The 115,343-nt window shown below is 66.8% G+C and carries 75 protein-coding genes, 1 tRNA gene and 1 pseudogene (2 of these 77 cut by a window edge); 48 read left to right on the top strand and 29 right to left on the bottom strand.

Translation table 11 applies throughout. The features are described from left to right. Both ACFC4D_RS06855 and ACFC4D_RS06860 read right to left on the bottom strand, forming a co-directional pair. Positions 1 to 2,110: the 5' portion of a M28 family peptidase gene (locus tag ACFC4D_RS06855; protein WP_376062050.1), read on the bottom strand. Its footprint begins 149 nt before the window's first position; only the first 2,110 of its 2,259 coding nucleotides appear in the window; it begins with the start codon at positions 2,108 to 2,110; its stop codon lies off the left edge, out of view. A gap of 41 nt (positions 2,111 to 2,151) precedes the next feature. Continuing rightward, on the bottom strand, positions 2,152 to 2,913 hold the full coding sequence (locus ACFC4D_RS06860; RefSeq protein WP_376062051.1) for an SDR family oxidoreductase: 762 nt from the start codon (positions 2,911 to 2,913) through the stop codon (positions 2,152 to 2,154). Between the two features lie 93 nt (positions 2,914 to 3,006). On the opposite strand from ACFC4D_RS06860, the gene ACFC4D_RS06865 reads away from it, so the two are divergent. The 6 genes from ACFC4D_RS06865 to ACFC4D_RS06890 all read left to right on the top strand — a co-directional run bounded on the left by ACFC4D_RS06865 (position 3,007) and on the right by ACFC4D_RS06890 (position 7,765). Beyond that, positions 3,007 to 3,843 carry a helix-turn-helix transcriptional regulator gene (locus tag ACFC4D_RS06865; protein WP_376062052.1) on the top strand — a complete coding sequence of 279 codons (837 nt, stop codon included), beginning with the start codon at positions 3,007 to 3,009 and terminating at the stop codon, positions 3,841 to 3,843. A gap of 14 nt (positions 3,844 to 3,857) precedes the next feature. Continuing rightward, the gene (gene hutH / locus ACFC4D_RS06870; RefSeq protein WP_376062053.1) at positions 3,858 to 5,438 is read left to right on the top strand and encodes a histidine ammonia-lyase; all 1,581 of its coding nucleotides are present in this window, start codon (positions 3,858 to 3,860) and stop codon (positions 5,436 to 5,438) included. Between the two features lie 117 nt (positions 5,439 to 5,555). Next, positions 5,556 to 6,212 carry a hypothetical protein gene (locus ACFC4D_RS06875; RefSeq protein WP_375962865.1) on the top strand — a complete coding sequence of 219 codons (657 nt, stop codon included), beginning with the start codon at positions 5,556 to 5,558 and terminating at the stop codon, positions 6,210 to 6,212. 41 nt (positions 6,213 to 6,253) lie between these two features. Continuing rightward, positions 6,254 to 6,763, top strand: coding sequence for a DUF3558 family protein (locus ACFC4D_RS06880; RefSeq protein ID WP_376062054.1), 510 nt, complete (start codon positions 6,254 to 6,256; stop codon positions 6,761 to 6,763). 4 nt (positions 6,764 to 6,767) lie between these two features. Then, positions 6,768 to 7,277 (top strand): DUF3558 family protein, encoded by a 510-nt coding sequence (locus ACFC4D_RS06885; RefSeq protein ID WP_376062055.1) that lies wholly within the window; start codon positions 6,768 to 6,770, stop codon positions 7,275 to 7,277. 59 nt (positions 7,278 to 7,336) lie between these two features. Next, positions 7,337 to 7,765 (top strand): DUF6636 domain-containing protein, encoded by a 429-nt coding sequence (locus tag ACFC4D_RS06890; protein ID WP_376062056.1) that lies wholly within the window; start codon positions 7,337 to 7,339, stop codon positions 7,763 to 7,765. 6 nt (positions 7,766 to 7,771) lie between these two features. Here the strand turns inward: ACFC4D_RS06890 and ACFC4D_RS06895 are convergent, their stop codons facing one another. From ACFC4D_RS06895 to ACFC4D_RS06905, 3 genes are read right to left on the bottom strand one after another with little or no spacing between them, the layout of a single operon-like run. Beyond that, positions 7,772 to 9,469, bottom strand: coding sequence for a CocE/NonD family hydrolase (locus tag ACFC4D_RS06895; RefSeq protein ID WP_376062057.1), 1,698 nt, complete (start codon positions 9,467 to 9,469; stop codon positions 7,772 to 7,774). Between the two features lie 12 nt (positions 9,470 to 9,481). Then, on the bottom strand, positions 9,482 to 10,294 hold the full coding sequence (locus tag ACFC4D_RS06900) for an SGNH/GDSL hydrolase family protein (RefSeq protein WP_376062058.1): 813 nt from the start codon (positions 10,292 to 10,294) through the stop codon (positions 9,482 to 9,484). A 33-nt stretch (positions 10,295 to 10,327) separates the two neighbouring features. After that, the gene (locus tag ACFC4D_RS06905; RefSeq protein WP_376062059.1) at positions 10,328 to 11,008 is read right to left on the bottom strand and encodes a hypothetical protein; all 681 of its coding nucleotides are present in this window, start codon (positions 11,006 to 11,008) and stop codon (positions 10,328 to 10,330) included. 67 nt (positions 11,009 to 11,075) lie between these two features. Here ACFC4D_RS06905 and ACFC4D_RS06910 point away from each other — a divergent pair, with 67 nt between their 5' ends. Next, on the top strand, positions 11,076 to 11,576 hold the full coding sequence (locus tag ACFC4D_RS06910; RefSeq protein WP_376062060.1) for a MarR family winged helix-turn-helix transcriptional regulator: 501 nt from the start codon (positions 11,076 to 11,078) through the stop codon (positions 11,574 to 11,576). A gap of 19 nt (positions 11,577 to 11,595) precedes the next feature. Here ACFC4D_RS06910 and ACFC4D_RS06915 read toward each other — a convergent pair whose 3' ends face one another. From ACFC4D_RS06915 to ACFC4D_RS06930, 4 genes are all read right to left on the bottom strand, one after another. After that, positions 11,596 to 12,741: an acyl-CoA dehydrogenase family protein gene (locus tag ACFC4D_RS06915; protein WP_375962883.1), complete on the bottom strand. Its 1,146-nt coding sequence runs from the start codon at positions 12,739 to 12,741 to the stop codon at positions 11,596 to 11,598. 23 nt (positions 12,742 to 12,764) lie between these two features. Then, positions 12,765 to 14,381, bottom strand: coding sequence for an FAD-dependent oxidoreductase (locus tag ACFC4D_RS06920; protein ID WP_376062061.1), 1,617 nt, complete (start codon positions 14,379 to 14,381; stop codon positions 12,765 to 12,767). 9 nt (positions 14,382 to 14,390) lie between these two features. Further along, the gene (locus tag ACFC4D_RS06925) at positions 14,391 to 15,377 is read right to left on the bottom strand and encodes a diiron oxygenase (RefSeq protein ID WP_376062062.1); all 987 of its coding nucleotides are present in this window, start codon (positions 15,375 to 15,377) and stop codon (positions 14,391 to 14,393) included. Between the two features lie 138 nt (positions 15,378 to 15,515). Further along, on the bottom strand, positions 15,516 to 16,475 hold the full coding sequence (locus ACFC4D_RS06930) for an ADP-ribosylglycohydrolase family protein (RefSeq protein ID WP_376062063.1): 960 nt from the start codon (positions 16,473 to 16,475) through the stop codon (positions 15,516 to 15,518). 219 nt (positions 16,476 to 16,694) lie between these two features. Between ACFC4D_RS06930 and ACFC4D_RS06935 the strand changes: the two genes are divergently transcribed. Beyond that, the gene (locus ACFC4D_RS06935; RefSeq protein WP_376062064.1) at positions 16,695 to 16,859 is read left to right on the top strand and encodes a hypothetical protein; all 165 of its coding nucleotides are present in this window, start codon (positions 16,695 to 16,697) and stop codon (positions 16,857 to 16,859) included. Positions 16,860 to 18,043: 1,184 nt separating this feature from the next. On the opposite strand, the gene ACFC4D_RS06940 is transcribed toward ACFC4D_RS06935, so the two are convergent. The 5 genes from ACFC4D_RS06940 to ACFC4D_RS06960 form a co-directional block, all read right to left on the bottom strand. After that, entirely contained in the window at positions 18,044 to 20,899 is a 2,856-nt protein-coding gene (locus tag ACFC4D_RS06940; protein ID WP_376062065.1) for a tetratricopeptide repeat protein, read from the bottom strand. Continuing rightward, positions 20,896 to 21,324 (bottom strand): hypothetical protein, encoded by a 429-nt coding sequence (locus ACFC4D_RS06945; protein ID WP_376062066.1) that lies wholly within the window; start codon positions 21,322 to 21,324, stop codon positions 20,896 to 20,898. Before ACFC4D_RS06945 ends, ACFC4D_RS06940 begins: the two co-directional genes overlap by 4 nt. Positions 21,325 to 21,930: 606 nt before the next feature. Next, positions 21,931 to 22,003, bottom strand: a tRNA-Arg gene (locus ACFC4D_RS06950). Positions 22,004 to 22,097: 94 nt separating this feature from the next. After that, entirely contained in the window at positions 22,098 to 22,952 is an 855-nt protein-coding gene (locus ACFC4D_RS06955; protein ID WP_376062067.1) for a methyltransferase domain-containing protein, read from the bottom strand. A gap of 109 nt (positions 22,953 to 23,061) precedes the next feature. Beyond that, the gene (locus ACFC4D_RS06960) at positions 23,062 to 24,531 is read right to left on the bottom strand and encodes a flavin-containing monooxygenase (protein WP_376062068.1); all 1,470 of its coding nucleotides are present in this window, start codon (positions 24,529 to 24,531) and stop codon (positions 23,062 to 23,064) included. 494 nt (positions 24,532 to 25,025) lie between these two features. Between ACFC4D_RS06960 and ACFC4D_RS06965 the strand changes: the two genes are divergently transcribed. Both ACFC4D_RS06965 and ACFC4D_RS06970 read left to right on the top strand, forming a co-directional pair. Then, positions 25,026 to 26,663, top strand: a complete 1,638-nt coding sequence (locus tag ACFC4D_RS06965) for a long-chain fatty acid--CoA ligase (protein ID WP_376062069.1) — start codon at positions 25,026 to 25,028, stop codon at positions 26,661 to 26,663. Positions 26,664 to 26,846: 183 nt separating this feature from the next. After that, positions 26,847 to 28,466, top strand: a complete 1,620-nt coding sequence (locus tag ACFC4D_RS06970; protein WP_376062070.1) for an acyl-CoA synthetase — start codon at positions 26,847 to 26,849, stop codon at positions 28,464 to 28,466. 56 nt (positions 28,467 to 28,522) lie between these two features. On the opposite strand, the gene ACFC4D_RS06975 is transcribed toward ACFC4D_RS06970, so the two are convergent. Next, a complete protein-coding gene (locus ACFC4D_RS06975; protein WP_376062071.1) occupies positions 28,523 to 28,948 on the bottom strand; it encodes an EF-hand domain-containing protein in 426 nt (141 codons plus the stop codon). A 140-nt stretch (positions 28,949 to 29,088) separates the two neighbouring features. Between ACFC4D_RS06975 and ACFC4D_RS06980 the strand changes: the two genes are divergently transcribed. Then, positions 29,089 to 30,468 (top strand): protein kinase, encoded by a 1,380-nt coding sequence (locus ACFC4D_RS06980; protein ID WP_376062072.1) that lies wholly within the window; start codon positions 29,089 to 29,091, stop codon positions 30,466 to 30,468. 54 nt (positions 30,469 to 30,522) lie between these two features. On the opposite strand, the gene ACFC4D_RS06985 is transcribed toward ACFC4D_RS06980, so the two are convergent. Both ACFC4D_RS06985 and ACFC4D_RS06990 read right to left on the bottom strand, forming a co-directional pair. After that, positions 30,523 to 30,915, bottom strand: coding sequence for an SCO5389 family protein (locus ACFC4D_RS06985; RefSeq protein WP_364641202.1), 393 nt, complete (start codon positions 30,913 to 30,915; stop codon positions 30,523 to 30,525). Positions 30,916 to 30,972: 57 nt separating this feature from the next. Beyond that, the gene (locus ACFC4D_RS06990; protein WP_376062073.1) at positions 30,973 to 32,022 is read right to left on the bottom strand and encodes a nitronate monooxygenase; all 1,050 of its coding nucleotides are present in this window, start codon (positions 32,020 to 32,022) and stop codon (positions 30,973 to 30,975) included. Positions 32,023 to 32,301: 279 nt separating this feature from the next. On the opposite strand from ACFC4D_RS06990, the gene ACFC4D_RS06995 reads away from it, so the two are divergent. From ACFC4D_RS06995 to ACFC4D_RS07025, 7 genes and pseudogenes are all read left to right on the top strand, one after another. After that, entirely contained in the window at positions 32,302 to 33,060 is a 759-nt protein-coding gene (locus tag ACFC4D_RS06995) for a M23 family metallopeptidase (protein ID WP_375962909.1), read from the top strand. 59 nt (positions 33,061 to 33,119) lie between these two features. Next, complete coding sequence (locus ACFC4D_RS07000) at positions 33,120 to 34,100, top strand: helix-turn-helix transcriptional regulator (protein ID WP_364641192.1); 981 nt, start codon at positions 33,120 to 33,122, stop codon at positions 34,098 to 34,100. Positions 34,101 to 34,298: 198 nt separating this feature from the next. Further along, positions 34,299 to 41,618, top strand: coding sequence for an amino acid adenylation domain-containing protein (locus tag ACFC4D_RS07005; protein ID WP_376062074.1), 7,320 nt, complete (start codon positions 34,299 to 34,301; stop codon positions 41,616 to 41,618). A 232-nt stretch (positions 41,619 to 41,850) separates the two neighbouring features. Further along, positions 41,851 to 55,524, top strand: coding sequence for an amino acid adenylation domain-containing protein (locus ACFC4D_RS07010; protein WP_376062075.1), 13,674 nt, complete (start codon positions 41,851 to 41,853; stop codon positions 55,522 to 55,524). A gap of 291 nt (positions 55,525 to 55,815) precedes the next feature. Further along, positions 55,816 to 69,969 (top strand): annotated as a pseudogene (locus tag ACFC4D_RS07015) (amino acid adenylation domain-containing protein); the annotation flags it as partial. Between the two features lie 234 nt (positions 69,970 to 70,203). Continuing rightward, the gene (locus ACFC4D_RS07020; protein WP_375963912.1) at positions 70,204 to 71,229 is read left to right on the top strand and encodes an alpha/beta hydrolase; all 1,026 of its coding nucleotides are present in this window, start codon (positions 70,204 to 70,206) and stop codon (positions 71,227 to 71,229) included. A gap of 202 nt (positions 71,230 to 71,431) precedes the next feature. Beyond that, positions 71,432 to 72,679: an Nramp family divalent metal transporter gene (locus ACFC4D_RS07025; RefSeq protein ID WP_375962917.1), complete on the top strand. Its 1,248-nt coding sequence runs from the start codon at positions 71,432 to 71,434 to the stop codon at positions 72,677 to 72,679. A 31-nt stretch (positions 72,680 to 72,710) separates the two neighbouring features. Here the strand turns inward: ACFC4D_RS07025 and ACFC4D_RS07030 are convergent, their stop codons facing one another. After that, complete coding sequence (locus ACFC4D_RS07030; RefSeq protein ID WP_375962920.1) at positions 72,711 to 73,505, bottom strand: enoyl-CoA hydratase-related protein; 795 nt, start codon at positions 73,503 to 73,505, stop codon at positions 72,711 to 72,713. 126 nt (positions 73,506 to 73,631) lie between these two features. On the opposite strand from ACFC4D_RS07030, the gene ACFC4D_RS07035 reads away from it, so the two are divergent. Further along, complete coding sequence (locus ACFC4D_RS07035; protein WP_376062076.1) at positions 73,632 to 74,876, top strand: TetR/AcrR family transcriptional regulator; 1,245 nt, start codon at positions 73,632 to 73,634, stop codon at positions 74,874 to 74,876. Here the strand turns inward: ACFC4D_RS07035 and ACFC4D_RS07040 are convergent. After that, positions 74,850 to 76,328, bottom strand: a complete 1,479-nt coding sequence (locus tag ACFC4D_RS07040; protein ID WP_376062077.1) for an aldehyde dehydrogenase family protein — start codon at positions 76,326 to 76,328, stop codon at positions 74,850 to 74,852. The genes ACFC4D_RS07035 and ACFC4D_RS07040 overlap by 27 nt on opposite strands. A gap of 305 nt (positions 76,329 to 76,633) precedes the next feature. Between ACFC4D_RS07040 and ACFC4D_RS07045 the strand changes: the two genes are divergently transcribed. The 4 genes from ACFC4D_RS07045 to ACFC4D_RS07060 all read left to right on the top strand — a co-directional run bounded on the left by ACFC4D_RS07045 (position 76,634) and on the right by ACFC4D_RS07060 (position 80,515). After that, positions 76,634 to 77,641 (top strand): ATP-binding cassette domain-containing protein, encoded by a 1,008-nt coding sequence (locus ACFC4D_RS07045; RefSeq protein WP_364641168.1) that lies wholly within the window; start codon positions 76,634 to 76,636, stop codon positions 77,639 to 77,641. Then, positions 77,638 to 78,447 carry an ABC transporter permease gene (locus ACFC4D_RS07050; RefSeq protein ID WP_376062078.1) on the top strand — a complete coding sequence of 270 codons (810 nt, stop codon included), beginning with the start codon at positions 77,638 to 77,640 and terminating at the stop codon, positions 78,445 to 78,447. The genes ACFC4D_RS07045 and ACFC4D_RS07050 overlap by 4 nt, the downstream gene beginning before the upstream one ends. Continuing rightward, positions 78,444 to 79,328 (top strand): ABC transporter permease, encoded by an 885-nt coding sequence (locus tag ACFC4D_RS07055; RefSeq protein ID WP_364641162.1) that lies wholly within the window; start codon positions 78,444 to 78,446, stop codon positions 79,326 to 79,328. The genes ACFC4D_RS07050 and ACFC4D_RS07055 overlap by 4 nt, the downstream gene beginning before the upstream one ends. Positions 79,329 to 79,486: 158 nt before the next feature. Continuing rightward, positions 79,487 to 80,515, top strand: coding sequence for an SDR family oxidoreductase (locus ACFC4D_RS07060; protein WP_375962928.1), 1,029 nt, complete (start codon positions 79,487 to 79,489; stop codon positions 80,513 to 80,515). A gap of 11 nt (positions 80,516 to 80,526) precedes the next feature. Here ACFC4D_RS07060 and ACFC4D_RS07065 read toward each other — a convergent pair whose 3' ends face one another. Together ACFC4D_RS07065 and ACFC4D_RS07070 are read right to left on the bottom strand one after the other, a co-directional pair. Next, a complete protein-coding gene (locus tag ACFC4D_RS07065; RefSeq protein WP_376062079.1) occupies positions 80,527 to 81,744 on the bottom strand; it encodes a lycopene cyclase family protein in 1,218 nt (405 codons plus the stop codon). Between the two features lie 69 nt (positions 81,745 to 81,813). Then, positions 81,814 to 82,290: a hotdog fold domain-containing protein gene (locus ACFC4D_RS07070; protein ID WP_364641153.1), complete on the bottom strand. Its 477-nt coding sequence runs from the start codon at positions 82,288 to 82,290 to the stop codon at positions 81,814 to 81,816. Positions 82,291 to 82,833: 543 nt separating this feature from the next. Between ACFC4D_RS07070 and rpsJ the strand changes: the two genes are divergently transcribed. From rpsJ to rpsQ, 11 genes are read left to right on the top strand one after another with little or no spacing between them, the layout of a single operon-like run. After that, positions 82,834 to 83,139, top strand: coding sequence for a 30S ribosomal protein S10 (rpsJ, locus tag ACFC4D_RS07075; protein WP_003938093.1), 306 nt, complete (start codon positions 82,834 to 82,836; stop codon positions 83,137 to 83,139). A 14-nt stretch (positions 83,140 to 83,153) separates the two neighbouring features. Then, entirely contained in the window at positions 83,154 to 83,819 is a 666-nt protein-coding gene (gene rplC, locus ACFC4D_RS07080; protein WP_364641150.1) for a 50S ribosomal protein L3, read from the top strand. Further along, positions 83,816 to 84,487: a 50S ribosomal protein L4 gene (rplD, locus tag ACFC4D_RS07085; RefSeq protein ID WP_364641147.1), complete on the top strand. Its 672-nt coding sequence runs from the start codon at positions 83,816 to 83,818 to the stop codon at positions 84,485 to 84,487. The genes rplC and rplD overlap by 4 nt, the downstream gene beginning before the upstream one ends. After that, positions 84,484 to 84,789, top strand: a complete 306-nt coding sequence (rplW, locus tag ACFC4D_RS07090) for a 50S ribosomal protein L23 (protein WP_309231514.1) — start codon at positions 84,484 to 84,486, stop codon at positions 84,787 to 84,789. Before rplD ends, rplW begins: the two co-directional genes overlap by 4 nt. Positions 84,790 to 84,822: 33 nt before the next feature. Further along, on the top strand, positions 84,823 to 85,653 hold the full coding sequence (gene rplB / locus ACFC4D_RS07095) for a 50S ribosomal protein L2 (RefSeq protein ID WP_364641143.1): 831 nt from the start codon (positions 84,823 to 84,825) through the stop codon (positions 85,651 to 85,653). Positions 85,654 to 85,667: 14 nt separating this feature from the next. After that, the gene (gene rpsS / locus ACFC4D_RS07100) at positions 85,668 to 85,949 is read left to right on the top strand and encodes a 30S ribosomal protein S19 (protein ID WP_364641140.1); all 282 of its coding nucleotides are present in this window, start codon (positions 85,668 to 85,670) and stop codon (positions 85,947 to 85,949) included. Continuing rightward, complete coding sequence (gene rplV, locus ACFC4D_RS07105; protein WP_067519526.1) at positions 85,946 to 86,347, top strand: 50S ribosomal protein L22; 402 nt, start codon at positions 85,946 to 85,948, stop codon at positions 86,345 to 86,347. The genes rpsS and rplV overlap by 4 nt, the downstream gene beginning before the upstream one ends. After that, on the top strand, positions 86,348 to 87,154 hold the full coding sequence (rpsC, locus tag ACFC4D_RS07110; RefSeq protein ID WP_067571121.1) for a 30S ribosomal protein S3: 807 nt from the start codon (positions 86,348 to 86,350) through the stop codon (positions 87,152 to 87,154). It begins immediately after the preceding gene. 3 nt (positions 87,155 to 87,157) lie between these two features. Continuing rightward, on the top strand, positions 87,158 to 87,574 hold the full coding sequence (gene rplP, locus ACFC4D_RS07115; protein ID WP_067571123.1) for a 50S ribosomal protein L16: 417 nt from the start codon (positions 87,158 to 87,160) through the stop codon (positions 87,572 to 87,574). Then, positions 87,574 to 87,813, top strand: coding sequence for a 50S ribosomal protein L29 (rpmC, locus tag ACFC4D_RS07120; RefSeq protein WP_364641136.1), 240 nt, complete (start codon positions 87,574 to 87,576; stop codon positions 87,811 to 87,813). Before rplP ends, rpmC begins: the two co-directional genes overlap by 1 nt. Next, positions 87,810 to 88,106 (top strand): 30S ribosomal protein S17, encoded by a 297-nt coding sequence (rpsQ, locus tag ACFC4D_RS07125; protein WP_067571127.1) that lies wholly within the window; start codon positions 87,810 to 87,812, stop codon positions 88,104 to 88,106. The genes rpmC and rpsQ overlap by 4 nt, the downstream gene beginning before the upstream one ends. A gap of 87 nt (positions 88,107 to 88,193) precedes the next feature. Here rpsQ and ACFC4D_RS07130 read toward each other — a convergent pair whose 3' ends face one another. Together ACFC4D_RS07130 and ACFC4D_RS07135 are read right to left on the bottom strand one after the other, a co-directional pair. Next, positions 88,194 to 88,622 (bottom strand): pyridoxamine 5'-phosphate oxidase family protein, encoded by a 429-nt coding sequence (locus tag ACFC4D_RS07130; RefSeq protein WP_364641133.1) that lies wholly within the window; start codon positions 88,620 to 88,622, stop codon positions 88,194 to 88,196. A gap of 9 nt (positions 88,623 to 88,631) precedes the next feature. Continuing rightward, positions 88,632 to 89,321 (bottom strand): TetR/AcrR family transcriptional regulator, encoded by a 690-nt coding sequence (locus ACFC4D_RS07135; RefSeq protein WP_376062080.1) that lies wholly within the window; start codon positions 89,319 to 89,321, stop codon positions 88,632 to 88,634. Between the two features lie 144 nt (positions 89,322 to 89,465). Here ACFC4D_RS07135 and ACFC4D_RS07140 point away from each other — a divergent pair, with 144 nt between their 5' ends. Beyond that, a complete protein-coding gene (locus tag ACFC4D_RS07140) occupies positions 89,466 to 91,523 on the top strand; it encodes a CocE/NonD family hydrolase (RefSeq protein WP_375962941.1) in 2,058 nt (685 codons plus the stop codon). Between the two features lie 79 nt (positions 91,524 to 91,602). Here ACFC4D_RS07140 and ACFC4D_RS07145 read toward each other — a convergent pair whose 3' ends face one another. Further along, complete coding sequence (locus ACFC4D_RS07145; RefSeq protein ID WP_375962943.1) at positions 91,603 to 92,061, bottom strand: MarR family winged helix-turn-helix transcriptional regulator; 459 nt, start codon at positions 92,059 to 92,061, stop codon at positions 91,603 to 91,605. Positions 92,062 to 92,170: 109 nt separating this feature from the next. Between ACFC4D_RS07145 and ACFC4D_RS07150 the strand changes: the two genes are divergently transcribed. Both ACFC4D_RS07150 and ACFC4D_RS07155 read left to right on the top strand, forming a co-directional pair. After that, positions 92,171 to 93,367, top strand: a complete 1,197-nt coding sequence (locus ACFC4D_RS07150; protein WP_376062081.1) for an MFS transporter — start codon at positions 92,171 to 92,173, stop codon at positions 93,365 to 93,367. Between the two features lie 222 nt (positions 93,368 to 93,589). Continuing rightward, positions 93,590 to 96,880, top strand: a complete 3,291-nt coding sequence (locus ACFC4D_RS07155) for an FAD/NAD(P)-binding protein (RefSeq protein WP_376062258.1) — start codon at positions 93,590 to 93,592, stop codon at positions 96,878 to 96,880. A gap of 12 nt (positions 96,881 to 96,892) precedes the next feature. Here ACFC4D_RS07155 and ACFC4D_RS07160 read toward each other — a convergent pair whose 3' ends face one another. After that, positions 96,893 to 97,303 carry a DUF5997 family protein gene (locus tag ACFC4D_RS07160; protein ID WP_364641114.1) on the bottom strand — a complete coding sequence of 137 codons (411 nt, stop codon included), beginning with the start codon at positions 97,301 to 97,303 and terminating at the stop codon, positions 96,893 to 96,895. A gap of 81 nt (positions 97,304 to 97,384) precedes the next feature. On the opposite strand from ACFC4D_RS07160, the gene ACFC4D_RS07165 reads away from it, so the two are divergent. The 4 genes from ACFC4D_RS07165 (at position 97,385) to ACFC4D_RS07180 (ending at position 101,919) form a co-directional block, all read left to right on the top strand. After that, positions 97,385 to 98,335: a LysR family transcriptional regulator gene (locus ACFC4D_RS07165; protein ID WP_376062082.1), complete on the top strand. Its 951-nt coding sequence runs from the start codon at positions 97,385 to 97,387 to the stop codon at positions 98,333 to 98,335. A 262-nt stretch (positions 98,336 to 98,597) separates the two neighbouring features. Next, the gene (locus ACFC4D_RS07170) at positions 98,598 to 99,125 is read left to right on the top strand and encodes an EXLDI protein (RefSeq protein ID WP_376062083.1); all 528 of its coding nucleotides are present in this window, start codon (positions 98,598 to 98,600) and stop codon (positions 99,123 to 99,125) included. Positions 99,126 to 99,160: 35 nt separating this feature from the next. Beyond that, the gene (locus tag ACFC4D_RS07175) at positions 99,161 to 101,317 is read left to right on the top strand and encodes an MMPL family transporter (protein ID WP_376062084.1); all 2,157 of its coding nucleotides are present in this window, start codon (positions 99,161 to 99,163) and stop codon (positions 101,315 to 101,317) included. Between the two features lie 191 nt (positions 101,318 to 101,508). Next, the gene (locus tag ACFC4D_RS07180; RefSeq protein WP_364641103.1) at positions 101,509 to 101,919 is read left to right on the top strand and encodes a hypothetical protein; all 411 of its coding nucleotides are present in this window, start codon (positions 101,509 to 101,511) and stop codon (positions 101,917 to 101,919) included. Between the two features lie 119 nt (positions 101,920 to 102,038). Here the strand turns inward: ACFC4D_RS07180 and ACFC4D_RS07185 are convergent, their stop codons facing one another. The 3 genes from ACFC4D_RS07185 to ACFC4D_RS07195 form a co-directional block, all read right to left on the bottom strand. After that, a complete protein-coding gene (locus ACFC4D_RS07185) occupies positions 102,039 to 102,803 on the bottom strand; it encodes a CPBP family intramembrane glutamic endopeptidase (protein ID WP_375962959.1) in 765 nt (254 codons plus the stop codon). A gap of 46 nt (positions 102,804 to 102,849) precedes the next feature. Continuing rightward, a complete protein-coding gene (locus ACFC4D_RS07190; RefSeq protein ID WP_376062085.1) occupies positions 102,850 to 103,806 on the bottom strand; it encodes an RluA family pseudouridine synthase in 957 nt (318 codons plus the stop codon). Positions 103,807 to 103,881: 75 nt separating this feature from the next. Beyond that, the gene (locus ACFC4D_RS07195) at positions 103,882 to 104,310 is read right to left on the bottom strand and encodes a TIGR03667 family PPOX class F420-dependent oxidoreductase (RefSeq protein WP_375962964.1); all 429 of its coding nucleotides are present in this window, start codon (positions 104,308 to 104,310) and stop codon (positions 103,882 to 103,884) included. A 137-nt stretch (positions 104,311 to 104,447) separates the two neighbouring features. Here ACFC4D_RS07195 and ACFC4D_RS07200 point away from each other — a divergent pair, with 137 nt between their 5' ends. Both ACFC4D_RS07200 and ACFC4D_RS07205 read left to right on the top strand, forming a co-directional pair. Next, a complete protein-coding gene (locus ACFC4D_RS07200; protein ID WP_375962966.1) occupies positions 104,448 to 106,277 on the top strand; it encodes an ABC transporter ATP-binding protein in 1,830 nt (609 codons plus the stop codon). Then, a complete protein-coding gene (locus ACFC4D_RS07205) occupies positions 106,274 to 108,004 on the top strand; it encodes an ABC transporter ATP-binding protein (RefSeq protein ID WP_376062086.1) in 1,731 nt (576 codons plus the stop codon). Before ACFC4D_RS07200 ends, ACFC4D_RS07205 begins: the two co-directional genes overlap by 4 nt. Positions 108,005 to 108,090: 86 nt before the next feature. Here ACFC4D_RS07205 and ACFC4D_RS07210 read toward each other — a convergent pair whose 3' ends face one another. Further along, positions 108,091 to 108,564 carry a hypothetical protein gene (locus ACFC4D_RS07210; protein ID WP_375962971.1) on the bottom strand — a complete coding sequence of 158 codons (474 nt, stop codon included), beginning with the start codon at positions 108,562 to 108,564 and terminating at the stop codon, positions 108,091 to 108,093. Positions 108,565 to 108,715: 151 nt separating this feature from the next. On the opposite strand from ACFC4D_RS07210, the gene ACFC4D_RS07215 reads away from it, so the two are divergent. The 5 genes in view from ACFC4D_RS07215 to ACFC4D_RS07235 are tightly spaced (at most 41 nt apart) and all read left to right on the top strand, a layout consistent with a single transcriptional unit that may run on beyond the window. Next, on the top strand, positions 108,716 to 110,017 hold the full coding sequence (locus tag ACFC4D_RS07215; RefSeq protein ID WP_376062087.1) for a SidA/IucD/PvdA family monooxygenase: 1,302 nt from the start codon (positions 108,716 to 108,718) through the stop codon (positions 110,015 to 110,017). A 41-nt stretch (positions 110,018 to 110,058) separates the two neighbouring features. Next, complete coding sequence (locus ACFC4D_RS07220) at positions 110,059 to 111,000, top strand: methionyl-tRNA formyltransferase (protein ID WP_364641077.1); 942 nt, start codon at positions 110,059 to 110,061, stop codon at positions 110,998 to 111,000. An 11-nt stretch (positions 111,001 to 111,011) separates the two neighbouring features. Next, positions 111,012 to 114,275 (top strand): amino acid adenylation domain-containing protein, encoded by a 3,264-nt coding sequence (locus ACFC4D_RS07225; protein WP_376062088.1) that lies wholly within the window; start codon positions 111,012 to 111,014, stop codon positions 114,273 to 114,275. After that, positions 114,272 to 115,237, top strand: a complete 966-nt coding sequence (locus ACFC4D_RS07230) for an ABC transporter substrate-binding protein (protein ID WP_376062089.1) — start codon at positions 114,272 to 114,274, stop codon at positions 115,235 to 115,237. Before ACFC4D_RS07225 ends, ACFC4D_RS07230 begins: the two co-directional genes overlap by 4 nt. Positions 115,238 to 115,266: 29 nt before the next feature. Then, on the top strand, positions 115,267 to 115,343 hold the 5' end (the start) of the coding sequence (locus ACFC4D_RS07235) for a condensation domain-containing protein (protein ID WP_376062090.1). 1,612 nt of this gene lie beyond the right edge of the window; only the first 77 of its 1,689 coding nucleotides appear in the window; its start codon is at positions 115,267 to 115,269; the stop codon falls past the right edge of the window.

Below are 115,343 nucleotides of genomic sequence, written 5' to 3' on the forward strand. Positions count from 1 at the left end.
GTGCCACCAGCCGCACCTCGATACCCTCGGCGGGCGGTGCGACGAAATGAAAACTCTTGTGCGGCACCGGGGTCAACTCCCGCCCCGCGACGGTCAGCGAGCTCGGCGCCTGCTCCCAGCGCAGATCGATGGCCGTGGCCCCGCGCGTGGAACGCACTCGCAATCGCACCGTCCGCTGCCCCGAATCGGTGGTGTCCGAAAGGATTTCGGCGACCGGCGCGCTGAGCGCCTCCGGCACCGCCTTTCCGGCGGCCACTATCCCGGGGAACAGATCCGAGTACGGTGCGCCCGGCGCGCCGTCGTTCACGAACTGCCGCGTCCAATCGTCCGGCGCGAGCACCGACAACCATTGCGCGTCACCGTGATCCGCGTCCAGCGCGTACGACACCTGGGTCACCCGGGGATGGTCCACATCGAAACGATCCACCGCCTGCCCCACCGCGGCCAGCACCACGGTGAGCACCACCGCCAGCGCCGGAACGGTCCAGCCGCGTCGTGCGGGCCAACTGCGGATGAGGGTGAGCAGCAGCAGTCCGCCCAGCACCACGATCAGCGGCACCCCCGTGAACGGCGCGGTCATCAGCCCGGCCTGGATACCGGACCAGGCGCTCCCGCCCAGGAACAGCGCCGCCGGAAGCAGCGACACCGTGAGCGTCAGCAACCGCCAGCGCTCCGGCACCACGAAGGTGAGCACCACCCCGAATGCCGCCGCGCACGCCGGGATCACGATGATCTCCGCCGCCGCGGGGGAGTACACCGTCACCCCGGCCCCGGCCGCCACCACACCGGTGAGCAGTCCGATCGCCGCGCCCGTCGCGCCGAACCAGCGGCGCGCCAGCACATAACCGCCGGTCAGTACGGCCACGGTCAATACCGCCACGGCGGTCTGGAAGAACTCCGGCCGATACGGATCCACCGGCCAAGCCCGGTACTCGGGACGGATGAACTGCACCAGCCACCACAGGCCGTACGTCGCGCCGATGGCCACCGGCAGCGCCGCCAATGTCACAGCGGCAGCGCCGATCACGCCCTTCACGGTGGCCTCGCCATTGCGGCGCACCTGCCGGATCACCCACCCGATCGCCAGCAGCGACAACACCGCGAGCGTGATGATCACCCAGGCCGGCCACACCACCAGCACACCGAAAGGCAGTGGGAAATAAGCCGGATTCGAACGATCGGAGGTGTCGTTCAGATCGCGCGCGCCGAAATCCCTTGCCAGCGCGAGGGTATTCTCGCCCACCTGCTGCACGGTGGCGAGATCGACGTGCTCCGGATCGTCCTCGATGTTGTGGTAGTAGGCGCTGCGCCCGGCATACGCCCAGTCCAGCACCGGGAGTCCGGCCTTGTCGAAGGCCACGAAATCGGTGGTGCTGGAGACCCCCGCACCGGCGAGCGCGGTGGTCATCGAATCGGTATTCGGATACGGCGTTCGCGCGGCGGCATCGATCAGCCCGCCGTCGGGCTGGGTGATCCGCCACAGCAGCACGGGTCCGCCCGCACCGCGAACGTCATTGTTGACCACCACACCGTTGCGGTCGTAATTACCCTCCGCGACAAAGGCTTCCGCACCCAGCAGGCCGGGCTCCTCGCCATCGGTGAGCAGGGCGACCACATTGTTGCGCAGGCCGTTCTCACTGTCCCGCAGCGCGCGCATCGTCTCCACGATGGCCGCGACCCCGACCCCGTCGTCATTCGCGCCCGGTCCGGACTGCACCGAATCGTAGTGCGCCACCAGATAAACGGTGCCCGTGGGATTCGTGCCCTTCAGCGTGCCGACGATATTGTCGACTCGCCCGAGCCCGGTGCGATCGGGTTTGAAATCGCCGGGCCAGCGGCCCACACCCGATCGAATCTCGGTTTCCAGCCCCAGTTTTCGCAGCTCGCCCGCGAGATAGTCACGCACCCGGTCGTGTTCGGGGGTGCCCACCGGATGGGGTTTGCTCGCGATTTCGCGCACGGTGCCGATCGCCCGGCCCGCCGCGAACACCTCGGGCGGGGCGGATGCCTCGCGATATCCGTGCGGTTGTCCCTGCCAGGCGGTGGCCACCACCACCGCCAGCAGTACTGCGAATGCCAGAAATCCGGAAAGCCCTCGTCCCACCCGCATGGGATCGATACTAGGCATGAAATCCGTGCGGGCGGTGCGGCTCACGCCTGCTGGGTCGGCAGCACGATGACCTGACGCAGGTTGACGTGCCGCGCGCGGCTGGTGGTGTACGCGATGAGATCGGCGATATCGTCCGCGCTCAGCGCGTCCAGGTACGCGAACATCCCGTCCAGTCCCGAACTCAGTTCCGCATTGTCGATATGCGAACCGAGTTCGGTCGCGGTGAGCCCCGGCTCGATATTGGTCACGCGCACCCGGCGCGGGCCCAGCTCGGTGCGCAGACTCGCCGACAGCTGCGTGAGCGCGGCCTTGGTCGCCCCGTACACCGCGTAGTTCGGGAAGTTCACGTGCGCGCCGATGGAGGAGATATCCACCAGATCGGCGGTGCGCCCGGCATCGGCGGCGGCCAGCAGATCCGGTACGAAGGCCCGGATGACGCGCAGCGCGCCGGTGATATTGGTGTCGATCATGCGCACCCATTCGTCCTCGCGGCCGTCGGCGATCGGATTGGGCAGCATGACGCCCGCCGCGTTCACCACCAGGTCCACCGGGCCGAAGGTCGTGTGCACCCGCTCGGCCGCCGCGCGCACGCTCGCCGGATCGGTGACGTCGACCGGCACCGCGAGTGCCGTGCCGCCCTCGGCCTCGATCTTGGCGACCAGGGTCTCCAGCCGATCGGCGCGCCGGGCCAGCAGTGCGACCCGCGCGCCATTGCGGGCCAGCAGCAATGCGGTCGCCTCACCCATGCCGCTGGCGGCCCCGGTGATGACGGCGGTGCGGTTGTTCAGGTTCTCGTAGCTCATGAACTCATCCTGAGCTGGTGAAAAGGGGGCAGCGAGGGGTCCGGTTTTCCTGGGTCCGGCAGTACCAGGATGGAACTCCCTAGGGTGGTGTGCATGGACACCGATCTCGGCGAATTTCTGCAATCCCGGCGCGCTCGCATCGCGCCCGCCGACGCCGGGCTGCGCGAGTACGGCCGCCGCCGGGTACCGGGCCTGCGCCGCGAGGAAGTGGCGCAGCTGGCCGGGGTCAGCGTGGACTACTACATCCGGCTGGAACAGGGGCGCGGCCGCAATGCCTCCGATGCGGTGCTGGACGCGGTCGCCCGGGCGCTGCGGCTCACCGATCCCGAGCGCCTGCACCTGTACGCGCTGGCCCGGCCCACCGGCACCCGGCCGGTCGCATCGGGCGGGGTGTACCAGGCCACGGTGCGCGAGGGCACCCGGCTGGTGCTGGACGCACTGACCGCGCCCGCCTTCGTGCTCGGCCGCCGCATGGATGTGATCGCCTGGAATGCCCTGGGCGACAAGGTTTCCGGATTCTCGTCGGTGCCCGCCGAGGAACGCAATCAGGCCAGATACCTGTTCCTGAACCCGGTCGCCCCCGAGTTCTATCCGGACTGGGAGACCGTCGCGGTCGAGACCGCCGCCTTCCTGCGCCGCGATGCCGGTCTGCATCCGGACGATCCGGCCCTGCACGCCCTGGTCGACGAGCTGAGCGAGCGCAGCGCCGACTTCCGCCGCATCTGGGGCGCGCATCCGGTCAAGGAGAAGACGCACGGCGGCAAGCGGATTCGGCACCCCGAGGCCGGACTGCTGGATATGGGCTACGAATCCCTGCTGCTCCCCGGCGATCCCGATCAATTGCTCGTCGTCTACACCGCCGTCCCCGGCTCGGCCACCGCCGCCGCCTTGGACGCACTCTCGGAAAGCGTCACCAACGCACACGTCTGAGGAAAGGAGAGGTCTTGAGCGCCTCCATCGAACACACCCCCGGCCGGGCGGTCTCGCATGAAACCGTCACCGTGGGAATCGGACCCGTGAGCCTCGAGGAGGTGGTGCGGGTCGCCCGGCACGGCGCGCCGGTCGAGCTATCGGCCGAGGCGCTCACGGCGATAGCCGAAAGCCGCACTCGCATACAGGAACTCGCGGATGATCCGAAACCGGTGTACGGCGTCTCCACCGGATTCGGCGCGCTCGCCAGCCGCCATATCCCACAGGAACTGCGAACCCAATTGCAGCGCAGCCTGATCCGATCGCACGCCGCCGGTTCGGGACCGGAGGTCGAGACCGAGGTGGTGCGCGCGCTCATGCTGCTGCGCCTGTCCACCCTGGCCACCGGCCGCACCGGCGTCCGCCCCGAGGTCGCGCGCACCTACGCCGCCATGCTGTCCGCCGGGCTGACCCCGGTCGTGTACGAATACGGCAGCCTCGGCTGTTCCGGTGATCTGGCACCGCTGTCGCACTGCGCGCTGGCCGCCATGGGCGAAGGTCGGGTGCGCACCGCCGACGGCGAACTACTGCCCGCCGCAACGGCTTTGGCGCACGCCGGAATCGAACCGGTGGTGCTCGCCGAAAAGGAGGGCCTGGCACTGATCAACGGCACCGACGGCATGCTCGGCATGCTGGTGCTGGCCCTGGACGATCTGGACGCCCTGCTGCGCCTGGCCGATATCGCCGCCGCCATGAGCGTGGAGGGCCAACTCGGCACCGACCGGGTCTTCGCCGCCGATCTGCAAGCCCTGCGCCCGCATCCGGGTCAGGCCGTGGCCGCCGCGAATATGACCCGGCTGCTGGCCGATTCGGAAATCGTGGCCAGCCATCGCGGCCCGGACTGCGCCCGCGTCCAGGACGCCTATTCGCTGCGCTGCGCACCCCAGGTCGCGGGTGCGGCCCGGGACACCGCCGCGCACGCCCGCACCGTCGCGCTGCGCGAACTCGCCAGTGCCGTGGACAATCCCGTCGTCACCCTGGACGGCCGGGTCGAATCCAATGGCAATTTCCACGGCGCGCCCATCGCCTACGTACTGGATTTCCTGGCCATCGTGGTCGCGGATGTGGCGAGCATCGGCGAGCGCCGCACCGACCGCTTCCTGGATGTGGCCCGCAATCACGGTCTGAACGCCTTCCTCGCCGACGATCCGGGCGTGGACAGCGGGCATATGATCGCCCAATACACCCAGGCCGCAATCGTTTCCGAGCTCAAACGGCTCGCCGCCCCGGCCAGCGTCGACTCCATCCCCTCCTCGGCCATGCAGGAGGATCACGTCTCCATGGGGTGGTCCGCGGCCCGTAAACTGCGCCGCGCCATCGACGGCCTGACCAGGGTGCTGGCCATTGAAATCCTCACCGCCGCACGGGGAATCGATATGCGCGTACCGCTGGCACCCGGCCCGGCCACGGCAGCGGTCATCGCCGCGCTGCGCGCCGAGGTCCCCGGCCCGGGTCCGGATCGCTACCTGGCCCCCGATATCGAATCGGCCGTGCGCCTCGCCGCCACCGGTGTGCTGGTGGCGGCGGCCGAAGGGGTCACCGGGCCGCTGGGCTGAACGATCCGGACCGGATGATTTCCGTCCATCCCGCAATCGGTATCGGCCCAGCACCGGGCCGGTATCGACTGCACAGCTTCCGGTCCGCACACTGTTTCGCGTGGTAGAACCGGGTTTATGACGGAGGCGGTCGGCACCGGGGCCGTGCCCACAGCGGCGGGACGCTCGGCGGAATTCTGGGGTTACCTCATGTGGGGCCTCGCGGGTTTGGCGATCGCCCTGCCCGAATTGGCATCGGTGTTCCGGGTGGCGGGCTGGCCCACCATTTCGGCGACCATCGGACATCTGCAAACCCAGCATTCGGTGGTGCGCGTGGTGGTGGTGTTCGTCATCGTGGTGATCGCGTACTACGCGGTCCCGCAATTGCTGATCAGCCCGAAACCCGTGGCGCGCACCGTGGCCGGGCGGCCAACCACCGCGAACGGACGCGTCACCACCGACACCGGGAATGTGGAACTGCTGGGCGCGGGCTACCTCGTGCTCGCCGCGGTGGCGCTCATCCTCGGCGTCTTGTTCGCCGCCGGTGACCGGAGTATGTCCCCGGACTCGTATCTCGGCGCGTACGTGCTGTACGGCGTCATCGCGCTCGTCTGGGTCGTGATTCCGAGCATCCTGTCGCTGTTCTTCAGCAGGGATGTCCCGTTCCCCACGCTCTTCCGGACCATCGGCTATCTGGAACGGCGCGCGCACCCCGTCGCGGCGGTCCTGCTCGCCCTGCTCGTGGTGTTGCTGCTGCACCTGGCGTTCTATCCGTGGCCGCGCGTGGTGAGCTAGCACCCGCGCACAGCGGGCCCCGCGTCGCTACTATCGCAATCGTGCGAGCGCGAATGGCGGGACCGGGTCTGGCGCTGCTCGCCGCGCTGGTGCTGTCCGCCTGCGGAGCGAGCGACAGCGGCACACCCGCCGCCGCGCCCAGCAGTACGCCGCACGAGATAACGCCCGCGCTCGATGTCGGCCTGTGCGGTTCGGCGGACGCGAACCAGGTCGGTGCGCTGTCCGGATTCGGCGCGGTCACGCTGATCAGCGGTGATCCGCTGCTGTGCCGATGGGAGACGCCGGACGGGTCGAGCGTCGCCTTCCGCTGGTTCCGCAACAGCCCGATCGGCGAATATCGCTCCGAGGCAGGGGCTTCCGCCGGTCGAGCGGGTATCGACATCGTCGGCCGCGCCGGTTTCAGCTGGCAGGCCGCACACGCCTGTGAAGCTGCGGTGCAGACCGGCGATACCGACTTCATTTCCTGGACAGTCGATTCCGTCGCCGTCACCGGAGCGAACGCCTGCGCCGCGGCCGACCGGCTGGCCTCCGCGACCCTGGCGAAACGGTAATCCCATGCGCGGCAATCGAATCGCGATCGCGGCACTGCTCCTGACGGGCGGTGTGCTGACCGGCTGCTCCACGAGCTCACCGCCCGCACCCGTCGCCGCGCCGGTGGAGGACAACACCCTGGCGGGCTGCGGACCGCTGCCCACCGCCACCATCGAGCGCACCGTCGCGGCAACGGGTCTGCGGCAACAGCTTTCACCCACCATCTGCTCGTGGACCGGGGTTTCGGCCACCGGCAACCCGATCGACCTCACCTACGGCTGGCTGAAGAAGAACTCCCTCATGTTCGATCGCCAGACCGCCACCGACCTGGGCTACACCACCGACAATGCCGTGGTGAAGAGCTTCGGCGGCTTCTACTGGCACGACCCCCGCGATCCGGGAGCCTGCGGCCTGTCCGCCGCGGACTCCGGCACCGTCACCTGGTGGGTGCACAATCGCGACCATTCGGCGCAACCCGACCCGTGTGCCGCCGCCCTGCAACTCACGCTGAATACCGTCCAGCTCGACGGTTGAGCGGTCGCCATTAGCGAGACATAAGGTTTTCAAAATCGGCTGCGCACACCATCGATGTCATGAAAGCCACCTACCTTTCGGCGGTCGTCGGTGCCGCCGCCATCGCCGCCGCCACCTTCGGTGTCGACGCCGGAACCGCGAATGCCGCGAGCCTGAGCCAATTCATCGCGCCGTCCGGAAATATCGGCTGTCTCGTCGGACCCGAGGGTGCGGTATGCCAGATCAGGGATCATTCGTACCTGTCACCGCAGCGTCCGGACAACTGCCACGGCGCGTACGGCGATGTGCTCGCCGTACAGAATGAGCGCGCGCGCATCACCTGCCACACCGACGCGCCGATCGATTTCCATTCGCCCATCGTCGATTACGGTCAGCAGGTCCGGCAGGGGAACTTCGTCTGCACCGTGAGCCTGCAAGATGTGCAGTGCGTCAATGCCACCACCGGACACGGTTTCCAGATCGCCCGGGAGTTCTACACCGTGTACTGAACGCGACTACGAGCCGACGACGGGCAGTACCAGCGACTGATCCGGTCCTGCCGCGATCGTGAGGCGATGGACGGCGGAGGGCGCGTCGAACCCTTCCGCGCTACCCGAGAGCTGTAGTCGCAGACTGTGACCCGGAGCTATCCGGTGCACCAGCCCGGACAGGCTGATGGTGATCGGATCCCGCAGGCCGGTGATCCGCGCGGGGGAGATGAGGCCGTCGATCAGGGCCGAACTCCCATCCGCCGCAACGTCATACAGCGATGCGAAGACCACCGCCGCATCCGCCACGCTCCCGTTCAACGGCTGTTCGGCACTCAGCCGGACGGTGAGCTTCGGAATGCCCGCGATATCCAGGGCGGTATCGGCCGGTGCGGTGGTCCAGGACAGTGCGGTGCCGCCCGGACCTGTTGTCAGAGTCTGATCCCCGGGCAGCGCCCCGGCCCGATCACCGATGAGTCGTGAATCGCCGGACAGGTACATGGTGCGCGCGGTGCCCACATCGGCGTTGTCGGCGGTACCGTACGCCGCCGCCGGATCACCGGTGAAGGGAATCCAATTGCGGTAGTACGCGAATCGCGGCCCGGTATCGCCGTCGCCGTCCCGCAGATAGCGCTCGAACCATGCACTCTGGCGGGAATCCCAGTAATTCAACGCCGGATCGACCACGCCCACCTTCGACCCCGGCTCGGGTGTCAGCACCGAATGCCCGGCCGACATCCAGATCATCCTGGTCTCGGTGCCCTGCGCGCGCAGGCCGTCATAGCTGGCGCGTGCCTCGTTGAGGTTGAAGAGCGTGTCCTGTTCACCCTGGATCATCAGCACCGGAATCCGGATTTTGCCCAGATAGCTCGCCGGCGAATCCGCGCGCAGCATATCCACCTGTTCCGGGGTGGGATATCCATTGCCGGACACCACATCCCGCAGCCCGCACAGTTCGGTCATCCCGGCCCGGCAGTTCGCGCCGCCGGAGAGCCGGTTCATCCACTGCGTCTTCGGCGCGCCCGGCACCGCCGTCGACACCCCCGAAGTCTGCCCGGTGCCATTGGGGACCAGCGAGTAGGACAGATCGTTCCAGGTGATCATCGGCGAGATGGTGTCGATGCGCGGATCCCGTGCGGCCGCGGCGAATTGCACCGCGCCACCGTAGGAACCGCCGACCATGCCCACCCTGGGATCGTGCGGGCCGCTGTGCCCGTCGTGATCGGTCCTGTCGTGCACCACGTAATCCGGCGATGTCACCGGCTGGGTGTGCGCGGCATCCCGGAACGCGATGCCGTCCACCCCGCCGAGGAAATCCACCAGTCGGGCGGCGGCCTTCCCGTCGAAGTCGGGGCTGTCCAGATATACCTGACAGCCCGAACCGCCCTGCCCCAGACCGGAATACGCCAGCACCGCGTATCCGTGCGCGGCATAGTAATTGCCGTACATGGCGACCTGTTCTTTGGACCCGCCCAGCCCGTTCGTGCTGAGCAGGGCGGGCACCGGATGCGCCGCGCTCGCATCCACCGGGGTGTAGAGATCGCCGACCACATCGCACGCCGTCTTATCGTCCGGTCCCACCGCGGTCGCGAAATGCAGTGTCTCCTTGCGGAATTCACCGGCGGGAGGTGGCTGCGCAGGCTGCGGCGCGGATGAGCACGCCGTGGCGGCGATCAGCACGGCGGCGGCAACGGCGGGAAAAGCGATCGATCGATTACTCGCCATTGCGACATTTTCTCACTCCAGGCGCGCCAATTCCGCGACCACGACGCGCGCCACGGCCACCTGTCCGGCGGGGGTGAGGTGCACGCCGTCCGATTCGAACAGGCGCTGCCCGGGCGTCGGATGCGTGACCGCGAGCGTATCGATCACCACCTCCGGCCGGGCGTCCAGCGCCGCCGCGGTATCCAGCTGATCCTTGGCCCGCCAGCTGATCCCGGCCGCCCGGAACGGCGCGAACTCGGCCAGCAGCGCCTCATCCACATCGGTGGGCGTGAGCCATACCCACCGGGCCGCCGCGCCGCGCTCCCGCAGCAGATCGAAGTTCCGCACCGTCTCCCCGGCGCTGACCACGCGCACCGCATCCGCGCCCACCCGCTGCGTATCGTTCGCGCCCAGCTGGCACAGCACCCAGTCGGGCCGCACGAATCCCAGTGCGCCCGAACTCTTCAGCACCTGCGTGGTGGTGGCCCCGGAGACGGCGAGATTGGTGAAGGCGATTCCGTCACCGGGCCGGCGCAGCCACACCAGCTGCTTCAGGATCTCGAACCAGGACAGCCGATCGGCGGTGCTGCTCTCCCCGAGCGCGAGCACCCGCTGTCCGGGTGCGAACGGCAGTCGATCCACCTGTTCGGCTATGTCCGGTTCGGTGAGCAGATCGGCGGCCGCGGCCCGGGCCCGAGTCTCGAGCTCCTCCAGTTGGTCCCGGTATTCGTCGGCGTCGATACCGAAGAGTCCCGCGATACGCGCCTCGTCCAGACCGTTGAGATACGGCAGCGACAGCTCGGGCTTCTGGAATCGCACCAGCTTGGCGGTGAGTTCGTTCGTCATCACATCTCCTGTAAATCGCTGGGGTGTAGAGGTTTACGCGCGTGCGAGCCGGAATCCGGCGATGATCAGCCAGATCATCCCGGTGAACCGTGCGATGGGCAGCAGGAAGGCGGCGGCGGTGAAGGTCAGCGACACCGTGGTCAGCAGGCCGACGCAGGCGATCGCCAATCCGATGCGAATCAGCAAGGGCGAGAGCGCTTTCCGTGGCAGCGCACTGATCGCGATGCCCGCGATGAGCAGTCCCGTCGACAGCACGTTCGCCGGGCCGCCGACCAGGAACGCCAGGGTGTGCAGCGCCCGCACGGTGGCCGGATCCGCGGTCACCTCGGGCACCGTCAGCACCCAGCTGATGGTGCCCGAGCTGAACAGGAACACCGCCGCCAGCGCACCGCCCACGGTGGCGAGCGCGGGACCGAAGCCCTCGGCCTGTCGGCGCAACCGGGGTGTGATCGCGGCCACGAACAGGGTGAGCGGGATCGCGCTCGCGTACTGCAGCACCGCGCCGGTGCGCACGGCCGCGTGATGGTCGCGGAAATAGTCGAGCGCATCGCCCGCATCCGCGAAGGGGGAGGGGAACGGGCTGCCACCGGCCCGGATGGTGCTGATGGCGAGCCCCGCCACGAACACCGCGGCGAAGGCGGCCGCGAGCGCGCCGAGCGGTGGTTCCAGGCTGCGCGCGGGATAGGCGACTGGGGATTCGGCTGCTACGGCCATGGCTATCCATTCTCGGAAGTGAATCGTTCTCTACTGTGAACGATTATCTGATGTGTACGATAACGCCGTGGTCGATGCGGAGCAAGAGGGTTCGGGAAAGACGCGGCCGGACCGCCCGATGCGGGCGGCGGGCTTCCAGCTCGCACAGCTGGGCGCGCACGCGGCCCAGCGTTTCGCCGAGCGCATCTCCGAAATCGGGCTCACGCCACCGGAAGTCGGGATTCTGCGGATGATCGCGGCCCAGCCGGGCCGCAGCCAGCGCTCACTGGCCGAGGAATTGGGCGTGGTGCCCAGCCGGGTGGTCGCCCTGATCGATCCGCTCGACAAGCGGGGCTGGATCGAACGCCGCCGCAGCGCCGCCGACCGCCGCAATCACGAACTGCACCTCACCCCGGAGGGCGGGAAAATGCTGGCGGGCATGGCGAAAATGGCCGTCGCGCACGAGACCGAACTCTTCGAGGGCCTGACCGACGCCGAATATGAGCAGCTCAGCACGCTGCTCCGGAAACTTGCCGCGGAACGCGGACTGACCCCGGGTGTGCACCCGGGGTATCGAACGCTCGGCTAGCCGCCGAGAAAGACAACGCTCACAGCGTGCGGGCGATGATCTCCTTCATGATCTCGTTGGTGCCCGCGTAGATCTTCTGCACCCGGTTGTCCACCCACAGCCGGGAGATCGGGTACTCGGTCATGTAGCCGTAGCCGCCGTGCAATTGCAGGCATTCGTCGATATTGGCCATGGCGCGCTCGGTGGTCCACCACTTGGCCATCGCGACGGTCTGGATATCGAGTTCACCGCGCACATGCCGGGCGATGCAGTCATCGGTGAACACCCGCATGATCCGCGCCTCGGTGGCGACCTCGGCGAGGGTGAATTTGGTGTTCTGGAACGCGAAGATCGGCTTGCCGAACGCCTCTCGCTCCTTGGTGTACGAAATCGTATGCGCGAGAGCGGTTTCCACCGCGACCGTGGAACCCACCGCGAGAATCAGCCGCTCCTGCGGCAGCTGCTGCATGAGCTGGACGAAACCCTGCCCCTCCACCGCGCCCAGCAGATTCGTCACCGGCACCCGCACGGCGTCGAAGAACAGTTCCGAGGTGTCCTGCCCGCGCTGGCCGATCTTGTCCAGCACTCGGCCGCGCCGGAAGCCCGCGCGATCACCCTCCACGATGATCAGCGAAATGCCTGCCGCCCCAGCGGTTCCGGTCTTGGCCACCACCAGGATCAGATCGGCCTGACCGCCATTGGTGATGAACGTCTTGGAACCGTCGACGATGTACTCGTCCCCGTCCCGCACCGCGCGCGTTTTGACGTTCTGCAAATCCGAACCCGTGCCGGGTTCGGTCATGGCGATCGCGCCGATCACCTCACCCGAGGCCATGCGCGGCAGCCACGCCCGCTTCTGCTCCTCGGTGCCGTAGGCGAGCAGATAGTGCGCCACGATTCCGCTGTGCAGGGCCGCGCCCCAGGACGAATCACCGATCCGGGCCTGCTCCTCGATCAGCACCGCCTCGTGCGCGAAAGTGCCGCCGCCACCGCCGTATTCCTCGGGAATGGACATGCACAGCAGCCCCAGCGCACCGGCGATCTGCCACAGATCGCGATCCACATGATGCTGTTCGATGAACCGCTCCTTATGCGGCGCGATCTCCTTCTCGCAGAAGGAGCGCGCCAGTTCGCGCAGGGCGTCGAGATCATCGTCGAGCCAGCAGGAACGATAGGGGCTTGTCACTTCGGTAACTCTCTTCTTCGATATCAGACGGTGGCGGGCGTCAGGCGTAGTGCCTTGCGCCACAGGGGTTTTGCGGTCTCCGGTGAGCGGTAGCCCGCGATCCGGGCAGTGAGCAGTGCGCGCAACGCGGCGTCATCGCGCACCGGGAACCGGGCCGGATCGCGCTCGGCGTCGGCGAGCAGCGTGTCGACGGTCTCGCGCGAGCAGGATTTATTGGTGCCCAGGAATCCGCTGGGCCCCCGCTTGATCCAGCCCGCGACGTAGGTGCCGGGGACGGCGTCCCCGGACGCCGGATCGACCACGCGCCCACCGCGATGCGGGACGGTGGCGGTGACCGCGTCGAACGGCAGATCGCGCACCGGGGTGCCGCGATAGCCGACCGAGCGCAGCACCAGCCCGGCCTCGAGGGTTTCGTGATCGCCGGTCGGGACCGCGCGGGCCTCGCCGTCGGTGTGGACGATTTCATTGCGGGCCAAGATGATTCCGTGCACCCGGTCCGGGCCGAGCAGTTCGATCGGGGTGCGCAGGTACCGCAGGATGATGCGGCGTTCACCGTCCGCGCGCATCGCTCCGGCATGGGCCCGCGCGAGTTCGATCTTCGCCCACTCGTGCGGTGCGGGCAGTGGCCCGATCAGTTCGTTGGGGTGTCCGCTGATCGCGACTTCCGCGGGGAGCGTATGCAATCGGGCATCGGGATGTCGGGCCAGGCCCGCGAGTTCGGGCATGGTGTACGCGGCCTGCGCCACGCCTCGGCGGCCGATCACGACGACTTCGCGAATCCGGCTGCGCCGCAACGCCTGTAACGCGTGCGGCGCTATCGCGGTGGTGGCCAGTCGATCCGGATCAGTGGTGAGAACACGCGCCACGTCCAGTGCCACATTGCCGTTGCCGATCACGACCGCCCGCTCATGGCTCAGGTCGAATTCGCGCCCGGCGTACTCCGGATGCCCGTTGTACCAGGCCACCAGTTCGGTCACGGAGGCGCTGCCGGGCAGGTCCTCGCCGGGAATGCCCAGGGTGCGGTCGGTGGCCGCGCCGACCGCGTAGATCACCGCGTGGTGATGTTCGAGCAGTTCGGCATGGCTGATATCGCGGCCGACCTCGACGCCGAGGTGGTACGCGAAACCGTCCTGGCGCGCGATGGTGTCGAACACCTCGGTGACCTGACGGGTTGCGGTGTGATCGGGTGCCACCCCGAATCGGGCCAGCCCGTGCGGTCGTGACAGCCGTTCGAAGACATTGACGCGAATTCCGGGATGCCGCAGCAGTTCATCGGCGGCGTACATGGCGGCCGGACCCGAGCCGATGATCGCGACGCGCAGCGGTGTGCGCGCCGGACGCAGGCGCGGGATGGACGGCACCGGGGCCATCGGCGGACGCGGGCGCGGACCGGAGTAGAAGTCCGCGTTCAACCCCACGAAAACCTGTTGGCCCGCAGTCAGTTTGGTGTGCGGGACGATCGCGTCGACCGGGCAGGCCGCCGCGCACGCCCCGCAGTCCACGCAGGCGGCCGGATCGATGTACAGCATTTCGGCCCGGCCGAAATCGGGTTCGTCCGGCGTCGGGTGAATGCAGTTGACCGGGCAGGCGTACACGCACGAGGCGTCATTGCAGCAAGACTGCGTGACGATATGTGGCACGGGCGCGGCTCAGTGCGCCGTGCGGGCGGGCTCGCTGCGGTAGCGCGAGGCCGGGCCGTCGATGCGGCTGATCTTCCACAGCACGCGCGCGATCGGATTCATCAGATCCAGCTCGTAGGCCAGCATGCGCACATCGGCGAAGAAGTCGCGCAAGACCTTTCGCGATTCCGGGCTGCTCCAGAAGACCTCGTTCACCACCTCGCGCGGAACATCGCAGTCCCGCCGGAACTTTCGGGTCGGCACCGCGATGAGATCGCAGATGATTCGCATGGTCGGCGCGAAAACCAGGGACAGCACGAACTTCTTGAACCGGCCCATGCGCGGCACCGCGTTCTCCAGATAGTTGTGCGCGAAGCTGATGTGCCGGGCCTCCTCGGCCACGTGGATCGACATCACCCGCTCGATCATGGGATGCGCCTCCGCACCCGCCCGCAGCAGCGTCTTCTGCGCGTGATCGATCGGCTCCTCGCCCGCCAGCACCATGACGAAGAACCACTCCGGGAAGATCCCGGCCAGGAACGGCACCAGCGGCCCGACGTATTTCACCCAGGTGCGCATGCCGCCGACATCCATGCCGATCCGGTTCACCACCTCCTGGAACATCATGGTGTGGTTGCACTCTTCGATGGATTCGTGTGTGCAGTAACGGAATTCGGGCGAACCATTGGGCAGCTGGAACACGTACTGCATGAGGCCGCGAATCAGGATGTTCTCGAATTGCAAGCCGACCTTCGCCACATTGGCCTGTCGCCACATGCCGATGTAGATCTGCCGTTCCTTGGGGAGTGCGCGGTACCAGGGATGCGCCCCGAACGGATCCGACGGCGGCAGAATCCACCGCTCGTCATCCGCCCGCACCGCGAAGTCCGGATCGTCCCAAGAGATATCCACATAGGGGTCGAACCGCTTGTGCACGGATCCGTAGGACAGGGTCGCCAGTGTCTCGATGTAGTGCTCGTCGTTCCGGGCCGTCGCGATATGCGCTGTGGTTTCCATCCCCGCCACTCCTGATCGATTGACCGTGACATGGTGTCGCGATCATGTCATGGCACGACGGTACCCCGGTGGATGCCGCATGGGCAAGGGTGACCGCGACACTATGTAGCGGTCAATGAAAAAGGGCTGGCTGACCGGCTAGGACTTACCGGACAGCCATCGCCGCAACCACCCGGTCGCGGATTTTCCGGGTCCCGCGGACCGCACCGGCGGCAGCCAACCGGGCAGCGGTTCCCGTGCCGCCAGCCACGCCGCGGGCAACCCGCCCTCGCGTCCCCCGGTATGCGCCGCCACGATCCCGCCGACGATCGCGCTCGTCGTATCGGTATCCCCGCCCGCCCCGACGCAGGTCGCGACGGCCGCCCGATAGTCGTCGAGATGCGTTGCCGCCACCCACATCGCGAACGGCACGGTGTCCTGCGCCGTCACCCGAATCCCGGTGCCCAATTCCTCGGCGGCCTGTTCGGCGGAGCCGCCGAGCAGCTCGTGCGCCCGCCGAATCCCCTGCGCGGTCTCGCCATTGCCGAGTCGATCGAGCACCGAATCGATGAATTCCCCAGGGGCGGGCCGCTTTCCGATGAGTCGTCCGCGCGCCGCCGTCGCGGCCGCGAGCGCCACCGCCACCGCACCGGCCACGCCCTCTCGATGCGCATGGGTGACCTGCGCCGACCGAACAGCCTCGGCCACAACCCTTTCCACATCCTCGGCATAGAACGCGCCCAATGGCGCGACCCGCATGGCCGCGCCGTTCCCGCACGAACCGTCACCGCCGAACGCCGCCGCGGCCACCTGCCGCCAGGGCACCCCGCGTCCGATCCGCCCGAGGGTGTCCACGGTCATGAACCCGTAGTCCCGTCGCTGATCACAGCGCTCCGCGAACCTGGCGGCAATCCGATCCTGATCGATCTCCCCGAATTCGAGCAGTTCCCCGACCACCGTGCACGCCATCTCGGTGTCATCGGTCCACTCCCACCGCCCCGGCGGCAACTCCCCAACGCGCAGCTCCGCGACGGACCGTCGCAGAATCGGAAATTCGGCCCCCACCGCATCCCCCACGGAAAGCCCGTCGAGTGCGTCCAGCATCAGATCGACATGCACCGCACGGACTCTAAGTGCCCTCGGCAGGGCACGAACAGTGCCGACCGGCATCTTCTCGCCGGTCGACTGGTCATCGAAGCCGATTTCGACCTGAACAGTGGCAAGTGTTAGGTCGTCAACCGTCGAGGCTTCCTATTTCGATGGGTCGGTGCCGAGGCTCAGGGTCGGCCCCTTCTGTCGCGACATCGGCCATTTGGTGATCTCCCGCAGTACTTCGGCTTGGCGTCGCGCGAGTATCTCACCATCGTGTCCCTCGGTGATCACGATCCCGAAGTCCGCATCCAGGGGCTCCTGGTGGCGGCGACCGCGAATCTGCGGCGGCGAATCGTCGGGTACATCGCTGTCAGCTATTCGGTAGGTATTCCCACGGTCTGCTGGTTGTGAGACATGGTCGGGCACCCTAGCGGTGCCAGGCGGTCAGTACGGGACGCAATCCTTGGCGAAAATCTCATTGCGGGCCACAGGCGCACAGGTAGATAACGGGGCCGCTCTTGCTGCTGGGGGGGTGAAGGTGCCCAACTGGTCGGTGGGCGAGCGGTAGGTGTTTTGTTCATAGCAATACGTCCGTGGACTCGGCTGGTGTCGGTCTTGCCGTCGGGTCAGACGGGGTGATGAAACCGCTGGGGAACCAAGTTGGTGTCTTGGGTCAACAGGCTGGGAGCACTCCATACTCCAGGAATCAACGCGGCCGTCGCAGCACGAGGGCGGCCAGGCGTGGCCCGCCGCGAGCGATCTCCTGGTGGAGTGGTGATCGGCGCGACGTGCCGTCGACTGGTTACGGGAGCGACGCTGGAGCACGCCGTCTGGACCGTCACGGTGAGGCGGACTGCCTGCTCGACAACAATCCATGCGCGAATCTATAAGTCCTGCACTAAAATCCGTAGTTCGGGTCTACAGTCTCGCGGGGTGGTTCGTTAGCCGATCCTGGTATCTCAAACGTCTCGTATATCTCTTCGGCTGCTGCGCTGGCGCTGACCGACCAAGAACGATGCAACGCTTGGGTGATCTCAAACTTTGTTGTGCCACAGGGGATTTACGATGTAGCAATCGCCGCCGGATACCGCGGGTTGCTCACTCGTGAGGGATTCGACGATGGAAGACACTTAGGGCCGACTAAGGGCAGACGATGCGTCGATAAGGAAAGTCGCGATCAAGCTGGTGGAGTACGCCCGCGACACTGTCGTCCCCGGTAGCCGCGATGTCCTGGATGTCAAGAACTGGCCGAACTGCTGGTGGCTCGATGAGTTCCCTGAAGGAGTTACTTTCCGGGGCACGCCGGACTCCGATGGAGTGTTGGCTCGTGTGCCGTACAAGGGACTTCCATCAGCCTCGGCTGTTCCGGAGCCGCTGCGGGAGTTCATAGATGGGGAGATTGTGGTCCGACATCGATGTGGCGAACCGAAGGGTCTCCAATTATTTGGCCGCCGCGGCGGATAACGGTGATGTGCGGCGAGCAACTTATGATCGTGCGCTTGCGCTGCGCCAGGACTGGATCGATCGTGCCGCAGCGGTTCGCGATCACCAGCTCATCCCAACGAGGTGGCTCCGGGCCTGTCAGCTGAACGTCACTAGGGAGAGATCGAACCTCCTTGTTTTCGTTGCTTGTTGAGAACTTCGTATGTTATCCGCGTCCGGTTCAACCATTTATCCAGCGTATTTGGAAAACGCCTGTCTAGAGAAGCGAGAATGTTCATCGACTGTTCTGCCGCCGCTATGCCAGTTTCCATTCTGTCCTTCAATAGCGCACACAAGAAGGCATATTCGGAGAGCGCTTGGCCAATCGCCAAGTGAACTCTCCCGGCCTCTGAATCATCTATTGTTTTCAGAACTGAAACTGCCCGCTCGCATAGTTCTGCAGCGCGTTCACGGTTTCCGGCTCTGGCAGAGGCTCTGCTCATGTTTAAGAGCGTGCCGGAGAGTTTCAGACGCGATTCGATATTCGATCTCGACAGTCTTTCCCGTAGCGCTAGTGCTTTATCGAGACGCTGAACAGACTCACCACCATGGGTAAGCCCACTCAGTGCCATACCGTGGTATTCTAGTGCGCTCGCATACTCTTCGTCGTGAACGGTCCGAATTGATGTGGGCAAAGATTCGAAAAGATTCACAGACTCGTTTGCAATCTGCGCCGCAGGGGCGTGCAATTCTAGGCTTAATAATGTCTCCGCTAAAGCATTCAATGCCGATCCTTGTGCAGGTCCGTAAATTGCGGGGTTAACTTTAGCGAGCTGTTCAAATATACTAACGGATACTGTTAGATGAATCGCTGCTTCACGATGTCGTCCTAAGTAATTGAGAGTGGTTCCGTAATTCTGAATCGGATTAGCCCTCAGCGAAGGTGGCACTTTGCTACTCTTTGCGACTTTGACGGATTCGCCGAATATTGCTAACGCTTCATCAAAGAATCCCATTGACGTTAACGTAGTGCCGTAATTTGAAAGAGCTGCCAAGAGAATGCGGACGACATCATCGGAATCGGAAGATGGCAATTCCCTGAGAATTGTTATCGCCTCCAGGCCCGCTGATTTTGCGCGCAAGTAGTCTCCGGTTGAAGATGACAATGCAGCGAGATTGCTCAGGCATTGAGCCTGCTTCAGCAAGGGTACATTCGGGGTACAGCGCAGAAGTGCAACAGCATTATTTGCGCTCTCCACGGCTAGGTCAAATTTCTTCAGGGCATGCAGAAGTGCGGCACGCTGGTTTAGTGACCCGATTAGTAGAGTATTTAGGTCAGAATTTAGTAAGCCTGGTGATTGCAGTTCCTCTATCGCGCTATCGCAGCATTCCAAAGCCTCTGTATAACGACCAACATTGGAAAGCCTGTTTGCTCGCATCGATAAAATTGCCGCCCGTTCCACGGGCTCGCGAAATAATTCGTCCCGTACGGTCACCAATGCGGCGTTGATCGCTTCTGCGGCAACCTGGAATTCAGGGGCAGGATCGTCCGGAATCCAATGGTCGAGCTTATCCAGTATCGTTGGATCAATATCCGGCAGGTCGACAAGTCGTATTAATGTAGCTGCTCCTCCGGCAATCGCGAGACTGGGTTCCTTCCGCAATAGGGGAAATAGGGTATTCTTTGAAACATGAGGCCATCGATGAGCCGTTTCCACTAGAACTGTAATGGCATGAGCGATCCATATAGGAACTGTGTCACGTCCCTTGATTGTGAGGAGTTCTGGTATTGCATTGCTAATCCAGCGGTCAGCTCCAATTCCTAGATTTGTTGGCAAGGTGTTCCCGGGGATTGCAAGAGCCAAAAAGTCCTCACCGAGGCGATCTGGTTGCATCGGATCAAGTGCTACCATTTCGCTATCCGATGGATAGCATCGTTGGTAGTCATCAATAATCATCATTGCTTGAGATTTTGACGATGCCAGCCCAATTTCATCGAGCACCATAGAGGCGGCCTTGGTTCCTAGCTGGCCTGTCAGGGTGGCTGTAATGGCGGATCTTTGCATTATATCGGGGTTGGTCGATATAAGTCTCTGCTCATGCATAATACCCCAGTACGCGAATTCGCGACGGAGTAGATATGCCGACAAAGCAATTTGATTTGCGGGCATTTCTTCCCCGCGATGATATGCGTCGACGGCCACCAGAGCTGCCATATGCATCGACAGTGCGGTTTCTAACTCGCCATCAAACAGCAGAGGACTTCCATGTAGCTCGACTTTGGAATCAAATTCCAGAGCCAATGCATCTGCAAAACTTGCCGCAGCAGTTGCAATAATTTCCGCGCGAAGTGTGGCTGTCTCAAGCGGGCGAAGTTCCGTGGAATCTGATTCCACACCCAATTCGCTATCGATAGATCCAGCTAGAGCTGGCCACCATGATCTTGCGGATCTAGCGAGCATCAGAATTCTGACTTTATATGGGTGTGAATTCGGGCCTAGGTTGAAATCTGATACCAAAGCATGTAAATGAGATAACGGCCATCGGTCGGCATAGTCCACAATGATCAACACTGACCCGGCTGCTGAAATTGACCTATTGTGTGGACCTGTCGAGCTATCAGCTGTATGGGTTGCGTTAAACGAGTGCCATCCTTTCGAAGAAGATTCTTCCGCAATTCTTTGAGCTAGTCTTGTCTTTCCCTGACCTCCTTTTCCGTAGTAGAGTCGAACGCTCAATGATTCCGGAGTTTCAAGCCATTCATTCAAGGATTCGAATTCTTCGATTCGGCCAATGAATGGAACGACTTGAAACTTTGCAAGTAACAATTTGGAAGGTTGCTGACGTGCGCTATTGGGATCTATTTTTGATGGTTCTATACAATGGTTAGCTAGCTTGTATGGCTTGTTTTCTAGACTAATCGACAAAGGTCCGTCAACGGTGTTGATCATCACGAAGTCGCGACCGATAGCAAGATTTTCGGCCGTTTGTCCGCCGTTGTTTGATCTGCGCTTCCATGGAATTTTCATTGCTCGACTTCGAGTTCGCCAGCTTCGGCAATTTGGTTCAATGAACCACCGGCAGTGCTGCTGGTAATTGATTGACTGCCAGATTGTTCCGACGTGGATGTGCCCGTCGATGAAGGCGGTGGAGTCAACGGCGAGGTGCTGTGGCTGCCGGTCTGGCGCAGAACGACCTTTCCGTTGATCCTTCCAATCTGACTGATCGATCCACCCACGGCGGAATTGGCAATGGACTGATGTTTGGCCGATGGACGTGTCAGGAGGAGGCCGCATACCGCAACTGCTAGCGATAGCAGACCGGCGAAAAAGCTTAGGACGCCTGCGAGCTTACTTGCTCCGTCTAGACCGATAGTGATGAACTGCCATGTGCAGAGGCCCAACCCTGCACAGCCAGCCAGCACCGCAAACCATGCCAGCATTTTTCGTTTCATTTGACTGATGCTAGATCGAAATATGCAGCGACACACTGTAATCGGCACGAAGGCTCTCGGCCCGTCGATCGCCCGCCCGCCAGCATCATCAGGTCTTGTTCCAACCCGCCCTCAGCGAGCAAGTTATGGGCGAAGAAGTGGAGGAGGTGGTGCGGGCGAAGATACTTGATGCCTGCCTCTTTCGTGCGAACGTTCAAGGATTTGATAGATGCTTCAGCTCGTTACCGAGCCTCTCTTGCCAGGCCGTAGAGCTGGGTTGTCGTTGGTGGCTTTGGGGTGGCGGGTGTGGATGCGAAGGTATTGGCGTAGAGCGATGCGCCTTGTCGCCGAAGAGGAGAAACTCGTGGCCGACGTCCCTGCCGAGTGCTAGGACTATGTTCTCTCGGAAGTCCAGGGAGTCGACCTCAAACGGTGCCATCTCGCCAACTCACAGGTCCCGATGTCGGTGATGTCCCGGCGAGCCTCGAAGTCGATGCCTCCGTAGGCGACAAGGTCGAGACCTGCCCGATCTCACGGTGCTAGGGGTGAGAGTTCCTTGGTGTTTGAGCGTGGTACGGGACGGGCATTGGTGTAACTGCGCGGATTCGCGCAGGTCAGAACCAGAAGTGCCCTCGGCAGGAATCGAACCTGCGACCTACCCTTTAGGAGAGGGTTGCTCTATCCCCTGAGCTACGAAGGCTGAACCGGTGGCCGTGGCCGACCCGAACGTCGGGGAGTCTACCTGGTCGGGGGCCGCGAGGGCGCATTCATATCAGTGTGGATGGTTTTGGGTGCTACATCTTGGTGCCGACGGCGATGATGTAGTCGGCCCAGGGGCCCCAGGCCAGCAGGCCGGGACCGCTGAAGGTGGCGCGCAGCACCGGATTCACGCGGCGCATGTCCGGATCGCGGAGGCGTTTGCCGAGGTAGCGGGCCAGGGGTGGGTAGACGTCAGCGCGGATCGAGTAGACGCGGACATTGTCGAAACCGGCCTCGAGCAGTGACTTCTTATAGCGGCGCAGGTCGTTTCGCATGATGATGTCGGCGGTGACCAGTTTGCCGCCCGGCTTCAGCACCCGGAACGCCTCGGCGAAGAAGCGCGGGTAGGACGGGAAGTGGAAGGCCGATTCGAGTGCGGTGACCTTGGTGCAGGATTCGTCATGACGCGGCAGGTCGATCGCGGAACCGTATTCGAAGCTGATCTGATCGCTCAGGCCGAGTTCGGCGGCGCGGCGGGTGGCGATCTCGATCTGCTCGGTGGCGATATTCATGCCGATGATCTGCTGCGGGCCGAATTCGCGCGCCCACAGGAAATCCTGATCGCCGTATCCGAAGCCGATATCGAGCTGGATATCGTCGGCGCCGAGTTCGGCTTCGCGCGCTACCAGCCGGGCCAGATCGCGGCTGGCCTCGTCCAGGCTGGCCGGATTGTCATGCCAGTAGCCGAGATTGATGAACAGCGAATCCTCGCCGAAGAGATTGCGCGGGCCGACGACGTCGTAGACCCGGCCGACTCGGGTGCCCGCGGGCAGGAAGGGGACCTTGGCCCATTCGGCGCATTCGCGGGCCCAGCGGGCGGTGCGTTCGGGCAGGGTTTCGACGGGGATGGCGGCGGTCGAGTGGGCCGGGGGCGAAGAGTGCAGCGTCATTGAGACCCTCCGAACGGTCTGCCGATCTCATTGTCTGCGTCTCAGACAATTCTAGATGACGGCAGTAACAGTCTCAGACAGTTCGGAGGGTGAGTCAAGGGTGCGAACCTCAGCGGCCCGGGGCGCGCTCCTCGTCATAATCGGACGGCTTGAAAGTGCTTGTCTTCCAGCGGAAGAGCACGGTGGCCCCGGGCCAGTTATTGGTGATCCGCCCCGACGCGTTGCGATACCAGCTGGAGCAGAAGTTCCAGGGCGTGTCCTTCAAACGCCGCTGCAACCAGTCGTCCCAGGACTGTTCGACCTCGGGCTTGGCGGCCAGGAACCGGCCCGGCTTCGCCGCCAGATACTCCGCCACCTGCCGGATGTACCGGGCCTGCGACTCCAGCATGTAGATGATCGAACCCGAGCCGACATTGGTGTTCGGCCCGTACATCATGAACAGATTCGGGAAGCCCGGCACCGACATGCCCAGGTACGCGCGCGCACCCTCCGCCGACCACTCATCGGCCAGCTTGCGCCCGTTCAAGCCGTAAATATGCATGGGCGCAAGGAATTCCGTGCCCTTGAACCCGGTGCCGTACACGATCACATCCACCGGATGCTCCACCCCGTCCGCGGTGCGGATGCCGGTGGGGGTGACGGCCTCGATGGCGGTGGTCTCCACGTGCACATTGGGCTGTCCCAGCGCGGGCATGTACTCGTTCGAGAACAAGCCGCGCTTACAGCCCGCCGCGTAATCGGGAGTCAGCTTGGCGCGCAAGGCCGGATCGGGCACCTGCTTCTCCCGATGCCGATCCGCGAGCGCGATCACCGGCGTCTTCATCGCGGGAATATCGGTGAGCGCCAACGCGAGTACCTCGAACAGCGCCCAGATGGCGAACCGCTCCGCCGCGCGCGTGCCGGGCACGTGTTTGAACAGGGTGTGATGCAGCGCGGTGTACTCGGTGTCGAATTTGGGCAGCACCCAGGCGGCCGAGCGCTGGAACAGCGTCAGCTGCGCGACCTTCGGCTGAATCGCCGGAATGTATTGAATGGCACTGGCTCCCGTGCCGATGCATGCCACGCGTTTGCCGGTGAGGTCGACCGAGTGATCCCATTGCGCGGAGTGGAATGCCGCCCCGGTGAAACTGTCGATGCCCGGCAGATTCGGCATGGCCGGACGGGAGAGCTGCCCCACCGCCGGAATCAGAATATCCGCGATATGGGTGACGCCGTCGGCGGTGCGCACCCGCCAAATGCCGGACTGCTCATCGAATTCCGCCTCGACGACCTCCACCCCGAACTCGATTTTCGCGGGCAGGCCGTGCTTCTCGGCGACCGTGCGCATGTACTCGTGAATATCGGCCTGATGCGAGAACCGGCGCGGCCAATCGGATTTCGGCTCGAACGACCACGAGTAGAGCGGTGAGGGCACATCGCAGGCGGCTCCGGGATAGGTGTTCTCCCGCCAGACGCCGCCCAGATCGGCGGCCTTCTCCAGAATGGTGAAGTTGGTCAGGCCGTGGCGCTGCAGCTCCAGCGCCATGCCGAGCCCGGCGAACCCGGCGCCGATGATCAGGATGGACGGCTCACGATTCATGATTCGACAGTAAAGCCATCGGCGCTGGTCACGCAGACATCCACGGTCATCGAATCTATATTTTCGGCCATTTCGGCGAGTGTTCGCACCGCAGTGTTTGCCGGTGCCGGGATCCTCCGGGCTCACCGGAATCTTTCTGGGACGGTGAGCACCGTCTGACCTGCGACGCTGTCGCCGACTGGACAGCCCACCGCTCCACTACCTATATTCACGGAGAATCTTGCTCCAATTTGCTTGTCCTGGTTAGTGATTGGCTATTCTGCGGCGCCGCAGGGGGCGTCGTTGCAAGCTCGCTCCTGGCCGGGACTTCGAGGCCGGCAGGTCATCGCGTAGGCGGTGGCAGGTCGGCGCTGGCTGCGGGTGGCGGAGGTGGGGTCCGCCACCCGCAGCTGTTATCTGCCCAGCCCCGAACCCCCGATGTCCGATTTCAGCTATCCTCCGGGGCAGTGACTCAGTTCACTCTCCAGTAGGGATATGTAGGGAGCGGTTGGGAAATGTTGAGCACAATGCAGGACGAGCAGCTGTCGCTGGCGACACTGCTGAAGTACGCGTCCACCTTCCAGGGTGAGAGCACGATTTCGACCTGGACCGGTGACGGGGTCCGTACCCAGACTTTCTCCGAGATCGGCGCGGATGCGGCCCGTCTTGCCAATGCCTTGCGTGACCTTGGCATCGGTGAGGGTGATCGGGTCGGGACCTTCATGTGGAACAACAATGAGCACATGGTCGTGTACGTGGCGGTGCCGGCGATGGGTGCGGTGCTGCACGCGTTGAACATTCGCCTGTTCCCGGAGCAGTTGGGGTATGTGGCCAATCATGCCGAGGATCAGGTGGTGATCGTCGATGGCACGTTGGTGCCGATGTTCGCGCAGTATCTGCCGAATCTGAAGACGGTGCGGCATGTGATCGTGGCCAACGGTGACGCCTCCAGCTTGACCGCGCCCGAGGGTGTGCAGGTGCATTCGTACGCGGAACTGCTTGCCGCGCAACCTGATACCTATGATTACCCGGTCGTGGACGAGCGGTCGGCGGCGGGCATGTGTTACACCTCGGGCACCACCGGTGACCCCAAGGGCGTGGTCTACTCCCATCGCTCGAATTTCCTGCACGCGATGCAGGTCTGCGCCCCCAACGGTATGGGTTTCAGCGAAGCCGACACGGTGCTGGCGATCGTGCCCCTGTTCCACGCCAACGCGTGGGGTCTGCCGTACGCGGCGATGATGTCGGGCGCGAACCTGCTGATGCCGGACCGTTTCCTGCAACCGGGTCCGTTGCTGGAGATGATGGCTGCGATCAAGCCGACCTTCGCCGCGGCTGTGCCGACGATCTGGGGTGGTGTGCTGGCGGGTTTGCAGGCCGCGCCGCAGGACATCTCCCATCTCCGCACCTGCGTCGTCGGCGGCGCGGCGGTGCCGCCGTCCATGATGCGTGCCTTCCAGGAGCGGCACGGCGTCAAACTGCTGCACGCCTGGGGCATGACCGAAACCTCCCCGCTCGGTTCCGTGGCGCATCCGCCCGCGACCGCCGAAGGCGATGAGGAATGGGCCTACCGCTATACCCAGGGCCGTTTCCCCGCAGGTGTGCAGGCGCGCCTGGTCGGCGATGACGGTTCCGTGGTGCCGAATGACGGTGTCGCCCTCGGTGAGCTGGAAGTGAAGGGTCCCTGGATCACCGGCTCGTACTACTCGCCGAGTGGCACGGTGGTCGATCCCGACAAGTTCGACGACGGCTGGCTGCGCACCGGTGATGTCGGCAAGATCAGCCCCAATGGCTATCTGACGCTGGTGGATCGGTCCAAGGACGTCATCAAGTCCGGTGGCGAGTGGATCTCCTCGGTGGATCTGGAGAACGCGGTCGTCGGTCATCCGGCGGTCGCCGAGGCCGCGGTCATCGGCATTCCGGATGAGAAGTGGGATGAGCGGCCGCTGGTCGCCGTCGTGCTCGCGGCGGGTGCGGAAGCCAAACCCGAAGAGCTGCGCGACTTTCTGGCCGACAAGTTCGCCAAATGGCAGCTGCCGGAGCACTGGACCTTCATCGACGAGGTGCCCAAGACCTCGGTCGGCAAATTCGACAAGAAGCGGCTGCGGGCGCAGTACGCCGACGGCGCGCTGACGGTCACCACGCTGTCCTGAGTTCCGGTCCGAGGCCCGCATCCACTTTCGGGAGGGTGCGGGCCTCGGCGTGTGCGGGGGCGCGCCGGGCGGGCGCCGCGCGCCGGGGCGCGAGGTTCGACGGGCTCTGGCGGTGGGCCGTGGGCGCGGTTAGTTTGAGGGCAGATGCCCACAGTGGGGTGGGACGTGAGGATGGGGTGTTGTATGACGCTCGGAGTGCTTCGGTCGGTGGGGGAGCGGGCTTATCTCGAGCTCGAATCCGCGCGGCTGTTCCTGGATGCGGGGCTGGCGCGCATCGAATCGCCGACGGTGCTGCTGTCCGCGGCCACCTCGCTGCTGCGCTACGGGACCATCGCCGCCGCACTGCGGCTTTCGGCCGCGCGCTATCCGGAGCGCACCGCGCTGATCGACGAACTGGGCTCGCTCACCTTCGCCGAATTGGAGGATCGCTCCAATCGGCTCGCCAACGCGTGGCGCGAACGCGGGCTGAAACCCCGTGAGGGCGTGGCGATTCTGGCGCGCAACCATCGCGGGCTGGTGGACGCCATTTTCGCGGCGGCCAAATGCGGGGCGCGCATCATCCTGCTCAACACCGACTTCGCGGGACCGCAGATTCGGGACGTGGCGACGCGCGAGGGCACCGATCTGCTGGTGTACGACGCGGAATACGCGCACATGCTCGATGAGGTGACACCGCTGCGTGCCGGCTATCTGGCCTGGACGGACGAGCCGAGCGACAACAGCCTGGAAGCGCTGATCGCGGCGGGTTCCCCCGCCGCCCCGCCCGGGCCCGGGGCCGAACCTCGAATCATCCTGCTGACCAGCGGCACCACGGGAACGCCCAAGGGTGCGGCCCGGCCGGAACCGAAATCGCTCGCACCGCTGGGCGGACTGCTGTCCAAGGTGCCGTTCCGGGCGGGCGAGGTCACCGAATGCTGCGCCCCGATGTTCCATACCCTCGGATTCGCCTGCGGCATGCTGACTCTCGGCTTCGGGTCCACGCTCGTGGTGCGCCGCAAATTCGATCCGCAGGCCGCCATCGACAGCATCGCGCGGAACCGGGCCACGACGGTTATCGCGGTGCCGGTGATGCTGGCGCGCATGATCGACCTCGGCGGTAAGGGCGTCACCGGGCGCGATCTGTCGGCGCTGCGCATTATCTTCGTGGCGGGATCGCAATTGGGCGCGCAACTGTGCCGCGAGGTGACGGCGACTTTCGGGCCGGTCGTCTACAACCTTTACGGCTCAACCGAAGTCGCGTACGCGACCATCGCGACGCCGGATGATCTGGCGGTGGAGCCCGGATGCGTGGGCAGCCCGGTTCTCGGGTCGCGGGTCGAAATTCTCGACGATGCGGGCAAACGATTGCCCGCCGGGAAGACCGGGCGGATCTTCGTCGGCAATGTCATCCAGTTCGAGGGATATACGGGCGGCGGGCACAAGGAGATCATTCGCGGCCTCATGTCGTCGGGCGACGTGGGGCATTTCGACAGTGCCGGAAGACTTTTCATCGACGGGCGCGATGACGACATGATCGTCTCCGGTGGCGAGAACGTGTTTCCCGCCGAGGTCGAGGAATTGCTGTACACGCATTCCTCGGTCCGCGAGGTTGCCGTCATCGGGGTTCCGGATGACCAGTACGGTGCGCGGCTGAAGGCGTTCGTGGTCGTCCATGCGGGGCAGCGCTTCACCGAAGATGACGTGCGGCAGTTCGTGAAGACCAATCTGGCTCGGTACAAGGTGCCCCGGGAAGTCGTTTTCCTGGAAGAGCTTCCGCGCAACCCGACCGGGAAGGTGTTGAAGCGGAAGCTGCTCGAAGTGTAAGGCTGGGAATCCGGGGGAACGCCGAACCGGACGCCAGCGCAATCGCGTTGGCGTCTCTATCTTCGGGCCAGCTCGGCGAGGAGGGCGGCGAATTCGGCTCGGGAGAGGTGGCCGTCGCCGTCGGTGTCCGCGGCCGCCAGGAGGGATTCGGCGGACTCCTCGGAGAGGTCCGGGCAGGTGCGGAGGAGGGATTCGAGTTCGTCGACCTCGATGAGCTGGTTCCGGTTGACGTCGAAGGTGTCGAAAGCGGCGTCGGCGTCGGTGATTTCGGGGTCGCGGCCGAGGCGCGCGGCGTCGAATTCGGCGCGGGAGATGAGCCAGTCGCCGTCGGTGTCGGCGGCGGCTACCAGGCGCTGCACGGCGGCTTCGTCGATTTCCAAGCCCAGGGCGGTGATTCCCGCGAGGATGTCGTCGGCGGAGATCTGGCCGTCACCGTCTCGATCCCAGAGGTCGAAGGTGTCGGCGGGGTCGTTGCTCGCCACGGGTGCTCCTCTATGCAGATTGTGGTCTCCGGCAGCAGAATTACGCACACGGGGAGTGGCGGTCAAGAGCGCGGGAGATACGTCACCCGAGGGTCGTATGCTGAGCGCCTGCCCGATACGGGTGTTTGAAAGGAAGACGGTTGTTGGGGGACGGGACGCTCGGTCACTATCGGCTCATCATGCTGCTCGGGCAGGGCGGTATGGGGCAGGTGTGGCTGGCACAGGACACCCGTATGGGGCGTGATGTGGCGCTGAAGGTGCTGCCCGCGGACCTCGCCACCGATATGGACTATCGGCGGCGATTCGAACGGGAAGCACAGCTGGCGGCGCGACTGCGAGGACCGCATATCGTGCCCATCCACAACTTCGGTGAACTCGACGGACGCCTGTTCATCGATATGGAGTTGATCGACGGCACCGATCTCGACGATGTCCTCAAACACCGCGGGGCCTTCGCGCCCGCCGCCGCCGTCGACATGGTGGAGCAGATCGCCTCGGCGCTGGATATGGCGCATGACGCGGGGCTGATCCACCGGGATGTGAAGCCGTCGAATGTCGTTGTGCTGCCCAGCGGATTCGCGTACCTGATCGACTTCGGACTGGCGCGGGGAGCGGGATCGACGGCATTGACCTCCACCGGCGTCACCGTCGGCACCTGGGCCTATATGGCTCCGGAACGGTTCTCCGGGGTGGATGACATCCGGTCCGACGTCTACTCGCTGGCCTGCCTGCTGTTCGAATGTCTCACGGGCAAAAGACCATTCGGCGACAAAGACGCGGCCCAGCAGATGCTCGCCCATATGACCGCCCCGCCGCCCCGTGCCAGCGCGCTCGCACCCGCGGTGCCCGTGGCATTGGATCGGGTGATCGCGCGCGGTCTGGCCAAGACCCCGGACCAGCGTTACGAGAGTGCGGGCGAACTGGCCGCCGCGGCGCGAACGGCGCTCGACGCCCCCGCCCCGGTGCACGTGTCCGAACCCATACCGATGCGCGGCCCCGTCCCGATATCGCCCAATTACGGTCCCGCGGCACAGAGCCATCCACAGCCGATGCCGAGTTATCCACCGGCCGCACGGAGTTACGCACCGGCCGTGCCGGGCGGCCAGGTCGCCGCGCCCGGGTACGCGGCCGCTCAGGTTCGGCTTTCGGTCGCACCGGGTTATGCGCCGGTGGAGAACAGCTATCCGCCGGTCGCTCAGCACTATTCACCCGCGCCGAGTTATCCGCCTGCGGCGCAGGCTTATTCGCCTACGGTGCAGCAGTTTCCGCAGCGGGGGTCCGGGCCGCATCCGACCCGGCCGCCGATCACATTCTGGCGGGTGGTGCTGTGGGTGGCGATCGCCATCGGATGCGTGTTCTTCGGAATGTTGACGATCGCGGCGGTCTGCATCACCTTCTCGCCGGGCTGGGGATCGTGGGGTGCGGGGATATTCGCCCACGCCTGGTTCGACGGGTCATTCGCCCTATGCGTTTACGCGGCGTATCGGCAGGTCAAATTGTTCCGGCGGCCGAAACCCTGAGCGCGCGCAGCGGCGCGGCCGGAATGCTCCGGCCGCGCCGATACCGTTGTGCGCTCAGCAGTTACGGAGCTCCGGGCTCTGGTTGAGCAGCTGTGCGCGGGTCGAGATGAAGGTGCTGTACGTATCGCCGCCGACCGCCGCGAGCGGGAACGCCGCGACGCGGTGACAGTTCTGGAAGGCGAGCTTCACGCCGAAGTGACGTTCGAGACCGCCGCGGATGGCGTCCGAGGCCATGGCGCGCAGCAGCTGGCCACGGGCCACCTCGTCCGGCGGCGGGATCACATTGTCCGCGTATTCCTGTGTGCCGGAATGTAAATCGGCCGCCACCCGGCTGACGACCTCATATGCGTAGGGCAGTGAGCTGCGGACGCATTCCACGAATTCGTCATCGCTGACTTCACCGCGTTCGGCGCGCTCGAGTAGTGCGCTGGGTACGTCGAGTGACATATCGCTCTCCTCATGGGATGGCGGATGGTGTCAGCCGATTCTAATCGCTAACCGTTGTCAATAACCCTGGATTCGGATCGAAACCGCCCTATTCAGAGCCTCTTTCGCTTCCAGCGACAGCTGCCGGACCAGCTCGCCCGCCGGTAGCTCGGGTGCGAGCGAATGCGCTTGACCTGCCCAGAGATTCACTTCGTCGGCATTGCCCGCGGCACGCGCGGCGGCCCGCAAAGGCCCGGTGGCGTAATGGATTTCGGGGTAGGCGGCCGGGGCCTGCTGATGGTCAAGCATGAACTGGTTGCGCAGTCCGCGCGCCCGGCGGCCGGTGAAGGCGCGGGTGAGCATGGTGGGGGTGTCGAGGGTGATGGCATCGCGGATGAGGGGTGCGGTACCCGCCTCGGGGCAGCGCAGGAAGGCGGTGCCGATCTGGGCGGCCGCGGCTCCGGCGGTCAGCACCGCGGCGAGGGCCGCACCGGTGGTGATGCCGCCGGTGGCGATCACCGGGAGATCGACGGCGGCGGTCAGCAGCTGCAATAGCGCGAGCAGGCCGAGCGGATCGGCGGTGTCGTCTTCGGGCCGGTCGGCGAAGCTGCCGCGATGGCCGCCCGCTTCACCGCCCTGGGCAATGAGCGCGTCCGCACCGGCCTCGGCGGCGATGCGGGCTTCGGCCACCGAGGTGACGGTCACCCAAACCTCGGTGCCGACCGCGTGCAGTCGTGCGATCTCCTCGGGGGAGGGGCAGCCGAAGGTGCTTGAGACGACGCGAACGGGGTCGGCGATCAGCAGTTCGAGCTTGGCCGCCCACGCGTCGGTATCGAATCTCGGTTCGCCGACAGGGAATTCGCGTGCCAGCTGATCAACATAGTCACCGAAACTGGTCACAGGACTAGGTGCGGAGGGGTAAAACAGATTCACGCCGAATGCCGCGGAGGTGAGGGTGCGCGTCTGCTTTATTCGCCCGCCGAGATCTTCCGCGCCGAGATATCCGGCCCCGAGAAATCCCAAGCCGCCCGCATCGGACACCGCGGCCGCCAGTTCGGGTGTGGACGGACCGCCCGCCATGGGGGCCAGCACGATCGGCGTATTCAGCTCATCGAGTAGCACACGCATCAGTGTGCGCTCCCGATTTCCGGACGTGATCAACCGGTGGCAGCTACCACCTGGAATCTTCGAACGCAAGGTTGCGGAATGGTCACGGGGGAGTATTGTTTCTGTCACAGCGATGCCGAATCGTTACCGGACTATCGAACGCTAGGACGAGCTTTGTCGCACCACAGAGAGACCGCGAACTCCGTATCAGTTATGGACTTGCTTGGTGATTCTGGTGCCGGTCGTACTGGCGCCGTCGCACGTAAACGGCACCGGGCCGAACCCTCCACCGCTGACCGCGTGAAGGTCGCCGCCGGAGCCGCGGTCGCCGCGAGTGCCCTGATCGGCACCGCGACGCAGATGGTTCCCGCGCTGGCCCACGCCGCGCCGATCGCCCCCAATCATGAGGATAAGTCGGCTGGACAGGATCTCGCACTGCGCGATGTGGCGCAGTCGGTCAAGCAGGCCGCCGATGTCGCCGCGCCTGCTCCCGCTCCGACAGCCGAACCGGTTGCGGATGGCGGCAAACCTGTCGCGGCTCCCGCGCCCGCGCCCTTCGGATTGCAGAATCTGCCGCCGGAGATCGCGAACCCCTTGGCGCAGGCCGAAGCCACGTTGAAGGATCTGCAGCAGAAGCTGGCTCCCGCCCCCGCGGTGCGGCCGGTCGATGTGGGCGTGATCAGCTCCGGCTTCGGTTCGCGCTGGGGCGCAATGCATTACGGGATCGACTTCGCCGATGCCATCGGCACCCCGATCCACTCGGTCATGGGTGGCACGGTGGTGGAGGCCGGTCCGGCTTCCGGTTTCGGTCTCTGGGTGCGCGTTCTGCAGGACGATGGCACCACCGCTGTCTACGGGCACGTCAATGACATGTACGTATCCGCCGGACAGCGGGTCAATACCGGCGATGTGATCGCCACTGTCGGCAATCGCGGCAACTCCACCGGACCTCATCTGCACCTCGAGATCTGGGATGCCAACGGAACGAAGACGGATCCTCTGCCATGGCTGGCCAGCAAGGGCGTAATCATGCAGCAGCAGTGGGGCCCGGACCAGTAGAGCGTTCACCGGCCCACGCGAACGGGCGCTTCCCGGACCGGCGTATGCCGGTGGGCGCGGTGACGACACTGGATGACCTATTCGACCCTGCCTCGCTGCACGGCCGCGCCTACGCGGTGCTCGTACAGCATCCGCGTTCGACCGCGTTCGAGGTGGCCGAGCGGTTGGGCTGCCCGCCTCGGATAGCCGAGGCGGCGCTGGAAGCACTGTGCCATCTCGAGGCCGCGGTGCGACTGACCGAGAACAACGGCACCGTGCGCTGGGACGCGCATGCCCCGGAAGCCTTGTCCGAGGCCGAGACTCGACGCCGCAGCGGCGATATGTTGCGCATGCAATCGGCCGCAGCCCGCCTGGGTGAGACGTTCCGCTCGGTGCGGCGCACCACCGATGCCGACGGCGCGGTGGTCGCGGTCTACGAACGGCGGCAGCTGCTCGCCGATTTCGAGGATCTGCAGCATACGGCGCATTCGGTTGTGAAGGTTGTGGAGCGCGGGCCGTTCCTATCCGATGTCGAGACCGAGGAGCGGCTGTTCGAGTTGAAGTCGGCTCGGATCACCGCCGGCATCGACTATCGGACGCTCTATCAGGAGACGATCTACCAGGACGCGGAGCGCCTGCGGCATGTGCTGGCCACCAATGCGGTGGGCGCACAGGCGCGGACACTGCCCGATCCGCCCATGAAGTTGATCTTGGCCGATGATCGCCGGGCCGTACTGGTACTGCACACCGATGAGCGGCGCGGGGATCCGATGGGTGTGCGGGTCGGACCCTCACCGACCTTGGATCTGCTGGTCAAGACGTTCGACTCGCTGTGGTCCATGGCCACGCCCATCTCGGTGAATCCCTCGGAATCCCTCGATGAGCGGGATCGGGCCATTCTGACCTTGATGAGCATGGGCGCCACCGATGACACCATCGCGCGACGGCTGGGCCTGTCGCGGCGAACCGTGGTGCGGCGCACCGCGAGTCTGCTGGAGCGGCTCGGGGCCAGCACCCGGTTCCAGGCGGGCGTGCAGGCCACCCGTAGAGGGTGGCTGTAAATGGCTGTGGCTCAGGTCACATGGTTGCAACGCTCCGGTACGGGTACCGATAGTCACTGAGCTCGAGGCCGTGATCGCGGCTCTGTGAGCCCGATATGATTGCTCAGTCCGCCTACCCGGGCGCCGCCGTCGTCGACTTGGGTCGGCCGAAGGTCTTCGGCGTGGGGACCGTTTGACCCGAGAGGTGAATGCACTCGAATGGATACTGCCCGCCGTACAGCTCGCGGTTCTCGTCGGCGTCGGTCCGGCAGCCCTCTCTTCGGGCAGCTCCTCACCGCCGCGGTCGAATCCGCGGCCGATACCATCGCCATCCGGTACAACCCGACCGGTCAGCCCGCTGACCAGCGCGAGATCAGCTACCGCGACCTGGACGCGCAGTCGTCCCAGCTGGCGCGTGAACTGATCGGCCGCGGTGTCGGACCGGGCGATATGGTCGCCATCGGCATCACCCGATCCATCGAATCCGTGCTCGCGGTGTGGGCCATCGCCAAGACCGGCGCGGCCTATGTACCGGTCGACCCGGCCTATCCGCCGGATCGAATCGAACATCTGCTCACCGATTCGAGTGCGGTGCTCGGGTTGACCACCCGGGAGCATCGCGGATCGCTGGGGACCGCCACCTACTGGATCGAACTGGATGATCCGGTGCGCGCGGAGCGGATCGCTTCGCAGCCTTCGCACCCGATCTCCTACGCGGACCGGGTGCGCGCGCTCACCGAGCAGCATCCGGCCTATGTCATCTATACGTCGGGATCCACCGGTAAGCCCAAGGGTGTGGTGGTCACGCACACCGGGTTGGCCGGACTGGTCGCCGCCGAGCGCGAGCACTACGACGTCACCGCGGATTCGCGAGTGCTGCACGTATGTTCGCCGAGTTTCGATGTGTCGGTCCTGGAGTTGATGCTGGCGTTCACCGCCGGTGCGACGCTGGTGATCGCGCCGGCCGGGGTGTTCGGCGGTGTCGAGCTCGCGGAACTGCTGGGGCGCGAACGGGTTTCGCATGTGCTGATCACGCCCGGTGCGCTGGAGTCGGTGGATTCGACTGGGCTGAGCGAACTTACGACCGTCGTGGTGGCGGGCGACAAGTTCGGGCCGGAACTGGTGAGCCGCTGGGCCACCGCCGAGCGGTCGTTCTACAACGGTTACGGGCCCACCGAGGCGACGATTCTGGCCACCAGCAGCGCACCGCTGCTGCCGGGCGAGGCGGTGACCATCGGGTCTGCCGTGCCGGGTGTCGGCGCGTTCGTACTCGACGCACGACTGCGGCCGGTGCCGGACGGTGTCGTCGGTGAGCTCTATCTGTCGGGTCCGGCGTTGGCACAGGGGTACAACCGTCGACCGGGGTTGACGGCGGAACGGTTCGTGGCCAGTCCATTCGGCGAGGCGACCGAGGCGCCGGGGGCGCGGCTGTACCGCACCGGTGACCTGGTGAAGCGGACCGAATCCGGCGTGATCGAGTACCTGGGCCGCTCCGATTTCCAGGTGAAGATTCGCGGTCTGCGCATCGAACTCGGCGAGATCGACAATGCTCTCACCGCACACGCGGATGTGGATTACGCTGCGACACTTGGCAAGACGCTACCGTCGGGCGCGGTAGCGCTGGTTTCGTATGTATTGCCACGCCCGGGAACCACCCTCGACGCCGATGAGCTGGCGGTGTTCGTCGGCGAATCCTTGCCCGCGTACATGGTGCCCGCCGCCATCGTGCTGCTGGACGAGATTCCGCTGACACCGGTGGGCAAGCTGGACCGTAATGCCCTGCCGGAGCCGGTTTTCGCCGCCCGCGAATTCCGCGCGCCCGCCACGCCGACGGAAGAGGCGGTGGCGCAGGTCTTCGCGACGCTGCTGATTCCGGATAATCCGGACGCCCGCGTCGGCGCGGATGACGACTTCTTCGAGCTGGGCGGCAACTCGCTGCTGGCCGCGCAGGCGGCGGCCCGCATCGGCACCGCCCTCGATGTGCGGGTGCCGGTACACGTGCTGTTCGAGGCTTCCACGGTGTCCGCGCTGGCGCAGCGGCTCGATGGTGAGACCGCCCCGGCCGCCGGTCCGGCGCTGGGCTCGCTGCCGCGCCCGGAGCGGATACCGCTGTCGTTCGCACAGCAGCGCATGTGGTTCCTGAACCGGTTCGATCCCGACAGCGCGGTGGACAATATCCCGCTGGCGGTGCGGTTGAGCGGTGCGGTCGATGTCGAGGCCCTGCGGGCGGCCGCCCGGGATCTCGTTGCGCGGCACGAGGTTCTGCGGACCATCTACCCCGAGGTGGATGGCGAGGGCTACCAGCTGGTGCTCCCGGTGACCGACGCCCGGGCCGTGCCGGAGCTGCCGCTGGTCGATATCGACGCGGCGGATATTCCGGAGCGGGTGGCCGAAATCGTCGGCGCCGGTTTCGATGTCACGACCGCCCCGCCGATTCGCCTGCGGCTGTTGCGGATTGCCGCCGAAGAGTTCGTGCTGGTCGCCACCGTGCATCACATCTCCGCCGATGGCGTGTCCATGGGACCGCTGGCGCGGGATCTGGTCACCGCCTACGCCGAGCGGGCGCGCGGCGCCGAACCGCAGTGGACGCCGCTGGAGGTGCACTACGCGGATTATGCGGTGTGGCAGCGCGAGACGCTGGGCAGCGAGGACGATCCGGAATCGCTGCTGGCACAGCAGATCGCGTACTGGCGGGCGACCCTGGACGATCTGCCGGATGAGCTGGTGCTCCCGTCGGATCGGCCGCGGCCCCCGGTCGCCTCGTATCAGGGCGGGACCTTCGGTTTCCGGATCAGCGATGAGGTGTACGCCGGGGCGCGGCGGCTGGCCGAGAGCCGGAACACCACGCTGTTCATGGTGGTGCACGCGGCGCTGGCGGTGCTGCTGGCGCGGTTGTCGGGCACCCGGGATATCGCCATCGGCACGCCGGTGGCGGGGCGCGGTGAGGCCGAACTCGACGATCTGATCGGCATGTTCGTCAATACACTGGTGCTGCGCAGCGATGTGGATCCGGCGCTCAGCTTCGAGGACCTGCTCAAGAGCGTGCGCGAGCACGATGTGCGCGCCTTCGGGCATGCCGACGTGCCGTTCGAGCGCCTGGTGGAGCTGCTGGATCCGGCGCGGTCGCAGGCGCGCAATCCGCTGTTCCAGGTGATGCTGGCGTTCCAGAACATGGCGCCGACGCGGCTGGAGCTGCCCGGGTTGAGTGTGGCGGGTGCCGATCTCGAGATTCCGTTCGCGAAGTTCGATTTGCAGCTGACCATGGCCGAATCGCATGACGAGCGCGGCGACGCCAGTGGACTCGCGGGTGAATTCTCTTACGCCCTTGACCTTTTCGACGAGGCCACGGTGGCGGTGTTCGCCGAGCGGTTCGAACGGATCCTGGGCGTGGTGGCCGCGGATCCGGGTATCGCGGTCGGCGATGTCGCCATTTTCGATGCCGCCGAGCGGCAGCGGGTGGTGCGCGACTGGAATGCCACCGGATTCGATCTGGAGGCCGCGGTCGGATTGCCGGAAGGCGTTCCGCCGACGCTGGTTTCGATGTTCGACGCGCAGGTGGCGGCCACCCCGGACGCCATCGCGCTGGTCTTCGAGGATGAGCGGCTCACCTATCGGGAATTGCAGCAGCGGGCCAACAGGCTGGCGCGGCGGCTCATGATGGGGCAGTACGCGCTGGAGCCGGAAGCGCTGGTGGCGCTTGCCATCCGGCGCTCCACCGAACTCGTCGTCGCCATGTACGCGGTGGTGCAGGCGGGCGCGGCCTATGTGCCGATCGATCCGGATCAGCCGCTGGACCGCATCGGGCATATTCTCGATACCGCGCAGCCCCGGATGATTCTGACCACGCACGCGGACGGTTTCGAGTCCGGGCGGGCCATCACCACCCTGAACGTGGAAGAGCTGGAGCGGGCCGCGCAGGGTCTCGATGGGTCGCCCATCGCCGACCTCGAGCGCAATCAGCCGCTGGCGGCGGACAATACGGCCTATGTGATCTTCACATCCGGTTCCACGGGTAAGCCCAAGGGTGTGGCGGTGAGCCACCGCGCCATCGTGAACCGGCTGGTCTGGATGCAGGCGCAATACCGGCTGACCGCCGAAGACGCGGTGCTGCAGAAGACTCCGGCGACGTTCGACGTGTCGGTCTGGGAGTTCTTCTGGCCGTTGCAGGCCGGGGCGCGACTGGTGGTTGCCAAGCCGGATGGGCATCGCGATCCTGTGTATTTGGCGCAGGTAATTGCCGAACAAGGTATTACCACAGCGCATTTCGTGCCGTCGATGCTTTCGGTCTTCGTTGGCACGCTCGGTCGGTCCGAGGCCGCCGGGCTGCGGTTGCGGCAGGTGTTCGCCTCCGGTGAGGCGTTGCCGGGCGGTACCGCCCAGCAGCTGCGCGAGCTGACCGGGGCCCGGCTGCACAACCTGTACGGGCCCACCGAGGCCGCGGTCGACGTCACCTATCACGAGGTGACCGATCTGGACGGCAGCTCGGTGCCGATCGGCGCACCGGTCTTCAATACCCAGGTGTACGTGCTGGATTCGCGATTGAATCCGGTGCCGGTGGGTGTCGCGGGTGAGCTGTATCTGGCCGGCGTGCAGTTGGCGCGCGGATATGTGGCGCGACCGGATCTGACCGCGGATCGGTTCGTCGCCGATCCGTTCGGGCACGGCGAGCGCATGTACCGCACCGGCGACCTGGTGAAGTGGAGCGATGCCGGGGAGCTGGAGTACCTGGGGCGCACCGACTTCCAGGTGAAGCTGCGCGGTCTGCGCATCGAACTGGGCGAGATCGAGGCGGCGCTGCTGGCGCGGCCGGGTGTCACGCAGGCGGTCGTGGTGGTGCGCGCGGACGCGCACGCCGGGGATCAGCTCATCGGTTACGTGGTGGGTGCCGCCGAGCCGGAGGAGCTCAAAGCCGCACTGGCGCAGTCCCTGCCGTCGTACATGGTGCCGTCGGCGGTGCTGGTGCTGGACGAGTTCCCGCTCAACGCCTCGGGCAAGCTGGATCGCAAGGCGCTGCCCGCGCCGGTGTTCGAGGCCAAGGTGTTCCGCGCGCCCGCCACCCCGATCGAGGAGATCGTGGCGGGGGTCTTCGCGGATCTGCTCGGCACCGACCGGGTGGGCGCGGATGACGACTTCTTCGAGCTGGGCGGTAATTCGCTGATCGCCACCCGGGCCGTGGCCCGGGTGAACGAGGCGCTGGACACCAATGTCGGCGTGCGCGAATTGTTCGAGACCTCAACGGTTTCCGGGCTCGCGGCGCGCATCGTGCCGGGTGCGGGCACCGGGGCGCGGCCGCCGCTGCTGGCGGGGGAGCGGCCCGCGCGGGTGCCGCTGTCGCTGGCACAGCAGCGCATGTGGGTGCTGAATCAGTTCGATCCGGATTCGCCCGCGTACAACATCCCGATGGCTATTCGCCTGCAGGGCGCACTGGACGTGCCCGCGCTGCGGCAGGCCGTCGAGGATGTGCTGACCCGGCACGAGGTGCTGCGCACCCGGTATCCGGAGTCGGCTCCGGGGGCGGCCGCCTATCAGGAGATCCTGTCGGTGGCCGAGGTGCTGCCGAACGGGCTCGAGGTCGAGCGGGCGACGGATATCGGCGCGCGCGTCTCCGAGCTGGTTTTCACCGGATTCGATGTGGCGGAACGGGTTCCGGTCCGGGTGCGGTTGATCACCGGCGACGATCCGGACGATTATCTGCTGGTGCTGGTGGCGCATCACATCTCCGCGGACGGCGCGTCGATGGCTCCGCTGGCGCGGGATCTGATGACCGCCTATCTGGCGCGCGCCGCCGGACAGGATCTGAACTGGACGCCGCTGGCTGTGCAGTACGCCGATTTTGCGGTGTGGCAGCGCGCGGTCGTGGGTGTGGAATCGGACGAAGACTCCACCGCCGCAGCGCAATTGGCGTTCTGGCGGGAGCAGCTGGCGGATCTGCCCGCGGGACCGGGTCTGCCGGTCGACCGGATGCGGACCGCGACGTCGACCATGGCGGGCGCGTTCCTGGACTTCAGCCTGCCCGCCGAGGTGCACGCCGGACTCAATCGTATTGCGCGCGGGCACAACGCATCGCTGTTCATGGTGGTGCACGCGGCGGTCGCGGCCTGGCTGGCGCGGTTGTCCGGCACCGGCGATGTGGTGATCGGCACCGCGGTCGCGGGCCGTGGTGAGCGGGCGCTGGACGATCTGGTCGGCATGTTCGTCAATACGCTGACGCTGCGCACCGCGGTCGATGTGGCCGCGCCGTTCGACGCACTGGTCGCCCGGGCGCGCGAGACCGATCTGAACGCGTTCGCCAACGCCGATGTCCCGTTCGAGCGGGTGTCCGAGGTGGCGGCGCCGGGCCGGTCGGTGGCGAATCCGCTTCTGCAGGTGGTGCTTTCGCTGCAGAACACCGAGACGCCGGTGCTGGAGCTGCCCGGTCTGCGGGTGTCCGCCATCGATACCGATCTGGCGGCGGCGAAGTTCGATCTGCAGATCAGTATGGAGCCGCGCGCGGGCGCGGACGGCGGGCTGGGCGAGCTGGATGTGATCTTCGCTTACGCCACAGACCTTTTCGACGAGACGACGGTCGAATCGTTCGGGCGGGTGCTGGAGCGCATCCTGATCGCGGTGGCTGCCGATCCGCATATCGCGGTCGGCGATATCGCGCTGCTGGACGCTCCGGAAGCCGGTGTGGCACAGCAGGTTTCGGAGGCCCCGGAGCCGGTGGCGGCGGTAACCCGCGGTGCGGCGCTGACCCAGGTGCTGACCACCGCGGTCGAGGACGATCCGGACGGCCCGGCGCTGGTCTGGGGCGATGAGGTCCTCACCTACCAGGAGCTCGACGCGCGGTCCTCGCGATTGGCGCGGGTGCTGATCGCGCACGGCAGCGGGCCGGGCGCGGGTGTGGTGGTGCATCTCGAGCGCGGTGTGGAACAGGTCGTCGCGGCATGGGCGGTGCTCAAGGCGGGCGCGATGCTGGTGCCGCTGGCCGCCGCCGATGCGGCGGGACTGGATGTGAAGGTCGGTGTGACAGGCGGTTCCGCGCCGGTCACCGCCGCCGGGATCGACTGGCTGGTGCTCGATGATCCGGAGGTGGTCGCGCAGATCGCCGCCGAGTCGAAGCGGCCGGTGACCTACGCCAGCCGGACCCGGGCACTGCGCGGGGATGACGCGGCGTACATCTCGGGCACGGGTGTGCTGAGTTATAACGGGCTGGCCGCCGCGGTCGAGCGGGTGCGCACCGCGACCGAGCTGACCTTCGAGTCCAGGACGTTCCACCGCGGACCCGCCGATGCGGCGCTGGCACTGGTGGAGCTGGTTTCGGCGGGTGTCGTGGGCGCGTCGATCGTGCTGGTTGAAGAACTGGACGGTCTGTCTGAGGCATTGGCGGACGAGTGGGTCACGCACCTGTTCACCGATGCCGCGGGTGTGCTCGCCCTGAATTCGGTTGCGCCGGATGACCTGCGGGCCGTGATTGTCGAGGGGGGTTCCCATTCGAAGGAAGTGGAAAACGTGATTTTCACCACCCTCGAAGAGATCCCCGCAGGTCACGGCCTCTGATATGACCGCGCGGGCCGTCGTCCCAGACGGCCCGCGTTCGCTATCCACATAATTTTTCCGGGTTGTTCGCCCAGTGGGGTTACTCTCCGAGAGCTGGCAACGATAGGCGAGCCGGCCCGCGCACCCCCGACGCTTGTCGGCGCGCGGAAGCTTTGGGGAACTGGATAGGTCGGAACAATTCAATGATTCGGGTGGGCGGGGAACAGCGCAGCGATTTTCGGCTGGAGCTGGCATGACCCATACGCTTCGCACACGGCCCAGCCGACATCGGCGGTCGCGCACGACCACTCTCCCGCAGCTCATCACCGCGGCCGTGGAGATGAACCCGCACGGGACGGCGCTGGTATTCGGCGCGGCCGAGCAGACGTACGCGCAGCTCAGCTATGCCGAGCTCGATGAGCGTTCGAACCGGCTGGCGCGCTTGCTGATCGACCGCGGCGTGGGACCGGAAAGCCTGGTCGCGATCGCCATTCCGCGATCGGTGCAGGCGGTGATCGCGATCTGGGCGGTCGCGAAGGCCGGTGCGGGATTCGTGCCGGTGGATCCGAACTATCCGGCCGATCGGGTGCTGCACATGGTCCGCGATTCGCGCGCGGTGCTCGGGCTGACGATCGCCGAGAAGCGCGCGGCGCTGCCGGATTCGGTGCGCTGGCTGGCCCTGGACGATCCCGAATTCGCCGATCGGGCGCACGGTTTCCCGGCCGATATGGTGATCAACTCCGATCGAGTCCGGCCGCTTCGGGGGGAGCATCCGGCCTATGCGATCTACACCTCGGGGTCCACCGGCCTGCCCAAGGGCGTGGTGGTGACGCACGCCGGACTGGCGGGACTCTGCGCCGAACAGCGCGAACGATTCGGCCTCACGCCGGAATCGCGGGTGCTGCAGGTGGCTTCGCCGTCCTTCGACGCCTCGGTGTTCGAACTGCTGATGGCCATCGGATCGGCGGCCACACTGGTGGTGGCCGCGCCGGAGGTCTACGGCGGCGATGATCTCGGCGCGCTACTGGCGCGCGAGGCGGTGAGCCATGCGGTGATCACGCCGTCGGTGCTGGCCTCGATCGATCCGAGCGGGCTCGATGAGCTGCGCGTGGTGCTGGCCGCCGGTGAGGCGTGCCCGCCGGAACTGGTGCGGCGCTGGGCGGCTCCGATCGCGGACGGACAGCGGCGGCTGCTGAACGGCTACGGCCCCACCGAAACCACCATTTGGTCCAATTGCGCCGAGTTGCTGCCGGATCGGCCGGTGACCATCGGTGCGGCCATTCGGGGCGCGTCCGTGCATGTGCTCGATGAGCGATTGCGCGAAGTCGCGCCGGGGGAGCCCGGTGAGCTGTACGTAGCCGGAGCGTTGCTGGCACGCGGATACCTGCGCCGTCCGGAGCTGACGGCCGCGCGGTTCGTGGCCAATCCGTTCGAGGGCGGCGGGTCGCGGCTGTACCGCACCGGGGACCTGGTGCGGTGGGACGCCGATGGCGAACTGGAGTATCTGGGGCGCAATGACTTCCAGGTGAAGATTCGCGGCCTGCGGATCGAGCTGGAGGAGATCGACGCGGTGCTCGCCGAGCATCCGGACGTCGATTTCGCGGTTACCTTGGGGCATGAATTGCCCAGCGGGGCAACGGTTCTGGTGTCCTACGCGCACGGCCCCGCGCTCACTGCCGGACAGGCGGACGAGCTGACCGTGCTGGCCGAGAGCCGGTTGCCCGCGCATATGGTGCCGGGCGCCATCACGGTGCTGGACCGGATTCCGCTGACACCGGTGGGCAAACTGGATCGGGCGGCGCTGCCGCCGCCGGTATTCGAGGCGAACGCGTATCGCGCGCCGGAGACCGCCGTGCAGCGGACCATCGCCGAGGTGCTGGCGCAGGTGCTGCCGGTGGCGCGGGTCGGCCTGGACGACGATTTCTTCGCTCTCGGTCTGGACAGCATCACCTCCATTCAGATCGTGTCTCGGGCGCGGGCGCTCGGTGTGCTCTTCAAGGCCAAGGATCTGTTCGCCGCGCGCACGATCGCGGCGCTGTCCGAAATCGCCACCGTCGCAGCGGAATCCGCGGCGGTGCCGGAGCCGGTGACCGGACCGCTGGTGCGGCTCGGCGCGGGTGAGCTGGAACGACTACGGCAGCGGTATCCGACCATGTCGGATGTCTGGCCGCTGACACCGTTGCAGTCGGGCATGCTGTTCCACGCGCAACTGGCCGAATCGTCGGTGGACGCGTACATGACGCAGTTCAGCGTGGATCTCGGCGGCGCGATCGATATCGAGCGACTGCACACCGTCGCGCAGGCGCTGCTGGACCGGCATGTGAATCTGCGCGTGGTCTTCGCCGAGGACGCGAACCGGGAGCCGATCCAGGTAGTACTCGACGACGTCGAAGTGCCCTGGCGCTACTTGGATCTCGGCGACAGCGAGCCGTACGAGCCCAGTGCCAAGACCGATTGGATGATGGCCGCCGATCTGGCCGGGCATTTCGATATGACGGCCGGGCCGCTACTGCGGTTCACGCTGGTGCGCACCGGACCCGAGCGGTTCCGGGTGTGGGTCACCAGCCATCACATTCTGCTGGACGGCTGGTCGATGCCGCTGCTCATGCAGGATATGTTCGCGCTCTACGCGTTCGGCGGGGATACCGGGGAGCTGCCGCCGCCGCGCTCCTATCGCGACTATCTGGCCTGGCTGGCGGCGCAGGATCAGGAGGCCGCACGGGCCGCCTGGCGGGCGGCGCTGGCGGGCTTCGACGAGCCGACGCCGCTGGCGGCCGTCGATCGATCGCGCGAGATCACCTCGGGCATAGGCGAACTCGGATTCGAGCTGGAGGCCGAGGAAACCGCCGCGCTGGCGCGGGTCGCCGCCGAGGCCGGGGTCACGGTGAACACCATCGTGCAGGCCGCCTGGGGTTTGCTGATCGGGCGGACCACCGATCGCGACGATGTGGTGTTCGGTGCGACCGTCTCGGGTCGCCCGCCGCAGTTGACCGGTATCGAAACCATGGTCGGACTGTTCCTCAACGCCATTCCGGTCCGTGTGCGGCTGGCCGCCGGGGACACCCTCATCGAGGTGCTGCGCCGGTTGCAGGACGAACAGGCCGCACTGCTGGATCACCACTACCTGGCGCTCGGCGAGATTCAGGAAATCGCCGGTGTCGACGGGATCTTCGATTCGCTCATTGTCTTCGCATCCTTCCCGGTCGACGCCGAGGCGCTGGACGCCGCCGCCCGGCCCATCGACGAGGTGGGACTGCTCGGCACCGAGGCGGCCAATGGCACGCACTATCCGATCACCGTCATGGTGACACCGGGCAGTGCGCTGCGGGTGAATCTCAAATATCTGCGGGATCTGTTCGACGAGAACGAGATCCGGGTGCTGGCGCAGCGCTTCGCACTGCTGCTGGAGCGATTCGGGACCGTGCCGCGGGTGCGGGTCGCCGAGGTGGACGCGCTCATCGATCGGGAGCGGGCCGCCCTCGACGCGGTCAATGCCACCGAAGTGGCTGAGCTGCTGGATGATTCGACGCTGCTGACGCTGTTCGACGCGCAGGCCGCGCGGACCCCCGACGCCATCGCGGTGATATTCGAGCAAACCACATTGACGTATACCGAGCTGGATGCACGTTCACGGCGGCTGGCCCGGGAGCTGGCGCTGCGCGGGGTGGGGCCGGAATCGCGGGTGGCCGTTGCCATGCGGCGCGGTATCGACCTGGTGGTGGCGATCTACGCGGTGCTGCGCGCCGGTGGCGCGTATGTGCCCGTCGATCCGGATCATCCGGCCGAGCGCAATGAGTACGTGCTCGCGAGCGCGGCACCGGTGTGTGTGCTGACCCGCACCGAGGACGGGTTCGAAACCGCTTCCGGGGTACCGCTTTTCCTGGTGGACGCGCTGGCCGGTGCGAGTGCGATCGAGTACTTCGGCAGTGCGCCGGTGCGACCGGACAACGCGGCCTACGTGATCTACACCTCCGGATCGACCGGTCGTCCCAAGGGCGTGGTGATCACGCATCGGCAGATGGCGAACCAGTTCCGCTGGGCGCAGCGGAACTATCCGCACGGTGCCGGGGACGTGGTGCTGCACAAGACGCCCATCACCTTCGACATCTCCACGTGGGAGTTGTTCTGGCCGTTGCAGACCGGTGCCGCGGTGGTCATCGCCGCACCGGACGGGCATCGGGATCCGGCGTACATCGCCCGGACGATTCGTGAATACGGCGTCACCTCGGTGCATTTCGTGCCGTCCATGCTGGAGGCCTACCTCGATGGTCCCGCCGCCGAGCAGGCATCGCTGCGCTGGGTGTTCGCCGCCGGTGAAGCGCTGTCCGCGCAGACCGCGCGCAATTTCGCGAGTGCGCTGCCGGGTACCGAACTCGTCAACTGGTACGGCCCGGCGGAAGCCACCGTGGTCACCGCGTTCCATGCCGAAGATGTTGCGGGCGTTGCCGTTCCGATCGGTGCTCCGGTCGCGAACACCCGCGTGCACGTGCTGGATCGGCAGTTGCGGCCGGTGCCGTTCGGCGCGGCCGGTGAGCTGTACGTGGCCGGGGTGCAGTTGGCGCGCGGCTACGCGGGTGCGCCGGGACTCACCGCGGAGCGGTTCGTCGCACATGACGGCGGGCAGCGGCTGTATCGCACCGGTGATGTGGTGCGGTGGATCGTGGACCCGGCCGTGGACGGGCATGCGCTGGAGTACCTGGGGCGCAGTGATTTCCAGGTGAAGCTGCGCGGACAGCGCATCGAACTCGGCGAGATCGAGACGGTGCTGCTGGGGTATCCCGGCGTGCATCGCGCCGCTGTCGCGCTGGTGCGCGGAGCCACCGGTGATCGACTGGTCGCCTACATTGTGCTGGAAGACGCTGCCGCGGTGGCGGATTCGGAATTGCTCGCACATGTGCGGGGCACGCTGCCGTCGTACATGGTGCCGTCGGCGGTGGTGCGGTTGGCCGCCATGCCGCTCAATGCCAGCGGCAAGCTGGATCGTAAGGCGCTGCCGGAGCCCGAGTTCCAGGGTCGCGCGTATCGTGCGCCCGGCTCTCGCGCCGAACGCGCGGTGGCGGAGGTGTTCTCCACCGTGCTGGGAACGCCGACCGTCGGCGCGGATGACGACTTCTTCGAGCTCGGCGGCAATTCGCTCAGCGCCACGCAGGTGGTGGCGCGGCTCGGCGGAGCGCTGGGCGCACGGGTGCCGCTGCGCGCGCTGTTCGATGCGCCGACCGTCGCCGGTCTGGCGGAATTGATTGCCGCACAGGGTGATTCGTCGTACGCGCCATTGCGCCCGATGGAGCGGCCGGACTCGATTCCGCTGTCGTACGCGCAGCAGCGCATGTGGTTCCTGAACCGCTTCGACACCGCCGCGGGCACCTACAACCTGCCCTCGGCGCTGCGCATCACCGGACCGCTGGATGTCACGGCCCTGCGCGCGGCGGTCCGGGATCTGGTGCAGCGGCACGAAGTGCTGCGGACCGTGTATCCCGAATACGACGGCGTCGGGCATCAGGTGGTGCTCGATGTCGATGATCCCGAGGCCGTGCCCGCCATTCCGATGGTGGACGTGCGCGCGGAGACCGTGGTGGCGGCCGTGGCCGAGACCGCGATGGCGGGTTTCGATGTGACGATCGCGCCGCCGCTGCGAGTGCGCCTGCTGCGCTTGGGAACCGACGATCACGTGCTGGTGTGCGTGGTGCACCACATCGCGGGCGACGGCTTCTCGGCCGGACCGCTGACCCGGGATCTGATGACGGCGTATCTGAGCCGGATTCAGGGGTACGCGCCGGAATGGACGCCGCTGGCGGTGCAGTACGCCGATTACGCGCTGTGGCAGCGCGAAATCCTCGGCGACGAACACGATTCCGGATCGCTGCTGGCCCGGCAGCTGGAGTTCTGGCGCAATGGCCTGGCCGGATTGCCGGATCAGCTGGAGTTGCCCGCCGATCGGCCCCGGCCCGCCGTGGCGAGCAGCGCGGGCGGCCTGGTGACCTTCGAGATCGACGCCGACGTGCACGCCGGTCTGCATCGAATGACGCAGGAGCGCAACGCGACCCTGTTCATGGTGTTGCACGCGGCGCTCGCCGTGCTCCTGGCCCGGCTCTCGGGTACCCGAGATATCGCCATCGGCGCGCCGATCGCGGGCCGTGGCGCGGCCGAATTGGACGATCTGATCGGCATGTTCGTCAATACGCTGGTGCTGCGTGCCGACGTGGACCCGGCCGCCGGATTCGCCGAATTGCTCGCGGCGGTGCGGCGGACCGATCTGGCGGCCTTCGAGCACGCCGACGTGCCGTTCGAACGGATTGTGGAACTGCTGGATCCGCCGCGCTCTCAGGCCCGGCATCCGCTGTTCCAGGTCTCGCTCACCTTGCAGAATCTGGCGCGGGCGGAACTGTCGCTGCCGGGGATGTCGGTGGCGGCGGTCGAAATGGATCTGCCGGTCACCAAGTTCGACCTCGACCTGACCCTGGTGGAGGTGGTCGAAGGCGGAGTGCCGCAGGGGATTTCGGCCTCGTTCAGCTATGCCACGTATCTGTTCGACGCCGTGACGGTGCGCATGTTCGCGCGGCGGTTCACCCGGCTGCTGGCGGCCGTGACCCGGACGCCGGAGCTGCCGGTGGGTGAGCTGCCGATGCTCGACGACGGCGAATACGAGTGGCTGACACGGAGTTCCGAGGCGGCCGCGGGCTCCTCGGCCCTGCTGCCGGACCTGCTGACCAAGGGTGTGGCGCTGGGCCGGGACCGGATCGCGGTGCGCTCGGCGGGACAGTCGTACACCTACGGTGAACTGGACGATTATTCGTCGCGCCTGGCGCGCGTGCTGATCGCGCGCGGGGTCGGACCGGAAGCCGTTGTGGCACTTGCCATGAGCCGATCATACGACATGATCGCCGCGGTCTGGGCGGTGGCGAAGTCGGGTGCCGCCTATGTGCCGGTGGATCCGGGCTATCCGATCGACCGCATCCGGCATATGGTCACCGATTCCGGTGCGGTGGTCGGCTTCACGCTCGGTGAGTTCGCGGCCGAGCTACCCGGGGATCTGGACTGGCTGGCCCTGGACGATCCCGCGGTGGTGGCCGAGTACGCGGCGGAATCGGCCGCGCCGGTCACCGATGCGGACCGGGTCGCGGCACTGCGGCCGGGGCATATCGCCTATCTGATCTACACCTCGGGTTCGACGGGTCTGCCCAAGGGCGTCAGCGTCACCCACGCCGGTCTCGGCGCGTTCGTCGAGCACGGTGTCGACCTCTGCGGTGTGACGGCGGAACACCGCTTCCTGCACGTCTGCTCACCGAGTTTCGACCAGTCCGTGGAGGAGTGGCTGTACCCCTTCTCCACCGGGGCGACGCTGGTCATCGTGCCGCCGGGTGTGCTGGGCGGTGCGGAGCTGAGCGAACTGCTGCGCGTCGAACGGGTCACGCACATCATGGTGACGCCGGGCATGCTGGGCACCATCGATCCGATCGGACTCGACGATCTGGTGCTGGTCGGCACCGGCGGCGAGTCGACCAGTGCGGAACTGATCGCGAAGTGGTCGAGCGGCCGCCGGTACCTGAACAGCTACGGGCCGACCGAGGTCACCATCGGCTCGTCGTACGTGGAACTCGACGCCGACAGCCGAATCACCATCGGCGCACCGATTCCCGGTATTTCCGCGCTGGTGCTGGACGAGCGCCTGCGGCCGGTGCCGCCGGGTGTCGCGGGTGAGCTCTACCTCGCCGGTGCGGCACTGGCGCGCGGCTATCGCGGGCGGGCGGGACTCACGAGTGAGCGTTTCGTGGCCTGCCCGTGGGGCGGCCCGGGGACGCGGATGTACCGCAGCGGTGATCTGGTGCGCTGGGTGCCGGTCGGCGACGGCTGGGAACTGGAGTACCTGGGGCGCACCGATTTCCAGGTGAAGATTCGCGGCTACCGGATCGAACTCGGCGAGATCGACGCGGTGCTCGGCGGACATGACGATGTCGATTTCGCGGTCACGCTCGGACGGCAGAATGCCGCGGGCGCAACGATATTGGTTGCATATGTGCTCGCGCGCTCGGTCGACGAGGCCGGACTGCGCGAGTACGCGAGCCGGTATCTGCCCGCGCATATGGTGCCGTCGGCGATCGTGCTGCTCGATGAGATTCCGCTGACGCCGGTCGGCAAACTCGATCGCGCGGCGCTGCCGGAACCCGAGCTGGGACAGCGCGAATACCGTGCGCCCGCAACACCTCTCGAAGAGACGGTGGCCGGGGTGTTCGCCGAACTGCTCGGCGTGGCACAGGTCGGCCGCGATGACGACTTCTTCGAGCTGGGCGGCAATTCCCTGATCGCCACCCAGCTGGTGGCGCGGCTCGGCGCGGCCCTGGACACCCGGGTTCCGGTGCGCGCGGTCTTCGAGACCACCACGGTACTGACGCTGGCCGCGTTCCTGGCGACCCAGGAAGGCGTCGGCGGGCGGATTCCGCTGGTCGCGCAGGAGCGGCCGGAACTGATTCCGCTCTCACTGGCACAGCAGCGCATGTGGTTCGTGAATCAGCTCGATACCGCCAATTCGGCGTACAACGTGCCTGCCGCACTGCGGTTGCACGGTGAACTCGACACCGGCGCGCTGGCGCTGGCCGTGCGCGATGTGGTGGCGCGGCACGAATCGCTGCGCACGGTGTATCCGGAGGCGGACGGTATCGCCCACCAGGTGGTGCTGCCCGCCGAACAGGCCGCACCGGATCTGGAGCCGGAGCTGGTCGATCCGGCCGCCCTGCTGGCGCGGGTGACCGCCGAGCTGACCACCGGATTCGACGTCACCTCCGAAGTTCCGTTGCGGGCCAAGTTGTTCCGCGTCGATTCGGTCTCCCGCGAACCCGAGCACGTGGTGCTGTTCGTGGCGCATCACATCAGCGCGGACGGCTGGTCCATGGGGCCGCTGGCCCGCGATGTGATGACCGCGTACCTCGCCCGGACACAGGGGCACGCGCCGCTGTGGCAGCCGCTGCCGGTGCAGTACATCGATTACACGCTGTGGCAGCGCGCGGTACTGGGCACCGAAGCCGATCCGGACAGCCTGATCTCGGCGCAGGGCGACTATTGGCGGCGCACCCTCGCCGGACTGCCGGACGAGCTGAATCTGCCCGCGGATCGGCCCCGGCCGCCGCGCCAGTCGTTCGCGGGCGGGCAGGTGATGTTCCGCATCGACGCCGATCTGCAACAGCGGCTGCGGGCGCTGGCGCGGGCCCGGCACGCGACGCCGTTCATGGTGGTGCACACCGCGCTGGCGATCTTCCTGGCTCGTATGAGCGGGACCGAGGATATCGCCATCGGCACCCCGGTGGCCGGTCGCGGCGCGGCCGAGCTGGACGACATGATCGGAATGTTCGTCAACACACTGGTTTTGCGCACCCAGGTCTCCGGGCGGCTGAGCTTCGCCGAACTGCTCGCGCAGACCAAGGAAACCGATCTGGCGGCGTTCGCGCACGCGGACGTGCCGTTCGAGCGGCTGGTGGAACTGCTCAATCCGGAGCGCTCACAGGCCCGCAATCCGCTGTTCCAGGTGCTGCTGGCCTTCGAGAATTTGCAGGACAGCACCTTCGAACTACCCGGATTGCGCATCGGCGCACTGGATTCCGGCGTCGAGACCTCGCAGTTCGACCTCTCGCTGACCGTGCGGGAGAGCTCGGACGATTCCGGGATGGACGCGGTATTCACCTATGCGCGTGACCTTTTCGATCGCGATACGGTGCAGGAGTTCGCGCGGCGCTTCGTGCGACTGCTCGACGCCGTCACGCACGGCGGCGATACCGCGGTCGGGGATCTGCCGCTGCTGAGCGGAACCGAGTACGAACTGCTCACGCACGTCCACGATGACGAGGTGACCGCGACGGCGCTGCTGCCGGATCTGTTCACCGCGGGCGTGGCACTGGGGCGCGAGCGCACCGCCATTCGCTATCGCGGTCATTCGATCAGCTACGGCGAACTCGACGATTACACCTCGCAATTGGCGCGGGTGCTGATCGAACGCGGCGTCGGCCCGGAACAGCTGGTCGCGGTGGCCTTCCCGCGCTCGTTCGAGATGGTGGCGGCGGTGCTGGCCATCGCCAAGGCCGGTGGTGCGCACGTACCCGTCGATCCGGCCTATCCGGCGGACCGGGTGCGGCATATGATCACCGATTCCGGTGTGGTGCTGGGCATTACAGGTTTCGCGCAGCTCGACGGACTGCCCGGCGAGGTGGAGTGGCTCTGCCTCGACGACGCGGCGGTGGACGGGCGCTGCCTGGCGCAGTCCGCGGAACCGGTGACCGATCTGGATCGGCGCACGCCGCTGCGCCTGCGGCATCCGGCGTACGTCATCTACACCTCCGGTTCCACCGGTATGCCCAAGGGCGTCACCGTGACTCATGCCGGACTGGGCGGGCTCGCCGAGTACACGGCCGAACGCTACGGTGTGCGGCCGGGCGACCGGTCGCTGCACAATTGCTCGCCGAGTTTCGATCCCTCGGTGCTGGAATGGGTTTCGGCGTTCTCCACCGGCGCGACCCTGGTGATCGCGCCGTCGGAGATCATGGGCGGTCCCGAACTCGCCGAGCTGATCCGGGCCGAGGACGTCGATCACGCGGTGTTCACCCCGGCGGTGCTCGGCACCCTGGATCCGGCCGATCTGGACGGGCTGCGCACCATGTGCGTCGGCGGTGAGGTGACAACGCCTGAGCTACAGGAGAAATGGGCGTCCGGACGCGTCTATCACAATGCGTTCGGGCCGACCGAGGCCACCATTATCGCCACCTATTCGCAATTGCGGCCGGGGCGGCAGATCACCATCGGCACACCGGTGCACGGGATGTCGGCGCTGGTGCTGGACGCGCGGCTGAACCCGGTGCCGCCGGGGGTAGCGGGTGAGCTGTATCTGGCCGGTGGCGCGCTCGCGCGCGGGTACCGCAATCGCAGTGCGCTCACCTCGGAGCGCTTCGTCGCCAATCCCTGGGGCAAGCCGGGTGCGCGCATGTACCGCACCGGCGATGTGGTCCGCTGGTACGCGGATCCCGCCGATCAGCATGGGGCGCAGCCGAAGTGGGAACTCGACTATGTCGGGCGCACCGACTTCCAGGTCAAGATCCGCGGCTTCCGTATCGAACTCGGTGAGATCGACGCGGTCATCGGACGGCACGAGGATGTCGAGTTCGTGGTCACCCTGGGCCGCGAGAACGCCGCCGGGGCAACGGTTCTGGTCTCCTATGTGCTCGGCGTGCCCGGCAGTTCGCCCAAACCGCGGGAACTGACCGAGTTCGCCGCGGCCAGCCTGCCCGCGCATATGGTCCCCGCGGCCATCGTGGTGCTGGACGAGCTTCCGCTCACCCCGGTCGGCAAGCTCGACCGCAAGGCGCTGCCGGAACCCGAACTGGCACAGCGGGAATACCGCGCGCCCGTCACCGCGCTCGAGGAGTCCGTCGCCGCCGTCTTCGCCGAGGTGCTCGGCGTGGAACGGGCCGGGCGCGATGACGACTTCTTCTCGCTCGGCGGCACCTCGCTGCTGGCCAGCCAGGTGGTGAGCCGGTTGCGCAAGGTGACCGGCGCGCAGGTCATGGTCGCGTGGTTCTTCACCGATCCGACCGTCGCGGGACTGGGCGCGCGGATCGCCGCGGAATTCGACGGCGGCGATGCCAGTGCGGCCGATACCGCGCTCGGCGTGGTGCTGCCGATTCGCGGCACCGGTACCCGGACGCCGCTGTTCTGCGCCCCGCCCATGGCCGGAATGTCCTGGTGCTATGCGGGATTGGCGCAGTACCTGCCCGAGGATCAGCCGATTCTCGGACTGCAGTCACCGGCGCTCACCGAGCTCGGCTACTGGCCGGAATCGCTGACCGAGGTGGCGCGGCGATACGTGCGCGAGATGCGCGAGATCCAGCCGCACGGGCCGTACCGGGTGCTCGGATATTCGCTGGGAGGCAACCTGGCGCAGGCCATCGCCACCGAACTGTGGGCGCAGGGGGAGCGGACCGATGTGCTCGCCATCCTCGACGCGTACCCGGATGCGGATATGTCGGACTTCCGGGACGCGCTGCGGGACGAATTCGTCGCGCTCGGCGTGACGGACTTCCCGGAAGGCGATCTGCAGGAGCTCGGCGATGACGCGCTGCGCGCCCTGCAGGCCGCGATTCCACCCGATCTCGCGGTGCTGACGCTGGAGCGGATTCGCCGGATCTACAGCGGCGCGGTGCGCACCATCGAACTCGGATCCGCCTATCAGCCCGCCTATTTCGACGGCGATATCGAACTGTTCCGCGCGGAGTTCCGGGGACCGGGCGAGACGGTCTACGGGCCGGGGCACTGGCGGCCGTTCACCGGTGGCGCGGTCACCGATCGGCCGGTGCCGGTCACCCATCAGCTGATGGTCGGCACCGAGGCTTTCGCGATCATCGGGCCGGAGCTGGCGGCCCTCATCGATGCCGCCGATCGGGGTCCCGCACCCGCGCCCGCACCGGAACCGCTGCCGATCGAGGACGAGGTCTCGGACTGGGCCATCACCCAGGTGCTTCCCGTGGTCACCTCGCTACCGGGCTTCCAGGGCGATCCGACCGCGACCACGGTGCTGCCGGTCTTCGCACCGGAACCGCCGCAGGCCCCACTGGCCAGCGCCATCGCCGAGCGGCGCACCGCGACCAGCACGGTGTCACCGCTGCCCGCGGGTGCGATGGGCCTGCTCGAGGTGGAGCCGACCGGATTGCATGTGCGGGCCATCGCCCTCGATATCGCGGAGGGCGTCTCGGGTTCGCGGGTGCGGCGCTCGGTCGCGAGCCTGCGCGAACGGCATCCGGCGCTGTGGGCGCGACTGCGCTTCGACGGGGACACCCCGCTGCTGGATATCCCGTTGCGGTCCAATCCCTCGGACGCGGCGGTCTGGCGGGTCGATCCGGCGGTGCAGGCGGTCGGCGATCCGATCGGGGCCGTGGTGCACGCGGCCGCAGCCGAACTGGACCCCGAACAGGGCCGCAATATTCGGTTCGTCCTGCTCGAGGGCCCGGCACCGGACGCACCCGTGGATCCGGATACGGGTGAGCAGCCGGTGGCCGTGCTCATCGTGGTCGCCAACGGCCTGGTGGTCGATGACGCCTCGTGGCGCATCATCATCGACGATCTCACCGATTCCTGGTCGGGCGGGCACGCCGGCGGTGGCGGTGCACCGGGCACCGATCCCGCCGAGTTCGCGCACGATGCCGCGGACCGGGCGGGCGAACCGGCGACGGTCGCCGAATTGTCCTGGTGGCGTGCGGCATTGGCGGCGATACCGGCCGGGCTCGCACCCGACCGGGTGGCCGACGAGTCACGCGGGCGGGTATCGGTGCAGATCACCGGTGCGGGCGCGACCGCGGTGGACGCGGTGGCCCGGCAGTACGGGGCCACGCTCGAAGAGGTCCTGCTCACGGCGTTCGCGGTCGCGCTCTGGGATGACGCGGGCGCTTCGGCGCGCGCCACGCTCGGTTCGGTGGTGCGACTGGTCGCCGATCCGCGGACGCCCGGCGATCCGGTGGTCGGCGCGTTCAGCACCGGCTACCCGTTCGTGCCCGCGCTGACCGGGGTGGATTTCGATCAGGTGCGCCGCGGCGGACCGGCCGCCGGATACGCCATCGCGCAATTGCGGGACAGCGTGCGGGCGGTCCCCTCCCACGGTGTGGGATTCGGTCTGCTGCGGCAGCAGAATCCGGCCGCGGCCGCGGTGCTCACCGGACTTCCGCAGGGCCGCATCGGTTTCCGCTATCGCGATCTGCGTCCGGCCCGGGTGCTGCCCGAACCGGTCGCCGATGACCTCTACCTCGATATCACCGTCGACACCAGCGCTGATGGGCTGCTGGCCCGCTTCGACTTCGCGGGCGCGGTGCTCGAACTCGATCAGGTCAAGGGCCTTGTCGAGGGGTGGGTACAGGCTTTGGGCGGGCTCGCCGAGCATGGAGAGGGGATCCATCCGTAGCATTGCCTGCTTACCACCCCGTTTCGACGTGGACACCTGTCTTCGGTGTGCCGGAAGGTACCCTGACGACGCGGTGCCCGCGTCGAGGCGCAGGTCGTGACCACTCCCTCTGTCGTGGCGCTTGGTGTTGCGGGCCCCGGCCGGTCTAGCTGGGGCGAGTAACACGACCCGTGCCCTCCCGATTTCCCTCGGGATGCGCGGGGAGGTTGGAGCAACGACGGACAGGATGAGGGACATCTTCATGATTCGGGTGGTCGGGCACCGGTGTATCGAGCGTCGGGCGGTAATCAAATGACCCGCACAGCGCGCGTCCGGCCCACCCGTACCCGGCGGCCCCGCGTCCCCACCCTGCCGCAGCTGATGTCCACCGCCGTCGAGGCCAATCCGGCGGGGATCGCATTGGTGCTGGCAGACGCCTCGGCGACGCTGGCGCAGCTCAGCTATGCCGAGTTGGATGAGCGCTCGACGCGGCTGGCGCATCTGCTGATCGAACGTGGGGTCGGGCCGGAGGATCTGGTCGCGATCGCCATTCCGCGCTCGGTGGAGTCTGTGGTCGCGGTGTGGGCGGTCGCCAAATCCGGGGCCGGATTCGTTCCGGTCGACCCGAACTACCCGGCCGATCGCGTCCTGCACATGGTGTCGGATTCGCGGGCCGCGCTCGGATTGACCGTCTCCGCCAAGCGCGATGCCCTGCCCGATACGGTCACCTGGCTCGAGCTCGACAGCGCTGAGTTCGCCGAGGTTGCCCAGGGTTTTCCGGCGGAACCGGTCACCAATTCGGATCGGGTGCGGCCGCTGCGCGCGGAACATCCGGCCTACACCATCTACACCTCGGGCTCGACCGGGTTGCCCAAGGGTGTCGTGGTCACGCACACCGGGCTCGCCGGACTGAGCGAGGAGCAGCGGGAGCGATTCCGGATCACGCCGGAGTCCCGTGTGCTGCATGTGGCGTCGCCGTCGTTCGACGCCTCGGTATTCGAAATGCTCATGGCCATCGGATCGGGCGCGGCGCTCGTCGTCGCCGCGCCGGAGGTCTACGGCGGTGAGGATCTGGGTGCGCTGCTGGCACGCGAGGCGGTGAGCCATGCGGTGATCACGCCGTCGGTGCTGGCCTCCATCGATCCCGTTGGGCTGGATGAACTTCGGGTCGTGCTGGCCGCCGGTGAGGCGTGCCCGCCGGAACTGGTGCGGCGCTGGGTGGCCCCGATCGCAGACGGCGAGCGGCGACTGCTCAATGGCTACGGCCCCACCGAGACCACCATTTGGACCAATTGCGCTGAGTTGCTGCCGGATCGGCCGGTGACCATCGGTGCCGCCATTCGCGGAGCGGTCGCGCATGTGCTCGACGAGCGGCTGCGTCCGGTAGCGCCCGGGGTGCCCGGTGAGCTGTACATCGCCGGTGCGTTGCTGGCGCGCGGCTATCACGGGCGCGCCGAGTTGACGGCGGCACGGTTCGTGGCGAACCCCTTCGAGGACAACGGTTCCCGGCTGTACCGCACCGGCGACCTGGTGCGCTGGACCTCCGGTGGTGAGCTGGAATACCTGGGGCGCAATGACTTCCAGGTGAAGATTCGCGGCCTGCGCATCGAGCTGGAGGAGATCGACGCCGTACTCGCCGGGCACGAGACCGTCGATTTCGCGGTGACCGTCGGACATCAGGTACAGGACCGCGCAACGGTTCTGGTGTCGTACGTGCACCCCGCGCCCGGGGCCACCGTGGATGTGGCGGAGCTGTCGGCGCTGGCCGAGCGCGCGCTGCCGCCGCATATGGTCCCCGGCGCGATCATGGTGCTGGACGAGATCCCGCTGACGCCGGTCGGCAAGCTGGACCGGGCCGCGCTGCCCGCACCGGTCATCAAGGCGCAGGAGTACCGGGCACCGGAAACGCCTGCGCAGCAGACGGTTTCCGAGGTCATCGCCGAGGTGCTCAAGGTCGAGCGGGTCGGTCTGGACGACGACTTCTTCTCCCTCGGCGTCGACAGCATCACCTCCATTCAGATCGTTTCGCGGGCGCGCGCACAGGGTTTGGCGTTCAAGGCCAAGGACGTATTCGCCGCGCGCACCGTCGAAGGGCTCGCCGCGCTCGCCGAATCGGTGACACCGGGCGAGGCCGAGGTCGAACTGGCCACCGGGCCGCTGGTCGAGGTCGGTGACGCCGATCGGGCACGGCTGCAAGAGCTTTACCCGACCATGTCCGATATCTGGCCGCTCACGCCATTGCAGTCCGGCATGCTCTTCCACGCGCTGCTGGCGGAGGATTCCGTCGACGCGTATATGACCCAGTTCACCGTGGAACTGTCCGGCGCACTGGACATTCCGCGCCTGCGCGCCGCCGCGCAGGCCATGCTGGACCGGCATGTGAACCTGCGCGCCGCGTTCGTCGAGGATTCGAACGGCAATCCGCTGCAGATCGTGCTCGACGATCTCGAAGTGCCCTGGCGCTACCTGGATCTGGGCGATCGCGAGGCCGATGAGGCACCCGCGCGCACCGATTGGCTGATGGCCGCGGAAATGAGCGGGCATTTCGATATGCGGTCCGCGCCGCTGCTGCGCTTCACCCTGGTGCGCACCGCGCCCGAACGCTTCCAGCTGTTCGTCACCAGCCACCACATTCTGCTCGACGGCTGGTCGCTGCCGCTGCTCATGCAGGACATGCTGGCGTTCTACGCACTCGGCGGGGATCCGGCGCTGCTGCCGCCGGTGCGGTCGTACCGCGATTACCTGGCATGGCTGGCCGCACAGGATCGCGCGACCGCCCGCGAGGCGTGGGCACAGGCCCTGGCCGGGTTCACCGAACCCTCACCGCTCGCGCCCGTCGACCGATCGCGCGAAATCTCCGCCGGTATCGGCGAATTGGGCTTCGAACTGTCCGCCGAGGAGACCGCCGCGCTGGGACGCGTCGCCGCCGACGCCGGAATCACGGTCAATACCATCGTGCAGGCCGCGTGGGGTTTGCTGATCGGGCGGACCACCGATCGCGACGATGTGGTGTTCGGTGCCACCGTCTCGGGTCGACCGCCGCAGTTGACCGGTATCGAAACCATGGTCGGACTGTTCCTCAACGCCATTCCCGTCCGGGTGAAGCTCGATGCGAACGGCACCCTCGCCGGATTGCTGCGGCAATTGCAGGATGAACAGGCCGCACTGCTGGATCACCACTACCTCGGGCTCGGCGAGATTCAGGAAATCACCGGTATCGACGGGATTTTCGACTCGCTCGTGGTGTTCGCGTCCTTCCCGGTGGATGACGCGGCGCTCGACGAAGCCGCCGCCCCCATCGGCGGTGTGGGCCTGCTCGGCACCTCCGCCGCGAACGGTACGCACTACCCGATCACGGTCATGGTCACCCCCGGCAAGCAGCTGCGGGTGAACCTGAAATACCTGCGCGATCTCTTCGACGAGGATGCCGCCGAGGCGCTGTCGCGGCGACTCGCGTTGCTGCTCGGGCGTTTCGGGGCCGATCCGCGGGCGCGGATCGCTGAAGTGGACGCGCTCATCGACAGCGAGCGCGCCGCCCTCGACGCGGTCAATGCCACCGAAGTCGCTGAACTGCTGGATGATTCGACGCTGTTGACGCTGTTCGACGCGCAGGCGGCGCGCACGCCCGAGGCGCTCGCGGTCATCTTCGGGGATGTCACGCTCACCTACGCCGAGCTCGACGCGCGCTCGCGACGGCTGGCCCGGGAACTCACGCTGCGCGGGGTGGGGCCGGAATCGCGGGTGGCCGTTGCCATGCGGCGCGGTATCGATCTGGTCGTGGGCATCTACGCGGTGCTGCGCGCGGGCGGCGCGTATGTGCCCGTCGATCCGGATCATCCGGCCGAGCGCAATGAATACGTACTGGGCAGCGCCGCTCCGGTGTGCGTGCTGACCCGTACCGAGGACGGTTTCGAAACCGCTTCCGGGGTACCGCTTTTCCTGGTGGACGCGCTGGCGGGCGCGGGCGAGATCGAATTCGTCGGATCCGCCGCGGTGCGGCCGGACAATGCCGCCTACGTCATCTACACCTCCGGTTCGACCGGCCGCCCCAAGGGCGTGGCCATCACGCATCGGCAGATGGCGAACCAGTTCCGCTGGGCGCAGAGGACCTACCCGCACGGTGCGGGTGATGTGGTGCTGCACAAGACGCCCATTACCTTCGACATCTCCACGTGGGAGTTGTTCTGGCCGTTGCAGACCGGTGCCGCGGTCGTCATCGCGGAACCGGACGGGCATCGCGATCCCGCCTACATCGCCCGGATGATCGGCGAATACGGCGTCACCTCGGTGCATTTCGTGCCCTCCATGCTGGAGGCGTACCTCGACGGGCTGGCTCGGCAGGCCGCGACGCCCTCGGGGCAGCTGCGCTGGGTATTCGCCGCCGGTGAGGCGCTGTCCGCCGAAACCGCCGTGAAATTCGCCGCCGCACTGCCGGATACCGCACTGGTGAACTGGTACGGCCCGGCCGAGGCGACCGTGGTCACCGCACAACCGGCGGAGCAGTCCGCGGGCACCGCGGTGCCGATCGGCAGCCCGGTGGCCAATACCAAGGTGCACGTACTGGATCGGCAGCTGCGGCCGGTGCCGTTCGGCGCGGCCGGTGAGCTGTACGTGGCCGGGGTGCAGCTGGCGCGCGGCTACCTGGGCGCGCCCGCGCTCACGGCGGAACGGTTCGTCGCACACGAGGGCGGGGCGCGGTTGTACCGCACCGGCGATGTGGTGCGGTGGATCGCGGAACCGGGCGGCAACGGGTACGCGCTGGAATACCTGGGGCGCAGTGACTTCCAGGTGAAGCTGCGCGGACAGCGCATCGAACTCGGCGAGATCGAGACGGTGCTGCTGAGCCATCCGGCCGTGCATCGGGCCGCGGTGACACTCGTGCGCGCCGCGACCGGGGGCCGGCTGGTCGCCTACGTGGTGCCGGAAACCGATGCGGTGCTGAATGATTCGGAGCTGCTGGCGCACGCGCGGGCGGCACTGCCGTCGTACATGGTGCCCTCGGCCGTGGTGCGGCTGGCCGCCATGCCGCTCAATGCCAGCGGCAAACTCGACCGTAAGGCGCTGCCGGAGCCGGAATTCCAGGCCCGGGCCTATCGCGCACCGTCCACCCCGGGCGAGCGCATGGTCGCCGAGGTCTTCGCCGCCGTGCTCGGCGTCGAGACCGTCGGCGCGGACGACGACTTCTTCGAACTGGGCGGCAACTCGCTCAATGCCACCCAGGTGGTGGCGCGACTCGGCGCCGCCGTGGGCGCGCGGGTGCCGGTGCGCGCGATCTTCGAAGCGCCGACCGTCGCCGAACTCGCGGCAAGCATCGGCGAGCAAGCCGATTCGTTCAGCACACCGCTGCGGGTGATGGAGCGGCCGGAACGGATTCCGCTGTCCTACGCGCAGCAGCGCATGTGGTTCCTGAACCGGTTCGACACCGAGTCGGCCACCTACAACCTGCCCACCGCGCTGCGCATCACCGGACCCCTGGACGTGCCCGCGCTGCGGGCCGCGGTGCGCGATCTGGTGGAGCGGCACGAGGTGCTGCGCACCATCTACCCCGAATACGACGGTGTCGGACAGCAATTGGTGCTGGCCGCCGACGATCCCGACGCCATGCCGTCCATGCCGATGGTGGACGTGCGGGAGGACGGCATCATCGCCGCGGTGGCCGAGGTCGCCATCGCCGGATTCGATGTCACCGCGGCCCCGCCGCTGCGGGTACGCCTGCTGCGGGTGGCCGCCGACGATCACGTGCTGGTGTGCGTGGTGCACCACATCGCCGGTGACGGCTTCTCGGCCGGACCGCTCACCCGCGATCTCATGACCGCGTACCTGAGCCGGATCGCCGGGCGCGAGCCCGAATGGACCCCGCTCGCGGTGCAGTACGCCGACTACGCGCTGTGGCAGCGCGAAATCCTCGGCGACGAAACCGATTCCGGATCACTGCTGGCCCGGCAGCTGGACTTCTGGCGCAACAGCCTCGCGGGGCTGCCCGATCAGCTGGAGCTGCCCGGCGACCGGCCCCGGCCCGCGGTGGCCTCCGGGCGCGGCGCGACGCTGGCGTTCGAGATCGATCCGATCGTGCACGCGGCGCTGCTGCGGGTGGCGTCGGAGCACAATGCCACGCTGTTCATGGCCGTGCACGCCGCCTTCGCGGCGCTGCTGGCACGACTGTCCGGCACCGGGGATATCGCCGTCGGCGCGCCCGTCGCCGGGCGCGGTGAGGCCGAACTCGACGATCTCATCGGCATGTTCGTCAACACCCTCGTATTGCGGGCACAGGTCGATCCGGCGCAGTCGTTCGGTGACCTGCTGAACGCGGTGCGCACCGGCGATATCGCGGCCTTCGGACATGCCGATGTGCCGTTCGAGCGGCTGGTCGAGGTGCTCGATCCGGCGCGCTCACAGGCCCGGCATCCGCTGTTCCAGACCATGCTCACCTTCCAGAACGTCGGTGAGTCCGCGCTGTCGCTGCCCGGGGTCTCGGTCTCGGCGGTGGAACTGGATGTGCCGCTGGCGAAGTTCGATCTGCAGCTCACCGTCAGCGAGCGCACCGACGCGGAGAACACGCCGCAGGGTCTGACCGCGCTGTTCACCTATGCCACGGACCTTTTCGACGCGAGCACGGTGCAGGGATTCGCGGAGCGGTTCCGGCGCATCCTGGTCGCGGTCACCGCCGATCCGGCGCGCGCGGTCGGGGATATCGACGTGCTCGGCTTCGATGAGCGCCGCCGGGTGCTCACCGAATGGAATGAGACCGGCATCGATCTGCCCGCGGGACAGCTGTTCTCGCTGTTCGAATCGCAGGCGGCTCGCAATCCGGACGCGATCGCGCTGCGCGCCGAGGGCGAGGAACTGACCTACGCCGAGCTGGCGGCGCGCGTGCACCGGCTGGCCCGGCTGCTCATCGCGGCGGGCGTCGGCCCGGAAACACTGGTGGCGCTGGGCATTCGGCGCTCGGTCGATCTCGTCGTCGCCATCTACGCCGTACTCGAGGCGGGCGGCGGCTACGTGCCGCTGGATCTGGATCAGCCCGCCGACCGCATCGACCACGTGCTGGAGACGGCACGGCCGGTCTGCGTACTCACCACGCGCCGTGACGGTTTCACCTCCGGTGACCGGGTGCTGACCATCGACGCGCTCGATCTGTCCGGATACTCCGATGAGCCGATCCGGCACGATGAGCGGCGCGCACCGCTGTACACCGCGCATCCGGCATACGTCATCTTCACCTCCGGATCCACCGGACGGCCCAAGGGCGTCGCGGTGTCCCATGCCGCCGCCGTCAACCAGATTCGCTGGATCACCACCGAATACGGCATCGGCGCGGACGATGTCGTGCTGCTCAAGACACCGGCCACCTTCGACGTGTCGGTCTGGGAACTGTTCGGGCCGCTCGCCGTCGGCGCGCGCCTGGTGGTGGCGAGCGCGGACGGGCATCGCGATCCGGCGTACCTGGCCGATGTCATCGCCGCCGAACAGATCACCATGACCTCGTTCGTACCGTCCATGCTGAGCGCGTTCACCGACAGCGCGGCCCCGGCGGCGCTCACCTCGCTGCGCACCCTGCTCATCGCCGGTGAGGCGTTCACCGGTGACGCGGTCGCGGCGTTCCGGCGCATCGGCACCGCGGAGCTGCACAATCTCTACGGGCCCACCGAATTCACCGTGCACGCCACGTATGCGGCCGTGCCGGAACAGGTTTCGGGCGCGGTGCCGATCGGAGCACCGGTCTGGAACGCGAAAACCTATGTGCTGGACGCGCGGCTGCATCCGGTCGCTCCCGGTATGGCCGGTGAGCTGTACCTGGCCGGTGATCAGCTGGCGCGCGGGTACCACGGGCGGGCCGATCTGACGGCGGATCGCTTCGTAGCCAACCCGTTCGACGCGGCCGGGGCGCGCATGTACCGCACCGGTGACCTGGTGCGCTGGACCGATCGCGGTCAGCTGGTGTACCTGGGCCGCACCGATTTCCAGGTCAAGCTGCGCGGTCTGCGCATCGAACTCGGCGAGATCGAATCCGCGCTCACCGCACAGGAATCCATCGCGCGTGCCGTGGTGGTGCTGCGCCATGACGAACGACTGGGCGATCAGCTGGTCGGATACGTGGTGCCCGCCGCCGGGCGCGCGGTCGATATCGCGGACGTGAAAGCCGCCGTGGCCGAACGGGTTCCGGGCTACATGGTGCCCGCGGCATTCGTGGTGCTGGAGGAGTTCCCGGTCAATCCGTCCGGCAAGCTGGACCGGCGGGCGCTGCCCGCACCGGATTTCGCGGCCGGACACGAATTCCGGGCTCCGGAATCCGAAACCGAACAGGCGGTGGCGCAGGTCTACGCCGATGTGCTCGGCCTGGAACAGGTCGGACTCGATGACGACTTCTTCGCGCTCGGCGGCAATTCGCTGGTCGCCACCCGGGTCATCGCCCGGGTGAACGCCGCGCTCGACACCGATCTCGGGGTCCGGGATCTGTTCGAGGTATCCACGGTCGAAGCTCTCGCACAACGGGTTTCGGGCGCGGAAACGGTCGCGGCGCGGCCGCGCCTGGTGGCGGGTGCACGGCCCGAACGGATTCCGCTGTCGCTCGCACAGCAGCGCATGTGGTTCCTGAACCAGTTCGATCCGAGCTCCTCGGCGTACAACCTGCCGATCGCGCTGCGGCTCACCGGCGCGCTCGACACCGAGGCGCTGCGGCTCGCGGTGGCCGATCTGCTGGAACGGCACGAGACGCTGCGGACCATCTATCCCGAGGACGCGAACGGTGCGCATCAGGTGGTGCTGCCCGCCGCGCAGGTCGTTCCCGAGCTCACGCCCGAGCGCATCGGGGTGGACGCGGTCGCCGACCGGGTGACGGCGCTGCTCACCGCCGGATTCGACGTCACCGGCGAGATTCCGTTGCGGGTCAAGCTGTTCCGGCTCGACGTCGCCGATGAGATCGAACACGTGCTGGTGCTGGTCACCCACCACATCAGCTCCGACGGCTGGTCCATGGGACCGCTGTCGCGCGATCTGGTGCTGGCCTACATCGCCCGCTCGGCCGACACCGCGCCCGCATGGGCCCCGCTGCCGGTGCAGTACGCCGATTACAGCCTGTGGCAGCGCGAGGTGCTCGGCTCCGAGGACGATCCGGAGAGCCTGATCTCCCGGCAGACCGCGCACTGGCGCACCGAACTCGCCGGACTGCCCGATGAATTGAATCTGCCCGCCGATCGCCCGCGCCCGCCGGTGCAGTCCTTCCGCGGCGGCAGTGTGCAATTCGGCATCGACGACGAGATCCACGCCGGCCTGCAACGCATCGCGCGCGAACAGCACGCGACCCTGTTCATGGTTGTGCACACCGCGCTCGCGGTATTCCTGGCGCGGCTGTCCGGCACCGATGACATCGCCATCGGCACACCGGTCGCCGGGCGCGGCGCCGCCGAACTCGACGATGTCATCGGCATGTTCGTGAACACGCTGGTACTGCGCACCCGGGTGCCGGGGGAGTTGCGCTTCGATCAGCTGCTCGCCCACACCAAGGACGCCGATCTGCGCGCCTTCGCGCACGCCGAGGTGCCGTTCGAGCGGCTGGTGGATCTGCTCAACCCGGAGCGGTCCACCGCGCGCAATCCGCTGTTCCAGGTCATGCTGGCGTTCCAGAACCTGCCGGATAACGATGCCGAACTGCCCGAATTGCGGATCGCCGCACTGGAATCGGAGGTCGAGACCTCACAGTTCGACCTCTCGCTGACCATGAGCGACGGCGGCGGCAACGGATTGCAAGGCGCGTTCACCTTCGCCAAGGATCTGTTCGACTACGCCACCGTCGGCGTCTTCGCGGATCGATTCCAGCGCCTGCTGGCCGCCATCGTGGAACGGCCCGGCACCCCCGTCGGCGATCTGCCGCTGCTCGGCGACAACGAATACGAGCTGCTCACGCAGGTGCACGGCGATGACGTGATGGCCACCGGACTGCTGCCGGACCTGCTCACCCGGGGCGTGGCACTGGGCCGGGACCGGATCGCGGTGCGGTATCGCGGGCATTCCATCACCTACGGCGAACTCGACGACTACTCCTCGCAATTGGCGCGGGTGCTCATCGAACGCGGTGTGGGACCGGAAAAGCTTGTCGCCGTTGCCTTCCCGCGCTCGTTCGAAATGGTCGCCGCGGTGCTCGCCATCGCCAAGGCGGGCGGTGCGCACGTACCCGTCGATCCGACCTATCCGGCCGACCGGGTGCGGCATATGGTCACCGATTCCGGTGCGGTACTGGGCATTACCGGGCGCGCGCATCAGGCCGGACTGCCCGGCGAGGTCGAATGGCTGTGCCTGGACGACGCCGCCACCGACGCGGCCTGCATGGCGCAGTCGCCCGCGCCGATCACCGACGCCGATCGCCGCGCACCGCTGCGCATGCAGCATCCGGCGTACGTCATCTACACCTCGGGCTCGACGGGAATGCCCAAGGGCGTCACCGTCACCCACGCCGGTCTCGGCGGGCTCGCCGACTACGCCATCGCGCTGTACGACCTCGACCCCGAGCACCGGCTCATGCACAACTGCTCACCCAGCTTCGATCCCTCGGTGCTGGAATGGATCTGCGCGTTCTACACCGGCGCGACGCTGGTCATCGTGCCCTCGGAGATCCTGGGCGGAGCCGAGCTCAACGAGCTCATGCGCACCGAGCGGGTCTCGCACGCGCTCATCACCCCGGCCGTGCTCGGCACCCTCGACGCGACGAGTCAGCCGCAGCTCGAGGTGCTTTCGGTCGGCGGCGATGTGACGCCGCCGGAACTGGTGACGCGGTGGAAGGCCGCCGGGCGGGTGTACCACAACGCCTACGGACCCACCGAGACCACCATCATCTCCACCTACGCGCAGTTGACGCCCGGTCGCCACATCACCATCGGCAAACCGGTGCACGGTATGTCGGCGCTGGTGCTGGACGCGCGGATGAACCCGGTGCCGCCGGGCGTCGCGGGTGAGCTGTACCTGGCCGGTGGCGCGCTGGCGCGCGGTTACCGCAATCGCGCGGGCCTGTCCTCGGAGCGATTCGTCGCGAACCCCTGGGGCGCACCGGGATCGCGCATGTACCGCACCGGTGACGTGGTGCGCTGGTACGCCGATCCCGACGAGCGCGGCGGCAACACCGCACTGCCGGACACCCCGTGGGAACTCGACTATGTCGGGCGCTCGGACTTCCAGGTCAAGATTCGCGGGTTCCGCATCGAACTCGGTGAGATCGACGCGGTGCTCGGTGCGCACCCCGACGTCGACTTCGCCCTCACCGTCGGGCGCAAGAATCACACCGGCACAACGGTTCTGGTGTCGTACGTGCTCGGCACCAACCTCGATCCGGAGGCGCTCACCGAGTACGCGGGGCAGAGTCTGCCGCCGCATATGGTGCCGGCCGCCATCGTGGTGCTCGACGAGATCCCGCTGACACCCGTCGGCAAACTGGATCGCAAGGCCCTCCCGGAACCCGTACTGCGGCAACGCGAATACCGCGCACCGTCCACACCGCTGGAGCACACCATCGCGGCCGCCTTCGCCGAGGTGCTCGGCGTCGACCAGGTGAGCGTCGACGACGACTTCTTCGCGCTGGGCGGAAACTCACTGCTGGCCACCGGCATCGTGAGCAAACTGCGCACGCTCTCCGGGGCCAAGGTGATGGTCGCCTGGTTCTTCACCGATCCGACCGTCACCGGGCTCGCCGCCCGCATCGGCGCGGACCTGGAGAGCAGGCACGACTACGACTCGGCCGCCGACGCGGCGCTGGCCGTGGTGCTGCCCATCCGGGCCACCGGCGACCGCACCCCGCTGTTCTGCGCACCGCCCATGGTCGGAATGTCCTGGTGCTACGCCGGATTGGCCGGGCATCTGCCCGCCGACCAGCCGCTCTACGGCCTGCAATCCCCGGCGCTCACCGAGACCGACTACGCCCCCGAATCGCTCGAGGAGGTCGCGCGGCGCTACGTCACCGCCATCCGCGAGGTGCAACCGCACGGGCCGTACCGGGTGCTCGGCTATTCGCTCGGCGGCATCCTGGCGCACGCCATCGCCACCGAACTCCAGACCGCAGGCGAACAGGTCGAACTGCTCGCCAACCTGGACGCCTACCCGGACGCGGAATTCACCGACTTCACCGCCGCCGTCCGCGATGAGTTCGCGGCACTCGGCGTCGGCGAGGAAGCGTTCCCCGACGGGGATATGACCGACCTCAGCGATGAGGCGCTGGCGGCGCTGCACGCCGCCATCCCGGCCGATCTGGCCGTGCTCACCGTGGACCGGCTGCGCCGCATCTACCGGGGCGCGGTGCGCACCGTCGAACTCGGATCGCGGTACCGCCCAACCGCATTCGACGGGCGCATGGAACTCTTCGCAGCCGAACTCGGCCGCGGCGACGACCATCAGCATTCCGCGGCGGACTGGCGGCCCTTCGTCACCGGGCCGATCACCGAACACGTGGTGCCGGTCAAACATCAGCTGATGACCACCGCCGAGTCCTACGCCGTCATCGGACCGCAGCTCGCGGCCCTGCTCGAGGGCGGAAACGGTGCGGGCGCAATCCAACCGGCGCACACCCCGGCCGAGCCCGCCGCCGTCGGCGAGGACGAGGTCGAGGGCGACTGGACCATTACGGCCGTGCTGCCCGTCGTCAGCGATGCCGCGCTGACCGGCGGTATGAAACTGTTCGCCCGCGACGAGGATTCGGACCACATCCACCCGGATGACCGGCTGCTCGCCGATCCGGTCGAATTCGTGGACAAGGCATTCGCCGGATTCGACGCCGAATTCGTGCCGACGCCGGGCGAGGCGGACCCGAACAGCCCTGAGCACGATGATGTCTCGGACGCCGGTTCCGTTGTCGATGCGAGTCGCAGGCAAGACGAGGTCACCGGTACGGCTGAGTCCGGGGACGTTGGCGTGCACGGCCCATCAGCTGGCACCGGGACCGGGTCCATCCCGGACGCGGTCGCTGATTCCCCGATTACCGATGCCGATGCCGATGCCGAAAGCGCCGCGTCCGACAGCCGTCCGGACAGCGCTGCTCCGGATGAGACGGCCGGGGCCGATATCGCAGCCGACAGCGGAACCGCCGCCGATGCGGCCGACGATCACGCTGCCGCCGTGGCTGATTCGGCCGCGCCGCCGGTCATGGGGCCGCGACTCACCGCCGTCGGCAAGGTGTCCCCGCTGCCCGCGGGCGCGGTGAGCCTGCTCGAGGTGGAGCCGTCCGGGCTGTGGGTGCGGGCCATCACGCTCGATATCGCCGCCGATGTGTCCGGCAGCCGGGTGCGGCGTTCGGTGCGGTCGCTGCTGGATCGGCATCCGGCGCTGTGGTCGCGACTGCGGCGTGACGGCGATATCGCCGTCATGGACATTCCGGTGCAGGCGAATTCGCGCGATGCCGTGGTGTGGCAGATCGATCCGTCGGTCGAGGCCGTCGGTGACCCCATCGAGGCCGTCATTCATGCCGCCGCGGCGGAACTCGATCCGGAGAAGGGCCGCAATATCCGCTTCGTGCTCATGGCGGGCGCGGACGCGGATCCGAATCTGGAACCGGTCGATCAGCCCGCGGCGGTGCTCGTCGCGGTCGCCAACGGACTGGTCGTGGACGACACCTCGTGGCGCACCATCATCGAGGATCTGACCGCCTCCTGGTCCGGTGGCCACGCCACCCCGCCCAGCGCGGACGCCCATCCGGTCGGCATCGCGCGCGACCTCGCCGAACGCGCCGCCGCCCCAAGTACCGTCACCGAATTGGACTGGTGGCGTACGGCATTGGACTCGGCCACCGCCGGACGCGATCCGGCCGAGGTATTCGGCGGCGGCCGGGACAGCGCCGGGCGCGGCCGGGTCTCGGTCTCCATCACCGGTGAGGGCGCGGCCGCCGTCGACGCGGTGGCGCGCCGCTACCGGGCCAGCATCGACGATGTGCTGCTGGCCGCGCTCGCGGTCACCCTGCTCGGTGACGCGGGCGAAAACATCCGCGCCGCACTGGGTTCGGTGGTGCAACTGGTCGCGGACGGCCGGGTGCCCGGCGATCCCGCCGGACACCGCACCGTCGGCGCGTTCAGTACGCCGTACCCGTTCCCGCTGCGTGTGGAGGGCGTGGACTTCGAGGAGGTGCGTCAGGGCGGTCCGGCCGCCGGATCGGTGCTGGAACAGATTCGCGACCGCTGCCGCGAGGTGCCCGCCCGGGGCGTCGGCTACGGGCTGCTGCAACACCTGAACCCCGACACCGCCGCCGCCATCGCCGGACTCCCGGTGGGGCGCATCGGATTCCGCTATCGGGACCTGCGACCCGCCCGGGTGTATCCGGAACCCGTCACCGACGATCTGTACCTCGATGTCACCGTGGACACCACCCAGGACGGTCTGGTCGCCCGCTTCGACTTCGCGGGCGCGGTACTGGATCTGGAGCAGATCAAGCGGCTGGTGGAGGGCTGGGTACAGGCGCTCGGCGGACTCGCCGAACACGGACGGACCACCGGCTGATACGCCACGCGCGACCAATCCGTAACATTGTCCGCTATCGCGGCGATGGCATTAGCCGTATGGTCTCTCGGGGGATGAACCCTGCCCGGAGACCAAGGTTGGGTACTCGGGCGGCAGTGCGCCGCACGGTGGTAGGACCGGCACTAACGAACCAACGCGAAGGTGTGAACATTGATTCGTCGAACTGTCCGGAACGGGCTTGGCGGTCGTCGGCGCGGTGCTCGAACCGCTGCCCTGCTCGCCGCAACGGCAGTGCTGACCGGCCTGGTGGCCGGCGTCGGCGGCCCGAGCGCCTCGGCCGACCCGATCATCGACAGCAAGAAGCTGCTCGCCGATCCCGTCGCACCGGACGGATCGAAGATCACCAAAGCGGAGATGAAGGACGGCCGCAATATTCGGCTGTACGTCTACTCCGCCGCCATGGACGCCACCTACCCCGTCGACGTGCAGCGACCGGCCGACGCCTCCGAGGCGCGCCCCACGCTGTACCTGCTCAACGGCGCGGGCGGCGGACAGGATGACGCCTCCTGGCAGAAGAAGACCAATATCGTCAACGGCTTCCTCGCGGACAAGAACGTCAACGTGGTGCAGCCCATCGGCGGTAAGTGGAGCTACTACCAGGACTGGCAGAACGACGACCCGACCCTGGGCCGCAACAAGTGGCAGACCTTCTTCACCGAGGAACTGCCCCCGCTGATCGACGGCGCGCTCGGCACCAACGGCGTCAACGCCATCGCCGGCATCTCCACCTCCGGCACCACCGTGCTGTCGCTGCCCGAAGCCAAGCCCGGCCTGTTCCGCGCGGCCGCCGCCTACAGCGGTTGCGCGCAGTTCGCCGACCCGGTCGGCCGCGAGTTCATGCGCCTCACCGTCGAGACCTGGGGCGGCGGCAAGCTCGAAAACATGCACGGCCCAGAGGATTCCCCGGCCTGGGCCGAGAACGATCCGGTCATCCACGCCGAAAAGCTGCGCGGCACCGACCTTTACATCTCCTCGGGCAGCGGCCTGCCCGGCCAGTACGACGCGCTCAACGGCCCGTACGCGCTGCCCGGCGCCTACGGTCTGGCCAACCAGCTGATCATCGGCGGCGCCATCGAGGCGGGCACCAACTACTGCACGCACAACCTGCAGTCGAAGCTGGATTCGCTGGGCATCCCGGCGACCTACAACTTCCGCGCCACCGGCACCCACTCGTGGGGGTACTGGAATGACGAGTTCATCAACTCGTGGCCGGTGCTGGCCCGCGGGCTCGGTGTCTGAGCCCCACACCCGGTGGCCGTGAGCCGCTGAACGATTCGAGACGAATGCCCCGGCGAACGCGCCGGGGCATTCGTCGTTGCCGGGGTGGCCGGATTGCGGCTAAACCGCCGGGTCGGTCTCTTTCTGTGTGTCCGGTAACAGCTGCGGTCTTTTTTCTGGGGTAGCTCTCAACAAAAAGTTCGGTAACCCTTAAACTATTGTTGTGAGTACCAGCCTGACCGAACCGCGCTCGACATTCCAGCGAGCGAGATCGGCCACGGTCCTGCTCGGCCCGGCCTTTGTCGCCGCCATCGCCTACGTCGACCCCGGCAATGTGGCATCCAATATCAGCGCCGGAGCCAAATTCGGCTACCTGCTGGTCTGGGTCATCGTCATGGCCAATGTGATGGCGGGACTGGTGCAATTCCTGTCCGCCAAACTCGGCCTCGTCACCGGCATGTCGCTACCGGAAGCGGTGCGCGACAAGGCCGGTCGCAAAACCCGGCTCGCCTACTGGGCGCAGGCCGAAACCGTCGCCATGGCAACCGATCTCGCCGAGGTGGTCGGCGGGGCCATCGCATTGAAACTGCTGTTCAACCTGCCGCTGCTGCTCGGCGGCGTCATCACCGGCATCGTCTCGCTCGGCCTGCTGCTGGTGCAGAACAAGCGCGGGCAGAAACCGTTCGAACGCGTGATCACCGGCATGCTCGCGGTCATCGCCATCGGATTCCTTGCCTCGGTGGTGATTTCACCGCCCTCGGCATCGGGGACCATCGGCGGGCTGGTGCCGCGCTTCGACGGTAGCGAGAGCGTGCTGCTGGCCGCCGCCATGATCGGCGCGACCGTCATGCCGCACGCGGTCTACCTGCATTCGGCGCTGGCCCGCGACCGGCACGGCAGTCCGGAACCGGGTCCGGCGCGCGCCCGGCTGCTGCGCATCACCCGCTACGACGTCGGACTGGCCATGCTGCTCGCGGGCACGGTCAACCTCGCCATGCTGCTCATGGCCGCCGGAACCCTGCGCGGCCGCGAGGATGTGGACTCGCTCGAATCCGCGCACGCCGCGGTGCGGGACACCCTCGGACCCGCCGCCGGACTGCTGCTGGCGATCGGCCTGCTCGCCTCCGGTCTGGCCTCCACCTCGGTCGGTGCGTACGCGGGCGCGATGATCATGGAGGGTCTGCTCAACCGGACCATTCCGCTGCTGGTCCGCCGCCTCATCACGCTGATCCCGGCCCTGGTCATCCTCGCCATCGGCGTGGATCCCACTCAGGCCCTGATCATTTCGCAGGTGGTGCTGTCCTTCGGCATCCCCTTCGCCCTGATACCCCTGGTCCGCTTCACCGCCGACCGCAACCTCATGGGCGATGACGTCAACCCCCGCCTCACCACCGCCCTGGCCTGGCTGGTCGCCCTGATCATCTCGGCCTTGAACGTGGCCCTTATCTACCTGACCGTCACTGGCAAATAGACCGGAATTCGCACGGCGCGAGCCGTTTTCGCTATTCGGCGAAGACGGCCTTGCGCTTGCCGAGCATGGCGGCCGCGCCCTCGGCGAAGTCGGGGGCCTGCAAAAGCTCTGTCTGGCCGGTCTTTTCGGCTGCCAAGGCGGCGTCGAGGGATGTCAGGGTCGCCGTGTTGAGGGCGCGTTTGGTGAGTTCGAGGGCGCGGCGCGGGCCGTGCGCGAGCTTGGCCGCGGCGGCTTCGACCTTCGCGTCGAGGTCGGCTTCGGGGTAGACGCCGGTGATCAGGCCGCGGCGGACCGCCTCGGTGACCGGCAGGCGATCGCCCAGCAATGCCATTTCGGCGGCCAGCGGACGACCGGCCGCGGCGGCGACCATCGCGGCCGCACCGCCATCGGGCATGAGGCCGATATTGATGAAGGCCAGCAGTAGGTACGCGTCCTCGGAGGCGTAGGTGAGGTCGGCCGCGAGCGCGAACGCGACGCCGACACCGGCGGCCGCGCCGCGCACCCGGGCGATCACCGGGATCGGCGCGTCCACGATCGCCTTGATCATGGAGTTCGCCGCGTCCATGGTCATTTCCGGCGTGATGCCGCGGGTCTTCTCGCCGGGTGCGGCCGCCAGATCCGCGCCGGTGCAGAAATCGCCGCCCGCGCCGGTGAGTACGATCACCCGGACCGCGGGGTTCTCATATGCCGAAAGCACCGTCCCGGCGAGCCCGACCATGGTGTCGTAGTCCAGGGCGTTCTTGCGCTTGGGATTGGTGATGGTGACACGCAGCACCCGGTCGTCCAGCACAGCGGTGTAGCCCGGGGTCGTCGCAGTGTTGCTCATGTCTGCTCCTGCTCTGCGTGCGGTGCGAATCGCAGCGCAATGTGTTCAGCTGTGCGAATTGTGGTTAACTTAGGTGGATCCGTCCGGCACTGTCAACAGCCGGTGCCGTTGAGAAGGAGAAAGTGCATGGTCGCCGATCGCAGCGAAGCAGGACTCGCTTCCGCGCGACCTTCCGGCGACCCCGGCCCCCGGCGACGGCCCAAGAATCGCAAGGCCCAGATTGTCGGCGTGGCCGCCCGCGCCTTCGCTGAGCGGGGCTATCACCCGGTCGGCGTGGACGAGATCGCCGCCGAGGTCGGCATTTCCGGGCCCGCGCTGTACCGGCACTTCAGCAATAAATACGCCATGCTCGTCGCCGCCGCCGAAATGGGCGCGCAGCAACTCCTGGACGCCGCCAAGGCCGCCGACAACCCGAAGCTGGAAGCGGAACCGCGACTCACCGCACTGATCCGCGGCATCACCGAGTACACCATCGAGGTGCGGCGCGAGGGCGGCCTCTACCGCTGGGAGCGCCGCTACCTGGAGCGCGATGACCGCGCCCGCATTCGCGTCATCTACGCCGAACTGCACGAGACCGTCGCCGCCGCCATCGCCGAGCTGTACCCGGACGCCGATCCCGCCGATGTCATGCTGCGGTCCGCCGCGGTGCTGTCCGCCATCGGCAGCGTCACCGGACATCGCACCGCACTGTCCAACGCGCGAATCGTGGCCCTGCTCAACGACATCTGCTGGGATATCCTGCGCGCCGAGCTACCCCCGCCGCCCCCGCCCGTCACCGGCGACGCGATCGTGCGCGGGCTGCCCGTCATCTCCAAACGCGAACAGCTGCTCACCGAGGCGATTCGGATCTTCGGCAGGCAGGGCTATCACGAATCCAGCATCGAGGAGATCGGCGCGGCCGCGGGCATCAACGCCTCCAGCGTCTACCGCTACTTCAGCAGTAAGGCCGATCTGCTCGCCGCCGCCTTCCACCGCACCGGCGAACGCGTGGCCATCGCCAATGCCGAAGCGCTCTCCGAGGCCACCGGCCGCGCCGACGCCTCGGTCCGGATCGCCGAACGCTTCGCCCGCATGACCTTCGCCATGCCGGAGATCCTGCCGGTGTACTTCGCCGAATTCTCCAATCTGCCCGCGTCCGAACAACATCGGCTGCGCTCGATCCAGCGGCAGAACGTACTGGAGTGGGCGAACCTGCTGGACGGCGATCAGATCGAGGCGCGCTTCCGGGTGCACGCCGCCATCGGCCAGGTCATCGACGTCGGCCGCCGCCTGCGCTTCGACGCCCGCCCCCAGCAGCTCGCACGGGTGCGCGCGCTGATGAGCGCGGTGCTGCTGGGGACCGAATCAGACGCGGTGGCGCAGCCGGAATAGCGCTCGCGCCATGCGCAGCCGCTGAGGATGATTATCGAAGGTGCCCAGCGGATCTCGGTGCCGCTGTTCGGTAATCAACTGCGAGTGTGAGAATTCCAGCAGCGAATGCGGATCGCGAATGCGGCCCGGACCGTTCACGCCGTACACCGGGGTGGCGTTGACCGTCACCAATCCGGTGCGCAGCCGATCCGCGAATTCCGGGACACTGCGCACATCGCGGGTGAAAACCGCTACGGGCAGCGATCTTTCGGGCGCGTTGACCCGTTCCACGGCCTCATCCATATCGGCCACCCGATTGACCACGAGCACCGGGCCCACGGCTTCGCCGGTGATGGCGATGCTGGTTTCGGGGACCTCGGTCAGCACGACGGGTTCGATATAGGGCTCGCGAATCGATTCCAGGCTGCCCACCACGGCCCGGCCGCCCCGGGTGAGCGCGTCCCGGATCTGGCGGCGCACCACATCCAATTGCGCGTCCAGCACCATCGGCCCGTAGGAGGCGCGGCGATCGGCGGCGGGCCGCAGGGCGCGCGCCTGTTCGGCGACGAGTTCCAGGAACGGCTCGTACACCGAATCGGCCACGTAGACCACGTGCACCCCGGCCGGATGCTGTCCGGAATGCGCCATGGCACCGTGGATCGCCGCCGCGGCGGCCGTGTCCAGCCGGGCGTCGACCTGCACGATCATCGCCCCGCGCCCGCCCTGTTCGACGACCAGGGGAGTGCCGGACTGGGCGCACAGCGCGGTCACCTCGCGGGCTCCGGCGAGCGAACCGGTGTAGGCGATCTTGTCCAGATGGGCTTTGCACAGTGCGGCGGCGGTGCCGCTGTCACCGGTAACCACCTGCAGCACAGGCTGACTGGGGGAGAGCCGATTCCAGCTGTCCGCCAGCCAGGCACCCACACCCGGGGTGAGCTCACTGGGTTTGAACACCACGGTGTTACCCGCGGCCATCGCGCTCGCGATCGAATTCATCGGCGCGAGAACGGGATTGTGCCAGGGACCGAGCACACCGACCGCGCCCAGCGGCAGCTGTCCGATGGAGCCGGGCCGATCGCGGCGGAACCGGGTGGCGGTGCGGGTGGTGCGGCTCAGCGTCCGTTCGGCATGGCGGGCAACCCAATCCAGATGTTCGACCGCCAGGGTCACCTCGACGGCGGCGTCCAGCCGTGGCTTGCCGGTCTCATTGCTGATCATCTCGACCAGATCCCGGGTGCCGCGCGCGATGGCGCGCTTCCAATCCAGCAGCCAGCGTTTGCGCCCGGCGAAATCCAGTGCCGCCCACCATTGTTCGGTGGTGCGGGCGGCGCGAACGGCGCGCGTCAGCTCACCGGCGCCCATAATCGCGAAATCACCCACGACCTCCCCGGTTCGCGGGTCGTACGAAGTAAGGACCTTGGCGCGGCCCGTTCCCGTGCGCGCCGCCCGTGGCTGCTGCGCAGACTCGGCCATGGTTACCCTCTCGTGGCCATCGAACACTCCCCTCCTCGTCAGACTATGGTTCCGCGCGCACCCCGGACAAGGTGCGGAAATTCCATCAGACCGCCCGGTCTGGCTCTGGATCAGCGGCTATTCGGAAACCTATTGGTTTGTGGCCAAGGTCACGTTTGTCCGGCAGCTGCTGAGGCAAAGCAACGACCCAGTTTCCGGACGGCCGGTAACATCGCGCGCGACGGAGTGGATCATCCCCGAGGGGATGTGGGGACCCGCCGCCCGGGGCGACTCGAATTGCCCGCCCAGCCGATAGTGGAGAGTTGATGCCGAGCTTGGACAAACCGGATTCGCCGCAAACCGTGACAGCAGTACGCGACGGGAGCGAACCGGCCGTATACGTCGAAGACGTACGCAAATCGTTCGGCGACGTGCACGCCCTGCGGGGCATCAGTTTCACCGCAGCCCGCGGCCAGGTGCTCGGCATCCTCGGACCCAACGGTGCGGGCAAGACCACCTGCGTCAAGATCCTGTCCACCCTGCTGCGCCCCGATTCCGGCATCGCCAAGGTCGCCGGACACGATGTGCGCAAGGACGCCGCCGCGGTACGCCGGTCCATCATGATGACCGGGCAGTACGCCGCCCTCGACGAGAACCTCTCCGGTCGCGAGAACCTCGAACTCTTCGGACGGCTCATGGGCCTGCCGCGCAAGGCCGCCCGCCAGCGCGCCGACGCCCTGCTCGAGGAATTCGACCTCACCAGCGCGGGCCGCCGCGCGGTCCGGCACTACTCCGGCGGTATGCGCCGGCGCGTCGATATCGCCTGCGGACTCGTGGTGCGACCCGAAGTGGTGTTCCTCGACGAACCCACCACCGGCCTCGACCCGCGCAGCCGCCAGGGCGTCTGGGATCTGGTCAACGCGCTCAAGACACAGGGCATCACGGTACTGCTGACCACGCAGTATCTCGAGGAAGCCGATGTGCTGAGCGACAACATCATCGTCATCGACAAGGGCACCGTCATCGCCGAGGGCACCGCGGACGCGCTCAAGGAGAAGACCGGCGGCAGCTACTGCGAGGTCGTGCCGCTCGATCCGACCCACCTGAGCCAGGCCGCCGACGCGCTCGGCGATCTGGTGCCCGCCAGCGTGCGCGCCGAGGTCAATGGCAGCGACCGGCTGTCGATTCCGGCCCCGGAAGGCGCCGCGACGCTGGCCGAGGCGCTGCGCCGACTCGACAGCGCCGGAATCGAACTCGCCGATATCGGACTGCGCCGCCCCTCGCTCGACGATGTGTTCCTCTCGCTCACCGGACATTCGGGCGGCACCCAATGAGCGCTCCCGCCGTCGAGCGCAGCGACCTATTCGCGGGACTGCCCAGGTCCAAGCCGAACAGCTTCGGCCAGTGGCGCGCACTCACCGGCCGCATCCTGTGGGTGATGGCCACCAAGGGTGAACTCGCCTTCGCCTGCGTCACCCCGCTGGTGCTGACCCTCGGCTTCTACCTGCCGCTCAAATACGTCATGAACTTCCGCGGCATCGACTACGCGCAGTTCGTCATGCCGATCATCGTGCTGCAGACCATGTCCGTGACCATGATGTCGAATGCGCAGATGGCCGCGTTCGAGGCCATGACCGGATTCAACACCCGCTTGCAGACCATGCCGGTCGGCAAGATGGTGCCGCTGCTCTCGCGCATCAGCGCGGGCATGGTGCGGTCCATCGTCTCGCTGGCCGCCGCCATCGGCTGGGGCCATATGATCGGCTTCCACTTCGTGGCGGGCTGGGGCCAGACCATATTGTTCTGCGCCTTCTCCCTCGCGGTCGGCACCGTGCTCGGCATCGGCGCGGACGCGCTCGGCTCACTCACCAAGAGTCCCGAATCGCTCAGTCAGGCATTGACCCTGCCGACGCTCATCTTCGGCATGCTGTCCTGCGGGTTCGTGCCGGAATCCGGCTTCCCGGAATGGGTTCGGCCGTTCGTGCGCAATCAGCCCATCTCACAGTTCTCGTTCGCCATGCGCGATATGGCCGCGAACGGCGTGACCTGGGACGTGTTTTGGGTGCCGCTGCTGTGGGTGGTCGGCGCCGCGGTGCTGTTCACCCCGGCCGCGGTCTGGGCGAGTATGAGGCGGTCATGAGTTCCGTAGTCGAGGCCGGCACGCTCGAGGGCGATGTGGAAACGGTCGAAAAGGATTCCTGGGCGGGGCATCAGCCGCTGCCCAAGGTGCGCCCGCGCAATGAGCGGGCCGTACTGGTGTGGCTGGAACAGAGCCTCATCCAATGCAAGCGACTGCTGATCGGCTGGGCCCGCGACCCCGCGACCACCATTCAGACCATCGTGTACCCGGCCGCGACGCTGATCATGTTCCGCATCGTGCTCGGTGACTCCATCACCTCGGCCACCGGTGAACCCAGCATCTACGGCACCGTGCCGATGGTCATGCTGGTCGCGGCCATGTCCGGATCGGTGGTGTCCGCGCTCGGCTTCAAGGTCGAGAAGGTCACCGGACTGCTCGGGCGATTCTGGACCATGCCCGTGCACCGCGCGGCCGGACTCACCGGGCGACTGCTCGCCGAGGCCATCCGCGTCCTGGCCACCTCGCTGATCGTGCTCGCGGTCGGACTGTGCCTGGGCTTCCGATTCTGGTTCGGCCCAGCCGCTTCCATCGCCATGCTGTTGATCCCGGTGCTGTTCGGCATCGGCTTCGCGGTGCTGGTGACCGCGCTCGCCACCATCACCGAGGGCGTGATGCTGGTGCAGGTCATCGGCGTCATCAATACCCTGCTGATGTTCTTCAACACCGGTTTCGTGCCGGTCTTCGCGTACCCGACCTGGTTGCAGAAGACGGTGGAGAACCAGCCCATGAGTACGGCCATCGACGCCATGCGCGGTCTCGCCTACGACGGGCCGATCGCCATGCCGCTCATGAAGACGGTCGCGTGGGCCATCGGCATGGTGCTGGTATTCGGGTATCCGGCGATCCGCGGCTACCGCCGGGCAGCCGAGACCGGAGCCTGATCGTTCGCTGACTCGGGGCGGTACTCGGTGCACACCGGGTGCCGCCCCGTCGTCGTTCCACCGGTGGTCAGAGTGTGAAAATGCGTCTCGCATGCGAGCTTTGAGCCGATTGCGGAGGCGCAGTGAGAGTGTGGCGCGCGTCACGCTAGGGTATGCGCATGGCTTACCTGGTAACCGGAGCAACCGGGTTCATCGGTCGGTTCCTGGTTCCTCAACTCATCAAGCGCGGTGCCGACGTCCATGTGCTGGTGCGCCCCGGCGAAGACTCCGTCCTGCGCTTCAACCGCTGCCTGCGCGGCTGGGACGCGGGGGACCGGGTCCGCGCCGTCCGCGGCGACCTCAGCGCGCCCGGCGTCGGCATCGACCCGGACTGGATTGCCGCGCACCGGGGTTCGATCGACCACGTCTTCCACCTCGCCGCCGGACTCGACTCCGTCGCACCCGGCGGCGGCACCCGGCGCATCGCCGAACTCGCGGCGCGGCTGGAAGCGGGCCTGCTGCACCATGTTTCGACCGTGCAGATCGCCGGCGGCTGGGACGGGGTGTTCACCGAGGACATGTTCGACGTCGGCCAGGTGCTCGGTTCGCCGTACCAGCGCGCCATGCTCGAGGCCGAGAAGGCGGTCCGAGATCAGGACGGGGTGCCGTGGCGGATCTACCGGCCCTCCATCGTCATCGGCGATTCGCACACCGGCGAGATCGACCGCATCGACGGGCCCTACTACTTCTTCCGGCTGCTGCGCATGGCGGCGCAACTGCCGCGCATCCTGCCCGTGGTGTCACCGAAACTGGGGACCACCAATATGGTTCCGGTCGACTACGTGGTGCGCGCGCTCGACCACATCGCGCACCGGCCCGGCGGCGGGGGAGCCACCTATCACCTGTCCGACCCGCGCGAACAGAGCGTCGCCGAGGTCTTCAACCTCTTCGCCGACGAGGCGGGCGCACCGCACCTGATGGAGGTGCTGCCCAAACAGACCCTCGACGTGAGCCTGCGCGTCCCCGGTATGGGCTGGGCGCTGCGCCAGGTCGGCGTACCCGCCGAGGTCATCGAACACAGCGAATTCAGCTGCCACTTCGACTCCCGGCAGGCGCAGGCCGCACTCGCCGGAACCGATATCAAGGTGCCGCCGCTGGTCGGCTACGCACCCATCATCTGGAAGTACTGGATCGAGAACTGGGTGTGAGCGCGAGACCGTCAGGGCGTGGAGGTCTGTTCGTGATCGGATAGCTCGGCGCGCGGCTCCGCACGGCCGTAATCCCAACCCACCCAGCGGTTTCGGTTGCGCCAGCCGACCAGGTCGAAGCGCCAGTTGAACGGCCAGGTGCGGGCGACCGTCATGAACAGCACCCCGCCCAGCGCGGCGTAATCGTCATGCGCGGACAGCAGCGCCCGCTGCTGGCGCGGCGATGCGGTGAAGAACGCGTCGAACATGGAGACCGACTGTTCGGTGGTGAGCCGCCCCAGGCCGTACACCCCGCGCATGCGCATCCAATAGACCAGCCGCGCCTGCCGCGACCACAGCGCCGCGATCGGATCCTCGCCCCGGCGAACGGCTTCGACGGCGGTATCGGCCAGCGCCAGCGAATCCGCCACGCTGTATCCGGTGCAGGGATGCATCATCCCGCCCCGCGAACCGAACGGAACCACCTGCCCCGCACCGGCTTTCGGCGGCGCGTCATCCAGCGGATAGTGCGCGGCCTCGGTGGGTTCATCGCCGGTGAGCCGAATCCCGTGCCGCTCCAGCCGATGCAGCGTCCGCTTGCGCAATTCGTGCTGCGGCATACCGCCCTGCAATCCGAGACTGGTCTCCTCGAAAACCACGGTCCCGTCGCCCAGCGGCATGGCGTAGAGGAAGGAGGGCGGCTCATCGGCCCCCGCGCCGTTCTCGCTCCGCCAATCCAGCAGCAGGCCCTCGCCGGGCGTGACCATGGGCGCGGCGATCTCCTCGCGCACGAAAATGCCGTGTGCCGCAGCGGTTCTGCGCTGTCCCGGCGCGGCCTGCCCGCGGGTGTCGACAACCACATCGGCCCGAATCTCGGTGCCGTCCGCCAACTCCACCCGATGTGCGTCGACCACCGTGGCCCGTCCCGCGCGGACAGTGGCGTCATCCAGCGGCAGCGCGGCCTTCAACCCCGGCTTCGACAGCACGCAATACGGCCGATCGATCCGATGCTCGGCCTTGGTCCACACCACCGGCCGCTCCACCCGGCTGGCAATCACGCTCTGCGGCAACCACTCCGGCAGTTCATCGATCCAGCAGGAGTACGTCGGCGGCCACAATCGCTCCGGCCGCGGATCCACCGCGACGACCTTCAATCCGGCGGCCATGGCCCGATGGGCCAGCGCCTGCCCCGCGGGCCCCAGCCCGACGATGCAGATATCCGCCACCCCATTTACCGCCAGGCCACTCATACTTCGCATTCAAACAGCCCCGCCCCGGAACCGATAGGTCCGGGGCGGGGTGGTTTCGAATGTCCTGCTCTACTTCGGCGTCACCCAGGTGGTGATATCCGCGTGCACCACCTCGAGGCCGGACTTGTCGTAGATCGACACGGGGACCACGAGGTTCTGGCCCTCGGTGATCGACGGGAAGTCGGGCAGTTCGGGGAGCTTGGCCACCGCGCGCAGGCTGGAGTTGGCCTTGGCCAGGTACTGCACATTCATGGCCTTGGGAATCCAGCGGTGCGTGTCCGGGACGGTGGCCTCGGACAGCATGCCCATGGCGACCTCGGCGAGATTGCAGGCCGCGATGGCGTGGAAGGTGCTCAGGTGGTTGTGGATACCGAACCATTTCGGCGCGGTGACCTCGCACAGTCCGGGTTCGAGGCGGATCACGGTCGGGAGCACGGTGCCGAAGTAGGGGACGCGCGCGACCATGCCGAGGGAGAAAAGGGTGTGGCCGAGCCGATTGTCCGGCAGCTTCTTCCAGCCGCGGTAGGTGGCGGTCTCTTTCGTCATATCGGGTATCTTACTCAAAAGTAAGTTATCCGGAAGCCGGGTGCCGCCGAGTTCATCGCGGATCATCGCGACGCGCCCGGGCTGCGACACCCCGTAGGTCACGGGTCGCTCGGAACGCCGGTTGTGACCTGCCCCATCGCGTTTTCGGTCCGGTGGGGGGTCGATTTGAAGTCCCCCATAGCCGTGGGGCATACTGTTCAGGTTGCCCGCACCGGGTTGTGCCTTCCTACGGGAAAGTCGCAGGTGGTGACGGGGAAGCAAGACCCACTCTTGTACCTCGCCGTTTAGGCGCGGGTGCTTCCGGGACAAGGTTCCAAGGCTCAGAGATCACTCGGGCCGAAGAATGAGCGGATGGGCGACACGCCCGACCGCGTGGACCGGACGGAACCATGACAGATGAACAGCGGCGATGGATCGGGCCCCAGGTGGGCCGGTCGTGTGGTGGCTGATGCGTCTTCGTGTGTTCGGGCTGTGCAAATGAGGGTGTTTCGGGAGCGAAAGCTCCTGGGGCACAAACGTTAAGCGGAGAAAAGGACACTCAGCGTGGCGGGACAGAAGATCCGCATCAGGCTCAAGGCCTACGACCATGAGGCGATCGACGCGTCTGCGCGCAAGATCGTCGAGACGGTGACCCGTACCGGTGCCCGTGTCGTCGGCCCGGTGCCGTTGCCCACCGAAAAGAACGTGTACTGCGTCATCCGTTCGCCGCACAAGTACAAGGACTCGCGCGAGCACTTCGAGATGCGTACGCACAAGCGGCTGATTGACATTCTCGACCCCACGCCGAAGACGGTCGACGCTCTCATGCGTATCGACCTCCCGGCCAGCGTCGACGTCAACATTCAGTGACGGGGATTCCAGATATGACTGACAACAAGAGCAGGCCGGCTGCCGGCATCCTGGGAACCAAGCTCGGTATGACCCAGGTCTTCGACGAGAAGAACCGCGTTGTTCCGGTGACCGTCGTCAAGGCCGGTCCGAACGTCGTGACCCAGATCCGCACCGCCGAGCGCGATGGCTACGCCGCCATCCAGATCGCTTACGGCGCAATCGATCCGCGCAAGGTGAACAAGCCGGTTTCCGGCCAGTTCGCCAAGGCCGGTGTCACCCCTCGCCGCCACATCACGGAGATCCGCGTCGCTGACGTCGATTCCTTCGCGGTCGGCCAGGAAATCGGCGCGGACGCCTTCGAAGAGGGCACCTACGTCGACGTGACCGGAACCTCCAAGGGCAAGGGCTTCGCCGGCACCATGAAGCGTCACGGCTTCGCCGGTCAGGGCGCCTCGCACGGTGCGCAGGCTGTGCACCGTCGTCCGGGTTCCATCGGTGGTTGCTCCACCCCGGGCCGCGTGTTCAAGGGCATGCGCATGTCCGGCCGGATGGGTAACGACCGCGTCACCACGCAGAACCTCTCGGTCCACAAGGTGGACGCCGAGAACGGTCTGCTGCTGATCAAGGGCGCGATCCCGGGCCGCACCGGCGGCATTGTGATCGTCAAGAGTGCAGTGAAGGGTGGTGCCCGGGCATGAGCACCGAGACCAAGACCAACCTGACGCTTCCGGTCAAGGCCGCAGGCGGCAAGACCGAAGGCACCGTCGAGCTCCCCGCGGAGATCTTCGACGTGACCGCCAACATCGCGCTGATGCACCAGGTCGTCGTGGCCCAGCGTGCCGCGGCTCGCCAGGGCACGCACGCCACCAAGACCCGCGGTGAAGTCCGCGGTGGTGGCCGCAAGCCTTACCGCCAGAAGGGCACCGGCCGCGCCCGTCAGGGTTCGACCCGTGCGCCGCAGTTCGCCGGTGGTGGCACCGTCCACGGCCCGCAGCCGCGCGATTACAGCCAGCGTCTGCCCAAGAAGATGAAGGTCGCCGCACTGCGCGGTGCTCTGTCGGACCGGGCGCGCAACGAACGCATCCACGTGATCACCGAACTGGTCCCGGGTCAGACCCCGTCGACCAAGGTCGCCAAGAGCTTCCTCGCCGAGCTTTCGAGCCGCAAGCAGCTCCTGGTCGTCGTCGGCCGCGAGGACATCGCCACGTGGAAGAGCGTTGCGAACCTGCAGAACGTGCACCCGATCGCTCCCGATCAGCTGAACACCTATGACGTGCTGAAGGCCGATGAGGTCATCTTCTCCGTCGAGGCGCTCAACGCCTTCGTGCACGGCCCTGCCGAAGCTGCACAGGAGGAGAGCAAGTGACCACGATCGCCGACCCCCGCGACATTCTGCTGGCGCCGGTCATCTCCGAGAAGTCCTACGGACTGATCGAAGAGGGTACGTACACCTTCATCGTGCACCCGGACTCCAACAAGACGCAGATCAAGATTGCCGTCGAGAAGGTCTTCGGCGTCACGGTGACCAGCGTCAACACCGCTAACCGTCAGGGCAAGCGCAAGCGGACCCGCGCCGGTTACGGCAAGCGCAAGAACACCAAGCGCGCGCTCGTGACCCTCTCGGCCGACAGCAAGCCCATCGAGATCTTCGGAGGCCCGGTCGCGTAAGCGCCTGGGAATCCAGAAAGTAGAGAAGAACTCATGGCAATTCGTAAATACAAGCCGACTACCCCGGGTCGTCGTGGCGCTTCGGTTTCGGACTTCGCCGAAATCACCCGCTCGACCCCCGAGAAGTCGCTGCTGCGTCCGCTCACCAAGACCGGTGGCCGTAACGCTCAGGGCCGCATCACCACCCGTCACAAGGGTGGTGGCCACAAGCGCGCCTACCGCGTCATCGACTTCCGCCGCCTCGACAAGGACGGTATCCCGGCCAAGGTCGCTCACATCGAGTACGACCCGAACCGCACCGCCAACATCGCGCTGCTGCACTTCGCCGACGGCGAGAAGCGGTACATCATCGCGCCCAAGGGCATTGCCCAGGGCACGAAGATCGAGTCCGGCACCGGCGCCGACATCAAGCCCGGCAACAACCTGCCGCTGCGCTCGATCCCGACCGGTACCACCATCCACGCGGTCGAACTGCGTCCGGGTGGCGGCGCCAAGATGGCTCGCGCCGCGGGTATGAGCATTCAGCTGCTGGGTAAGGAAGGCGCCTACGCCGTCCTGCGTATGCCTTCCGGTGAAATCCGTCGCGTCGATGTGCGCTGCCGCGCCACCATCGGCGAGGTCGGCAACGCCGAGCAGTCGAACATCAACTGGGGCAAGGCCGGCCGTATGCGCTGGAAGGGCGTCCGCCCGACCGTCCGTGGTGTCGTCATGAACCCGGTCGACCACCCGCACGGTGGTGGTGAAGGTAAGACCTCCGGTGGTCGCCACCCGGTCTCGCCGTGGGGTAAGCCGGAAGGCCGCACCCGCAAGCCCAACCGTCCCAGTGACAAGCTCATCGTCCGCCGCCGCGGCAAGAAGCGTTAAGGAGGAGGTTAGACATGCCACGTAGCCTGAAGAAGGGCCCGTTCGTCGACGGCCACCTCCTGAAGAAGGTGGACGTTCAGAACGAGAAGGGCACGAAGCAGGTCATCAAGACCTGGTCGCGTCGTTCCACCATCATTCCCGATTTCATCGGTCACACCTTCTCGGTCCACGACGGCCGTAAGCACGTGCCGGTGTTCGTGTCCGAGAACATGGTTGGACACAAGCTCGGTGAATTCGCGCCGACGCGGACGTTCCGCAGCCACGTCAAGGAAGATCGGAAGAGCAAGCGGCGATGAGCACTGAAACTCAGAATCAGACCGCGCGCGCAACCGCCAAGCACGTGCGCGTGACGCCCATGAAGGCTCGTCGTGTCGTGGACCTGGTCCGCGGCAAGCGTGTCGAGGATGCGCTGAACATCCTGCGGTTCGCCCCGCAGGCTGCCAGCGAGCCGGTCGCCAAGGTTGTCGCTTCGGCGGCCGCCAACGCCGAGAACAACCTCGGCCTGAACCCGGCGACCCTGGTCATCTCGACGGCGTTTGTCGACGAGGGCGCGACCATGAAGCGTTTCCAGCCGCGTGCCCAGGGCCGTGCGTTCCGGATTCGCAAGCGCACCAGCCACATCACCATCGAGGTCGAGAGCGTGCCCACTGCCGGCGCTGCCACTCGTAGCCGCCGGAAGGGAGGGGCAAAGTAAATGGGACAGAAAATCAACCCCCATGGCTTCCGCCTCGGTATCACCACCGACTGGAAGTCGCGTTGGTACGCCGATAAGCAGTACAAGGAATACGTCGGCGAAGACGTCAAGATCCGCAAGCTCCTCTCCACCGGTATGGAGCGCGCGGGCATCTCGAAGGTCGAGATCGAGCGCACCCGCGATCGCGTCCGTGTGGATATCCACACCGCGCGTCCGGGCATCGTGATCGGCCGTCGTGGCGCCGAAGCCGACCGCATCCGTGCCGAGCTGGAGAAGCTCACCGGCAAGCAGGTGCAGCTGAACATCCTCGAGGTCAAGAACCCCGAGTCGGATGCGCAGCTCGTTGCCCAGGGTGTGGCCGAGCAGCTGTCGAACCGTGTGGCGTTCCGTCGTGCGATGCGTAAGGCCATTCAGTCGGCCATGCGTTCGCCGAACGTCAAGGGCATCCGCGTGCAGTGCTCGGGCCGCCTCGGTGGCGCCGAAATGTCGCGCTCGGAGTTCTACCGCGAAGGCCGTGTGCCGCTGCACACCCTTCGTGCGGACATCGACTACGGCCTGTACGAGGCCCGCACCACCTTCGGCCGCATCGGCGTGAAGGTGTGGATCTACAAGGGCGACATCGTCGGTGGCAAGCGTGAGGTCACCGCGACCGCAGCGCCGGCCGGCGACCGTGATCGCCCGCGTCGTGAGCGGCCGAGCCGCCCGCGTCGTTCGGGTGCCCAGGGCACAACCGCGACCAGCACTGAGGCCGGGCGTGCCGCGACTGCTGTCGCGGAGGCTCCGGCTGAGACGACCCAGGAGGGCTGACCTATGTTGATGCCTCGCAAGGTCAAGCACCGTAAGCAGCACCACCCGAGCCGTTCGGGCATGTCCAAGGGCGGCACGGCGGTTTCCTTCGGTGAGTACGGCATCCAGGCTCTGGAGCCGGCTTACGTGACCAACCGTCAGATCGAGTCGGCGCGTATCGCGATGACCCGCCACATCAAGCGTGGCGGCAAGATCTGGATCAACATCTACCCCGATCGCCCGCTCACCAAGAAGCCGGCCGAAACCCGCATGGGTTCCGGTAAGGGTTCGCCGGAGTGGTGGATCGCGAACGTGAAGCCCGGACGGGTCATGTTCGAGATGTCTTACCCGAACGAGGAGACCGCTCGTGAGGCCCTGCGCCGCGCGATGCACAAGCTCCCCATGAAGTGCAGGATCGTGACGCGAGAGGAGCAGTTCTGATGGCTACCGCTAATCCGGCAGCAGAGCTGCGTGAGCTGACCGAGGAAGAGCTCGTCGCGAAGCTTCGCGAAGGCAAGGAAGAGCTGTTCAACCTGCGCTTCCAGATGGCGACCGGTCAGCTGACCAACAATCGTCGCCTGCGTGTGGTCCGTCACGAGATCGCCCGCATCTACACGGTCATGCGTGAGCGCGAGCTCGGCCTGGCCTCCGGTCCGCAAGGCAAGGGAGACGCCGCATGAGCGACGTAAAGGGCCCGGCCAAGACGCCGGCCAAGGCAGAAGAGCGTGGCCAGCGCAAGGTGCGCATCGGTTACGTTGTGTCCGACAAGATGACCAAGACCATCGTGGTCGAGCTGGAAGATCGCGTGAAGCACAAGCTTTACGGCAAGATCATCCGCACCACCTCGAAGGTCAAGGCGCACGACGAGAACGAGATCGCCGGTATCGGTGACCGCGTGCAGCTGATGGAGACCCGTCCGCTGTCCGCCACCAAGCGCTGGCGTCTGGTCGAGGTGCTGGAGAAGGCCAAGTAAGGTCTGCTCCATCCTCGACGACAGTCGAAATACGAAGGCCCGCTTCCCCTGTGGAGGCGGGCCTTCGTCGTATCACGGGTCAGGTGATCAGAGCGCGCCCATATCGGCGGATAGCCAGTGCTCGGGACGCATGTAAACCGCGACCTGTTCGCCGATGCCGAGTTCCTCGGTGGACTTCAGGTACTTGTCGACCTGCGGGGGAGTGAGATAGCGCGAGGCCATCTCATGGTGCATCTCGTCGGTCATGACGGTGATGCGGTCGATCGGGCCCTCGGCCGTCACATAGCGGACGGTGGGTTCCACCACCTGCGCCATGATGCTGAAGCGGCCGGACTCCTTCAGCAGGCGCATCTTCTGTGACTCGGGCCCGGTGATGATCCACAGTTCGCCGCCGGGGGTGTACTGGTACCAGATGGGGACGTTCAGGGGCGCGCGACCGGGCTTGTTGTTCACGGCCAACGCGCCGATGTGTGGTTGGGCCAGGAAACTCTGTCGTTCTTCCAACGTCAGTGCCATACCTCCACGCTAGCGCGGGGGTACGACCGGTTCGGGTCGCCGGGACAGATCGGGGACGCCGAACAGCGCCATCGTCACCTGATAGACGTGCGTGGTGAGGGTCGGCAGCGCGCGCGGTCCAGGGCCCTGGATGCAGTCGCGAATGCGATCGTCGATGGCTCCGATGAGGGCGTCGAAGAAGTCGTCGGGAATCTCGGCGGGGATGTCACCGGCGGCGTGGCCGATCCGGAAGGCGGCCCGCATGCGCTGTGCCAGACGGTTTTTCATATGCCGCCGCTGTTCCGCCACCACGGGTCCGGCGGCGAGGCATTCCACGTGCAGGGCGCGGGCGCAGTCGGCGTTGTCGCTGAGCGCGCGCAGGTATTCGCCGAGCGTGGTGTGGATGAGTGTGCGCCAGTCGGAATGCGGTGTGCTGGCGATACTTCGGTCGAGCTGTTCGATGACGAGGTCGACCGCGGCCTCGAAGGCGGCGAGGAAGCATTCGTCCCGATCCCGGAACAGCTGATAGAAGGTGCGCCGCGAAACCCCTGCGCGCGCAACGATATCCGCCACCGTGGTGGCGTTGTAGCCGCGTTCGGAGACGGCCTCGAGCACGCCGAAGAAGATGCGCATGCGCTGTGAGTGCACGACGTCCTCCGGATTGATGCCGTGGGTGCCGGGCGGCAGGCGGCGGCGATCGAAGCCGGATTCCAGAGCCATCTCCAGAGCATAGAGTCGCGCGGGCTGTGAGGCGCGCCACAGTTGGGGCAAAGCTGTGACCCAGACACCATTCGTGGCCATCATAGGTACGCCACAGTTTATAAGCCGGGATCGTGTCGGATGCCCGGATGGAGGGGAGCACGCATGATCGGGAGAGCCCGCAGCCACCTGATCCGAGTAGCCATAGCCGCCGTAGCCATCACCATGACCTCGCTGTCTGTGACGCCGACCGCCGCGGCCGAAACCCCGCCGGACGGCGGTGAACTCGGGCAATCCTGGCTGGCCGCGCACGACGGACCGGCGAAATATCCGGGCCGCTATCCCGGCGAGGTGCACATCGATTTCGATGTGCCGATCACCATGAGCGACGGAACGGTGTTGAAGGCCAATGTGTATCGGCCCGTCGACGCCAATGGCGTACCGGTCACCGATCCGCTGCCGACCATCGTCAATCTGACGCCCTATACCAAGTTCGCGTCCTGGCTGGCCGATGTGGCGCTGTCGGTGCCGTGGCTGTCCGATGCCCTGATCCAACTGGTGAACAGCGTGGATCTGACCGGGACACCACTGTCCTCGGTCACGGATCTGACCCGGGTGCTCAGCGGCGGCGCGGCCCGGACCTTCGGCGCGGACCGCAGGCTCATCCAGCACGGTTACACCCAGATCGTGGTGGACACCCGCGGCACCGGCTATTCGCAGGGCGCGTGGCAGTTCTTCCAGAGTCGCGAGACCCAGGATTCGGTCGAGGTGATCGACTGGGCATCGAAACAGCCCTGGTCGGACGGCAATATCGGGATGAACGGCATCTCGTACTCGGGCATCAACCAGTACATGGTGGCCGCGCAGAATCCGCCCGCGCTCAAGGCGATCTTCCCGGTGGAGGGCAGTACCGACAAGATCGGTGACGTGGCCGCGCCCGGTGGCGGGCTCGGTTTGTTCGCGCCGCTGTACATCGCGTTCATCGATGTGATCCAGAACTTCCCGGATCCGGTCGGCGTCGTACTCGGCCATCTGGACGCGAAATGGCTGATGGACCGTGTCACAACGCCTTTCGAGTTCTTCGACTACATCATCATGGCGCTGACGCCCTCGGTGGATCTGCTGCCCGAGCCGCTGAAACAGGCATTGCGGCCGGGAAGTGAACTGCGCGAGGCGTTCTCGGACAGTCATCCCGAGCGCATCAAGGTGCCGACCTTCGCGTACGGCGGCTGGCAGGACATCTTCGCGCCGTCCAGCGCCATGTCGTTCGATCGGATTCCGCTGCCGCCGGAGCAGAAGAAGCTGATCATGGGCGACACCTATCACGCGAATCCCGGTTCGGGCCTGGGCAATCCGGGTAAGCCGCCGCGGCTGGACGTGCTCCAGATGGCCTGGTACGACAAGTGGCTCAAGGGCATCGACAACGGTATCGATCAGTACGGCCCGGTGGTGCTGTGGCAGCAGGGCGGCGGCTGGACCGCGACCTCGTGGCTGCCGCGGCCGACGTCGGAGTACCGGCGCATGTACCTCTCGCCCGCGCGCAGCGGTACCGCGAACAGCCTGTACGACGGATCCCTGAACGGCGACGGCACCGATGCCCCCGCGCAGCTGACGGTTTCGCCGCTGACCGGTATCACCGCACTCTGCTCGCGCGATATGGCGGTCGAATCACTGGGGATAACCTCGGTGATCGACGGCTGCACCAAGGATGACCGCATTCACGAGCTCGGCGGCCTGACCTTCACCAGCACACCGGTTTCCGAGGCGACGGTCATCTCGGGGCCGATCAATGTGCATCTGAACACCGCGTACGACTCCTCCGAGGGCTACTGGTCCGTCACGGTGAATGACGTTGCGCCCGATGGTCGTTCGACCGTGGTGGCCAGCGGTCAGCTCACCGCGTCACTGCGTGCGGTGGATGAGGACAAGAGCAAGCGGAACGCGGCCGGTGATCTCACCGAGACGGCGTATCTGCTGACCTTGGATTCCCGGCAGCCGCTGGTGCCCGGTCAGCCGACGACGATCGATATCGCGGTGAATCCCGTTGACGCGGTGCTGCAACCGGGCCATCGGGTGCGAATCGATGTGTACGCCAGCAATTTCCCGCGCGGTGTACTGCTGCCGCCGCTGCTGGTCGAGAGCCGTCTCGCGAATCAGCATGTGCTGCTCGATCCTTCGGAGCCGAGCTACGTCAACCTGCCGTTGAGCCGCGCGATCGCATAGCCCGGCGATCGCATAGTCAGGAGGGGAGAAGGCCCGCTTCCGGTTGGGGGAGCGGGCCTTCGCGCTGTGCGCCGCGGGTTCAGGCGGGGGTGTGCAGGGATTCGACGGTGCGGACCAGCGGTGCCAGTTCGGGATTGCCCGCGGCGTCGTCGAGGGCTTCGCGCAGGGCGGCGTCATTGGTGGGCCGTGCGGCTTCCAAGAGCTCGCGCCCGGCGTCGGTGACCTTGGTGTAGATGCCGCGGCGATCGGTGGGGCAGAGGTACCGCGCGAGCAGTCCGCGATCTTCGAGCCGGGTGACCAGGCGGGTGGTGGCGCTCTGGGACAGCACGATGGCGTCGGCGACCTGTTTCATCTGGAGCATGCCGCCGGTGCCGTCGTGCTGGCGGCTCAGTACGTCGAGCAGGGAGTATTCGCGCACGCTGAGCTCGTGTTTCGCCTGGAGTGCGCGTTCGATGTGCGCTTCGATCCGCCCGTGCAGCACGGTGAGCGCGCACCAGCCCTGGGCGAGACCGGTGAGTGCGGGATCGGTGGCAGTCATATGACCAGGATAGACCACTTCCGCGAATGCCCGCGCTTGCAAGTAACACGCGTCTGCAACTATTGTGTTTGCAATAACGCGCTCTTGCAATCGTATGGAAGGTGTAGTCATGCCGCTCGCACTGCTGGCCCTGGCAATCGGGGCCTTCGGAATCGGCACCACCGAGTTCGTCATCATGGGCCTGCTGCCCGAGGTCGCCGGTGACTTCGGGGTGTCCATTCCGACCGCCGGCTGGCTGGTCACCGGCTATGCGCTCGGCGTCATGCTGGGTGCGCCGATCATGACCGCGCTGGGCACCCGCGTCCCCCGCAAGCGCATGCTCATGCTGCTGATGGGGTTCTTCATCGCCGGGAATCTCATCTCCGCCATCGCCCCGGTCTTCGGCGTCATGCTGATCGGCCGCGTGGTCGCCTCACTGGCGCACGGCGCGTTCTTCGGCATCGGCGCGGTGGTCGCCGCGGATCTGGTCGCCCCGGATCGCAAGGCCGGTGCCATCGCCATGATGTTCACCGGTCTGACGGTCGCCAATGTGGTCGGCGTACCGCTGGGCACCTTCGTCGGTCAGCAGATCGGCTGGCGCGTCACCTTCGCCATCGTGGCGCTGCTGGGTGTGGCGGGTCTGGCCGGAATCGCCAAGCTGGTTCCGAACCTGCCCACGCCCGAGGATGTGAACCTGCGCCGGGAGTTGGCCGCTTTCAAGAATATTCAGGTGTGGCTGGCCAACGGCATGACCGTGCTCGGCTTCGGTGCGGTATTCGCGGCGATCACCTATATCGCCCCGATGATGACCGAGATCGGCGGTTTCGCGGACGGTTCCATCACCTGGCTGCTGGTGCTGCTCGGCCTGGGGATGGTTGTGGGCAATCTGGTGGGCGGTAAATTCGCCGATCGCGCGCTGATGCCGATGCTGTATATCTCGTTGTCCGCGTTGACGATCGCGCTGGCGCTGTTCACGGTCACCGCGCAGGTGAAGGTGCTGGCCGCGATCACCATCTTCGTGATCGGCGCGCTCGGCTTCGCGTCGGTGCCCTCGCTGCAGAAGCGCGTGCTGGATCAGGCTCCCGAGGCCCCGACACTGGCGTCCGCCGTGAATATCGGCGCGTTCAATCTCGGAAATGCCTTGGCCGCGTGGCTCGGTGGGCTGACGCTCTCGGCGGGGCTGGCCTATACCGCGCCGAATTGGGTGGGTGCGGGGCTTGCCGCCTCGGCCCTGGTGCTGGCGCTGGTGTCCGCCGCGCTGGAGCGCCGCGAAACCGGTGCCGCGGCGGCGGTTTCCGAACCCGTTCTCGTCTCGGCGGCGCGCTGACGTCGCGCCCGTCGTCGCGGTTTCCGCGCGGTGGCGGGCATTCGGCGTTTCGCAATTGTGCGTTCGGCGTTTCGCGAGCTGAGCCGTATTCCGTACCGCACGTTCTTGTATGGCGTTTGTCGCATTGCTAGTCTCGGCGACGTGCCCGCTACCGGGTACAGATCCTCGGGCGCGATCGGTGTGTGAATGCTCGACAATGTGGTTCGGGTCGCGATAGTCGGAATGGGACCTCGCGGTCTGAATGTATTCGAACGGATTTGTGCCAATGCTCGACAGCTCGGTAATTGCGCGGGCGTCGAGCTGATCCTGATCGACTCGAAAAGGGTTGGCACGGGCGCGGTCTGGCGGACCGATCAGCCTGCTCAGCTGCTGATGAACACGGTCGCCGAGCAGGTCACCATCTTCACCGATGACACGGTGGAGATGGCCGGTCCGGTAGATAGAGGGCCGAGTTTGTACGAATGGTCCAATTTCCTCGCCAAGATCGGCAATTTCGCCGGATTGCCCTCCGGCGCTTATCGAGAAGCGCTGCGCATCCGCGCCGATACCTATCCGCCGCGCTACTTCTACGGCCATTATCTGCGCTGGGCATTCGAACGCACCCGGGATCGCTATTCCGAATGGGTGCATACGCGCGAAATTGTGGCTACCGCAACCGATTTGTGGGACGGCCCGGGCGGATTGCAGGAACTCGAACTGAGCACCGGCGAACGCATTCGCGGACTGCACGCGGTAGTCCTTGCCCAAGGGCACCTGGGCGAGGAGCCGCCGGAAGAGCCCGGCTCCCTGCATGATTCGGCACGCACCCTGGGCCTGGGCTATACCGCCCCCGCCAATGCCGCCGATATCGACGTGCACGCCATCCCCGAGCGGGAACCGGTGCTCATTCGCGGCCTCGGTCTCACCTTCTTCGACTATCTGGCGCTGCTCACGGTCGGTCGCGGTGGCTGTTTCAAGGAGTCCGACGCCGGACTGGAGTACGTGGCCTCCGGACATGAGCCGCTGATCATGGCGGGCTGCCGCCGGGGCGTACCGCATCACGCGCGCGGTGAGAACCAGAAGGGTGTGGACGGCCGCTACGCGCCGATCCTGTTGAATCCCGAGCGCATCGCCCGATTGCGCAGTCGCTCACGCAAATTCGGCGATGTGTCGTTCCGGCACGATGTGTGGCCGCTCATCGCCCGCGAGGTCGAATCGGTGTACTACGCGGCGCTGCTGGCCGAGCGGCTGAGTCCGCAACGGCTGGAAGCGTTCCGGGACGCCTATCTGGGCGCGCCCGCCGCCGATTCCGCGGAACTGTTGCAGCGCTTCCACATCGGGCAGGACGAGCAGTGGGATTGGTCCACGCTGGTCGATCCCACCGGCGGCCGCGGTTTCGGCGCTCCCGCCGAATTCCACGATTGGCTGCTCGGTTATCTGGACGCCGATGTGCGCGCGGCCCGGCTGGGCAATGTGCGCGGTCCGGTGAAGGCGGCCCTGGATGTGCTGCGCGACCTGCGCAATGAGGTCCGGCTGGTGGTCGATCACGGCGGTATCGCCGGATCGTCGTACCGCGATGATCTGGACCGCTGGTACACGCCCATGAACGCCTTCCTGTCCATCGGCCCGCCCGCCAGCCGCATCGCCGAACTGTCCGCGCTGATCCGGGCGGGCGTGGTGCGGGTCATCGGCCCGGGCATGCGACTGCGGGTCGATAGCGGGCGGCGGCTGTTCAGTGCGGAGTCCCCGCAGGTGGCGGGCTCGCAGGTGCGCGGACGGCATCTCATCGACGCCTGGATGCCCGCACCGGACTTGCGCCGCACCGCCGATCCGCTGCTGCGTAATCTGCTGGGCCGCAAGGATGTCAGCGGTTTCAGCATGGGTTCGCCGGACGGCAGCAGCTATCGCACCGGCGGTCTGGCGCTGGCTCCCAACACCCATCATCTGGTGGACGGTGAGGGCCGAATCCAGCACCGCCGCTACGCCTTCGGGGTGCCCACCGAATCGGTGCGCTGGGTGACCGCGGCCGGTCCGCGACCCGGCGTGAATTCGGTGACGCTGGCGGACGGCGACGGGATCGCCCGCGAGATCCTGACCACACACCGCTATGAGCGCTCCGCGAATTCCTCTGAAAGGCAAGGCGATATGGCGATCGAATACGGTCTGCTGTCCCCGGTGGGGGTGGGCGCCCCGGTGGAATCCCTGCTCGGCGACGATGCCTGGATCGAGGCCATGCTGGAGGTGGAGCTGGCGCTCTCGCGGGCGCAGGCGCGCCTGGGCATGGTGCCCGAGGTGGTGCCCGAACATATGGCCCTCGCGGTGCGCGGCCACACCTTCGATGCCCGTGAGATCGCCGAAGCCGCACGGGGAGCGGCGAATCCGGTGGTGTGCTTCGTGGAGCGGCTGCATCGCGCGGTCGCCGATATCGATCCGGTGAGCGCGAACTACGTGCACTACGGGTCGACCAGTCAGGACATTCTCGATACCGCGACCATGTTGATCGCGGCGCGCGTGCTGTCGGTGATGATCGCCGACCTCAACGGGATTCTGGCCGGACTGGCGGAATTGGCGCGGCGGCACCGCAGTACGCCCATCGCCGGTCGCACCCTGGCCATGCAGGCGGTGCCGACCACATTCGGCGCGAAGGTGGCGGTGTGGATGCAGGGCATTCTGGATGCCCGTGAGCGGTTGTGCCAGGTGCGAACCGGGCTGCCGGTGCAATTGGGCGGTGCGGCGGGCACTTTGGCGTCGTACATCGAATGCGCGCGCTGCGGTGAATCGGAGCTGTCGGTGGCCACCAGCGGCGAGATCATGGAGAAGTTGAGCGCGGAATTCGCCGCGGAACTCTCACTCGCGGTGAGCGCGACCCCCTGGCATACCGTGCGCACCCCGATCGCGGATCTGGCGTCGTCACTGGCGCTTACCTCCGGGGTGCTCGGCAAAATGGCGGTTGACGTGATCTCGCAGTCCCGTACCGAGATCGCCGAGGTCTACGAGCCCGCAGCCGAGGGGCGCGGTGAATCCTCCGCCATGCCGCAGAAGCGGAATCCGGTGCTGAGCACCATGATTCGGGCGGCGGCCCTGCAGGTCCCGGCGCTGGCCTCGACGCTGTTCGGCGCGCTGCTGGCCGAGGATGAGCGCCCCGCGGGTTCCTGGCATGCCGAATGGCAGCCGCTGCGCGAATGTCTACTGCTGGCGGGCGGCGCGGCGCATACCGCGGTGGAATTGGCCGAGGGACTGACCGCCGACGCCGATCGGATGACCGCGAATCTGACGCTCACCGAGGGGCAGATCGTGTCCGAACGCCTGTCCATTCGGCTGGGGCCGCTGCTGGGTAAGCCGGTGGCGAAGAAGACGCTGCAATCGGCGTCGTACGAATCGCAGTCCAGCGCACGGCCTTTGGCCGAGGTGCTGGCCGAATCCCCGGATATCGCACTGCATTTGAGCGGACCCGAACTCGATGATCTGCTGCGCCCGGAGAACTATCTCGGCGCGGCCCCCGATCTGGTGGATCGGGTGCTGCGCCGAATGTGAGGTGAGTGCGGACTACCAGTTCTTGCGGGGGCGATTGGTGGCCGCGCGGCGCTCGGCGTCCTTGATCTTGACGCGTTCGGCTTCGGCCTGCACCGCGACGTAGTTCTTGCGCTCGGCGATCAGCCATTCCGGCGGATCGGCGATCAGGGCCGCGATCTGGGCGCTGGTCATGGCGTCCTCGACGCCCGCGCGGCCGAGCCCGGAGTTGGAGATGCCGAGTTTGCGGGCCGTCACATCGCGCGGGAACGGGCCGTCCCGGTGCAGATCCTGCAGCCACTGCGGCGGGTTGGCGCGCAGCTCGTCCAGCTGGGCGCGGGTGAGCGGTGAGTTCCGGAACTCCTCGGGGGTTGCGGGGAGGTAGATGCCGAGTTTGTCGGCCGCGGTCAGCGGCTTCATGGTCTGGGGTTTCTTGTCCGGGCTCACCTGCTCAGGGTATCGGGCGGGGTCGGGGGAACCGGCCGCGCGGTGCGGTTATCCATGGAGCGGTGCAATAACCTGGGTGGAATGAGCCGGTTCGAGTCGATCGATGTCACGCGTCTGCGCTGGTTCGCCGGGGTTGCGCAGGAGTTGCACTTCGCCCGCGCCGCGCAGGCATTGGGGATTTCCCGGCAGCGGTTGAGTCATACGGTCATCGATCTGGAGGAAGAGCTCGGGACGAAACTGTTCGTCCCGGGGGCGTCGCCGACACAGCTCACGGCCGAGGGCGAGGAGCTGCTGGCGGCCGCGCTCGAGATTCTCGCCAATGTCGTCGAGCAGGCTCCGGCAACCCCCGATGACGATGCCGAGCGCCTGCGGGTCGGGTTCGTGCCCGGGGTGACGGTCACCAAATGGGAGCGCATCTGGCGGGAGCGGTATCCGGAGATCGTTCTGGAGATGCTGGCCGTGCCCATGCGCGAACAGGAGGCGGCGTTGCGCGAGGGCCGGGTCGATATGGCGTTCGTGCGCCTGCCGATCGATCGCGAGGGCATGAGCGCGATTCCGCTGTATCGCGAGATCGCGGTGGTGGTGGTGCCCAAGGATCATCCGATCTCGGTATTCGAGCAGGTGAGCACGCTCGAGCTGGCCGATGAGCGGATGCAGGACGCCGCCGACTTGGATGAGGCGGCCATGACCCTGGAGTTGGTGGCGGCGGTCAGCGGTGCGGCGATCGTGCCGCATTCCATCGCCCGCCTGCACGCCCGCAAGGATCTGGTGTATCGGACCGTCACCGATGTGCCGCCGACCGAGATCGCGCTGGCCTGGCCCGCCGAGCGCACCACGGATCTGGTGGAGGAGTTCGTGGGCGTGGTGCGCGGGCGGTCGGAGCGCAGTACCCGGTCGCCGTCCGGGCAGGAGAAGAAGCAGCAGCCGAAGGCGCAACCGCGCGCGGGCAAGAAGCCGCCCGCCGGGAAGAAGCCGACCGCGGCGAAACGTGCTGGGGGAGCGCAGAAACCGGGTAAGCGGCGCGGGCGCTGACCGCTGCCGGTTCCGGCCCGTCTCCCATCCGGGAGGCGGGCCGTTCTCGTTCTCGGGGAGACCCTGGAGATATATCAGGGTCAATTCAGGGTTGCGCTATACGTATACGTCTACTTATAGTGATTTCAGACGCCGAAGCGGCCGTCTGCCGAGCTCGCTCGGCGACCGAAGTTATTGCGGCACAGTGCATCTCATTCCGTGACAGCGGCTTGTAGATTCATGCCTATATGCGCATTGTCGCACCTGAAATCTGGAGTATGTCATGGACATCGATATGCAGAAGCCCGCCGGCGACGAATCGCAGACCGCGCTCATCGCCCAGAACTTCCCCGAGGGCATGAGCCGCATCGAACTGCGCGTCGGCCCCGGCGGCGGGCGCACGCAGAGGTTCGTCGGCCGCCTGCTGGCGGAATCGCAGCAGGTCACCAAGGCCGGCACCGAGGTGGTGAAGGTCTATCAGAGCCGCAAGGGCAAGTTCGTGGTGCACCGCCACTACATCGAGTGGGCGGACTTCCAGCAGGCCACCAAGCAGGCGTACCGCAACGCCAAGGACGATTTCGTCGTCGCCCGGCGCAACTCGGATCAGTCCGACTTCACCCCACTCACCAACTGGGCCAAGGAATTTAAGAACTGGCGCGAGATGCTCGGCCTGGGTGAGGATGGCTATGGCGACTTCACCCTGGACATCGTGGAGTCGCTCGAGGAGCTGCGTGATCGCATTCCCGCCAAGGCGTTTCGTATCGCCTCGGATGTAGTGGCGAACCCCGCCTCGCAAGACCTCGATATCTGAATAACGCGGCCGAACCCCGAAAGGACTTCTCCCGCATGTTCTCCCGACTGGGACGCTTCGTCGTCAAACAGCCGTGGCTGGTGATCGGCGCCTGGCTGATCGCCATTGTCGCCATCGCCGCGACGGCTCCGAAACTCACGGCCACCACCGAACAGGCCGACTTCCTGCCCTCGCATTACGAATCCATCCAGGCGATGGACGTGCAGCAGAAGGCTTTTCCCAATAGTGCCGCCCCGTCCGCGCTTATCGTCTTCGAGCGCGCCGACGGCCAACCCCTGACCGCGACCGATACCGCCACCGTGCAGGCGGCGGCGGCCAAGCTCACCGAGCGGAACATCAAGGACGTCACGGCGATCGCGCCGATGCCCGCCTCGGAGAATAAGCTGGTCGATGTCGTCGCGGTGCAGATGACCAAGGTCACCAGCCCGAACGACAAGCGCCAGACCGATGCGGTCAAGGAGATCCGAACCGCGTTGCAGGACACGGTTTCCGGGTCCGATCTGAAGGCCGGTGTCACCGGTCAGGCGGCGCAGACCCTGGATCAGCAGGATTCGGGTAACAAGGCGCTGGCCATTATCGGCATCGCCACCATCGCGCTGATTCTGGTGCTGCTGCTGGTGATCTTCCGCAGTCCGGTGATCGCGCTGCTGCCGATCATCGTGATCTTCGCAATCTCGTTCGCGGTCAATGGCCTGATCGCCATGGTGAGCAAGGCCTTCGATCTCAAGGTCGACAATTCCGTGCAGTCACTGCTTGTCGTGGTGCTGTTCGGTGTCGGCACCGACTACATCCTGTTCCTGATGTTCCGCTATCGGGAGCGGTTGCGTGCGGGTGAGGATCCCAAGACCGCCATGGTCAGCGCGGTCACCCGGGTCGGTGAGGCGATCAGTTCGGCTGCCGCTGCGGTGATCATCGCCTTCGGCGCGCTGATGCTGTCGACGCTGGGCATGTTCCGTTCGCTCGGCCCGGCGCTGGCGATCGCGGTCGCGGTGGCGCTGCTCGCGGGTTTGACCCTGGTTCCGGCGATCGTTTCGCTGTTGGGCACCAAAGTGTTCTGGCCGTCGAAGGCGTGGAAGCACGAACCGGATGCCGCGCGGTTCGCCGCAGTCGGTTCGTCGCTGGGTAGGCGGCCGGGTCTGTACGCGCTGGTCTCGGGTGGTGTGCTGGTCGCGCTGGGCGTGGTCGCGCTCGGTTTCAATCCGACCTTCGATCTGAGTTCCAGTTCGACCTCGGACACGTCCGAATCCTCGGTCTACAGCAAGGAATTGCTCAAGGGCATGCCTGCGGGCACCACGCAGCCCTCGCAGGTGTACCTGAGTACCGAGGGTGCGGCGCTGACCACGGATCAGCTGCGTGATTACCGTGCGGCGCTGACCGGTGTCTCGGGTGTCGGCCAGGTGTCCGAGCCGAAGCTGTCGGAGAGCAAGGCGATTGCCGAATACCAGGTGACGCTCAATGACGCTCCGGAATCCGATGCCGCTTTGAAGACGGTGCAGGGTCCGCTGCGCGATATCGCGCATTCGGCGGCTCCGGACGGCACCAAGGCGGTGGTCGGCGGTATGACCTCGATCTTCGTCGACTTCAAGGCCGCGATGAATCGGGACTACTCGGTGGTGTTCCCGGTGGCCGCGGTGCTGATCATGCTGGTGCTGGGTCTGCTGCTGCGCAGTCTGGTGGCGCCCTGGTATCTGATCGCGTCGGTGTTCCTCGGGTTCGCCGCCACGCTCGGTGCCGCGGTGCTGGTTTTCCAGCACTTCCAAGGCAATTCGGGTCTGATCTTCACGTTGCCGCTGATCATGTATCTGTTCGTGGTGGCGCTGGGGACCGACTACAACATCCTCATGGTGGCTCGATTGCGGGAGGAGGCCCGCGAGGGTCACGATCCACATCGGGCCGCGGCGGAGGCGGTCAAGCACACCGGTCCGACGATCGCCGCCGCCGGTCTGATCCTGGCGGGCACCTTCGCCTCGATGATGCTGGCGGGCAATACCGCGCTGTCGCAGATGGGTTTCGCGATCTCGGTGGGTATCGGTATCGCGGCGTTCGTGATGGCGATGTTCTTCACCCCGTCGGTGACCGCGCTGATCGGCAAGGCGGCCTGGTGGCCGGGTCACGGTGGTGACGCCGATCCGCAGGCGGAGTTCGATAACCGCCAGTGGGCGGAGCCGGTACCGGATTCCGCCAAGCGCTAGCCGCGAATCAGGCTCCAGCACAGCCGGGCTCGTCTCCTTCGGGAGGCGGGCCCGGCTCGCTGTCCAGCACCGATGCCCATCTGACAGAAACACGTTTCAGTTTTTTCCGGAAAGCGCCACCGCCCGAACTGGACAACCGATATGGTTCGCCGGACCGCACTCGATGCGGCCTGCACCCGAGGAGTTTCCACATGTCCAAGACCGTGAACAAGCGCATCGCCCAGCGGGCCGGGTTCGGCGTCACCGCACTGGCCGCGGTGGCCTGTTCCGCGGCCCTGACCGCCCCCTACGCGTCGGCCGTCCCCACCGGCCTCTCGGTGAACGCCCGCAATGTCTACGCGGCCTGCACCTACGAGGTCACCGCGACCTACGACCACTGGATCCAGGTCTGGTTCTACGACAACGGCCTGGTCATCGGCGGCAGCCCGATCAACCCCAGCAATGGCAAGGCCACCATCCAGTGGACCCCCAAGGGCGCGGGCACCCACACCCTGTCCACCCTCCAGGGCTCGGTCTGGGAACTCAAGGTCAACGTCCTGCAGCCCACCCTCACCGGCAGCGCCACCTGCGGCGCCGGCCCCCTGGGCTTCCTGGGCTCCTGATCCCGGTTCGGTGCTGGCCCGACCACACCGAACCGTCCCGGGTCGGCCGGCCGCCATTCCTCTGTTCCCTAGGTCGGCCGACCCTCCCCTTCATCAGTCGATGCGGGGTGAAAGTCTTTTCAGCGCAGGGTCGTATGCCAGACGAGGGCGGCGGCCAAGGCGCCCGCGCCGTTGACGGACCAGTGCAGGGCGATGGGGGCCAGGAGGCTGCCGCTGCGGCGGCGGAGCCAGGTGAAGACGGCTCCGGCGGCGGCGGTGGCGAGGACGGCCAGGGCGATGCCGATTATCTGGCCGGGGATGCCGTTGCCGAGGAAGCTGGACAGGCCCTTGTTGCCGTTGGTGAGGCCGAGGGATGAGGCTACGTGCCAGAGGCCGAAAAGCATTGAGCCCGCGGCGAATACGCCGCGTGCGCCGTAGGCGCGGTCGAGGGTGCCGTGCAGGACGCCGCGGAAGGCCAGCTCTTCGGGGATGGCCGTTTGCAGGGGGATCACGATCATCGATGCGATGAGTGCGCCGGAGATGGTGGCGTAGCGGTCCGCCAGGAAGAACGGGCGGGTAATCGGGAGCAGGGCTCCGATGGCCACGGCGAGCAGGACCACGCCGACGGCGGCGACCGCCCACAGTGTGCCGCTGCGCCATTGGCGCGGGGACAGGCCCAGTTCGGACCAGCCCAGGCCGCGGCGGCGGACCATCGCCAGCAGCACAATCGCGGCAATCGGGACCGTGATAATGCTGGCCAGGGCGTTGGTGAAGTGGGCTATCAGATTCGTGCAGATCAGAACGGCTACGACGACTGCCACGTCTATGTAGGCGTGCAGGCGGTGGCGGAGGGGTGCGGGTGCCGGGGAGAGCACGGCGATCGCACCGTTATCGTTCTGAGACATCCCGGCCAGTGTACGTACGGATTCTTAGAATGCACTCGAAAAGTTGTTAAAGCTGATCACCGCCGGGTGCGGGGCCCGCTGCCCAGCCTTCGGGGTCATGCCAAGCCTGCAGCGTGCGGGCGGTTTCGAAGCGGCGTGGCTGCCGGGAAATCGGGTCCGTGAATTCGAGCGCAGCGGCGAGCAATTGCAGTGGCCGGGTGAAGTCTTCGACCGGTTTGTCGGTGAGGTCGGGATAGAAGTCGTCACCCAGGATCGGAATGCCGAGCGAGTTCATGTGCAGCCGTAGTTGATGCGTGCGCCCGGTCTTGGGTCGCAGCCGGTATCGCCCCAGCCCGTCACGCTGTTCGAGCAGTTCGATATGGGTTTCGGCATTGGGTTCGCCCGGCTCCTCGAATGCCCGCAGCACCTGCCGTTCCTTGATGATCCGGCTGATGACCGTGCGCGGTAGTTCGAGCTCGGGATCGAAGCGCGCGATGGCCTCGTATTCCTTGTGCACGGTCCGTTTGTGGAACATGGTCTGATACGCCCCGCGCACAGCCGGATTCACGATGAAGAGGATGAGTCCCGCGGTGACCCGGTCGAGTCGATGCGCGGGCACCAGATCGGGTAGTTCGAGTTCGCGCCGCAGTCGCACCAGCGCGGTCTGCAGGATGTGCTGTCCGCGCGGAATGGTCGACAGGAAGTGTGGTTTGTCGATGACGAGGATGTTCTCGTCCCGATGCACGATGCCGATCTGGAACGGCACTTTGGTCTCATCGGGCAGATCGCGGTGGAACCACACCGCCCCGCCGGGCACGTACGCGGCGTCGGGCGCGATGGGCCCGTCCAGATCGACGATCCCGCCTTCGCGCAGCAGCGCGTCGATGCGCGCCGGATCGACCCGGGGCAGCCGTTCGACGAGATGATCGCGAATGGTCGCCCAGTCACCGTCCTCGGGCAGCCGCAGCCGCGCCGGGTCCAACCCGTGCCGCTTGGGTAGCGGCGGCTGCTGCCTGCGTCTCACCGGGTGAACCCTATCGGGCGCGCCATTGCTCCCCGCTGCCGCAGGTCAGCCGGTGTGGACGGCATCACGTCCGGATCAGAAGCCGCGCAGCCGGTCCGGGGTGATGCGCACGACGGCGTTGTACTTGTCGTAGAAGGCTTCGGCGGTCATACCGATATCGACCAGTCCCGCCGTGTATTTCTCTGTGTACGAGGCGATTTCGTCCGCATCGGGCCGCCGGTCGTCGATGCGCGCGGTGCCGGTGAGAATGACGACGTCCCCGCCGTCCGCGGTGCTGTTGAGGTGCAGTGCCACGCGCGGATTGCGTTCGATATTGCGGATCTTGGCCTGCCCCGGCTCGCTGAAGAGCAGGATTTCGCTGCCGTCCCACTGAAACCAGACGGGATTGGGTTGCGGGGTGCCGGTGGGCCCGACGGTGGTCAGCCAGATGACGGTGTCGCGCCGCAGGCGTTCGGCTACGTGGGTGCCGCGATCGGTGCTGGTGTCTACGACAGAGGTTGTCATGTTCGCGACAACGCGCGGGTGCGCCGGTCGATTCCGGATGGCACCTGTAATTCACTCAGCAAAGTTAGCCTACCCTATCTTTCTGATGGTTCTTGTGTGAGGATCGGGCCAACCGAACAAAGGGTGAGGGGCAACTGATGACGGTGGAGGTCGCGCCGGACAAGGCGGCGCGGGCACTGGAGAAAACCGAGGCCAAGGCACGCAAACAGCGGGAAGCGCAGGCACGCAAGGAGATTCTGGCCCCGGTCGCGGGCACGCTCTCGCTGGCGAGTCTGATCGTGGCGGTGGCCTCGGTCTGCGCGGTGGTCCCGTTCCTGCTGATCGTCGAGGCCTGCCGCGAACTGCTGCGCACGCAGGTCGACACCGATCGGGTGTGGCGGCTGCTGCTGATCGCGGTGCTGGTGCTGGTGGCGCGGGCGGTATTGCAGGCGGTGGCGCTGACCTGGTCGCATCTGGTGGACGCCGGATATCAGTTGAGCCTGCGCCGCCTGCTGGCGGACAAGCTCACCCGGGTTCCGCTGGGCTGGTTCGGCGATCGCACCTCGGCCGAGGTGAAGAAGTACCTCCAGGACGATGTGGAGGCGCTGCACTATCTGGTCGCGCACGCCCGCCTGGATTTCATCGGCTCGGTGACCATTCCGCTGGTGACGCTGATCTACCTTGCCACCGTGGACATCCGGCTCACCCTGGTGCTGCTGCTGCCGCTGGTGCTCTACGCGCTGTGCATGAAGAAGATGCTCGATGAGCCCGGCCGCGAGCGCATGCTGGTCTACAACGCCGCCGAACAGCGCACCCGGGAGGCGACCGTCGAATTCGTGGACGGTATCCAGGTGGTGCGGGCGTTCGGCCGGACGGGTAAGGCGCACAGCGTATTCCAGGACGCGGTCGATCATCAGACCGACAGCCTGCGCAAGTTGAAGATGCCGATCGTCTCGGTGCAGTCGCTCTCGGACGCGGTGGTCTCACCGGTGTTCGTCATGCTGCTGGTGGTGCTGGCGGGTCTGACCGGGGTGGGCGCGGGCTGGGTGGAGCCGCTGGATGTGCTGCCGTTCTTGATGATCGGGCTCGGTCTGGGCAGTTCGCTCATGGGCCTGGGCTATGGCGCGCAGGCATTGCGCACCGCGGGTGACGCGGCGCTGCGCCTGCACGAATTGATGCAGACCCCCGAATTGGCTTCCGGCGCGGATGCTTCCGGCGAGCAGATCGAGGCCCCCGCCGGGCTGGTGCGTTTCGAGGGCGTGAGTTTCGGTTACCGCGACGACCATCAGGTGCTGCGCGGTATCGATCTGGAGCTCGCGCCGGGCACGCTGACCGCGCTGGTCGGCCCGAGCGGTTCGGGCAAGTCCACGCTGGCCAAACTGCTACCGCGCTTCTACGACGTGCAAGAAGGCCGAATCACCATCGGCGGCCGCGATATTCGCGAGTTCACCACCGAAGAGCTGTATCGCACCGTCGGTTTCGTCTTCCAGGATGTGCGCCTGATCCGCGGCAGCGTCCGCGACAATCTGCTGCTGGCCCGCCCGGACGCCGATGACGCGGCGCTGGAGCGCGCGGCCCGCGCCGCGCAGATCCACGATCGAATCAGCACGCTGCCGCGCGGCTACGACTCCGAGATCGGCGTCGACGCCACGCTGTCGGGCGGTGAGGCGCAACGCCTTTCGATCGCCCGCGCACTGCTCGCGGACACCCCGGTGCTGGTGCTGGACGAGGCCACCGCCTTCGCCGATCCGGAATCGGAGGCGGCGGTGCAGGACGCGCTGGCCGCCCTGGTGGCGGGTCGCACCGTGCTGGTGATCGCGCATCGTCTGCACACCATCACGGGTGTGAATCGAATCCTGGTGCTGGAGAACGGCGTTCTGGTCGAGCAGGGCGATCACGAGAGTCTGCGCGCGGCGAACGGCCTCTATCAGCGGCTGTGGGAGATCAATGAGGCGGCGCTGGACGTGGTGCTGGAGGGAACACGATGATTCGCAATGTCTTCGCATTGGTGCCGCGCGAGTTCGCCTCGCTGACACCGAGATTGCTGGCCGCCATCACCGCGCAGGCGCTGTCCCAGGCCGCCGCGTACGTGCTGCTGGTGCCGGTGCTCGAGGCGCTGTTCGACGGCAATACCGGTAGCGCCTGGCGCTGGACCATCGGCCTGGCCATCGCGGTCGCCGGTGTGATCGGCTTCGGTTTCGTCCAGGCGGTGCTGGGCCTGCGCATCGGCGTCGGCATGCAGCAGGGTTTGCAGACCAAGCTGGGCGATCATCTGAATTCGTTGCCGCTGGGCTGGTTCGAGACCCAGCACGCGGGTGCGCTGTCCCGCCTGGTGGTGGAGAACGTGCGTGAGGTGCAGGGCCTGATCGCGTATCTGCTGGCGAAAATGCTGACCGGTGTGATCGTGCCGCTGGGTGTGGCGATCGGCATGCTGTTCGTGGATTGGCGGATCTCGCTGGCCATGTTGCTGGCCGCGCCGGTGCTGTATCTGGTGAATCTGTGGGCGAATCGCTCGTACACCGCCTCGGATGAGCAGTTGCACGAGGCGTCGTCGGAGGCGAACGCGCGGGTGCTGGAATTCGCGCAGGCGCAGCCGGTGCTGCGTTCCTTCGGTGCGGTGGGCGCGGGCAACAAGGCGTTGAACGCGGCGCTGGCGCGCCAGCGCAAGGCCGCTTCGGGATTGCTGTTCGCGAGTGTGCCGGGTCTGATCGTGTTCGCGCTGTGCGTGCAGGCGGTGTTCCTGGTGCTGGTGTACCTGGTCGTGGGCCAGGTGACCGGCGGCAGTATCTCCGCGGCCGCCGCCATCGCGTTGATCGCGGTGAGCGCCCGTTTCATCGAACCGTTGAATCAGGCCGCGCAGCTGGGCACCGCCCTGCGTTCGGCGGCGTCGGCGGCCGAGCGGGTGACCACGCTGCTGGCGGAGCCCGCACTGCCGCAGGCGGATTCCGATCCGGAGCCGGGCGCGCCGAGTGTGGTGTTCGACAATGTGAGCTTCGGCTACCGCACCGGTGCGCAGGTGCTCTCGGAGGTGTCGTTCACCGTCGAGCCCGGCACCACCACCGCGATCGTCGGCCCCAGCGGTGCGGGCAAGTCGACGGTGCTGCGCCTGGCCGCGCGTTTCCACGATGTGGATTCGGGCCGGGTCCTGGTGAGCGGCAATGATGTTCGCGATCAGCCGTCGCTGCTGAGCCGTATCTCCCTGGTGTTCCAGAACGTGTATCTGTTCAATCGTTCGGTGCTGGAGAACATTCGGGCCGGACGCCCGGATGCCACCGATGATCAGGTGCGCGAGGCCGCGCGTGCGGCGCGCGTGGACGAGATCGCCGAACGCCTGCCCGCGGGCTGGGACAGTCCGGTCGGTGAGGGCGGCGCATCCCTGTCCGGCGGTGAGCGCCAGCGTGTTTCGATCGCCCGCGCACTGCTGAAGGATGCCCCCGTGGTGCTGCTCGACGAGGCCACCAGCGCGCTGGATCCGCAGAGCGAGGCGGTGGTGGTGCGCGGCGTGCACGAGCTCACCCGGGACCGCACGGTCATCGTGGTGGCGCATCGCCTGGCCACCATCGCGCACGCGGATCAGATCCTGTTCATGGAGGCGGGCCGCATTGTCGAACGCGGTACGCATGCCGAACTGCTGACCCTGGACGGCCGCTATGCCGCCTTCTGGAATGAGCGCACCCGGGCGACCGGCTGGCGTCTGGAAGCGGTTCCGGTCTAACGCATCTCACGACTGCCGGGTCGGGAGATGGGAAAACCCCGGGCATTCCAGCGAATGCCCGGGGTTTTCACCTGCCGTGTAACCGATTACAGGTTGCAGGACTGTCCGGCGTAGTACGCCACGGAGCACTCCGACTCGCGGGTGAGCTTCCAGGTGCCGTCGATCTCGCGCCACGCCATTTCGATGTTCGGGAAGGTGCCGTAGCCGTCCACGGTGACCTGGAGGTTGGCGGTGACGGTGTCACCGTTCTGGCCGACCGGACCGGCCACGGTCCAGCGCAGGCTCGGGACGGTGTTGATGACGCTGCCGACCTGATCGAGCAGCGGCAGACCGGCCGCGCCGGCCTCGAGCTCGTTGGCGCGCGCCGAGCGGTCCGCGCCCGGGTTCAGGGCCAGTCGCAGCTTGGAGTTCAGGTCGCCCAGGCCCGGCTGCGCGGTGCGAACCGGGGAGACGATGGGGGCGGCCTGAGCCGGTGCGACAGTCGCCACGTTGAACCCGGCGATAACGGCGGCGGCCGCGAAAACCGCTGCTCCCAGCTTCTTTCGGGTGGTGCTGATCATGTATTCATCCAATCGTTCACTTCGGTGAGCCGCGGGCGGTGCCCAGACGGTACCCAAGCAATATAAGGTAAGCCTATGCAAACATGGGAGGGGACCCGGTTGCTGTGACGCGATCGCCAGTCGTTCGCGAGAGGAAGTGAGTGTGAACCCGGTGAAGACTCTGCTGGTTGTAGGTGCGGGGCCCAAAGCCCTTGCGGTGGCCACGAAATCGCATGTGCTGCGCAAACTCGGCCTGCCCGCCCCGCGTGTCGTGGTGGTGGAGCCGCACGCGGTGGGCGGGAACTGGCTGCCCAGCGGTGGCTGGACCGATGGCCGGCACCGGCTCGGCACCAGCCCCGAGAAGGATGTGGGCTTCCCGTACCACACCACCTGGGCGCGCGGCCGCAATCGCGAGATCAACGAGGCCATGCACGATTTCAGCTGGACCGCGTTCCTGGTGGATCAGGGCGGGTACGCCGAATGGATCGATCGCGGGCGGCCCAGTCCGCAGCATCACGTGTGGGCCAAGTACCTGCAGTGGGTCGGGCATCGCATCGACCTCGAATTGGTGCATGGGCGCGTGCATTCCATCGCCCCGGCGGCGGACGGCTGGCTGGTATCGGTCACCGACGCCGACGGCGTGGTCACCCAACTGGACGCCGATGAGCTGATGATCACCGGTCCCGGCCGCAGTTCGCGCGCCCTGGCCGATCATCCGAAAGTGCTGAGCATCTCGGACTTCTGGGAGCTGGCCGGGCGGCGCGCACTGCCGGTGTCCTCGCGGGTGGCGGTGATCGGCGGCGGTGAGACCGCGGGTTCGGCGCTGGACGAGCTGGTCTGCCACGAAATGCTGACGGTCTCGGTGATCTCGCCGATGGCCACGCTCTACACCCGCGGTGAGAGCTATTTCGAGAACGCGCTGTACAGCGATCCGGGCAAGTGGGCCGGGTTGAGTCTGGAGCAGCGCCGCGATGTGATTCGCCGCACCGATCGCGGGGTGTTCTCGGTGCGCGTACAGGAAAGCCTGTTGGGCGACAACCGGGTTCATCACCTGCAAGGTCGCGTGACGCGGGTGCGGGACAGCGGTGAGGGTGTCACGCTGACGCTGCGCAATGCCCCGCGCCCGGATGAGCAGCATGTCTTCGATCTGGTGGTGGACGCGACCGGCGGTCAGCCGCTGTGGTTCCTGGACCTGTTCGACGGTGATGCCAGGGATCTGCTGGAGTTGGCGGTCGGCGGTCCGCTGACTCAGCCCCGCATCGAGGCGGCGATGGGTTACGACCTGGCCGTTGCGAACCTCGAGGCCAAGCTCTACCTGCCGAATATGTCCGCGCTGACGCAGGGTCCGGGCTTCCCGAATCTCAGCTGCCTCGGCGAACTTTCGGATCGCGTACTGCGTCCGGCGGTCGATGGCCAGGAAGTTGCCGGTCGGGCCGTTGGCGCGAGGGTCACACCCGCACGGGTCGGTCAATAGGCTAGGCTAGCCTTACTTTAGAGGAGATGAGGTTCGGTTCAATGCGTATCGTGTCGTTCGGCTTCCAGACGTGGGGCCGCAAAACCCTTGCGGCCCTGATCGATTCGGAACACGAGGTGGTGCTCTCGGTCACCCACCCCGCCAGTGAGTCGTCCTACAAGGCGATCTGGAACGATTCGGTCGAGGAGCTGGCCCGCGAGCACGGCATCCCGGTGCACCTCACCGAGCGCGCCGACGAAGAGACCATCGATCTGGTCAAGCGCGCCGAACCCGATGTGATCGTGGTGAACAGCTGGTACACCTGGATGCCGCCGGAGCTGTACAAGCTGCCGCCGTACGGCACGCTGAACCTGCATGATTCGCTGCTGCCCAAGTTCACCGGCTTCTCGCCGGTGCTGTGGGCGCTGATCAGCGGCAGTGAGGAATTCGGGCTCACCGTGCACCGCATGGACGAGCAGCTGGACACCGGCGACATCCTGGTCCAGCACCGCCTGGCCATTCCCGAGGGCGCGACCGGCACCGAATTGGTGCTGGCCGGAATGGAATTGATCCCGGGCGCGGTGCATGAGGCACTCGCCGCGCTGACCAGCGGCACCGCCGAATGGAAGCCGCAGAACAAGGCCGAGCGCACCTATTTCCACAAGCGTTCGGATCGCGACAGCCGCATCGACTTCTCCTGGGACGCGGTCGATCTGGAGCGTTTCGTGCGCGCGCTGTCCGAGCCGTACCCGCGCGCGTTCTCGCACTACCGCGGTGAGCGCGTGGAGATCCTGGCCGCGCATATCTCCGAGGCCCGCTACGGCGGCACCCAGGGCCGGGTCATCGTGCAGGAGGGCGGCGGCGCGGTGGTGTGCGGTCCGAATCCGCAGCGCGGCGGCAATCACGCCGTGGTGATCACCAAGGTGCGCACTGCCGACGGCGTCGAGCGCGACGGTAGTGAATTCTTCGCGCGCGGTGGCTATCTCACCGATTCGCCCGAATGAGGTCCGGTGTCATGTCGACCGTCGCCGACGGGACCGCGGCGGATATCCGCCGCCCCCTGTCCCCGGGCCAGCGGCGCGCCTGGTTCCTGCAGCAGCGCGAACCGGGGAACACCGACCTCAATGTCGGCATCACCTACCGCCTGACCGGAGATCTGGACCCCGCGCTGCTGCGCGCCGCCGTCGGTGAAGTGCTGGCACGACACGATATCCTGCGCACGGTCTTCGGCGTCGGCCCCGACGGCGAGCCCTTCCAGGCCGCCCTGGCCGAGGCCGATCCGACCTGGCAGGACGAAGACCTCTCCGCGCTCTCACCCCTGAGCCGCACCCGCCGCGCCGAAGTCCTGATCCGCCGCGTTCTCGCCGAACCCTTCACCCCGGCCGAGGCCGCCCCCATCCGCTTCGCCTTGATCCGCACCGGCGCAGCCGAATTCGCCTTCGTCCTGGTCGCCCACGCCCTCTGCTGGGACGACGAATCCTGGACCATCTTCTCCCGCGACCTATCCGCCGCCTACAACGGCGCCCTCCCCGCGGGCCCCGCACTGCAATACACAGACCTGGCCGTCCCCGGTCCGGACGTTTCGGGGGAAGGCGTGACCCCGGCTGTGCAGGGGAAAGGCGCGGCACATACCGGGATCGACTTCTGGCGCGCGGAGCTGACTCCGCTGCCTGAGCCCCTGGATCTGCCCGCCCGGACCGCATCGGTGGCGCAGCAGGCTGCCGCGGCTGTGCGCGTTGTGCGTGAGGTGCCCGGCGAATTGCTTTCGGGTGTGGATGAATTCGCGCGGGAGCTGGGGACGTCGGCGGAGCCGGTGTTGCTCGCCGCGTTCGAGCTGCTGGTGCATCGCTATACCGCCGCGCCCGATTTCCTGGTGTCGGTGCCGGTCACCACGCGGGCCGGGGAATCGCTGCCGGAGTTGCCGGGTGCGCCCATCGGCTACTTCGGTAACACCGTGCTGTTGCGTGCCGCGATCGATGATCGGCGCACGTTCGCGGAATTCGCTGCCGCCGTGCGGGATTCCTGGGATCGGGCGCATGAGCATCGCGCGATCGGGATCGATCAGGTGGTGGCGGCGGTCAATCCCGAGCGCAGCGGTGATCGGGACGGACTCGATCAGCTGGTTCGGCTGGGATTCGGCGTGCGCCGGGTAGCCGCCGGTCCCGCGCTGACGGATGTCACTTCGGCACGCTTGGACATCGGCAGCCCGTCCCCGCGAGTTCCGCTGCGACTCACCGTGGTTCGCGATGAACTGGGCGCGTACCTGGAGGCCGAGTATCCGGCGGACCGGTTCTCGGGTGACCTGATCGAACAGCTGCTGTCGCACTATGTGCGGCTGCTGGCCGAGGGCACCGCAGACCCTGAATGTCGCACCGGTGAGCTCGCGCTGCTCGGCGCGGCCGAACAGGTTCGGCTGCTGGAGCTTTCGCGCGGGGAGCGGGTTCCCGCGGAACCGACCACCATGGTGGCGCTGTTCGAGGAGCGCGTGCTGACCGCCCCCGAGGCGATCGCGCTGGTAGCTCCCGGTGATGAGCCCGCAGGTGCCCTCGGTGGTTCCGCTCCCGAGTTCGGTGGGGCGGGCGGCGATCGGACCATTCGCTGCGCCATGCCCGACGTGGAAATCACCTATGGCGAGCTGAATCGCCGCGCGAACCGCCTGGCGCACTGGCTGATCGGTCAGGGCCTGGGCTCCGAGGACCTGGTGGCGCTGCGGCTGTCGAACTCGGTGGAGTTCGTAGTGGCGGTGCTGGCGGTGCTCAAGTCCGGTGCGGCTTATCTACCGATCGATCCGGCCTATCCCGATGAGCGCATCGACTATTTGATCACCGACGCCCACCCGCGCCTGGTGCTGGGCAGGGTCGAGCTGGAAGCCGCGGAATCGGTGGCTTCCGCCGCGCCCGAACACGATCCGAGTGACGCGGACCGCCTGCGGCCGCTGCTGCCGGGCAATCTGGCCTATGTCATCTACACCTCCGGTTCCACCGGCCGCCCCAAGGGCGTTCCGGTCGCGCACGCCGCTATCGCCGATCACCTGATCGGGTTCCGGGCGCAGTGGGGGATGACGGCGGACGATCGCCTGCTGCAATCGTCGTCGGTGAGCTTCGACGCCTCGCTGCTCGATGTGTTCGTTACGCTGACCCTCGGTGCGCGGCTGATCATTCCGCGCCCCGGCGGTTTCTCGGACCTGGCGTATATCGCGGATCTGGTGACCCGCCACGGCGTGACGGTGCTGCACATGGTGCCGTCGCTGCTGCGCACCTTCCTGTCGCTGCCGCAGGTGAGCGATTGGCGCACACTACGTTTCGTGCCCGTGGGCGGTGAGGCGCTGCCCGGCGAGATCGCGGACCGCCTCACCAAATCCCTCGATGCCGAACTGCGCAATCACTACGGCCCGACCGAGGCCGTGGTCAGTGCCACGCATATGCCGGTGGAGGGTCCGCAGGGCAATCGCATCGTGCCCATCGGCCATCCGAACCGCAATGTCGATCTCTACCTGCTCGATGACCACCTGCGCCTGGTACCCCCGGGCGTGATCGGTGAAATCTATTTGGGTGGACCGCAATTGGCGCGCGGCTACCTGAACCGAACCCCCGCCACGGCGGCGCGTTTCATCGCCGACCCGTTCACCCCGGGCGCGCGCCTGTACCGCACCGGTGATCTGGCCCGCCGCAATCTCGCGGGCGCGATCGAATTCGCCGGCCGCGCCGATGACCAGGTGAAGGTGCGCGGCTACCGCATCGAGCCCGGTGAAGTGCAGGCCGCGCTCACCACGCATCCCGAGATCCGCGATTGCGTGGTCACGGTGGTGGGCAATGCCGTCACCGGCCCCATGCTGGCCGCCTACGTGGTTCCGGAATCGACTGCGCTGGAACCGGATTCGGTGCGCGCGCACGCGGCGAAGACGCTGCCGGAGTATATGGTGCCCACCGCGTACGCGCTCATCGACGCCATCCCGCTGACCCAGCACGGCAAACTGGATCACCGCGCCCTGCCCGAACCGATCTGCCTGACCGCCCGCCCGTACCGGGATCCGGTGACGGCGGCGGAGATTCGGCTGGCCGCCCTGTTCGGTCAGCTGTTCGGCACCGATCGCATCGGCGCGGACGACTCATTCTTCGAACTCGGCGGTCATTCGCTGCTGGCCAATCAGCTGGTGGCGCGGATTCGCGCCGAGTTCGGATTCGAGATCGATGTGCGCGCGGTGTTCGACACCCCGGCGGTACACGGTTTGGCCGCGGTGCTGGAGGCGACCGCCCGAGACAAGGAGCAACACGAGTGAACACCCGAGGACTGTGGCGTCGCGCCGGAATAGGTCTGCTGGCACTGGGTTTGGTGGCCGGTGTGGCCGCCTGCGGATCCGATGACGGCGATTCCGGCGCGGGCTCGGTGACGGTCAAGCACGTGATGGGCGAGACCAAGATCGACGGCACCCCCAAGCGCGTGGTCACCCTCGGCCCGCAGTGGTTCGATGCCGCGCTCGCGCTCGGGGTGACCCCGGTCGGCTATCTGGTGCCCGGGCTGACCGCGACCACCAAGGTGCCGTGGGAGCCCGCGATCCCGGAGTCGGCCAAGCGCATCGAGGCCACCGGTGATTACGTGGAGCAGATCGCCGCGCTGGAGCCGGATCTGATTCTGGCCCCGGCCTTCATGGCCGATCGCACCATGTACGACAAGCTGTCCAAGCTCGCCCCGACCATCGATTCGCTGTCCAGCGCGCAGATCGACTCCTGGCAGGACCAGGTGACCACGCTGGGCAAGGTGCTGCGCAAGGAGACCGAGGCCGCCAAGGTCATCGCCGATGTGGACGGCAAGATCGACGCGGTCGGGGTGAAGCATCCGGGCGTGAAGGGTAAAACCTTCCTGACCTGCATGCTGACCGGTCCGGCGCAGCTGATGGTGCTGGCCGATCCGAAGGACGGTTCCGCCGAACTCTTCACCCGCCTGGGAATGACCATGCCGGAGAACATCGTTCGCGAGGCCCCGTCCGGCGGCCGCCTGGCGCTGTCCCCGGAACGCCTGAGCGATCTCACCTCGGACCTGCTCGTCTGCGGCGCGATGCCGAGCCTGGAAGCCAAGTTCAAGGATCTGCCCGGCTACAACGACCTGCCCGCGGTCAAGCGCGGCGGTATCGCCTTCGTCGACGTGGTCGCCATCAATGCCATCAATCAGCCGACCGCGCTGTCGGTGCCGTACGTGCTCGAAAAACTGGAGCCCGCGTTCGCGAATATCTCCGGTAGCTAGACCGCCGGTCGCCAGGAAGGACTTCACCCATGACGCTCGAAACCCCCGCCGCCCGTACCGATCGCGGCGTCCCGCTGTCCCCGGCGCAGCAGGCCGCCCTGCTGCC

Origin of the sequence: Nocardia sp. NPDC056000, assembly GCF_042269265.1 — a bacterium.
Taxonomy (GTDB): Bacteria; Actinomycetota; Actinomycetes; order Mycobacteriales; family Mycobacteriaceae; genus Nocardia.

Bases quoted from the DNA above. Each gene is read 5' to 3' on its own strand.
- ACFC4D_RS06875 (WP_375962865.1), top strand. From the start codon at position 5,556: ATGACGGAGGCGGTCGGCACCGGGGCCGTGCCCACAGCGGCGGGACGC.
- ACFC4D_RS07065 (WP_376062079.1), bottom strand. From the start codon at position 81,744: ATGAGTGGCCTGGCGGTAAATGGGGTGGCGGATATCTGCATCGTCGGG.
- rpsQ (WP_067571127.1), top strand. From the start codon at position 87,810: ATGAGCGACGTAAAGGGCCCGGCCAAGACGCCGGCCAAGGCAGAAGAG.
- ACFC4D_RS07220 (WP_364641077.1), top strand. From the start codon at position 110,059: ATGCGTATCGTGTCGTTCGGCTTCCAGACGTGGGGCCGCAAAACCCTT.
- ACFC4D_RS07055 (WP_364641162.1), top strand. From the start codon at position 78,444: ATGAGTTCCGTAGTCGAGGCCGGCACGCTCGAGGGCGATGTGGAAACG.
- rpmC (WP_364641136.1), top strand. From the start codon at position 87,574: ATGGCTACCGCTAATCCGGCAGCAGAGCTGCGTGAGCTGACCGAGGAA.
- rplP (WP_067571123.1), top strand. From the start codon at position 87,158: ATGTTGATGCCTCGCAAGGTCAAGCACCGTAAGCAGCACCACCCGAGC.
- rpsC (WP_067571121.1), top strand. From the start codon at position 86,348: ATGGGACAGAAAATCAACCCCCATGGCTTCCGCCTCGGTATCACCACC.
- ACFC4D_RS06885 (WP_376062055.1), top strand. From the start codon at position 6,768: ATGCGCGGCAATCGAATCGCGATCGCGGCACTGCTCCTGACGGGCGGT.
- ACFC4D_RS07180 (WP_364641103.1), top strand. From the start codon at position 101,509: ATGTCCAAGACCGTGAACAAGCGCATCGCCCAGCGGGCCGGGTTCGGC.
- ACFC4D_RS07050 (WP_376062078.1), top strand. From the start codon at position 77,638: ATGAGCGCTCCCGCCGTCGAGCGCAGCGACCTATTCGCGGGACTGCCC.
- rplC (WP_364641150.1), top strand. From the start codon at position 83,154: ATGACTGACAACAAGAGCAGGCCGGCTGCCGGCATCCTGGGAACCAAG.
- ACFC4D_RS07150 (WP_376062081.1), top strand. From the start codon at position 92,171: ATGCCGCTCGCACTGCTGGCCCTGGCAATCGGGGCCTTCGGAATCGGC.
- ACFC4D_RS07035 (WP_376062076.1), top strand. From the start codon at position 73,632: ATGGTCGCCGATCGCAGCGAAGCAGGACTCGCTTCCGCGCGACCTTCC.
- ACFC4D_RS07140 (WP_375962941.1), top strand. From the start codon at position 89,466: ATGATCGGGAGAGCCCGCAGCCACCTGATCCGAGTAGCCATAGCCGCC.
- ACFC4D_RS07195 (WP_375962964.1), bottom strand. From the start codon at position 104,310: ATGACAACCTCTGTCGTAGACACCAGCACCGATCGCGGCACCCACGTA.
- ACFC4D_RS06945 (WP_376062066.1), bottom strand. From the start codon at position 21,324: ATGAAACGAAAAATGCTGGCATGGTTTGCGGTGCTGGCTGGCTGTGCA.
- rpsS (WP_364641140.1), top strand. From the start codon at position 85,668: ATGCCACGTAGCCTGAAGAAGGGCCCGTTCGTCGACGGCCACCTCCTG.
- ACFC4D_RS06960 (WP_376062068.1), bottom strand. From the start codon at position 24,531: ATGAATCGTGAGCCGTCCATCCTGATCATCGGCGCCGGGTTCGCCGGG.
- ACFC4D_RS07170 (WP_376062083.1), top strand. From the start codon at position 98,598: ATGGACATCGATATGCAGAAGCCCGCCGGCGACGAATCGCAGACCGCG.
- ACFC4D_RS07060 (WP_375962928.1), top strand. From the start codon at position 79,487: ATGGCTTACCTGGTAACCGGAGCAACCGGGTTCATCGGTCGGTTCCTG.
- ACFC4D_RS07185 (WP_375962959.1), bottom strand. From the start codon at position 102,803: ATGTCTCAGAACGATAACGGTGCGATCGCCGTGCTCTCCCCGGCACCC.
- ACFC4D_RS07070 (WP_364641153.1), bottom strand. From the start codon at position 82,290: ATGACGAAAGAGACCGCCACCTACCGCGGCTGGAAGAAGCTGCCGGAC.
- ACFC4D_RS07210 (WP_375962971.1), bottom strand. From the start codon at position 108,564: ATGATCAGCACCACCCGAAAGAAGCTGGGAGCAGCGGTTTTCGCGGCC.
- ACFC4D_RS07145 (WP_375962943.1), bottom strand. From the start codon at position 92,061: ATGACTGCCACCGATCCCGCACTCACCGGTCTCGCCCAGGGCTGGTGC.
- ACFC4D_RS06955 (WP_376062067.1), bottom strand. From the start codon at position 22,952: ATGACGCTGCACTCTTCGCCCCCGGCCCACTCGACCGCCGCCATCCCC.
- ACFC4D_RS07155 (WP_376062258.1), top strand. From the start codon at position 93,590: ATGGGACCTCGCGGTCTGAATGTATTCGAACGGATTTGTGCCAATGCT.
- ACFC4D_RS06860 (WP_376062051.1), bottom strand. From the start codon at position 2,913: ATGAGCTACGAGAACCTGAACAACCGCACCGCCGTCATCACCGGGGCC.
- rplB (WP_364641143.1), top strand. From the start codon at position 84,823: ATGGCAATTCGTAAATACAAGCCGACTACCCCGGGTCGTCGTGGCGCT.
- ACFC4D_RS07205 (WP_376062086.1), top strand. From the start codon at position 106,274: ATGATTCGCAATGTCTTCGCATTGGTGCCGCGCGAGTTCGCCTCGCTG.
- ACFC4D_RS07040 (WP_376062077.1), bottom strand. From the start codon at position 76,328: ATGGCCGAGTCTGCGCAGCAGCCACGGGCGGCGCGCACGGGAACGGGC.
- ACFC4D_RS07175 (WP_376062084.1), top strand. From the start codon at position 99,161: ATGTTCTCCCGACTGGGACGCTTCGTCGTCAAACAGCCGTGGCTGGTG.
- ACFC4D_RS07045 (WP_364641168.1), top strand. From the start codon at position 76,634: ATGCCGAGCTTGGACAAACCGGATTCGCCGCAAACCGTGACAGCAGTA.
- ACFC4D_RS07165 (WP_376062082.1), top strand. From the start codon at position 97,385: ATGAGCCGGTTCGAGTCGATCGATGTCACGCGTCTGCGCTGGTTCGCC.
- ACFC4D_RS06970 (WP_376062070.1), top strand. From the start codon at position 26,847: ATGACGCTCGGAGTGCTTCGGTCGGTGGGGGAGCGGGCTTATCTCGAG.
- ACFC4D_RS07130 (WP_364641133.1), bottom strand. From the start codon at position 88,622: ATGGCACTGACGTTGGAAGAACGACAGAGTTTCCTGGCCCAACCACAC.
- ACFC4D_RS07005 (WP_376062074.1), top strand. From the start codon at position 34,299: ATGGATACTGCCCGCCGTACAGCTCGCGGTTCTCGTCGGCGTCGGTCC.
- ACFC4D_RS06985 (WP_364641202.1), bottom strand. From the start codon at position 30,915: ATGTCACTCGACGTACCCAGCGCACTACTCGAGCGCGCCGAACGCGGT.
- ACFC4D_RS06895 (WP_376062057.1), bottom strand. From the start codon at position 9,469: ATGGCGAGTAATCGATCGATCGCTTTTCCCGCCGTTGCCGCCGCCGTG.
- ACFC4D_RS07225 (WP_376062088.1), top strand. From the start codon at position 111,012: ATGTCGACCGTCGCCGACGGGACCGCGGCGGATATCCGCCGCCCCCTG.
- ACFC4D_RS06900 (WP_376062058.1), bottom strand. From the start codon at position 10,294: ATGACGAACGAACTCACCGCCAAGCTGGTGCGATTCCAGAAGCCCGAG.
- ACFC4D_RS06905 (WP_376062059.1), bottom strand. From the start codon at position 11,008: ATGGCCGTAGCAGCCGAATCCCCAGTCGCCTATCCCGCGCGCAGCCTG.
- ACFC4D_RS07030 (WP_375962920.1), bottom strand. From the start codon at position 73,505: ATGAGCAACACTGCGACGACCCCGGGCTACACCGCTGTGCTGGACGAC.
- ACFC4D_RS07010 (WP_376062075.1), top strand. From the start codon at position 41,851: ATGACCCATACGCTTCGCACACGGCCCAGCCGACATCGGCGGTCGCGC.
- ACFC4D_RS07135 (WP_376062080.1), bottom strand. From the start codon at position 89,321: ATGGCTCTGGAATCCGGCTTCGATCGCCGCCGCCTGCCGCCCGGCACC.
- ACFC4D_RS07200 (WP_375962966.1), top strand. From the start codon at position 104,448: ATGACGGTGGAGGTCGCGCCGGACAAGGCGGCGCGGGCACTGGAGAAA.
- ACFC4D_RS06890 (WP_376062056.1), top strand. From the start codon at position 7,337: ATGAAAGCCACCTACCTTTCGGCGGTCGTCGGTGCCGCCGCCATCGCC.
- ACFC4D_RS06990 (WP_376062073.1), bottom strand. From the start codon at position 32,022: ATGCGTGTGCTACTCGATGAGCTGAATACGCCGATCGTGCTGGCCCCC.
- ACFC4D_RS06940 (WP_376062065.1), bottom strand. From the start codon at position 20,899: ATGAAAATTCCATGGAAGCGCAGATCAAACAACGGCGGACAAACGGCC.
- ACFC4D_RS06965 (WP_376062069.1), top strand. From the start codon at position 25,026: ATGTTGAGCACAATGCAGGACGAGCAGCTGTCGCTGGCGACACTGCTG.
- rplV (WP_067519526.1), top strand. From the start codon at position 85,946: ATGAGCACTGAAACTCAGAATCAGACCGCGCGCGCAACCGCCAAGCAC.
- ACFC4D_RS06865 (WP_376062052.1), top strand. From the start codon at position 3,007: ATGGACACCGATCTCGGCGAATTTCTGCAATCCCGGCGCGCTCGCATC.
- rplD (WP_364641147.1), top strand. From the start codon at position 83,816: ATGAGCACCGAGACCAAGACCAACCTGACGCTTCCGGTCAAGGCCGCA.
- ACFC4D_RS06925 (WP_376062062.1), bottom strand. From the start codon at position 15,377: ATGGAAACCACAGCGCATATCGCGACGGCCCGGAACGACGAGCACTAC.